Origin of the sequence: Hyphomicrobium sp. DMF-1 (genome assembly GCF_027886585.1) — a bacterium.
In the GTDB taxonomy this organism is placed as follows: Bacteria; Pseudomonadota; Alphaproteobacteria; order Rhizobiales; family Hyphomicrobiaceae; genus Hyphomicrobium_C; species Hyphomicrobium_C zavarzinii.
Map to the genome: position 1 here is coordinate 2,389,977 of NZ_CP115706.1, position 115,343 is coordinate 2,505,319.

Genomic DNA, 115,343 nt, shown 5'->3' on the forward strand with positions numbered 1-115,343 from the left:
CGAGCGCGACGGGGCGCAGGCGGTTCAAGAGCTGGCGATTGAGGCTCTTCAAGCGCTCGGACACGAGCGAGATCTCGTTCACGCAGGAGAGGATGGTGGACGCCTGCGGCTCGGGCAGATTGCGGGCGTGACGCTCGATGGCGCCTGCACCGGCCGTGATGCCGAACAGGCAGGGGCCGAACTCGTCGTGCAGGTCGCGTGAAATCTGACGGCGCTCGTCTTCCTGCACGGCGACGAGCTGGCGGTAGAGGCGGCTGTTCTCGGCGTTGGCGCCGTCGAGTGCCTGGGCGAGCGTGTTGAAGCTGCCAACGATGGCGGCAAGCTCACGCACCTTCGGCGGCTCTATGCGGAGGCCATAATGCCCATCCTCCAGCTCGCGCATGCCGTCGGCGAGCGTGACCAGCGGGTCCAGGATGTAGCCGAGGACGAAATACAAGCCGACCATCATGAGTGCCGTTCCCCCGAGCCAGAGAACGGCCATGAGAAGGAGCAACTCCCAGGCTTCAGCGATTTCGTCGTCCGGCTCGCCCTTGATCAGCACGTTTCCGAGCAGCATGCCGTTTGCAATGACGGGGACGTCGCGCACCTCGACCGTGGGCTGGACGAGGCTTACGAACCAACCAGGCGCGCGATCCTCGCCGCGTGCGTCATGGGTCGCGAGCTCTGTCTCGTGGGCGCCGCTCGAAGCCTTTCCGGCCGGTGTGACGACACGGATGGAGACGTGGCGCACTTTCGCCATCTCCTGTGCGAGGCGCCAAGTGAAGGGCGCGAGATCCGCCGGCCCATCGATCTCGCGCGCCTGAGCCGCAATGTGATTGCGCCAAAGCTCGACGTTGGATTGGGTCTCGATCGCGGCGCGCGTGCGGGAGTCGAGCACGGCCAGCACGCCCCCGACGAGGCCGGTGAAGAGCGTGAGGAGCGTGATGGCGATGAGGATCTGCCAGCGGAACGGGCACGCGTACCAGAGGTTGGCGATCCTCTCCAGGAGCGGGAGAAAGCCTTTCGATGTGCGCGGAGGCTGGGAGGAGTCCGACGGGCTCTGGGAGAGAGGCATTTCCAGACGTGACCTGAGTGTGTGGGCGCGCGCTTGCAGCGCCGATGTCGCGTTGCGGGTAGTCACACCACAGCGCGCATCTTATGCGAGATCACAATTATGTTATAGAGTTACTTTTTCGAGCCGCGTGGTGCCGGGGTGCCGAGCATGGAAGCCGGGATGGTTGCGGCCTTGACCTCGCGGAGCACGAAAGAGGACCTGAGGCGCGTGACGCCCGGAAGGCGCGACAGCTCCTGCTTGTGAATGCGCTCGTAGTCGGCGAGGTCACGCGCGAGAACGGTCAGGAGGTAGTCGTCCTCGCCGGACATGAGCTGGCATCCGACGACGGAGGGCGCCGCCGCCACGGCCGCCTCGAAGGACTCGAGGCGCTGCTCGCTCTGGTTCTGAAGACTGATGAACACGTGCACGATCATCTCCAGCCCGACGGCGCGGCGGTCGATGCGGGCCTGATAGCCCTTGATGATGCCGCTTTCCTCGAGCGCGCGTATGCGCCGCGCGATCGCGGTGGGGGAGAGCGGAATGCGCTCCGCGAGTTGGACCTGGCTCAGGCGTCCGTCTTCAAGAAGCGCGGCCAGAATGGCGCGATCGAGCGCGTCTAAGGTATATTGCATTGCACATCTGCGAAAAATTATTCTATTTTGCAGATTATCTGCGTTCGTTGTTTTCTTTTCAACGAAATTTGCGGAGTTTCCGAGCGGTATCCTTGATATGGTCTCCGGCACCGAATTGAACGCAGCCGCAGGTACGGAGACCCCAATGCGCATCGGTGTTCCCACTGAGATCAAGAGCGACGAGTTTCGTGTCGGGCTGGTGCCCAGCTCCGTGCGGGAGCTGACCGCGCGGGGTCACGAAGTCGTGGTGCAGTCCGGCGCCGGAGGCGGCATTTTCGCGGACGATGCGGTCTATGAGCGGGCGGGTGCCAAGATCCTGCCCACCGCAGAAGCTGTGTTCGACGCGGCGGATATGATCGTCAAGGTGAAGGAGCCGCAGGCGGTCGAATACAAGCGGCTCAAGCCGCATCAGATCCTTTTCACCTACCTCCATCTCGCGCCCGATCCCGAGCAGGCGCGCGGGCTGATGGCCTCAGGCGCCGCTGCGATCGCCTACGAGACAGTGACGGATGCCGCGGGCGGTTTGCCCCTGTTGGCGCCGATGAGCGAGGTCGCGGGACGTCTTTCGATAGAGGCGGCGGCCATCGCACTCCGCCGTCCTGCGGGCGGGCGCGGCGTGCTGATGGGCGGTGTTCCAGGCGTTCGCCCCGCGAAGGTCGTCGTGCTGGGCGGCGGCGTGGTGGGAACGCACGCGGCGCGGATGGCGGCTGGTCTCGGCGCTGACGTCACCATCATCGACAAATCGCTGCCGCGGCTGCGGCAGCTCGACGAGCTGTTCCAGGGGCGCGTCCACACGCTGGCCTCCACCATGCACGCCATCGAGATGGAGGTGATGGAAGCGGATGTGGTGATCGGCGCTGTTCTCGTGGCGGGCGCGAGCGCGCCCAAGCTCGTCACGCGCGACATGCTGAAATCCATGAAGCGGGGCGCGGTGCTTGTGGATGTGTCCATCGACCAGGGCGGCTGCTTCGAAACCTCGCGGCCGACGACGCACGCCCATCCGACGTTCGAGGTCGACGGCATCATTCACTACTGCGTGGCCAACATGCCGGGCGCGGTGCCGGTGACGAGTGCGCAGGCGCTCAACAACGCCACGCTGCCGTTCGTGCTGAAGCTCGCCGACAAGGGCCTCGCGGCGTTCGATCGCGATCCGCATCTCGCGGCCGGGCTCAATGTTCGCGATGGGCGCATCATGCATTCCGCCGTCGCGGCGTCGCTCGGGTTCGACAGGCTGGACGGCGGAAAGGCACGGTCCGCGGCGGCATGATGGCATGATGGCGTGATGTTTCACGCTGCCTTCGCGGTTATGGCGCGCTCGTTCTTCCCTCCCAACGTTCGGCGCCACTTGCCGGTCCGCTTTCCCCCGAGCGGGCCGGCTTCATTTTGGAAGGCTCTTTCCGCGAGAGCGTTTTGCGATCCCGTTGCGTGGGCTTGCAGGCGATGTTCCAGGTTGGAGGAGAGTGCGTTCCTCAGGCGTGTCGGGATCCCGACCTGCGTCGGGATGACGTCTAAAGAAGGCACACGGCGCAGGCAAAAAACAACGTCACCCCGGCGAAGGCCGGGATCCAGACACGTTGGCAGTCACGTTCGCAGGCAATGGCCTGGATTGGGCACATCGTCGTCAACGTGAAACTTCCTGTTGGGCGGGGTGACGGAATAGCCCAGATCTTCTCATTTTCGAGCGAGGAACCGGTCTCCACTTCGTCGCAAGACGCTCTAGCCGCCGCGCAGCTTCGTTGCCATCACCGAGATGGTGCGCTGGTAGACCTCGGCGCGGTTCCAATCCTTGATGACGTTGTAGTTCGCTGTGCCCGGATGCCAGGGCTGGCCCGCCTGCCAGCCGTGGCCTTTGAGGAAATTGGCGGTGGAAGCCAAGATGTCCGGGATGCTGTGGATCAGGTCCTTCTTGCCGTCGCCGTCGTAGTCCACCGCGTATTTTACGTAAGGCGTGGGGAGAAACTGCGTCTGCCCGATCTCGCCCGCCCAGCCGCCGCGCATTTCAGCGGGGCTCATGTGTGCGTCGTCGATGATGCGAAGCGCATCGACGAGCTGGCCGGTGAAGAACGCCGAGCGGCGGCAGTCGTAGGAGAGTGTCGCGAGTGAGCGGATGATCGAGAACTTGCCGCTGGTATCTGCGCCATAGTTCGTTTCTAGCCCCCAGATTGCGATGACGACTTCCGCGGGCACGCCGAACTGCCGCTCCATGCGGTCCAGCGTCCCGCGATGGGCTTTCATGCGGGCGCGACCGCGGTTGATCAGCGCGGAGCCGACGCGGCGGGCATAGAACTGCTCGAACGAGAGCTTGAAGGATTTCTGGTTGCGGTCGAGCCGGATGACGCGCGGGTCGTAGGTGACGCCCGCGAGGCCCGAGGAAATGGCGGATTGGGAGACGCCTTGGGCGGCCGCTCGTTTTTTGAACGCGGCGAGCCAGGGGCCGAAGCCGCCGGCTGCCTCTCCGCAGGTTGCGGCGTGCGTGGCAGGCGAGAAAGCCATCAGAGCGGCCAGGGTGAGCGGGATGGCACTCGCCAGACGGAGGGCATTCGGCTTCATTAATTTTTCCTTGTTCTCAATGGCTTCGCTCGTCATCTCATATCTGTCAGGTTGGCCATAAAAAATCCAGCCGGGACGTGTCGGATCGGGGGCGCGCCGCTCGTCTTCAAGCGGAGGGCGGCTCGATCCGCCCGGACGACCGGAGGCTCAGGGCCAAGGAAGGAGACGCGGAATGTCGACGTCGGGCGAAATCAAGTTGCCGAAACTCGGAAGTGTCACGCCGCATATCGTGTGTGCGGGCGCGGCAGATGCCATCGCGTTCTACAAGAAGGCGTTTGGCGCGGAGGAGATGATGCGTCTTGCGATGCCGGACGGGAGGCTGATGCACGCCTGCATTCGCATCGGCAACTCTTACGTCATGCTCGTGGACGAAATGCCGGAGTGGCAATCACTCGGCCCCAATGCGCTCAAGGGCACGCCGGTCTCGATCCATCTGATGGTGGATGACGTGGATGCAATGTTCGCGCAGGCGGTGGCCGCGGGCGCAGAGGTGATGATGCCTGTCGCCGATATGTTCTGGGGCGACCGCTACGGCCAGGTGAAAGATCCATTCGGACACCGCTGGTCGATCGCAACGCACGTGCGCGACATGACCCTGGACGAAGTCAAAGAGGAGATGATGAAGATCAATCCGGACTGCGGCCCGGAGAGCGATGCGAAGGCGGGCGGCAAAGAAAAAGCCAAGGCCAAGGGCGGCGCCAAAGGCAAGGCGAAGGTGAGCTAGCGCGTTTTTGACTGCGAGCTACGCCCCGAAGGGAAAGGGAGCGAGCCGTGTTGGCTCGCTCCCTTTAGCTTTACGGGTGCGCGATGGCGTCAGTTCCGCCCTGTGAAGTTGAACTCGGCGCCGGAGCGGATGCCGGTGGGCCAGCGGGCGGTGACGGTCTTGATGCGCGTGTAGAAGCGCACGCCTTCGGGACCATAGACCGCGTGATCGCCGAACAGCGAGCGCTTCCAGCCGCCGAAGGAATGATAGGCGACGGGCACGGGGATGCTCGGATCCGCCATGCCGTTCGCCCGACGACGGAGCGCGTCCGAACGATGGCCCAAGTCAGAAAAGTCCGTTGTAAACCTATTCTGCCCCTGTCAGGATGACTGCTCACTTCCGGGGGAGTGAGTTCTGTGTCGACGCCAGATCCAGAGGACATCGTTCCAAAGGTCAAGTTCACCTTCGAACAAAAGCCGCTGTACGATCCGGATCCCTATGCGGGGCGGCGGCCGGACGCCTATGGTTTGTCCAAAACACCCGATACATTCGGCCTCGATAGCTTGCTGAAGGAGCTGGCCGACAACAAGACAAAGAGCGCGTCCCCTTCTGCTGACGCAGCGCCCGAGCCATCTGCCCCAGCCAAGCCAACGGTCAACTTTGTCCTGGTCGGCTCCCCGACGGACGTCGATGTTCCGAAAAAGGAACACAAAGCCGAGGCTCCGTCACCCAAAAACGCACCATCCGATTCTGGCGGCGACCCGCCGAAAGCGGCCACGCCAACCAAATCTGGCGGCCAACAGGCGAAACCCGTCAAATCGGCATCAACCGAAAAGGCCAAGTCGACGGCTGCAAAGTCGGGACATGCCGCCGCGCCAGCAAAGCCTGCCGCTCAAGCGTCGACCATCGACACCGTCTTGCGGGCCGACAAGCGATACCCGGCCCCCGGAGACGTGAAGCCGGAGACTCGTGAAAAGCGCTCGCCCATCGTCAAGGCGATCCTCACATGGTTCGCGATCATCTCAGGCGCCACTACCTTGATGGGGAATCTTCAGCCTTTCCTCACCCTTGCGGCAAGCATTAAACGGGCCCTGGATGTTTGGCATCGCATTATCTCCACAACCTGGCGGCTCATCTTCGGCTTCATCCAGGTAGATATGCCATCGTATCTCATTTCGCCTTTGACCCTCGCGGCTTTCATCCTGCTGGCTGGTCTCAGCACGCGCGCGACATTCGGAGCGGACAAATCCGATTCAGTTGAGCGCTTCGCCTACGTCATCATCGACGTGCTCAAAATCACCAGCATCATGTTGCTTTGGGGGATTGCCTTGGCCGGCGCCGTATCGCTGCTTCAGCTCTTTCCGATCGAAAGCTTGCGGATCATTTCAGGTCTCGTCTTGATGGCTGGAGCCGTGTATTTCTCCACGCTCCTCTATCGCTATGCTTTCGACAGCTCCATCGACCCCCGCGAAATTCCGCTTATCGCCATCACGTTGATCTTCTCGCTTCCGGCGCTTGCGTCGCAATCAAGCACTTTCCTTCAAGTCGACCGCCTGGGCCTGTCAGCATTGGCGGCAGGATCGGGAATCCTTCTCAGCGTGTTGATCTCCGACAGTGAACCGCTCAAAGACAAGCTCTACTTTATCCTGATAGGTCTCGTCTTTCTTATCGGTCTCAACGAGCTTGCAAAGCTCGGCTTGTCCTCTCCGGTTTCGGCGTGAGTACTGCGAATGAGGCTAGGCGATGAGGCTAGTGAGCCAAAGTAGGCGACGAACGCGGCGAAGCCCATGGGAATGGCGAGCAGATGCCGGTTCATGCGGCGGCGCATGGCCCAGGTCTCATCATCGCGCGCGACGCCGATGTTGAAGGTGACCGGATGATGTTGGCGGACTGCGGCAGACGCCCCTTTTGAGTTCTGTCAATCGCGGAGGCGGAGGAGGCGCGTCATGATCCTCGCGTGCCGCCTAGTTCCGCCCTGTGAAGTTGAACTCGGCGCCGGAGCGGATGCCGGTGGGCCAGCGGGCGGTGACGGTCTTGATGCGCGTGTAGAAGCGCACGCCTTCGGGACCATAGACCGCGTGATCGCCGAACAGCGAGCGCTTCCAGCCGCCGAAGGAATGATAGGCGACGGGCACGGGGATCGGCACGTTGATGCCCACCATGCCGACCTCGATCTTGTCGGCGAACGTGCGCGCGGTGTCGCCGTCGCGGGTGAAGATGGCGGTGCCGTTGCCGTACTCGTGGCTGTTCACGAGGTCGGCCGCCTCGTCATAGCTCTCGGTGCGCACGACGGAGAGAACCGGTCCGAAGATCTCGGTCTTGTAGATCGTCATGTCGCGCGTCACGTGGTCGAACAGCGTGCCGCCGATGAAGAAGCCGTTCTCGTAGCCTTGAAGCACGAGGCCGCGCCCGTCGACGACAAGCTCGGCGCCTTCTTTCACGCCGAGGCCGATGAGATCGGTGATGCGGCGCTTGGCTTCTCCGGTGACGACGGGACCCATCTCGGAGTCGGGATCCGTTGCGGGAGCGACCTTGAGCGCGCGCACGCGCGGGGCGAGCGCTTCGACCAGGCGGTCTGCGGTCTTCTTGCCGACGGGAACGGCGACGGAGATCGCCATGCAGCGCTCGCCGGCCGAGCCGTAGCCCGCACCCATCAAGGCATCCACGGCCTTATCCATGTCGGCGTCGGGCATGACGATCATGTGGTTCTTGGCGCCGCCGAGCGCCTGCACGCGCTTACCGGCCGCGGCGCCGCGCGTGTAGACGTATTCCGCGATCGGCGTCGAGCCGACGAAGCTCACGGCCTTGACGTCGGGATGATCGAGCAGCGCGTCGACGGCGGTCTTGTCGCCGTGCACGACGTTGAATACGCCCGCGGGGAAGCCTGCCTCCTGGAACAACTCCCAGATCAGCATCGGGGCGGAGGGATCGCGCTCGGAGGGTTTCAGCACGAAGGTGTTGCCGCACGCGACGGCGACCGGGAACATCCACATCGGCACCATGGCCGGAAAGTTGAACGGCGTGATGCCCGCGACGACTCCGAGCGGCTGGCGGTCCGACCAGCTATCGATGTCGGGGCCGATGTTGCGGCTGTACTCGCCTTTCAGCAGATGAGGGATACCGCAGGCGAAATCCACGACCTCTATTCCGCGCTGCAACTCTCCCAACGCATCGGCGTGCGTCTTGCCGTGCTCGGCGGAGATGGCGCGCGCGATGGCGTCGGCGTTCTTCTGCAACAGCTCCTTGAAGCGGAACATGGGCGCGACGCGCTTCATGGGCGGCGTGGCGCCCCAGCTCTCCGCGGCAGACTTCGCGGCAGCTACGGCGGCGGCGATCTCCTCCGGCGTCGAGAGCGGGAGGCGCGCGATGGCCTCGCCGGTCGCGGGATTGAAGACATCCGACGCGCGGGGCGAGGTGGAGGCGACTTTTCTGCCGCCGTAAGCGTTCTCGAGCGTTCGCATGATCCGGTCAGTCCGCTTCTTTGAGTACGGCGGTGAAGATGTCGAAGAGCTGGTCGATCTCGCTCTCGGTAATAATGAGCGGGGGCGAGAGCGCGATGATGTCGCCGGTCTGGCGCACGAGCAGGCCGCGCTCGAAGCATTTGACGAAGCGGCTGTAGGCGCGCTGGGCGGGGGCATCCGGAATCGGCGCGAACTCGATGGCACCGATGAGGCCGATGTTGCGGATGTCGATGACGTGCGGCAGGCCCTTCAGGGCGTGCACGCGCTCCTGCCAATAGGGCGCGAGCTGCGCGGCGCGGGTGAGGAGACCTTCCTCCTGATAGGTGTCCAGCGTGCCGATGGCTGCGGCTGCGGCCATGGGATGGCCCGAGTAGGTGTAGCCGTGGAAGAGGTCGATCGCGTTCTCGGGGCCGGTGGTGAAGGCCTCGTAGATGTGGCTCTTCAAGAAGACGACGCCCATCGGGATGGTGCCGTTGGTGACACCCTTGGCGCCGGTGATCATGTCGGGGGAGACGTCGAAGTAGTCGGCGCCGAAGGGGGTGCCGAGGCGGCCGAACCCGGTGATGACCTCGTCGAAGATCAAAAGGATGTCGTGCTTGCGGCAGATGGCTTCGAGCCGCTTCAGATAGCCCTTGGGCGGGATCAGGACGCCGGTGGAGCAGGCGACCGGCTCGACGATGACGGCAGCGATGGTGGAGGCGTCATGCAGCGCGACCAGGCGCTCGAGATCGTCGGCCAGATCGGCGCCGTGCTCGGGCTCGCCTTTGGAGAATGCGTTCTTGGCGAGATCGTGGGTGTGGCGGAGGTGATCGACGCCCGCGACCAGCGTTCCGAACATCTTTCTGTTGGGCGAGATGCCCCCGACGGAGGTGCCGCCGAAGTTTACGCCATGATAGCCGCGCTCACGTCCAATGAGGCGTACCTTCGAGGCGTTGCCTTTGGCGCGGTGGTAGGCGAGTGCGATCTTGAGGGCGGTCTCGACCGACTCGGAGCCTGAGTTGGTGAAGAAGACGTGGTCGAAGCCCTTGGGCGCGATGTTGACGAGGCGGGAGGCCGCCTCGAATGCCTTGGGATGGCCCATCTGGAAGGTGCCGGCGAAGTCCAGCTCCGCGGCCTGCTTCTGGATCGCTTCCACGATGCGCGGGCGGCAGTGCCCCGCATTCACGCACCAGAGTCCGGAGGTGCCGTCCAGGATCTTGCGGCCATCCTGCGTAAAGTAGTGCGTGTCCTTGGCGGAGGCGAGCAGGCGGGGCGCCTTCTTGAACTGCCGGTTCGCGGAGAACGGCATGAAGAAGGCTTCGAGGTCGTTTGTCTTGAGCTGGACGTTCATGGGCGCCTCTTCTGACGTTCGTGACGTATTGATGATCCGATCAAGCGAGCCCAATCGGCGGTGCGGCTAGGCGGCTGGACTCCGGCCTTCGCCGGAGTGACGGGTTGTTTGTGGCGACCCGACTGCCCGATATCGACGTCATCCCGGCGCAGGCCGGGACACGTTGAGCATCGTTACTGCGAACTTTCATGTCTTCCACAAGGGCCTTCGGTCTCTCCGGTTGCGACGTGCTTACTGAAGCTTGCTGACGGCCTCGGTGAGGCTCGCCTCGAAGACGTCCATGCCTTCCTTCACCAGGGCGTCGCTCGCGGTCAAGGGCGGCAGGAAGCGGATGACGTTTCCATAAGTGCCGCACGAGAGCAGGATCAAGCCACGCTCGTTGCCGGATTTCAGCACTTGCGCGGTGAGCTCGGGGGCGGGTTCGCCGCTCTTCACGTCCTTCACGAATTCGACGGCGCACATGGCGCCGACGCCGCGCACGTCGCCGATGCAGTTGAGGTTCGAGCGGGCGGCAAGCGCGCGGCAGCGGCCGAGGATGATTTCGCCGATGGCGCTGGCGCGGTCGCACAGCTGCTCGTCGTTGATGATGTCGAGAACCGTGTGAGCGGCGGCGCAGGCGACGGGATTGCCCGCGTAGGTGCCGCCGAGGCCGCCCGGGTTTGCGGCATCCATGATGTCCGCGCGTCCGGTGATGGCGGAGAGCGGAAGGCCGCCCGCGAGGCCCTTGGCGAGCGTCACCACGTCGGCCTTCACGTTCGTGTGGTCGAGAGCGAACATCTTGCCGGTACGCGCAAAGCCCGTCTGGATCTCGTCGGCGATGAGGACGATGCCGTGCTCGTTGCAGATGGCGCGAAGCTCGGAGAGGAATTCCGCGGGCGCGATGTTGAAGCCGCCCTCGCCCTGCACCGGCTCGATGATGATGCCGGCGATGGAGGAGGGATCGGCCTGATACTTGAAGAGCGCCTTCAGCGCCTTGACGCTGTCGGCCACCGAGGTGCCGTGATAGAGGTTCGGGAAGGCGACGTTGTAGATGTCGGCCGGAAAAGGCCCGAAGCCCTTCTTGTAAGGCACGGCCTTGCCGGTGAGCGCCATGCCCATGTGCGTGCGGCCGTGGAAGCCGCCCGAGAACGAGACGATACCGGGGCGGCCGGTGAAGGCGCGCGCGACCTTTACGGCATTCTCCACGGCTTCGGCGCCGGTGGAGGCGAGCATGGTCTTTGCGGGGCCAGAGACGGGCGCGATGGCGTTGAGCCGCTCGGCGAGCGAGACGTAGTTCTCGTGCGGCGTCACCTGGAAACAGACGTGGCTGAACGACTTCATCTGCTCGGCGATGGCGGCGAGGATGCGCGGGTGCTGATGGCCGGTGTTGACCACGGCGATGCCGGCGCCGAAATCGATGTAGCGCTTGCCGTCCTCGCTCCAGATCTCGGCGTTCTCGGCGCGCTTGGCATAGATCTGCGTCGCGTGGCCGATGCCGCGGGGAACGGCTGCATTCCGGCGTGCGTGAAGCTCGGCAGAGGTCGCCATCGGTCTCACCTTCCTTGTGTCGGCGAAGCGGATGCCTCGTCGACAGCCGCTCCGTAGTGATCAATAATTTGATCTATATCCGGAACCGTACTCTACGCAGTCCCCAGCTTCAAGTGCCGCAGTTCTGGCCTTAAGTCGCGCTTGTGTGTTCGTTTGATCAAAAAATTGATCAAAATTTGTCGTTTGGGGCCGTGCGCCGTGCTAGCGTTTCTTCAGTTCTCGCAAGGCAGGGTTACACGCATATGGCTCGACGCAAGAGATCCAGGGACGGAGCCGAGACGCGGACGACGATCGACGTCGGGGCGCGGCTCAAGGCGCAGCGCATCAAGAGCGGGCTCACGCAGCGGGATCTTGCCGCGAAGGCGGGCGTGACTAACGGCATGATCAGCATGATCGAGCAGAACAAGCATAGCCCCTCGGTGGCCACGCTGAACCGGCTGACGGATGCGCTGGGCTTGAGCTTCGCGGAGTTCTTCTCGATCTCGTTGCCGGAGGCGCCTCAGGTTTTCTACATGAAGGACGAGCTGGTGGCGCTGACGGAGGGCAAGGTGCGCTTCTTCGTCGTCGCGGGAGAGAGGCCGGAGAAGGCGCTCCAGATTCTGCACGAGGTCTACGAGCCGGGCGGCGACACCGGCAGCACGATGCTGACGCACCGGGGCGAGGAGGGCGGCCTCGTAATCCAGGGGCAGATCGAGGTGACCGTCGGTGACCAGCGTCGCGTGCTGGGGCCTGGGGATGCCTATTATTTCGAGAGCATGATTCCGCATCGGTTCCGCAATGTCGGCAAGCAGGCGGCGGTGATCGTGAGCTCGTGCACGCCGCCGTTCATGTGAGGCAGCAGGCAGCGGGCAGCAGGCAACAGTGAGAGTAGGGAGTAGGGAGTAGGGAGTAGGGAGTAGGGGCTCTCGTTCGGGTCGCGGGGCTGGCGCTTATGAGGCATGGCTTCACGGGACGGGATGACCTCGACGTTATCGGGAGCGGCTTGCCCCTTGACTTCGTCATCCCGGCGAAGGCCGGGATCCAGACACCTTACAATTCTGCTTTGCCGCGGCGGCCGGCATCACACACTCCACTGCCCATTGCCTACGACAACAGCACCACGGGGCTCGAGCCGGCCCAGCTTACCCACACCTGCTCTTTCCAATCGAAGCTGTCCTGGTCCCACCGCGAGCGGTTGGGGCGCGAGACACGGATCAGGTTTCCTTTGCCGGTATCGATGTGGAAGATCGAGGTGTCGCCGAGATAGGAGATCTCGCGGATGACGCCTTTGGCGATGTTGTGGCCTGCCGGGCATTCGGCGGGGGTGGGCGGTGTGCCGCTGTCCTTGTGTAGCGTGATCTTCTCCGGCCGGATTGCGACCCAGACCGGCGTGTTGACCTTGCCTGGAACGGCGTGCGGCAGATGAACGGCGTGGGGTGCCAGCTCGGGGCAATCGACCACGGCCTCGTCCGGCTCGTCCCTGACGAGAGTGCCCTCGAACATGTTCACGGACCCGATGAAATCCGCGACGAAGCGGGAAGCGGGGAACTCGTAGAGATCGGAGGGCGTGCCGAGCTGGGCGATGGAGCCCTTGTTCATGACAGCGATGCGGGACGCGATGGCGAGCGCCTCGTCCTGGTCGTGGGTGACCATGATGAATGTGATGCCCACCTTCTGCTGAAGTTGAGACAACTCGAAGCGCATGGCCTCGCGCAGTTTGGCGTCGAGGGCGGAGAGCGGCTCGTCGAGGAGTAGCACTTTCGGGCGCTTCACGAGGGCGCGGGCGAGGGCCACGCGCTGGCGCTGGCCGCCGGAAAGCTGATCCGGCATACGGGCCGCCAGATGGCCGAGCTGCACGAGGTCGAGCGCCTCCTGCACGCGCGTCTTGCGCTCGGGCTCAGGGACGCGGTCGATCTTGAGCCCGTAGGCCACGTTGTCGGCCACCGACATGTGCGGGAACACGGCGTAGGACTGGAACACCATATTCACCGGCCGCTTGTTGGCGGGAATGGTGCGCATGTCCTGGCCGTCGATGAGGATCTCGCCCTCTGTCGGGACCTCGAGGCCTGCCAGCATGCGCAAAAGCGTCGTCTTTCCGCATCCGGATGGGCCGAGCAGGGCGAAGAACTCTCCCGGCTCGATGTCGAGGCTCACATTGTCGACCGCGACCATGGAGCCGAATTTCTTGACGATGTTGCGGAAGCTGATGATGGGCTTCACGGCGGATTTGGGTGGAGCTGGAGATGCGTCGTTCACGGGATCAATCCTTGCATCGCGGGCGGCAGCCCGGTTTTCCATCTGTCACGATCTGCGTTGAGACGATTTCTGCATGAGAGCACCCAGCACCATGAGCACCACCGTGAGGAGGATGAGCATGGTGGAGGCGGCGTTGACCTCGGGCGTCACCGAGAAGCGGACCATCGAGTAGACCTTCACCGGGAACGTTACGGTGTTCGGCCCCGATGTGAAGAAGGTGATGACGAAGTCGTCGAGCGAAAGGGTGAAGGAGAGTAGTGCGCCCGCGATGAGGGCAGGGCGGATATGCGGGATCAGGATGTCGCGGAAGGCTTGCCATTCGCTGGCGCCGAGGTCTTTCGCGGCTTCCTCCTGCTCCTTGTTGAAGTTGGCGAGGCGGGCGCGCACCACCATGGCCACGAAGGGGAAGCAGAACGAGACGTGGGCAATGATGATGGCGCCCAGATTGAAGGGCCAGACGAGATTGTTCGGCCAGGGCACGACGCTCGAGAAGAACACCAGCATCGCGACGCCCATGCAGATCTCGGGCACCACGATGGGGAGCGCCATGGCGCCCTCAACGGCGGCCTTTCCAGGGAAACGGAAGCGCCAGAGGAGAACGGCGGCGAGCGTGCCCAGAACGAGGGAGAGCAGGGTTGCGACGAAGGCGATGGTGAGCGAGTTCGCGAACGCGATCATCAGGTCGTCGTTGCGGAAGAGCTGGCCGTAATATTTGAGGGTGAAGCCTTTCCAGACGATGTTGCGCTTGCTGTCGTTGAAGGAGAAGGCCACGAGCGCCATCAGCGGCGCGTAGAGAAAGATGAAGACGCCCGTGAGCCACAGCCGCATGGACCAGCGGCGATTGTATTCGAGGGGGGCGGGCCGGTCCTTTGCGGTTCTCATGGCTCCTCCCTCAAATACCGTGCGCGTCGGCCGTCTTGCCGCGTGAGAGATAAGCGCGCAACGCGATGGCGATGAAGGTTGCGTACATCAGCAGGAACGAGAGCGCCGCGCCGAAGGGCCAATCGTTTGCTTTCTTGAACTGGCGCTCGATGACGTTGGCGATCATCTGGCTATCCGGTCCGCCGAGCAGGTCGGGCGTCAGATAGGCGCCGAGGGCCGGCACGAATGTGATGATGACGCCGGAGATGATGCCCGGGAGCGCGAGCGGAACGACGATGGAAAAGAGCGTGCGGAGGTGTCCGGCTCCGAGATCGAGGCTCGCTTCCATCAGCGAGCGGTCGAGACGATCGAGCGCCGCGTAGAGCGGCAGCACCATGAAGGGGAGGTGCACGTAGACGAGGCCGAAGACCACTGCGAAGTTGTTGTAGAGGAGCTGCAGGGGCTCGTAGGGCGCCAAGGGCTCGAGGCCGACCAGGGTCTTCAGCCAGCTCGCGCTCTCCCAAATCCACGCGAGGCCGTAGTTCACATAGCCCTCCGTTCTCAGAACGGCGATGAGGGCATAGGTGCGGATGAGCAGGTTGGTCCAGAACGGCAGCATCACCAGCAGCAGGAGCCACGGGCGCCATCGCTCGCTGGCGAACACGATGGCGAGCGCGACCGGGAAGCCGATGATGAGGCAGAGAAGGGTGGTAACGCCCGCGACGAAGACGGATTTGGCGAAGATCTGCAGATAGAGCGGCTCGAAGGCGCGCGCGTAGTTGGCGAAGGTGCCGCTGATCGAGACGCCTGTGAGCCCGAGGTTCTCGCCGAAGCTGTAGGCCCAGATCACGCCGAGCGGAATGAGGAAGAACACCGCCACCCAAAGCAAGGGCGGCAGTGCCGTGGCCCAGAAGGCTAGCCTCGATTCCGTAGATTCACGAGCTGCCATGAGACCCCATTCCTCGCGCTGTCGCTGCTACATCACGGTGGTCATTCTCCGGTCTCAGTCGGCGCGGAGGCGCGTCATGCTCTCGTCGAGCAGGCGCGTGATCTCGGTGCCGGCGTATTGGGGATACTCACACTTGGCCACCAGATCGGCAGGCGGGAAGATGACGGGATTGTTCTTGTAGTCGTCCGGCATCAGCGCGGTTGCTGCGGCATTCGGAGACGGGAACTTGATGGTCTCGTAGATCTCCTTGCCGGTGTTGGCATCGAGAAGGAAATTTATGAATGCGTGCGCGTTCTCAGGATGCGGGGCGCCCTTCGGGATCGCCAGCGTATCCGACTGCTTCAGCGCGCCTTCCTTCGGCACGATGAAGCTGATGTCGTCGTCCTCGGTCATGATCTGGGCGATGTCGCCGTTGTACTCCATCACCACGTCGACCTCGCCGGAGAGCAGGAGGTCCTGGCCGTTGTCCTCGTGGAAGGATTTGATGAAGGGCTTCTGCTTCTTCAGGATCTTCTCGGCTTCGAGGATCAGCTCGGGGGTCGGCTTGTTGGCTGAGTGGCCGAGATACTTGAAGACATGCCGGTAAAGCTCGCTCGCATCCGACATGACGGAGATGCGACCCTTGTACTGGTCGGACTCGAACAGCACCTTCCAGCTATCGGGTGTCTCCTTCACCTTGCTCTTGCGGAAGGCGATGCCGATCACGAGCCAGGTGTAGGGCAGGCTGTACTTGCGGCCCGGATCGTAAGGCGCGTCGTTGATGAACTCCGGCGCCACGTTCTTGATGTTGGGGATCTTGGCGTGGTCGAGCGGCTCGAGCAGGTTGGCCTGCACCATGCGCTCCACGAACTCGCTGCCGGGAACGATCACGTCGTAGCCGGGGTTGCCCGCTCTCAGTTTGGCGAACAGCTCGTCGTTGGTGGCGAACAGGCTCATGTTGACGTCGATGCCCGAGGCCGTCTTGAAGTCGTCGAGCGTCGTTTCGCCGATGTAGGTATCCCAGTTGTAGAAGTTGAGCTTCTTTTCCTCTGCGGCGAAGCCTTTGCGGGAAAAGCTGAAGCCGACGGCCGCTGCGCCGAGGCCGGCCAGAAACGAACGGCGGCTGGCCGAGCCATTCAGTCTAGAGAAAATCTCGTTCGCCATGGGTTGCTCCCCGTTTGATAAAAGCTAATCGACAATAGCCCCGCCGCCGAAATTGAGAGTGCGCAAAGTGTAGTCAGTTATGGAGAGGCGTTGCCTCGTTATGAGGCTATCCCTCCGAGACAGATGAACTTCGTCTCCAGGTATTCATCCAGTCCTTCGGCCGCGCCCTCGCGGCCGAGTCCGGATTCCTTCACGCCGCCGAAGGGGACGGTCTCGTTCGAGAACAATCCTTCGTTGACGCCGACCATGCCTGCATCGAGAGCCTCGGCGACACTCCAGGCGCGGCCGAGGTTCTGGCTGAAGAGATAGGCGGCGAGGCCGAACGGCGTGTCGTTCGCGATGCGGATCGCCTCCTCGTCCGTCTCGAAGCGAATGAGAGCTGCGACGGGGCCGAAGATCTCCTCGTGCACGATGGTCATGTCGGGCGTGACGCCGGTCACGACGCTCGGCTGATAGAAGAGTGGACCGGCAGCAGCCGGGGAGCCGCCGACGATCACTTTCGCGCCCTTGCCGACGGCATCGCGCACGAGGCCATCGACCTTCTTTGCTGCATTCGCGTTGATGAGCGGCCCGATGACGACGCCCGCGTCGCGTCCAGGCCCGACCTTCAGCTTCTTCACCTCGGCGGCCAACGCTTCGGCGAAGCGATCGTAGATGCCGGACTGCACGAGAATTCGGTTCGCGCACACGCAGGTCTGTCCGGCGTTGCGATACTTGGAAGCCATGGCACCGGCGACGGCCTGCTCCAGGTTCGCGTCGTCGAACACGAGGAGCGGCGCGTTTCCGCCAAGCTCCAGCGTGAGCTTCTTGACGTTGCTCGCGCACTGCCGGTAGAGCGCCTTGCCGACCTCCGTCGAGCCGGTGAACGAGAGCTTGCGCACGCGGCTGTCTTCGCACAGCACCTTGCCGACGGCGGGGGCGTTCGCGGTGGTGATCACGTTGAACACGCCGGGCGGCACGCCCGCATCGAGCGCGAGCTTGGCGATGGCGATGGCGCAGAGAGGCGTATCCTCGGCGGGCTTGACGACGACCGTGCAGCCCGCGGCGAGCGCGGGCGCGACCTTGCGGGTGATCATCGCGATCGGGAAGTTCCAAGGCGCGATGGCGGCTACCACGCCGATCGGCTGCTTGATGGTGATGTAGCGCTTGCCGGCTGCCGTCGTCGGGATGGTGCGGCCGTAGGCGCGTTTTCCTTCCTCGGCGAACCACTCGATGAAGGACGCGCCGTAGGCCACCTCGCCGCGCGCTTCGGCGAGCGGCTTGCCCTGCTCGGCCGTCATGAGCTGAGCCAGGTGCTCGGTATCGGCGGTTACGAGATCGAACCAGCGCTTCAGGATCTGAGCGCGCTCCTTGGCCGTCTTCTTCGACCATGCCGGAAGCGCGGCCTCGGCAGCGTCGATGGCCGTTTTCGTTTCGGCGGCACCGAGATCGGGCACGCGGCCGACCTCCGCGCCGGTGGCGGGATCGATCACCGGGAACGTGTCCGGCCCGGTGACCCACTGGCCGCCGATGAGCGCTGCGTTGGGATACCGGGGCGGAGAGGCGTTCATGGTGTTCACCGTCAGAGGAGCGTGATGGAGACCGATTTCAGGTCGGCGTACTTATGAAGGGCGTGCAGCGAGCGGTCGCGGCCGAAGCCGGATTGCTTGAAGCCGCCGAAGGGCATCGTGATGTCGCAACTGTCCCAGCCATTGACCCAGACGAGACCGGCGCGAAGCTCGCGGGCGGCGCGATGGGCGAGGCTCACGTCGCGCGTCCAAAGACCGGCGGCCAGCCCGTAAGGCGTGTCGTTGGCGAGCTTCAGCGCTTCGTCGGTGCCGCTGAAGCGCGTGACGGCGAGCACGGGTCCGAACACCTCCTCGCGGGAGAGCGTCGCGGATGGGGCGATGTGATCGAAGACGGTGGGCTCGACGTAGTAGCCGCCGCTTTCGATGCGCGTGCGGTTGCCGCCGAGACGGAGCGCGCCGCCTTCCCGGTTTGCTGTATCGATGTAGCGCAGGGCCGTCTTCATCTGCTCGGCCGAGACCATGGCGCCGAAGGCCGTGGCCGGATCGAGCGGGTCTCCCGCGGCGATGGAGCGGGCGACACCGAGCAGCTTGTCGACGAAGGCGTCGGCGATACTCTCATGGACGAGAAGGCGCGAGGCTGCAGTGCACACCTCGCCCTGATTGTAGAAGATGCCCCAAGCCGCATGGGTGGCCGCCATCTCGAGATCGGGGCAATCGGCGAACACGATATGCGGAGACTTGCCGCCGAGCTCGAGGCTCACGCGCTTCAAGTTGCTTTGCCCGGAGTACTGCATCAGCAGCCGGCCGACCGCGCCCGAGCCCGTGAAGGCAATCATGTCCACGTCGTTGTGGAGCGCGAGTGCCTTGCCCGCCTCTCCACCCATGCCCGGAATGACGTTGAGTACGCCGGGCGGCACGCCTGCTTCGAGCGCAAGCTCGCCGAGCTTCAGGGCGGTGAGGGGGGATTGCTCGGCAGGCTTCAGCACCACCGAGTTTCCCATGGCCAGGGCCGGGGCTACTTTCCACATCGCCATGTGGAGCGGGAAGTTCCACGGCACGATGGCTCCGATGACGCCGAGCGGCTCGTGCACGGCGAAGGAGAAGCGGTCGGGGGTCTCGGGACCCACCTCTCCGTAGATCTTATCGAGCGCTTCGGCGTAGTAGCGAGTGGTGCGGATGGCCTGGGGGATGTCGGCGGCGAGCGTGTTGGAGATCGGCTTGCCGACGTCGAGGCTTTCGAGGACGGCGAGCGTTTCCGTCTCGCGCTCCATGATGTCGGCGAGTTTGAAGAGAATGCGCTTCTTCTCGCGGTAGGGCAGCTTGCGCCAGCGCCCATCCTCGAAGGCCGCGCGCGCGCTTTCGACGGCGATGTCCACGTCGGCTGCGGCGCAGGCGGCGACCTGGTTCAGCACGCGGCCGTCGCGCGGCGATACGTTGTCGAAGGTGATGCCGCTCACGGCCGGCACTTTGTGACCGCCGATGATGGCTTTGCCGGGAAGCGCGAGGGCTTCGGCAATTTTCTGGAAGTGCGCGAGTGAGGTCATGTTACTGCCTCGTGCAACTCTGGTTCATGCAACTCTGGTTCTCATGCCACCTGCGCGTACCAAAGATGGTCGAGCGAGGTGACGATGCGTTCGAAGTTCAGGCGCTCCGTGTTCTTGAGGCGCGCGAAGACGTTCTGGAACTCCACGCCGAAGGCGTCGCGCACGACGGATGAGGTCTCGAAGCGCTCCAGCGCGCTCGCCCAAGTGGTCGGCAGCGGGGTGGCGTCCAGCTCCTCGCTGTTGCCTTGAACCTCGGGGCCGGGGTCGATCTTGTTCGCGATGCCATGGGCCGCTCCGGCAAGGATGGCAGCTATCACGAGATAGGGATTGGCGTCGGCGCCCGCAACGCGGTGCTCGACGCGGGTGCCGGGGCCCTTCTGATCGGGGATGCGCAGCGCCACGGTGCGGTTGTTGAATCCCCAGTGGGCGGCCATCGAGACGTAGCTTTCCGGCACGTAACGGCGGTAGGCGTTGGCGGACTGGGCCCAGATGGTCATGAAATCAGGCATGGTTTCGCGCAGGCCGCCGAGTGCGTGTCGGAACAGCGGAGAGATGGGTTCTCCGGCGAAGACGTTGGCACCGGCCTTGTCGATCAGGCTCATGTGAATGTGCATGCCGGAGCCTGCCCAGTCATGATGTGGCTTGGCCATGAACGTTGCAAACAGGCCGCGGGCGCGGGCGGCGGCCTTCACGGCGCGCTTCAGCAGGAGACCGTCGAGCGCGGCCTGCACCACATCGTCGCTGTGCTTGAGGTTGATCTCGAACTGGGACGGACCGCTTTCCTGGGTGAGCGCGTCGACCGGAAGGCCCTGGGTCTCGGCGATGCGGTAGATGTCGTCATTGAACGCCTGGAGCGCGTCCATGTCCTCGAACTGGAAGGTGAGGGGGATGTCCGGGTCCTTCGATACGCCGGGGGGCGCTTCGAGCGTGAATGAGCCGCCCGGGCCGGGACAGGTTACGTAGAACTCCAGCTCGACGGCGGCGACGGGCGTATGGCCGTGGGCCTTGAAACGCTCCACCTGCTTCTGAAGAACGAAGCGCGGGTCGAGCGGATCGTCCTTCTCGGGCACGATGACGGCCTGGGCGAAGCGCGTACCGTCCACGGGAACGGCTCCGAGCGTGCCCGCGAGGATGCGGAAGTTGTAGTCCGGATCTCCGGTCGTCCATAGCCGGCCCGTTTCGGCGATGCAGTTGCCGCGCGGGTCCATGATGAACACCGAGCCGGGCATCATCATGCCGCTCTTGGCAACGCCGACGAGATCGCCGCGGCGCAGCCGCTTTCCGCGCGGGTGCCCGTTCGTGTCGAGCACGAACGCATCGATCCACTGCACCGTGGGATTGGCCGCAAGGAAGTCCTTGGCCTCGTCGACCGAGAGAAACCTGTTGCTCATGACGATGAAATCTTTCTGGCCGCGTCGCCAAAGCGCCGGAACAGCTCAATGGAGACGGGATTGTTTTTAGCGTGCCATTCGGGATGCCACTGCACGCCGAGGCAGAACGGATGATCCTTCGGACCGAGCACGGCTTCGACCAGCCCGTCCTCGGCATAGGCCTGCGGACGCAGGCGCTCGGCGAGGCGCGCGATGCCCTGGCCATGGAGGGAGTTGACGATGATCTGGTCCTTGCCGATCCAGGAGCGCAGTTCATCGTCGAGCTTGATCGGATGGGCGGGGCCGAAGCGATCGTCCATCACGAGCTTCGGGTTCTCGCGGTGGTCGTTGAGGTGCGGCTGATCGTGAACGGCCTGATGCAGGCTGCCGCCCATGGCGACGTTCAGCTCCTGATAGCCGCGGCAGATGGCGAACAGCGGGATCTTGTTATCCACCGCCGTGCGGATGAGCGGGATGGTGACGTTGTCGCGCGCGGGGTCCATGGTCTCGGGGCGAAGCGGGTCCTCCGTGCCGTAGAGGCTCGGATGCACATTGGAGACGCTGCCCGAAAGCAGGATGGCGTCGGCGATTTCGAGAATGGCGCCAATGTCCGTCAGCGCCGTGTCGAGCGGTACGAGCAGCGGCTGGCATTCGGCCACCTCGGCGACTGCCGTGGAGTATTTGCGCCCCACGGCGTCAAAGGTCAGGCCCTCGATGACTTTGGTGTCGGACGGGATAACGACGAGGGGCCGGCTCATGCAGCGATTTCTCCGGCGACGTCGGCGAGCGTGAGATCGAGCGCCTTGCGGATCACGCGCTCGGCCTCCGCGAACTGCTCCTCACCCCAGATGAGTGGCAGGGCACAGACCATGGTGTCGAAGACGGCGCGCATGATGAAACCTTCGCGGAAGAAGTGGTCGCGGCAGATGAGGCCGACGCGGCCGGGGTTGTCGAAGCGGCGGCGCGTGCGCTTATCGGCGACCAGCTCGATGGCGCCGAGCATGCCGACGGTGCGCACCTCGCCGACGAGCGGGTGGTCCTTGAACTTCTCGAAAACCTTGGCGAGAGCAGGAGCGCCCACCTCGTTCACGCGCTGCACGAGCTTCTCGCGCTCCATGATCTCGAGGTTCTTGAGCGCGACGGCGCACGCCACAGGATGGCCCGAGAAGGTGTAGCCGTGGTTGAAATCGTCGTCGTGGCCCATCAGAGCTTCGACGATGCGGTCGTCGATGAGGAGGCCGGAGAGGGGGATGTATCCCGAGGTCACCGCCTTGGCGAAGGTGATGAGGTTCGGCTTGAGCCCGTAGTAGTCGGACGCAAACCAGGTGCCGAGGCGGCCGAAGCCGGTGATGACCTCGTCGGCCAGGAAGAGGATGCCGTACTTGTCGATGATTTTTTGAACCGCCGGCCAATAGGTGGCGGGCGGGATCTTGACGCCGCCGGCGCCCTGCACAGGCTCGGCCGCGAAGGCCGCGACGTTCTCAGGACCGACGGCCAGGATCTCGTCTTCGAGAGCCTTCGCGGCGCGCAGGCCGAACTCATCGAGGCTTTCGCCGTCCTTGCCTTCGCCGAACCAGTAGGGGTCCATCACGTGGCGGAAGCCTTCATATACCGGATAGCTGTGCTGATGGACGTGGGGCATACCGCCCATCGAGCCCGCCGCAATGGTAGAGCCGTGGTAGGCGTTTTTGCGGGAAATGATAATGCGCCGCTTGGGCTCTCCCTTGAGCGCCCAATAGTGGCGGATGAGGCGGATGGCCGTGTCGTTCGATTCCGATCCCGAGGAGCCGTAGAACACCTGATTGATGTGGGGCGGCGTGATCTCGGCGAGCTTCTGGGAGAGGGCAATGACCGGCGGGTGCGTGGTGCGGAAGAACGTATTGTAAAACGGCAGCTCCAGCATCTGGTCGCGGGCGGCATCCGCCAGCTCGGCGCGGCCGTAGCCGACGTTGGTGGTCCAGAGACCGGCCATGCCGTCGAGGATGCGTTTGCCTTCGCTGTCCCAGATGTAGGGCCCGTCTCCCTTGACGATCACGCGGGCGCCGCCCGCGCGCAGGGACTTGTGGTTGGTGAAGGGATGGAGGTGGTGGAGAGCGTCGAGATCCCTCAGCTCCGTGGTGCTGTTTTTCAGCCTGGTGGTCGACATGGGCGTTTCTCCTGCGGGAGCGGGCCTCAAGGTATCTCCGCTTCTCGTTCGAAAGCTCCGATACCCTGGGAATTGTTTGTGCGGTCGTGCGTCTCTCGGGATGAAATCCGGGCTTCCTCGATCCGGAAGCGCGGGAAGGACGGGCGCAAAGCGCCTCAGGCCCCGAGCGGGGGCGTGAATCCAATACGCGCGCAGAGCTCCAGAAGCTCTGTCTTGCGTGTCTTCGCTGCTCGACCGGACAAGGTCACTTCACTTTCTTCCTCGGCCCTGGACCGTACATCGGTGTGCGCCGTACTCTATCCCGTCAGACGCTGAGCAAAAGATGCTCGCGTTCCCACGGGCTGATCACGCGCATGAACTCCTCGAACTCGGATCGCTTGAGCTCAAGGTATACGTGGCAGAAACGTTTGCCCAGAATCTCGTGCAGCTCCGCGCTGTCCTCGAACTCGGTCAGCGCTTCGAGGAGACCGCGCGGAAGCTGATGGTCGTTGCGGTAGGCGTTTCCGACCACCGGCTGGCGCGGCTCGAGACCATTCTTGAGACCCAGATACCCGCACGCGAGGCTCGCGGCAATGGCGAGGTAAGGGTTTGCGTCGGAGCCGGCGAGACGGTTCTCGATGCGGCGCGCGGCGGTCGGCGAGAACGGCACCCTGAGGCCGGCAGAGCGATTGTCGTGGCCCCATTCGACGTTGATGGGGGCGGCGCCGCCCGGCACGAGACGGCGATAGGAGTTCACGTAGGGGGCGAGCAGGCAGGTGGCCGGCGGCAAGTAGCGCTGCTGGCCCGCCAGGAAGTTATAGAAGTGCTTGCTCGGTCCGCCGGTGTCGTCGGTGAAGATATTGCGGCCCGTCTTCGCGTCGACGATGCTCTGGTGAAGGTGCATGGCGCTGCCGGGCTCGTTGGCGAGCGGCTTGGCCATGAAGGTCGCGTAGCAATTGTGCGTGAACGCCGCTTCGCGGATGGTGCGCTTGAACAGGAAGACCTGGTCGGCGAGATCGATCGGATCGCCGTGCAGAAGGTTGATTTCGAGCTGCGCTGCGCCGCCTTCCTGGATAATGGTGTCGATCTTCAGGTACTGGCGCTCGGCGTAGTCGTAGATGTCGTCCACGATCTTGTCGTACTCGTCGACGGCGCCGAGGCTGTAAGCTTGGCGTCCCGCGCCCGCGCGGCCCGAACGGCCCGTCGGCGGCTCCAGCGGATAGTCGGGGTCGGGATTGGTCTTGGTCAGGTAGAATTCGAGCTCGGGCGCGACGACCGGCACCCAGCCCTCCTTGCTGTAGAGATCGAGCACGCGCTTCAAGACCGATCGCGGGGCGATCTCGACGGGATCGCCGTTCTGCCATTTGGCGTCGTGGATCACTTGCGCGGTGGGGCTCGACGCCCATGGCGCGGGGCGAATGGTCGTGAGGTCGGGCACCATCATCAGGTCGCTCTCGGCATAGAGCACCTGGCCGTCCTCCTCAAACCCCACATAGTCGCCGGTGATGGTCTGGTGGAAGATCGAGATCGGCAGGTGCACGGCATCGAGCTTCACGAATTTGCCGGCGGGCATCGTCTTGCCGCGCGCCACGCCCGCGATATCGGGGACTGCGCAGTCCACTTCCTCAATGCGGTGATGGTTGAGCCAGGCGCGCAAGTGCTCGGGCTCCGTTCCGACGCTGAATGTTTCGCCGGTTAGCCCTGCCATCGATCCGTTGTCGGCCGACATGATGCACCTTGTTTCAGAGGACGCGTGTTCCGTGGCCGGGGCGCACGCCGACCCATGCGACGAGGCGGATGCCTCACCTCAAATGGTGGCGCCGCAGGACGGACCGGGCGTCATTCGGCAATAATGTGATCACAAAAGGCGCGCAAACTCAAGCGCCGCGCGATACCGGATTGGCTAATGGGGGGAGGCCTTGATAGTTCAAATCGTTAAGTCGAGCGCTTCAAGACGGCTTCGCCGATGAAGTTCATGCCCTGGCTGATATCGGCGGCGATCGCTGCTTTCAGACCCTTACGGTCGCGCCGCTCCAGGGCGGCGATGGCAGCCTGATGGTGATCCTCCAGGGTGGACGTTCCGATGCACCCGTAGGCCATGCGCATGAACGGGCCGAACTGAAGCCAGATGCTTTCCACGAGGGCCATAAGCGTATCGGCACAGGCCCGCTCGTAGATGGCAAAATGGAAGCGGTAATTGCTCTGCATGTAGCCGTCCACGTCGCCGACGGCCATGGCGCGGTCAACCGCCTGGTCGAGAGTGGTGATCTGGCGGATCTCGGCACGCCCGATGCGGTCCATGGCGCGCGCGGCCAGCTCCGGCTCCAAAGTTTTGCGGGAAAATACAATCTGCTCGAAGGTCTCGGTCGTCATCGGAGGTACCAGGACGCGCCGGTTGTCCTGCATCTTGAGAGCCCGCTCGGCAATGAGGCGGCGGACTGCCTCACGAATAGGCATAGGACTTACGCCCATGTCCTCCGCGAGGCCGCGCAGTGTGACCGCGCTGCCGGGAAGAAAGCCGCCAAACAGGATGCGGTCCCGCAAGCCGCGATAGACGTTCTCGTGCGTTGTCACGCTTGTGTTACCGAGGGCAGCAGGCAGGCGTCCGTGACCTGCAGCGCTCGCGCGGGCGAGCGTTTTTTTGGGTGCGGCCGTTATGTGGCGCTGCGACATCGAACTCGTCGTCACCTCACGCTCGCAGAGCTTTCGTCCGTACCCATTGCAGGCGCGGACACCCGTGTTCGGCAGTGCGAAAGAGCGGTGCCCAGCCGAACCAAGCGGGTTGCCATCAGGAAACACTTGTAGCGCGCGATTATTGTGATCACAATAGAGCGGTCAAGGTCTGCGGCCAAAGCCGAGCGCGCGGTCCTTCAACCGTTCGGGCAATGGCTCCCCAGGGAGGAAGTCGAATGATCACACTTGCAGGCATCCGCGCACCAATCGCGGGCACCATCGCGCTGGCGGCGCTCTTGGCCGGTGGGGCAGCCTTGGCCGCAGATCGGGAGGTCCGGGTCTACAACTGGTCGGACTATATCGATGAGGAGATTCTCACCGAGTTCACCAAGGAGACCGGCATCAAGGTCATCTACGACGTTTTCGACAGCAATGAGGTGCTGGAGACGAAGCTGCTGGCGGGCGGCACGGGATACGACGTTGTGGTGCCTACGGGGCCGTTCCTCTCGCGCCAGATCGGCGCGGGCGTGTTCCAGAAGCTCGACAAGTCCAAGCTTCCCAACCTCAAGAACATGTGGCCGGAGATCTCGAAGCGCACGGCGATTTACGACCCGGGCAACGATTACTCGATCAACTACATGTGGGGCACCACGGCGATCGGCTACAACGAGGGGAAGATCAAGGAGCGGATGGCCGATGCTCCGATCAACTCGTGGGACATCTTCTTCAAGCCGGAGATCCTCGCCAAGTTCAAGGATTGCGGCATCCACGTGCTCGACGCGCCGGATGATGTGCTGCCGGCGGTGCTGAACTATCTGGGCCTCGATCCCAACAGCTCCAACCCCGACGACATCAAGAAGGCGGGCGAGCTCGTCGAGAAGATCCGCCCGAACATCCAGAAGTTCCATTCCTCCGAATACATCAATGCGCTCGCCAACGGCGACATCTGCCTCGCGATCGGTTATTCGGGCGATATCCTGCAGGCGCGCGACCGCGCAGAGGAAGCCAAGAACGGCCAGACCATAGCTTTCTCGCTGCCCAAGGAAGGCGCGCAGATGTGGTTCGACCAGCTTGCCATCCCGGCCGACGCCAAGCACGTGGAGGAAGCGCACATCTTCCTCAACTACCTGATGAAGCCCGAGGTGATCGCTAAGGCGTCGAACTACTCGAACTACGCCAACGGCAACCTCGCCTCGCAGGAGTTCCTCGACGAGGGCGTGAAGGGCGACACCTCCATTTATCCGGACGCGGAGACCATGGGGCGCCTGTTCGTCAAGACATCCTACGATGCCAAGACGCAACGCCTCGTGACGCGAACCTGGACGAAAATCGTCACTGGACAGTAACGACATCGCGCCGCGCCCGGGACCCGCTCCCGGGCGCGGCCTTCTTTCAGGGCTGGGTGAGGGTGCCCGAGGCGGTCTCACCGGAGGAACATCGAGGATCGCCATCATGAGTGAGACTCAAGCGCTCGGCGCATCGCCAACCGCCACGCCAGGGGCAGGTCCGACGCGGGCCACGGTTCGCACGCCTGCCCCGCAATCCGGTTTCGCGCCATGGAAGGATCCTTCGAAGTCGCCAATCGTGCGCTTCGAGAACATCGTGAAACGGTTCGGAGACTTCGTCGCGGTCAAGGAGTGCACGCTCGACATCTACGAGCGTGAGTTCTTCGCCCTGCTTGGCCCGTCTGGCTGCGGAAAGACAACGCTTCTGCGCATGCTTGCGGGCTTCGAGAAGCCCACCAGCGGACGCATTCTCGTTGCCGGCGAGGACATCACGGAGCTCGCGCCCTACGAGCGGCCGGTCAACATGATGTTCCAGTCGTACGCGCTCTTTCCGCACATGACGGTGGAGCAGAATATCGGCTTCGGCCTCAAGCAGGAGGGAATGCCGAAGGATGCTATCGCGGCCCGCGTCGAGGAAGCGATGGCGATGCTCGAGCTTTCGCGCTTCGGCAAGCGCAAGCCGCATCAGCTTTCGGGCGGGCAGCAGCAGCGCGTGGCGCTGGCTCGGGCCATCGCCAAGAAGCCGCGTATCGTGCTGCTCGACGAGCCGCTGGGCGCGCTCGACAAGCGGTTGCGTCAGCAGGCGCAGTTTGAGCTGATGCGAATTCAGGAGACGACCGGCACGACGTTCATCATCGTCACCCACGATCAGGAAGAGGCGATGACGGTGTCGTCGCGGATCGCGGTGATGGATCACGGCCAATTCATGCAGGTGGCTACGCCCGGCGACATCTACGAGGCGCCGAACTCGCGCTATGTGGCGAACTTCATCGGTGACGTGAACCTGTTCGAGGGCAAGGTCGTGCGCGTGGCGGACGGATTTGTCGAGATAGACTGGGGGCCGGGGCTCGCCCGGTTCAAGTCGGTTGCACCGGAGGGCTGCGTCGCCGATCAGCAGATTTGGCTGGCGCTGCGTCCGGAGAAAGTTCGCATCGCCTTCGAGAAGCCGTCGGAAGCCAGCAACGCCGTGCCGGGGAAGGTTGTGGACGTGGGCTATCTCGGGTCTATTTCGCACTACCACGTTGAGCTGGCGAACGGTCAGCGGGTGAGGGCGTTGCGCGCAAACTCTGCGCGCACGGTGGCGCGCACGATTAACTGGGAGGACAGCGTCTGGCTCGAATGGCCGCCTGAAACGGGCATCGTGCTCACTCGCTAATCCCGTTGCCCGCTGCTTTCGATCCCTCGAGGAGAAACGTCCATGCGCCGCTGGCTTCTGATCTCGGTGCCTTACCTCTGGCTCCTGGTCTTCTTCCTCGTTCCGTTCTTCATCGTCTTCAAGATCTCGCTTTCCGACATCGCGACGGCCATCCCGCCCTATACGCCGACATTCGACTGGTCGCAGGGGCTGTCTGGGATCGGGACGTTCCTCTCGCAGCTCGATTTCGAGAACTACTTCTTCATTTTCGAAGACCCCCTCTATTTGAACGCCTACTGGTCGGCGCTCACCATCGCCGCGATCTCGACGTTCCTGACGCTGCTCATCGCCTATCCCATCGCCTACGGCATGGCGCGGGCGCCGAGGGAATGGCAGCCGACGCTGGTGATGCTCGTCATCCTGCCGTTCTGGACCTCGTTCCTGATCCGCGTCTATGCGTGGATCGGCATCCTGAAGAAGGAGGGGCTGCTCAATCTGTTCCTGATGAACCTCGGCATCATCAGCGAGCCGCTGACCATTCTCAACACGACGACGGCGGTCTACATCGGCATCGTCTATTCCTACCTGCCGTTCATGATCCTGCCGCTCTACGCGAGCCTCGAGAAGATCAATCCGTCGCTGCTCGAAGCGGCCGAGGATCTCGGGTCGCCGCCGTGGAAGGCCTTCTGGCAGGTGACGTTCCCGCTCTCCATTCCCGGCGTGCTGGCTGGGTGCTTCCTCGTGTTCATTCCGGCGACGGGCGAGTTCGTCATTCCCGACCTGCTCGGTGGCTCGGATACGCTGATGATCGGCAAGACGCTCTGGAACGAGTTCTTCAACAACCGCGATTGGCCGGTCTCGTCGGCGGTGGCCGTGGTGCTGCTGCTGGTTCTCGTGGTGCCGATCGTCCTCTTCCAGCGTAACCAGGAAAAGCAGCGGGAGGCCGGGCGATGAGACGCTTCAGCTGGTTCAACGCCACCTCGATCGCGCTGGGGTTCGCGTTCCTCTACATCCCGATCCTCCTGCTGGTGATCTACAGCTTCAACGAGTCGAAGCTCGTCACGGTGTGGGGCGGCTGGTCGACGAAATGGTACTCGAGCCTGCTTCAGAACGAGGGGCTCCTGTCGGCCGCGTGGGTCACGCTGCGGGTCGCGGTGGTGTCGTCAACGCTCGCGACGATCCTCGGGACGCTGGCCGCGATCGTGCTGGTGCGAATCGGACGTTTCCCGGGGCGCACGCTGTTCTCGGGGCTCATCTTCGCGCCGCTGGTCATGCCAGAGGTGATCACCGGTCTCTCGCTGCTGCTCCTGTTCGTGGCGATGAACGTGGATCGCGGCTTCTGGACGGTGGTGATTGCGCACGCGACGTTTTCGATGTGCTTCGCAGCCGTGGTGGTTCAGGCGCGCCTCTACGATTTCGACAAGTCCGTCGAGGAGGCGGCGATGGATCTCGGCGCGCCGCCGGTGAAGACGTTCCTGCAGGTGACGCTGCCGATCATCGCGCCTTCGGTGATCTCCGCGTGGCTCTTGTCGTTCACGCTGTCGCTGGACGACCTCGTGATCGCGAGCTTCGCGACAGGGCCGGGCGCGACCACGCTGCCGATGAAGATCTACAGCCAGGTTCGCCTCGGCGTCACGCCGGAGATCAACGCGGTCTCCACGATCATGATCGGGCTCGTCACAATCGGCGTGATCTTCGCGTCCTATACGACGAAGCGGGCGAGCGCGCGCCAGGAGCGCGAGATGAAGGCCGTAGACGCGGGCGCGAAATAGAAAAGGCGGAACGGGCAGGGCGGGTGAAGGTTAGACTTGTGGACCATTTGAACCATCATCCAAACATTCTAGAACGGCCTTCATGTCAGCGACCCACATCAACTCCTACTATGCCGCCACGGCGAACGAGGACTCGTGCCATCCCGTGTTGCAAGGCACGGTGCGCGCCGACGTCTGTGTGATCGGCGGCGGCTTTTCGGGCATCTCGACGGCGCTCAGCCTCGCCGAGCGCGGCTACAGCGTGGTGGTGCTCGAGGGCGCGCGCGTGGGTTGGGGCGCCTCGGGCCGCAACGGCGGGCAGATGATCGCTGGCATCAGCGGCGAGCATCGCATCGAGAGCCAGCTCGGCGAGGCCGGGCGGCGGCTTCTGGCGGACATCCGCTATCTCGGCCACGACATCATTGAGGATCGGATCCGGCGCTATCAGATTGCGTGCGATCTCAAACATGGCTGGGCGGAAGTGGCCGCGCGCCCGCGCCATATGAGCGGGTTGCGCTCCTACGTCGAAGCGCGGCAGGCGGCGGGCGACGGAGATCAGCTCGAGCTGGTCGAGGCCGAACGCGTGAGCGACGTGATCGGCTCGCGCCTCTATCACGGCGCGATGATCGACCGGCGCAGCGGGCATCTGCATCCTCTCAACCTCTGTCTCGGAGAGGCGCGGGCCGCAGCGGGGCTCGGCGTCAAGATATTCGAGGAATCGGCCGTGATCGGCTTTGGGGGCGGTGCGAAGCCATACGCGGATACGGCGCACGGGCGCGTCGAGGCTACGTCCATCGTGCTCGCCGGCTATTCGGATCCCGCTTTCCAGCGGGGGCTGCTCAACGGTCTGTTGTTTCCGACCGGAAGCTACATCGTGGCCACCGAGCCGCTGCCCGAGCGTGTGGCGAAGGAGATCAGCCCGCAGGACCTCGCCATCGCGGACAGCAATGTCGTGCTCGACTATTTCCGGCTTTCGGCGGACCGGCGCCTCTTGTTCGGCGGGCGCTGCAACTATTCGAACCGCGATCCGCGCGATATCCGCGAGACGCTGCGGCCACGTATGGTGGAGGTGTTTCCGCAGCTCCAGGGCGTGGCACTCGATTATGCGTGGGGCGGCAAGATCGACATCGTGCTGACGCGCGTTCCGGCCATCGGCCGGCTCGAGCCGAACGTCTACTATATGCAGGGCTATTGCGGGCACGGCGTGAACGCGACGCACATCGCAGGGCAGATCGTGGCCGATGCGATCTCGGGGACGATGGAGCGGCTCGATCTGTTCGAGCGTATCCGGCACGTGCGGCTGCCGGTGGGGCAGTTTCTCGGCAACCAGATGCTGGCGCTTGGAATGCTCTATTACCGGCTGCGCGATCTGATTTGAGGCTTTGCACATGAGAAAGGCGCGCCGTGGAGATCATCCACGGCGCGCCTTCTGTATCTCAGCCGTTCGCTCCTAGCCGATGGTCGCGGACTTTTCGAGCAGCTTGGCAACGGCCAAGTTGGCCTTGGAGATGGCTTCATCGCAGGCCACGTAGGCCGGGGTTGCGGCGGCCCAATTGCGGTTGCGAACCTCGTCCACCATCTTGGTGGCCTGGGTCTGGGCCGTCGCGAGGGCCGACGAAAGGTCGGACGCCAGCGCGGAGCCGCTGCCGGTGGCCTTGCAGATCTCGTCCGCCTCGGCGAGGACGCCGGTGTGGGCGAGGAGCGGAGCGGAGGCGGGCGCGGCGACTGCGCCGAGGAGGATCTGGGCGAGCTGGCGTTTCCAAGAGAGTGTCTCGGCGCCGACGCGGATGAGAGCGGGGCAGCGAACCGGAAGCTCTGCGGTCTCGAAGGCCTTGCGGAGCGTGCCTTCGCAATCCTCGAGGCGCTTGCCGATCTTCTGGACCTCGTCCTTGCTCTTGGCGGCCTTCTCGGAGATGCGGACGACGTTCTGCGTGATTTCTGTGGTCGCTGCGCGCTGCTGTTCGAGAACGTTCGAGAGACCGCGGATGCGCTCGGCGACCTCGGCTACCTCGTCGCCCATGCTTTCGATGATCGTGCCGACCTGAGTCACGACGGCGCTGCCGGAGGTGACGGACTTCAGGCTGTCGGCGACGGCGTGGCGGATCTCGCGCATTTCGCGGGTGAGCGCTTCGACGCGCGAGCGGATCTCCTGCGTCGCCTTTCCGGTTTCGACGGAGAGCGTCTTCACCTCGGCGGCGACGACGGCGAACCCGCGTCCGGCTTCACCGGCGCGTGCGGCCTCGATGGTCGCGTTGAGAGCGAGCAGATTGGTCTGGCGTGCGATGGAGTCGATCGAAGTCGCCATCTCGCCGATTTGATCGACGGCGCTCTGCAGCACCGAGACCTGCTCGCCGATCTTGCTCGACTGGCCCTGGATGTTGTTCATCGCCTCGACGGCGGCGCGGCTGTCGTTGATGCAGCTGCGCATCGTATCGCGGGCGTTCTCGGTCTGGGTGGCGCTCGATGCGGACACGGTCGAGAGTTCGGCGATGGAGGCGGCCATCTCTTCGACGGCGCTCGAGATGGAAACTGTGGACTGGGCGACTTCGCTGAAGTCGTGCGAGAGCCAGCCGATATTGATGGAGGCCTCGCAGGCTTCCTTGCCGAGATCGTTGGCCAGCAGCAACTGATTGGTGTTGGCGGATTTGACCAGGCGTACGAGGCGGTTAAGAGTGTTGCCGAGCGCGCCGTCCAAGGGAACGTTAGCCGTAAGCTTGGAGCGGATCAGGGTTTCGAGCGCTTCGACGAGATGCTGCTCGGAGTGGCCTGCGGGAGCATCTGATTGGACGGCGACGCGGTCTTTGGAATCGCCGGGGCGGCGCATTGCAAACACTGAATTTCTCCTTGGCGTAGGTGACGGATGCCATCCATTTGCACCGGAAGCGCAAGCTCCCGGCGATTTTGGCGGACTATTCTGAGAACACCGTTCCTATAAAATTAGATGTCAGCCGTTAAAGGGCGCTTAAGCGGACGGCTGATGCCTTACATTTTGTAAGACAGCTGACAGAGAACGCCGGATATTGGGGGGTGATGCAACTCTCTATCGCTTGTATCCGGGCAGGCGGCGCAGGAGATCCTCGATGGGATTGTCCACCCAGGCTTGCGTGACGAAGCTCCTGTGGGAGGCGTCACCGCCCGCGAGGAACGCCACATCGCCTTGATGAAGGGGGCGGTCCAGCTCGGTCGCGTAGTCGATATCGCGTGCGCTCAGGGCTTCGGCCAGCTCAGAGTTCTTCTCGCGCGTGGAGCCAAGGTAGGCGCTCACGAAGAAGGCCGAGCGATCGTTCTCGATCCAGGACGTGAACTTGCCGAGCTCTCCATAGAGTGCGTCGAGCAGCACCACTCCGCGCAGGCGCTTTTTGAGGCCGCCGTTGATGGCGCAGGATGCGGCAGCGAGATAACCGCCGCTGTAGGCGACGAAGATGACGGGGCTCGATGCGAAGCTGCGCACGCTCTTGGGATCGCCGTGCAGCTTGGCAAGGGCTTCGGCCGCCTCTCCCATGAAACGCCCGAAGGCGCCCGGCTCCCAGAAGCGCCCCGCGCTCGAGTCCGCGGCATCGACCGCGAACTGGGGTGCGATCAGAACGGCGTTGGCGCCGGACTTCGAAATCTGGTCGGCCACGCGCTGGCGGCGCAGGACGTCGCGCTCGAGGGTTGCGCCATGGCCGTGAAAGAACACGATCATGAGCGACGGGCGGCGGACGTCGAACCCTTTGGGGATGTGAAGCAGGACGCGGTTGTCGCTGTAAGTCTCGTCTTCCCAGTAGAGGCGGCCATAGGGGGTGGAGTGGCCCCGCCGGCCGTCCTGCTCGATGTTGAGGAAGGGCTTGCCGGTGCCGGGGACGTTTCCGCGGTAGGGGAAGGGCGAGGTCTGAAAGGCGACGAGGCTCGTCCTAGCCTGCTTCAGAGGGCCGGAGCGGGACTGGACCTGATGGGGCTGGGGAACCGCGGCCTGGGTGCCGGCGCGCGCTCCCCGCGCTTCGGCCCATGATGGAGCGGACGCCAGCAAGGCCACGAGGCCTGCGGCGAGTGCCACTCCAACTCTGATGCCGGAAAAGCCGGCTCGGGGCCTCATAAGTCTCTAGTTCCGCTGCGAATTGGGATGCTACGGCCGAGGTTCGCTGGACCTGCCGCGCCTGCTTGTCGTGAAGAAACAACCCTAGGCTCGGAATGGTTTCACGAAGCTTGATGCCTGTTTCATTGGGCATAGCGGCCAATCGTGTCGACATCTGGGAGGGGGCCGGGGAGCTGCCGGTGTGCCCATCGGACACGCAAACGGTGCAAATCTGCCACTCGTTTACGCTCATTTTGTTCCTCTGCTTGTTGATCCGTGATCCCACTCATAGGGTAGGGGCCGTTCAGGGGCTCGGTTACATCAGGACGCGTCGCTACTCATCTCGCTTCTCGTTTTCTCAGCGCGAACCGCCGGGAAAGCTCACGTGCCAACCCCTTACGCTTCACGGGTTTCTTCATGACATCGTCCGCTCCTGGATCGACTCCGGCTGCCGAGCCAGCCGTGCCGGACAGGCGAACAGTCTCTACTACGACGGCAACGGCCATCGCGATTGCCGACATGATCGGCATCGGCGTTTTCACGAGCCTCGGGTTTCAGCTCGCAGCCATTCCGTCGGGTTTTTCGATCCTCATGCTCTGGATCGTCGGCGGCGCGGCGGCGCTTTGCGGCGCGCTCGCCTATGCGGAGCTCGCGGTGGCGTTTCCGCGTTCGGGCGGCGAGTACAACTTCCTATCGCGCATCTATCATCCCGCGCTCGGCTTCATGGCGGGCTGGATCTCGGCCACCGTGGGCTTCGCCGCGCCGGTGGCACTCGCCGCGATGGCGTTCGGCGAGTACTTCGCGGGCGTCGTTCCGGGTGCTCCGCCCCTCTTCGTCGGTCTGGCGGTCGCCTGGGCGGTGACGCTGATCCTGCTGTCGGGCGCCAAGCTCAGCACGACGTTCCAGAACGTCTCCACGCTCATCAAGGTTGCGCTGATCGCGGTGTTCATCATCGCGGGCTTCTCGGTTGCGGAGCCGCAGCCCATCTCGTTTCTACCGCAGCCTGGCGATATCGGTCACATCCTGAGCGCGCCTTTCGCGGTCAGCCTCGTGTTCGTGATGTATTCCTACTCGGGCTGGAACGCGGCGACCTACATCGCGGGTGACGTGCGCACGCCGGAACGGAGCATTCCGGTCGCCATGCTGGTCGCCACGCTGATCGTGGTGCTGCTCTATGTGCTGCTCAACGCGGTGTTCCTCTACACGACGCCGATGGCTGCGATGACGGGCCAGCTCAACGTGGCGCAAGTTGCGGGCGAGCATATTTTCGGCGCAACCGGCGGGCGGATCGTGGCCGGGCTCATCTGCGTCGGGCTCGTCTCCGCGATCAGCGCGATGATGTGGATCGGGCCGCGCGTGACGGTGGCCATGGGCGAAGATTTTCCGCTGCTCTCGCTCTTCTCTCAGCGCTCGCGCAGCGGCGTGCCGACGATTGCGCTGCTCTTCCAGATCAGCGTCGTGACGGTGCTTCTGCTCACGCAGAGCTTCGAGACGGTGCTGGAGTTCATCCAGTTCAGCCTGACGCTGTGCTCGTTCCTCGCTGTACTCGGCGTCATCGTGCTGCGCGTGACGCAGCCGGGGCTGCCTCGTCCCTACAGGGTTTGGGCCTATCCGCTGACGCCGCTCGTCTTCCTCGGCGTCACCGGTTTCATGATGTACTACCTTTTTTCGGAGCGCCCGCTGCAATCGCTGGCGAGCCTCGGTCTGATGGCCTCGGGGCTCGTTCTCTTCTTCCTGTCAAAACGGGATTTCGTACGCGGCGAAGCTCTTCAACGCGCGGTCAAGGGATGATCAAGAACATGATACGCAAAGCGGCACTTCTGGCGGCCGTGCTCATGGTGCTGCCGTTCGCGGCCCACGCGCAAGCGCCCCACGCGACGGCCGACGATACGGCGCGCATTCTGGCGGGAATGCAGCCCTCCTCGGGATCGCCGCTCGAACCATTCACGCGCGAGACGTCGTGGCAATCGCACGCCAAGTATTTCGACAAGGCGTGGGCGCAGCTCGACGAGCGCCAGCTCAGCAAGATCCGCACCTGGTCGGCGAAGAACGTGCCGAACCGCAAGCCGGTGCTGTTCTACATGTTCAGCGGCCCGGACTTCCTTTATGCGGATGCGTTCTTCAGCGGCGCTTCGACCTATGTTCTCTCGGGGCTCGAGCCTGTCGGGCAAGTGCCGGATCTCACGGCTCTGACGCCCAAGGCGCTGGGGCAGGAGCTGCGCGGCCTGCAGGGCTCGCTGAACTCCGTGCTGAGCTTCAGCTTCTTCATCACCAAGAAGATGAAGACCGAGCTGCGCGACGGGCGGCTCACCGGCACGCTTCCGATCCTCTACACGTTCCTGGCGCGCAGCGGGAAGACCATCAGCTCCACCACGCTCGTCTCGCTCAATCCGGACGGCACGGTAACCCCGCTCGACGGCGCGATCGCCAAGGGCGCGAGCCCGGGCGCGAAAATCGAGTTCTCGACGCCGGGCGGGCCGACGCAGACGCTCTACTATTTCAACACGGACCTCTCTGACGGCGGCATCAAGACGAGCGGCTTTCTGACGTTCTGCAAGGGGCTTGGGCAGGGTGACAGTTTCGTGAAGAGCGCGTCGTACCTGATGCACTCGGACAACTTCTCTCTGGTCCGCGGTTTCCTCGTCGAGAACACCTCGACGCTGGTGCAGGACGATTCCGGAATTCCGCTGCGGTTCCTGGATGAGAAGGACTGGCGGCTCCAAAGCTTCGGCCGGTACCTCAATCCGCTGGGTATTTTTCCCAGAACTTACCAGCCGAAAATGAAGGACCTTTTTGCCAAGGGACGCGCGCAGCCTCTGGATTTCGGCATCGGCTACCGGTGGAGGCCGAACGAATCCAACTTGCTGCTTGCGGTGCGCGAAAGCATGGCGAAGGCCGAGATCAAGCCGTGAGCCGCGCTTCGTTTTGGTGGTGACGCCTGTTCGGAAGGCTGTGCGGGCCTGAGATCCGCGCGGCGGCAGGTCTGGGCGCTTCCGGCAGTTTCCCTTTTTTGCCGGGACGTTGCGGGGCTTTGCCTATCTTCAGTCCACATTATACCTTATCGCCGTCACGCGATTTCACCGGGGGATTTCATTCAGGGCATGTTCAGGCGCCAGGGCGGATTTCCGGCATCGGGCGCGGGCATGCCGCGTACATGTTGAGCGGCCAAGTTTAGGTCTCGATGCGCGCCTCTCCGCGTGCATTCCAAACGATCAGGCTGCTGTCGAGCTAGGGAGGGTCTCGTGGCCACCGTCGTCACTGTTCACGGCACATTCGCGCGCACGGGCGGAATGGCGGATGCGCTGAACATCGGAGAGCAGGGCGAGCCCCAGTGGTGGCAGGAAGGCAGCTCTTTCGACGCCGACCTCCAGGCGTTCGTGAAGGGCGCGGACGGGCCCTTGCACTTCATCCCGTTCACGTGGAGCTCGATCAACAGCGAGATGGACCGGCGTGCGGCGGGAAGCGATCTCCTGCATGTGATGCGCCAGCTCGATGCGCAGGGCGAGCCCTATTGCGTCGTGGGGCACAGCCACGGCGGCTCGGTGATCGCCTCGGCGCTGATCGAGAGCGTTGCCCGCAAGCGGCCGCTCACGCATCTCAGAAAGTGGATCACCGTCGGTACGCCGTTCGTCGGGATGCGCAAGGAGCGCTTCCTGTTCTCGCGCCTCACCCTCTCGCGCAAGGTGATGTTCGTCGCCTCGTTCATGCTGTTCATGATGTTTCTGTTCTACGTCGGCGCGGAGGCGCTCGACGACGCGCAGCATTTCCGCAACGAGCGCTACTACACGGCGATCCTTTTTTCCGGCGTGATGATGACGCTGCCGATGTTGTTCTTCTATCTCGTGTTCCGCTTCTTCGATAACCGGGAGCTGATGGGATACAGCATGGGCGCGGTGCAACGCGCCAAGGAGCACTATCAGGACAAGTGGCTGCCGCTTTGCCACAAGGATGACGAGGCGGTGCAGGGGCTTCGTTTCCTGCCCAAGGTGAAGGTGCACTTCTTCGAGCAGGATTTTGCCACCTCCATGCTGACGAAGGCGGCGATCATCGCGCTGCCGCTGCTCTACCTATTCGCCGTCACGTCGGCGCCGATCATGCTCACCATCTCGGATTTTCTGCAGACGCGGGTCTACGACGTGCAGGAGCTCGCCGTGGAAAACACGCCGGTGACGCAAGCGCGCGATGAGCTTCGTGGTCTTGCGCGCCGCATGCGGGAGGCACATCAGCAGGCGGAGCGCGGAGGTCTCGAACCGGCGGCGGCAGAGGATGCGCGCCGCCGTGCCGACGACCTGAGACGCCAGCTCGGTGAGAAGCGGCGGCAGGTTGAGCAGAACTTCCCGCAGCTCGCCGACGTGGAGCGGGCGCAACGCTTCAAGCGCCGGTTCCTTATGCGCGATCGCAAGCCGTGCGATCAGGGGAGGCTGTGCGGGCTCGGCCACGACTATGCGCTGAACAGCAAGCTGCTGTTCCACGTGGTGACCGACGAGCTGTCGTCGGCGGTGGTGGATGACGAGATGTTCTCGGGCGCGGTGGGCGGCATCATTCGCCTTCTCATCCCGATCGTGCTCGTGCCGCTGGTATTCGCCGCGATCGCGCTCGTCATCCTCGCGATCATCCAGTACATCGCCTCGCATGTGAGCGCGTGGCTGAGCCGTGTTCTCAACTATCTCACGCTCGCGGAAGTGAAGCGCTCGACGTTCGGAAACGACACCGAGGGCGAGATCGTCGTGGGCGCGGACTACGGGCCGTCATGGCTCGATCCGGTGACGTGCCTGCTGCCCACCGACGTGACGGACGAGATCTCCACCCACAGCAACGCCATGGCGGCGCAGTCGATCGCCAAGTTCCGCAACGCGATCAGCACGCTGGCGTTCGCGGAGGGCGAGGATACGAAATCGGGTCTGATCGCCAACTATCTGTCTTGGAAGGAGCTGGTGCACACGAGCTATTTCGACGTGCACGAGTTCCGCAAGATCATCGTGCAGGCGATCAGCCAGTCTGAAGGTTTCGCGCCGACGGACGAGTTCAAGCGGGACGGCGATTTCGACCGCACCACGATGTGGCTGGCGGAGCTCGGAAAGAAACTCGACGCCGCGAGCCCGGAAACAGGGCTCGTGGCGGGCGCGCCGCCGCCGCCAGTGACGACGTTCCCGACCTGATCGCCGCCCGCGGGATGCGGGCCGCGATCAGGACTTGATCTCCAGGAACTCGACCTCGGGATTGCGGCCGGCGTTGTAGTTGAGCGTGAAAATCGAGCCCGGCAGGTAGACGTAATCGCCATCGAGATCGGTGGCGATGTACGAGCGGTTCTGCTCGATGAACTTCTTGAGCGCAGCCGGATCCTTCGAGCGGATCCAGCGCACGGCATCGCAAGGCGCCGGGTCGAAATCGGTCTTGAGTCCGTACTCGTGGGTCAGGCGGTCGGCCAGCACGTCGAGCTGAAGGGCACCGATCACGCCGACCACCGGCTGGGTTCCGTCGAGCGGGCTGAAAACCTGCACGACGCCTTCCTCCGCCATCTCGCGCATCGCGTCCTTGAGCTTCTTGGCCTTGATGGCGTCCTCGAGCCTGATGCGGCGCAGGATCTCGGGCGCAAAGCTCGGAATACCGAGAAAGGTGATGTCCTCGCCTTCGGTCAGCGCGTCTCCGATGCGCAACGTGCCGCGGTTCGGAATGCCCACCACGTCTCCCGCATAGGCTTCCTCGGCGATGGAGCGATCCTGCGCGAAGAAGAACTGCGGCGCGGAGAGCGCCATGGTCTTCCCGGAGCGCACGTGCTTCACCTTCATTCCGCGCGAGAGCTTGCCCGAGCAGACGCGCATGAAGGCGATGCGGTCGCGGTGGTTGGGATCCATGTTAGCCTGGATCTTGAAGATGATGCCGGTCATGGCCGGCTCCGTCGCCTTGATCTCGCGCGTGGCGGCATGTTGCGTGCGGGGTGGGGGCGCAAAGGTCTTGAGCGCGTCGAGCACGTCACGAACGCCGAAGTTCTTCAGCGCCGAGCCGAAGTACACCGGCGTCAGCGCGCCGTGCTGGAACTGCTCGAGATCGAACTTGCCGCAGGCTTCGAGCGCGAGCCCTATCTCCTCGCGCCAGCGCTGGTAGGCGTCGGGCTCCAGTAGCTCGGCGAACAGGGGATCGTCCGGGCCGGTGACGGGCTGGCCGTCGTAGTCCTGGTCGAGACGGCGCACGCGCGGCTGGTAGAGATCGTAGGTGCCGCGGAACTCGCGACCCTGGCCGATCGGCCAGACCATCGGCGCGGTGTCGAGCGCCAGCATCTTCTCGATCTCGTCGAGAAGATCGAGCGGGTCGCGGCTTTCGCGGTCCATCTTGTTGACGAAGGTGACGATCGGGATGTCGCGCATGCGGCAGATTTCGAACAGTTTGCGCGTGCGGGTCTCGATGCCGCGCGCGGCGTCGATCACCATGATCGCGCTGTCGACAGCGGTCAGCGTGCGGTAGGTGTCGTCGGAGAAGTCCTCGTGACCGGGCGTGTCGAGCAGGTTGAAGACGGCGCCGCCGTACTCGAACGTCATCACCGAGGTCGCGACGGAGATGCCGCGTGCCTTTTCGATTGCCATCCAGTCGGAGCGGGTTGCGCGTCCGTCCTTCTTGGCTTTCACCTGGCCCGCGAGCTGGATTGCGCCGCCGAACAGCAGCAGCTTTTCGGTGAGAGTCGTCTTGCCGGCGTCCGGATGCGAGATGATCGCGAACGTGCGGCGGCGGTTGATCTCGGTGGCGAGCTTCTGGCCTTCGGACCCGGAAGTCTTCGCGGATGGTGCCGACGCGGCCTCTCCCTGGGGCGAGGGCGTGTCTGCCACACTGTTTTCATTCATTAATTTGCTGAGTCCTGCTCAGAATAGCGGTTTGCCGGGCTCTATAGCACCGTTTGGCCGGAAAGCGAGAATCCCTCTTTCGGCGCGATTTAAGCGAGCTCGGCCAGGAGGCATTTCAGGACACCGTAGTTGAAACGGCCGTCGAGGGCGGCGTGGGCGGGGCCAAGCTTTCCGCTGTCCACGGTGCCGAGCCGCTCGAACACGCCATGGATCTCGTCGAGATCCTCGGGCTCGAGATCGAGCACGTCGCTCATTGAGACGACGCCGGCTTCGATGGCCTCGGCAAAATGGGTGTAGACGGTGCCGACATCAAGGCCGCGCTCGGCGGCGATCTCGTCCGCGCTGCGGCCTGCGAGATGCAACGCGAGCGTCTGGTTGATGGTCGGCGAGAGCCGGTTGTTCAGCACCGGGTTCGGGCGGAAGGCGGAGACCGTTTCCAGGAACGCCTTGCCGTAGCGCTTGATCTTGCTTGCTCCGAGGCCGGTGATGCCGTGCAGGCCCTCCTCGTCGGCAGGGCGCTGGGTGGCAAGCTCGAGCAGCGTGGTGTCGTGGCAGATGACGTAAGGCGGAAGCTTGGCCTCTGTCGCGAGACGGAGGCGGAGCGCGCGCAGGGCGTCGTAAAGCGGCCGGTCGGCCGCATCCACCTTCTGGGTTGCAGCGGAGCTGCCCTTGCCTTTTGTTTTCCGCTCTTTCGTCGGCGCGAGACGTTGCAGGAACCGCTCCTCGCCGCGGAGCAGTGGGCGCGCCTTCTCGGTGAGCTGAAGCGTGCCGTGACCCTCGTCGTCGGACGCCAGGTAGCCGAGGGCTGTGAGCTGGCGGAACAGGCTGCGCCAGACCGAGGCGTCAGTGTCCTTGCCAATGCCCCAAACGGACAAGCGGTCGTGGCCGTTGCGGTAGGCGCGCTCGTTCTCCTTGCCGATCAGCACGTCGATCAGATAAGCGACGCCGAAATTCTGTCCGGTGCGGTAGACGGTGGAGAGCGCCATCTGCGCGGGCACCGTGCCGTCGACCGTTTGCGGCGGGTTGAGGCAGTTGTCGCAATTTCCGCAGGGGGGCGAACCGGTCTCGCCGAAGTAGGAGAGAATGAGCTGGCGGCGGCAGGACGCGGCTTCGCAGAGGCCGACGAGGGCATCGAGCTTTTGGCGCTGGGCGCGTTTGAAGAGGTCGGATCCTTCGCTGCTCGCGATCCATTGGGTCTGCTGGACGATGTCCTGCATGCCGTAGGCGAGCCAGGTGTTGGCCGGCTCTCCGTCGCGGCCCGCGCGTCCGGTCTCCTGGTAGTAAGCCTCCATGGAGCGGGGCAGATTGAGGTGGGCGACGAAGCGGACGTCGGGCTTGTCGATGCCCATGCCGAAAGCGATGGTCGCCACGATGACGATGCCGTCGTCCTTCAGGAAGCGCTCCTGCGCTGCGCGGCGCACCTCGGGCTCCAGGCCCGCGTGATAGGCGAGTGCGGTGCGTCCTTTGCGGGTGAGCCAGGCGGCCGTCTCCTCTACCATCTTGCGGGAAAGGCAGTAGACGATGCCGGCGTCGTTTGGGTGTTCGGACTCGATGAACGACCAGAGCCGCTCGCGCGCGCTGATGGAGCCCATCTCGGCGATGGTGTAGCGGATATTGGGGCGATCGAAGCTCGCGACGAAGCGGCGGGCGTTCTCGAGCCGGAGCTCGCTCGCTATCTCCTCCCGCGTGCGGTCGTCGGCGGTGGCGGTGAGCGCGATGCGGGGCGTGTTCGGAAAGCGCTCGGCCAGCACCTTGAGCTGGCGGTACTCTGGGCGGAAATCGTGTCCCCACTGGGAGACGCAATGCGCTTCATCGATGGCGAACAGCGCGATGGTCGCGCGATCGAGAAGGCGGAGGGTGCGGTCCTGCACGAGGCGCTCGGGGGCCACGTACAGGAGGTCCAGCTCGCCGGCAACGAGCTGGCGCTCGATGGCGTCCTGCTGGCTGCGGTCCTGCGAGGAGTTGAGGAAGGCCGCCCTGACGCCCGCTTCCTTGAGGGCGTCCACCTGGTCCTGCATCAAGGCGATGAGAGGTGACACCACGAGGCCGGTGCCGCGCCGCACGAGCGCAGGGATCTGATAGCAAAGTGACTTGCCGCCGCCTGTCGGCATCAGTGCGAGGACGTCGCCGCCGCCAACGAGGGTTTCGATGATGTCGGCCTGGTGGGGGCGGAAGCTCGTGTAGCCGAATACCTCCTCGAGCACGTGCTGCGCCTCGGCGAGGCTCGGCGCGGGTGCGAGGGGGGCAAGCGACGGCTTTTTCCGCAGGGCGGCAGGCGGCATGAAGAAATCCTGGGCGGCGAGCGGCCGGCGGAACGTGAACTCTCGGATGCCTGGAGGCTAGCGCGATTCTCGATAGGCGCCGGAGTGAGGCTTCGCGCTGTCCCGTGGTTTTTCCGAGCGTTGAGGGCGCGGGTTGCCGTATCGGGTCGCGCTGCGATGCCGTACACTCGCGGAGCGCCAGGGGTCCAATTTCACCCCGCCCTCCATGGCGCCACTCGCCGGGAGGGGGGCGGCCCGAATATGCCGAATAAGGCCGCAGGGTCCCTGGCGTCCGCAACCTCTGTGCATAACCTTGAACACGATAGACGTCGCCATCGGCTTGGATTGCGGCCGTTTTGCCGGGTTTTCCTATGTCGGTGCGTAATCGGTGGGCATTACCGGTTGCCGTTGCGCAACAGAAGTTTTCGAATCGTTACCGGATCCGTCTGCCGTCTTCTCAATGGGGGCGTTGATTTGCGAGAATCAGGCTACGCGTCTGTTTGAGATTTGCTGATATTGCACGATTGATGATTTTGGGGATTGGCCGATGACGTATATCCGTTTCAAATGGTCCATTACCGGCTTGTTCGCCCTTGTTGCGGCGAGTGCGGCCATGGCGCCCGGAAGTGCTCAGGCTCAGTCGCCCTGCTACTATTACGATACCTTCAGCGGCAGCTACGTGTCGGCCTACTCGGAGTGTAACGAATCCGCCTCCGGTACCTCGGCCGTTGGCGCCAATCTCTCGGCGATCGGCGAAGGCTTCGTTCAGCAGCAGCTCAACATCGGATTTGGCGGCTTCACGAGTCCGACGGGACGTCTGCGCCATACTGAGCATGACGGCCTCACCGAGAAAAGCACCGGGATCCGCACGAACGGCTTCGAGATCGACGAAGGTTCGGTTTTCGCGAACGGCAGCTACGACCTGCCCGGCACCTATTTCGGCGGCAAGGTCAGGGTCAACGGCCTGCTCGGTTACAATCGCCTGTCGCTCGATCTGGATCGGGCGCCTGGTGACGTGACCGCAGGCAAGACCGACATCGACGCCTTCATCTACGGCGGCAGCTATCTGTGGAGCCAGGGTTCGTTCTACAGCATGACGCTCATCATCGGGGTCTCGGGCGATGCCGATGCTATCGATAGCCTCTCCGGCGGCCGCTACTCTTACGATCTCTCGGGTTACTTCTCGAACAGCGTGATGGGTTACACGTTCGATTGGCCTGGTAACGGCTGGAAGTTCGACCTGCGCGGCGCCCTCGGCCACTACGACATCCATACCGACCGCTTCGCGTTCGCCAACGGCCTCGGTACGATCAAGGGCGTGAGCGAAGCTTGGAGCGGCTCGATCACGGGCACCCTGTTCACCGTGTTCGATTACAATGGTGGCACCATGCGGCCCTACATCCTGGCCTCGTACAAGAACGTGTTCGACGAGGACATCAAGGTGAAGGGCGACTTCGTTGCCGAGTTCGAGCAGGCAAACGATTTCGGCAAGGTCGAGGTCGGCTTCGACTATGTGCAGGGGATCCTGACTTACGGCGCGGCCGGCTACACCGAGTTCTCGTCCGACGAGAGCACCTTCGGCGGGCGCCTGGGCGTCTCGATCAAGCTGCAGTAGCCGCCGCCCCGTCGGATTGGTTAAGGTTTTCGAGGCGGGTATGTCCGACATGCCCGCCTTTTTTGTTTCCGATTTTTTTCGAGCGTCCCTTTCCTGTATCGCAGGGAACAGACCGGCTTAACTCGCTGTGGTCATTTGGCTATCAAGCGCGGAGGGTTAACAGCCCCCGCCGTAAGATCCGTCAACCGAGGTGGCTGCCGCCACTGGTCAGCAATGGTCCTGCGGGGTATATTGCTGCTGTATTTCAGGAGGTTCCGATGTCGTCTCTTTCATTTCGATCGAGAGCCTTTTCACTTAGTGCTCTCGCTATTTTCGCGCTTTCCGTCAGCGCATCCGGGCCCATCAACGTCGCATCTGCCGATCAGGCCGGCTCTCCGTCGGTTCAGCAGATCATCGATGCCCTGAAGCCGCGCAAGACGCGCGGGCTTTCCGTCAAGCCGACGCAGGCCGAGGTCGAGCGCGCGAAGGTCATCGACGATCTCAAAACCAAGGCCGCCAGCCGCGGGCTTTCCGTCCCTGAGCGCGAGGAACTCGCCAAGGCGGTCAGCGACAAGCCTTCGCTCGATTTCGTGATCTATTTCGATTTCAACTCGGCCACGATCTCGAGCCGCTCGAAGGCGTCGCTCGATGCCCTCGGCACCGCGCTCCAGGACGACTCACTCAAGGGTGCGTCGATCATGGTGGCGGGGCACACCGATGCCAAGGGACGTTCGGAGTACAACCAGACGCTCTCCGAGCGCCGTGCGGATTCGGTTCGCAAGTATCTCAACGACAAGTTCAACATTCCGACCGGCGACCTCACGGTCGTGGGATACGGAGCCGAGCATCTCAAGGACAAGGCCTCGCCCTACGCCAGCGTCAACCGCCGGGTGCAGATCGTGAACCTGACGGACGCCAAGGCGGCTTCGGCGAGCAAGCCGATCAGCGATCCCGCTCAGTAAGGGCGCTGATCTGATTTTCCAACTGGAAGGATAGTGCCATGCGCGCGAGCACCGTACACCTTTCCGTCCTGTCGGTGGCGCTTGCCGCCGTCATGTCGTTTGCCGTGCCGGCAGATGCTGCCGGCCGGCGTCTGGCTCTGGTGATCGGCAACTCCACGTATCAACACGTGGCGGAGCTTACGAACCCGCAGAACGACGCGACGGACGTGGCCGAGAAGCTTCGGAACCTGTCGTTCGACGTGATGTTGGGGACGAACCTCACGCGCGACCAGATGCACGAGGCATTCAAGAAGTTCTCAGACGAGTTGAAGCCTGGAGACGAAGGCCTGTTCTTCTATGCGGGCCACGGCATCTCGCTCAGCGGCGAGAATTTCCTGATCCCCGTCGACATGCCGGGCGAGATCCAGGTTCAGGACGAGTCGCAGAGCAAGGACGCGCTCGACAAGAACCTCGTCAACATCTCTGCGGTGATCGAGCCGTTGCAGAAGGCCAAGCTCGGCATGATTTTCCTGGACGCGTGCCGCAACACGCCGTCCCGCGAGGAACTGGGTCTGCAGATCGTTGCGCAGGACGGCGAGACGCGAAAGCTGCGCTCGCTGTCGTTCAGCCGCGGCATGACCAAGGTGAACGTGCCGTCGACGAGTGGCGCGTCGGGCATTTTCCGCGCGTATGCCACGCAGCCAAACAACGTTTCGGATGACGGTGGCGGGCGCAACAGCCCGTTCACCAAGGCGCTGCTGAAGCACCTCGGCACCAAGGGCGTCGACGTGCACCAGATGATGATCAAGGTTCGTCTCGACGTGCAAAACGAGACGAACGGCCGGCAGATCCCCTGGGAAGAAAGCGCGCTGACTGACGTCTACTACTTCACGCCGACTGCGCCGGGGATGGCCGCTCCGCTGTTGCCGACCTATAAGGATTCAGGGTCGGGCTCAGGCAAAAACGCCCAGGCTCCTCGCCGCAACAAGAACGCCGGCGGTGGTGGCGGAGCGCCGAGATCAGCACGCCGCAGCGGACCGCCTCCGGGTCTCGGCGTGGGGGTCGGCGCAGGGCTCTGATCGCTCTCCAAGCGTCAAGCGAACATACAAATGCGGGCTCGAAGGGCCCGCATTTTTTGGTGGCGAAAGGTACGCCGGTGGGGCCCGCTCAGTTGGCACCGAGGCGGCGCAGCCCTTCCGCGCTGCTTTCGGCGCTGGCATCGAGCGTCAGCGCTTTTTTGTAGTCGCTTATGGCGGCGGTCTTGGAGCCGCGGGCTTCGTGAATGTGGCCGCGCGTGTCCCAGATGTAGGACTTGGTCCCGTCGAGCGAGACCGCGCGGTTGGCATCCTGGAGCGCTGCGTTCAGGTCTCCGGTCTTGTAGTAGGTCCAGGCGCGGTTGTTGATGGCTTCGGCGAGCGATGGGCTTAGCTTCAGTGCCGCCGTGTAGTCGTCTATAGCCTTCGCGTAGTCGCTCTTGTCGAAGTAGGCGATGCCGCGATGATTGTAGGCGTCGGCCGTCGGCTTCAAGGCGATGGAGCGATCGTAGCTCTCGATGGCCTGGTCCGGTTCACCCTTGTCGCGAAGCGCACGGCCCAGCTTGTAGCGGACGGTAGCCTGATCGTCGTCGTTGAGGCCGCCGGATTCGAGGAGCCCTTTGCAGGCGTCCGCGGCCACATCGGCATTGGTGCTCTCGTGACAGTCGTTCCATTGGCGCGTGAGAACGTAGCGCGAGGCGAGCGGGTTCGGCCGCTTCTGTTCGCTATCGGTAGTCCCGGACGAGGGCGCGTTGAGGGCTGCCTCCACCTGTTTCTCGACCTCGGAGGGTGTCGTCTCCTGTGGCTTCTCCGCCCGCTTGGGCTCGGGAGGTGGTGGCGGCTCGGTCTTTTCGGGCGCCACGGGTGCGGGCGTCGCGGCGGGCTCGGGTTGCGGTGTGGCTGCCACAGTCGGGCCGGCAGACGGTGCGGGTGTTTCCGCCACTGGTGCGGGTTGAGGCTGCCTGGTCTCGAGGCCGATGGTTTCACGCACCGAGTCCGGCAGGTATTCGTAGGCATAGGCGCCTGCAAGCGCGATGGCGAGAACCGCGAGCCCGGCGGAGATCAGATGGGACTGGCGGTCCGCGGCAGGGACAGCGGACTTTTGCGCGGCGGCAGGCGGTGCCTCGCCGCCGCCTGCGTTCTGCATGACGACGGTGCCGGGGTGGCTTTCCTCCAGCGCGAGCGTGTAGGCGTGAACACGCTCCGGAATGTTTTTCAGGGACTGGGGGCCGGCATCGGAAAAGCGCAGCGCCATCTTGCTGGCGACGGCCTCGTGGACCGAGCGTGAGACGCAGATGCCGCCAGGAGGGGCAACCGATTCGAGGCGCGCTGCGATGTTCACGCCGTCGCCCAGGAGATCGCCGCCCTCGCGCTCCACCACGTCGCCGATGGTGATGCCGATGCGGAAGTTCATGTGGCGGCTGGGCGGATAGGCAAGATTGCGGGCTTTGAGGCTCTCCTGCACGTCCACGGCGCAGCGAACGGCTTCTACCGCGCTTTGAAACTCGGCCAGGATGGCATCGCCCGCAGTGTTGAAGATGCGGCCGCCGCCACGATCGACGAACTCGGAGAATACGGTGCGATATCCCTCGAAGCGGCGGAGGGTCTCCTCCTCGTCCTCGGCGATCAGGCGGCTGTAGCCGGCGATGTCCGCTGCGAGAATGACGGCGATCTTCCGTTTCACGCGAGGCCCCTCAAATGCTTCGTCAGGATGCGGGAGTGTTCCATAGACCGCTTGCCCGGCGCAAGCGCGGACGGCCTGAAAGGCTTATGAAATGCGGGCTCCGAGGCGCGCGTGGCGAATCGCGTCTACGTCTGAGGCTTAGGGCTTTCCCTCCAGGATAAGTTTGCAGCTCCTTCTGCAAGGGCGTGCCCCGCGTAATCGAAACAAGGCCGCCAGCGCTCTCGTATTGGCGGCCTTTCTCAATTGAGGCGTCAATCGCCCAGTTTACGCGCGGGCGAGCTTGGCCGCGATCTCGGCCACATGGCGGCCCTGGAAGCGCGCGCCGGCAAGCTCGTTCTCGCTCGGCTGGCGCGAGCCGTCGCCGCCTGCGATCGTTGTGGCGCCGTATGGCGAGCCGCCGCTGATCTCCGCGAGTGTCGTCTGTCCCTGGAACGAGTACGGCAGGCCGACGATGACGAGGCCGTGGTGGAGGAGGACGGTGTGTGTGGCCAGGATCGTGCTCTCCTGGCCGCCATGCTGGGTGGCTGTCGAGGTGAAGACGGAGCCGACCTTGCCGATCAGCTTGCCCTTGAACCAGAGGCCGCCCGTCTGATCGAGAAAGTTCTTCATCTGGGCTGCCATGTTGCCGAACCGGGTCGGCGTGCCGACGATGATCGCATCGTAGTCGGCGAGTTCGTCGACGGTGGCGATGGGTGCGGCCTGGTCGAGCTTGAAGCCACTCTTCTCGGCCACCTCGCGCGGCACGATCTCGGGCACGCGTTTGATGACGGCTTCTGCGCCGGCTTCGCGGATGCCTTCGGCAACGGCCTGCGACAGCCGCTCGATGTGGCCGTAGCTCGAATAGTAGAGGACGAGGACCTTGGTCATGGTGTTTCGCTTTCGGTTCGGGTTCTGAGTTGCGTTGAAGAGCGGCGTGGCGGGCCGGGCGGAACGCGTGTGAGCGCCCGCCCGGCGGGTTTCGTCATGCGCCGATGTCGAACAGCAGGATCTCGGCGTTGTCGTTGGCGGCGATCTTCACTTCCGTCTCGTCCGTCAACGCGGCGCCGTCTCCCTGTCCGACGAGCGTGCCGTTTACGGTGACCTCGCCGCGCGTGACCTGAACCCAGACCTTGCGGCGCGGGGCCAGCGCGTGGGTCACGGCGTCACCCTTGGCGAGGTTCGCGACATGCAGGTCGAGATCCTGGTGGATCGTCACCGCTCCGTCGCGTCCGTCGCGGGCGCCGACCAGTTGCAGACGTCCCCGCCGTTCGCCGGGCGGGAACGATTTCTGCTCGTAGCCGGGTGCGAGGTTCCGCTTCTCAGGCAGCACCCAGATCTGCAGAAAGTGCACCGGCTCGGTTGGCGAGGCATTGAACTCGCTATGGGCGATGCCCGTTCCGGCCGTCATGCGCTGAACGTCTCCGGGGCGGATGATGGATCCCGTGCCGAGGCTGTCCTTGTGCGCCAGCGCGCCGTCCAGCACGTAGGAGATGATCTCCATGTTGTCGTGGGGATGGGTGCCGAAGCCGGCCCCGCCCGTCACAACGTCCTCGTTGATGACGCGCAGGGTGCCGAAGCCCATGTGGCCCGGATCATAGTAGTGGCCGAAGGAGAAGGTGTGCTTGCTGTCGAGCCAGCCAAAGTTGCTCGCGCCGCGCTCCGTGCTTTTGCGAATGGTGATCATGGCGAGGTCTCCTTGAAGGTCCGGCGGACGTTTGGGTCCAGCCGCTGTTGGAGACAAGATGCCACCTCGCCATCTCAGAACCAATATATCAAAATCGAAATAGATTGGTTCCTAATTAGATACAATTGAGGGCGCCCGCATAATGCGCAGACGCCCTCTTTCCGTCTATCCTGGCCGGATGCTGCGCTCAGGCGGCCTTGGTGCCGAGAGCCGGATAATCCGTGTAACCCTCTGCGCCGCCGCCGTAGAACGTGGCCGGCTTCGGCTCGTTCAGGGGGGCGTCGCGCTCGAGCCGCTCGACGAGATCGGGGTTTGCGATGAAGGGGCGTCCGAAGGCAACCAGGTCGGCCGCACCGCTCTCGATGGCTTCGATGGCGCTTCCGCGGTCGTAGCCGTTGTTGGCGAGGTAGACGCCCTTGAAGCGGCTGCGCAGGCGAGCGACGTCGGCGGCAGGCGCGCGTGGGCCTCCCGTCTGCCCCTCGACGAGATGCAGGTAGCCGAGTCCGAACTCGCTCGCTTTTGCGATCGCCGCTCCGAACGTGGTGATGGGATCGCTGTCGGAGATGTCGCCGAAGCCAGAGAAGGGGCTGAAGCGAACGCCGACGCGGAGCGCGGGGAACACGGACGTGAGGGCGGCGAGAATTTCGCCGAGGAAGCGGATGCGGTTCTCGACGCTGCCGCCGTACTCGTCTGTGCGCTTGTTGGTACCGTCACGCAGGAACTGGTCGATGAGATAGCCGTTGGCGCTGTGCAACTCGACGCCGTCGAAGCCTGCGTTCTTGGCGTTTTCGGCGGCCTTGCGATAGTCCTCCACGATGCCCTTGATCTCGGCAATCTCGAGCGCGCGAGGGGCGGAGACGTCGACAAAGCCCGATGCGATGAAGGTCTTCGCATTGGCCTTGATGGCGGAGGGCGCGACGGGGGCCTTGCCATCCGGCTGGAGCGAGGTGTGGGAGATGCGGCCCACGTGCCAGAGCTGGGCGAAGATGCGGCCACCCTTGGCGTGGACTGCGTCGGTCACTTTGCGCCAGCCCGCGACTTGCTCCTGGTTATAGATGCCGGGTGTCGCGATGTAGCCCTTGCCCTCCGGCGAGATCTGCGTGCCTTCCGAGATAATGAGTCCGGCGGATGCGCGTTGAGCGTAGTACTCGACGTTGAGGGCATGGGGGACATCGCCATCGGCGGCGCGGTTGCGCGTCAAAGGCGCCATGACGATACGATTGGGCAGCGTGAGCGTGCCAATCGTCAGGGGAGAGAAGAGTTTGGCGGACATGAAGTCAGGTCTCCAGCAGTCTATTGGATGCAAGATGTTCGCTGCCGCCGTTCAGGGAGGGCGAAGCTTGCCTGGCAACATATGGACCGTTGGATACAGAAAGAAAGCCCCCCGCGCGCTCCTGATGCAGGATTGCGCAGGGGCGCATGATTAACTTAGCGCGCTGGCGAATAAGCGATCGGATGATGGAACATTCTCGTAATGCTTCTTCTGGTCCGCCAAGAGGCCAAGATAGTGCTGCATCACGGCCGCGCCTGCGATCGAGGTGATGTCGGCATGATCGTAGGCGGGTGCGACCTCCACGACGTCTCCTCCTACGATGTCGAGGGCACCCAGGCGGCTAAGGATCATCAGCGCTTCGCGTGAGGAGAGGCCGCCAGCAACAGGTGTTCCCGTTCCGGGCGCAAAGGCCGGGTCGAGACAGTCGATGTCGAACGTCAGATAGGTCTTCGCGCTGCCGACGCGCCTCAGGATGCGATCGACCACGCCCTTCGCACCAAGATCCGCGATCTCCTCGCCATACACGATCTCTATCCCGCAGGTCTCCGGCGCGTGCGTGCGGATGCCGATCTGGATCGACCGCTCGGGCAGAATGATCCCCTCCCGCACGGCGCGCGCCACGAACGAGCCGTGATCGATCCGTTCGTCCTCATCGAACCAGGTGTCCTGGTGTGCATCGAATTGCACGAGCGCCATCGGACCATGCTTCTGCGCGTGTGCTTTCAGGAGTGGCCAGGTGACGTAATGGTCTCCGCCAATCGAAAGAAGTTTCACGCCGGCATCGATCACCTCGCGTGCCTGCTCCTCGATCTGGCGGGGCGTGTTCGCGTGACGGCCGTAGTCGAGGGCGCAATCGCCATAGTCGACTACGGCCAGCCGTTCAAACGGGTCCGCGTGGAAGGGGTATTGGGGATCGCCGCCGAGGATTGCGGACGCGCGGCGCACGCCTTGAGGCCCGAAGCGCGCACCCGGACGGTTCGAGACCGCCGCGTCGAAGGGAATACCCCAGACGGCTACATCCACGCCTGCGAGGTTCCGCGTGAGCTTGCGGCGCATGAAGGACAGCACTCCGCTGTAGGTGGGCTCGGGAGAGCCGCCCCTCCTGGTTCCGGCGAAAACGGCGGTGTCGGTGGTCGAGGTGTGCAGGGGATGTTTCAGCGTCTGGGTCATGATCGGCTCCTCCGGTGTGAAGCGCCTCCAGGATCCGACTTGCCGAAAGGCTCGACAAACGGCTAATTTTCCGTCGTGAGTTGATAAAAACTCATCTCATTCCTGTCTCTGTCGCCGGTGCCCCATGCCGCTCCCTTCGCTCAATGCCATTCGCGCGTTCGAGGCCGCGGCGCGGTTGCTCAGCTTCAAGGAGGCAGCGGAGGAGTTGCGGCTCACGCCATCGGCCGTCAGCCGTCACATTCGCTCGCTCGAGCAGGCGCTGGGCGTGGAGCTGTTCGAGCGCGGCTTCCGGCAGGTTCAGCTCACCGAAAAGGCGACGCACTATGCGCGGCGCCTGACCGATGCCTTCAACGTCATCCGCGACGCGACGGAGGAGGTGAGCGTGTACGGACCCGCCCGGAAGCGCGCGCAAAAGCGGGTGTCGCTCTCCATCAATTCCACGTTCATGAACCTGTGGCTTGCTGACCGGCTTCCGCGGTTCCGGGCGGCGTGCCCCGCGTGCGAACTCGAGGTCTCGATCCATGACGACACGGGGAAGGGGGGCAATCCGCGCGCGGATCTCAGGATCCTGTTCGTGCGCGAGGACGAGGCGGATGCTTCGCTCTCTCCGCTCATCTCGCTCATCATTTTGCCGGTGTGTGCGCCTGCGCTGGCGAAAGGGCCGAATGGGCTGCGCAAGCCCGCCGATCTCGTGCGGCACAGGCTGCTGCACGAGAATACCACGGCCTGGTGGGAGGAGTGGATCGCAGGTGTGGGCGTCAAAGGCGTGGACGCCAAGTCGGGCGCGATCTTCCACGATCCGTCGCTCGCCATCCGGGAGGCGGTGAACGGCGGAGGCGTCGCGCTCGCGGACAACATCATGGCTGAGGATCTTCTGGCGCGTGGCCAACTCGTGACGCCGTTTCCGATCCGCCGCGCAATTCCGAGTTGCTATGCGCTCGCCGTGCGTCCTGGCGCAGCCTCCCTCGCTGGCGTCAAGCAGTTCCACCAGTGGCTGCTAGCGGAGATTGTCAAGCACAAGCGCGCCATGCACCTCACGTAGTTCCTGCGAGAAAAATCGCGCAGACGGCGGATGGAGCCCAAAAATTGGGCGGCTTTCAGTGTCCATTGCCGCTGGAGTGGCAACAATCTTGCTGGACCCTGGAAATTCGGTAACGCTGCACGCATATGAGCAGGTGCGCGCGGGAGGGGAGTTCCGTGCGCCTTCTCAAAATCTATTTTCGGAGGTGCCTTGATGGCTAAGTTTCAGCTCAACGGCCGCGAGGTCACCGTTGCGTCCGAGGACGACACGCCGCTTCTCTGGGTCGTGCGCGACGAGCTGGGCCTGATCGGCTCGAAGTTCGGCTGCGGGGCCGCGCAGTGCGGCGCCTGTACGATGTATCTGGAAGGCCAGCCGATCCGCTCGTGTGTGACGGCCGTTTCTGATGTCGATGGCAAGTCGGTGACAACCATCGAGGGCTTGTCGGGGCCGGTGGCGGAAGCGGTGCGCGCGGCCTGGCAGAAACTGGACGTCGTGCAGTGCGGCTATTGCCAATCGGGGCAGATCATGGCCGCGACGGCGCTGCTTTCGGAGACGGCTGCTCCTACGGACGATGACATCGATAGCGCGATGAGTGGAAACATCTGCCGCTGCAACACCTATCAGCGCATCCGGACTGCCATCCACACTGCATCCGAAACGCTCAAGGGCTGAGGGAGATCACGCACATGTATGGCCGAATGGATCTGTCTCAGTTTCGCGCCGACACGGCGCTTGCGCTCGACCGTCGTAATTTCGTGCGGCTCGCGCTCGGTTCCGGTGCCGGGCTCGTCATCGGGGCGTGGCTTCCTGCAGGGTCCGCCCGCGCCGAGGCAGCAGCGCAGGGCAGCGAAAGCGGCGGCGTCTTCATGCCGTTCGTCAAGATCACGCCCGACAACGTGGTGACGGTGCTCGTGAAGCACCAGGACAAGGGGCAGGGCGTTGCGACGGGACTCTCCACGCTCGTCGCCGAAGAGCTCGATGCGGATTGGGCGCAGGTGAAGCCCGAGTTCGCCCCGGCCAACGTGGAACTCTACAAGAACCTGTTCTTCGGCGTGCAGGGTACCGGCGGCTCGACCGCCATCGCCAACTCGTTCGAGCAGTATCGAAAGGCGGGCGCGGCTGCGCGCGCCATGCTGGTCGAAGCCGCAGCCAAGCGCTGGGGCGTGGACGCGGCGTCGGTGAAAGTCGCCAAGGGCGTCGTTTCATCCGGTGCGAATTCGGCGACGTTCGGCGAGCTGGCGAAGGATGCCGCGAGCATGGCGGTGCCTGCCGACCCGAAGCTCAAGACGGCGGACGAGTTCGTCTACATAGGCAAGTCTTTTCCGCGCCTCGACTCGGTGCAGAAGACCACGGGCGCGCGGATCTATACGCAGGACGTGCAGCTTCCCGGCATGCTGGTCGCCACGCTCGCGCGCTCGCCGCGCTTCGGCGGGACTGTGCAATCGGTCGACGACAAGGCTGCGCGCGCAGTCAAGGGTGTGGTGGATGTCGTGCAGACGCCGCATGGTGTCGCGGTTCTCGCCACGTCCACCTATGCGGCGATCAAGGGCCGCGACCAGCTTGCCGTCTCTTGGGACGAGAGCAAGGCGGACATGCGCGGCACCGACGCACTCGTTGCCGAGTACAAGGCGCTGGCCGATAAGCCGGGGCTCGTCGCACGCAACGAAGGTGACGCTACTGCCGCGCTCGCCAAGGCCGATAAGGTGATCGAGGCCGACTACATCTTCCCGTTCCTCGCGCACGCGCCCATGGAGCCGATGAACTGCGTGATGCAGTTCAAGGACGGAAGGGCGACGCTGTGGACCGGATCGCAGCTTCAGACCGTCGACCAGAACGTGACGGCGGCGATCCTCGGCATCAAGCCGGAGGACGTCGTCATCAATACGCTGTGGGCCGGAGGATCGTTCGGCCGCCGCGGTGTTTACAACTCGGACTACATCGCAGAGACCGCCGGCATCGTGAAGGCGACGGGCCGCAGCGAACCCATCAAGCTCGTGTGGACCCGGGAGGACGACATCAAGGGCGGCTACTATCGTCCGCTCTATGTGCACAGGGTCAAGGTCGGGCTCGGCAAGGACGGCGAGATCCTGGGCTGGCATCACCGCATCGTCGGTCAATCGATCGCGATCGGAACGCCTTTCGAGGCGGCGATCGTGAAGGACGGTGTGGACGGCACGTCCGTCGAAGGCGTTGCGGACACGCCCTACGCCATTCCCAACATGCATGTGGAGGTTCACAATACGAAGGCGGGTCCGCCGCCGCTTTGGTGGCGCTCGGTTGGGCATACGCACACGGCCTATGTCATGGAGACCATGATCGACGAGATCGCGGCGCTGCAGAAAAAGGATCCTGTGGCCTTCCGTCTTTCGTTGCTGGAGAAGCATCCGCGCCATGCCGCCGTGCTCAAGCTCGCCGCGGAGAAGGCGGGCTGGGACAAGCCTGCGGCCGACGGTGTGTTCCGGGGCGTGGCCGTGCACGAGAGCTTCAAGAGCTTCGTGGCGGAAGTAGCGGAGATCCGGATTGTCGACAGCAAGCCGAAGGTCGAGCGCGTGGTGGCGGCCGTGGATTGCGGCCTGGCCATCAACCCGGACAACATCAAGGCGCAGGTGGAGGGCGGCATCGGCTTCGGGCTCGGTGCGGTGCTGCACAGCAAGGTGACGCTGAAGGACGGCGTCGTCGATCAGGCCAACTTCGACGGCTACGAGGTGCTGCGCTTCAACGAGATGCCGAAGGTCGAGGTGCACATTCTGCCGTCCGCGGCTCCGCCCACTGGGATCGGCGAGCCAGGTGTGCCGCCGATCGGCCCGGCCGTTGCCAACGCTGTCGCAGCCGGCACAGGGCAGCGGGTTCGAGTGCTTCCGTTTGCGGATGGGTTGAAGCTTGGATGACGTTGTAACAGAGGCTGGCTTTCTGAACGGGACCGAAAGCGGCGCGGCAACCTGCGCAGCCCGCGTCGAGGGTGCGCGCGATGTCGTCTCCATTGCGCGACACTGGCTCGATACCTTCGGGACGATCGCGCTTGCGACGGTGATCAAGACGTGGGGCTCCTCGCCGGTTCCTGTGGGCGGGCAGCTCGTCGTCGGCCCGGACGATCGCTTCGAGGGCTCGGTTTCGGGCGGCTGCGTCGAGGCTGCGGTGATCACGGCGGCGGCCGAGGTGATAGCGTCGGGTGTGCCGCGATGCCTCGAATTCGGTGTCGCGGATCGCACGGCGTGGAGCGTGGGCCTGGCGTGCGGCGGGCGCATCGAGATTTTCGTCGAGCGCCTGCAAGGCCCGGCGGACGCGGCGTATCTCGACAGCGTAATCGCGCATCGCGAGCGGCGCTCACTCCTCGTCGTGGAGACCGATCTGCGGACGGGTGAGAGGCAGATTGGGCGCGAGGCGCGCTTCCATGAGGCGGAGATCGCGCAGCGGCTGGATGGCGGAGAGAGCTTCGTGATCGAGGAGCCGGAGGGACGCCGTTTCCTTCATGCGCTCGTGCCAGGCGTGCATGTCGTTCTCGTCGGAGCGGGGCACATCGCACAAGTTCTCTCCGATCTTTCGCGCCGCGTTGGCTTCCAGGTGACGGTGATCGATCCCCGCACAGCCTTCTCGTCCGAGCATCGGTTTGGCGATGTTCCGCTTCGTCACGAGTGGCCGGACCAAGCGCTGCCCGCGCTGGGGCTCGATCAGCGCACCGCGGTGGTGACGCTCTCGCATGAAGGGCGCATAGACGACGAGACGCTGTCTCTCGCGATCCGGTCTCCCTGCTTCTACATCGGCGCGCTGGGCTCGCGGCGGACGCATGAGCAGCGTGTCGCGCGGCTCAAAGCGGCGGGCTTCTCGGATGCGGAGATCGGGAGGATCGACGGGCCGGTCGGCTTGCGCATTGGCGCCAAAGGGCCGGCGGAGATTGCCGTCTCCATTCTCGGCGCGATCATCCGGGCTCGTCACGGAGCTTGAGATGGAGACGTCTCGGGAGATCCGTGTCGGCGCGGTGCTGCTTGCGGGCGGGGCGTCGCTCCGGTTCGGAGCCGATAACAAGCTGCTCGCTCCGGTAGACACAGCTCCCCTCATCGCGAAAGTTGCGCGATCGGTGATCGATGGCGGCGTCGACACGGTGGTCGTGGTGACCGGTGCGGAGGAGGACGCCTACACGAGCGCCCTCTCCGGTTTTCCGGTGCGTTTCGTCCATAACGGGCGCTGGGCGGACGGTATGGGCGGCTCCATCGCGGCGGGTATTCGTGAGCTGGAAGATGCCTGCGACGGCGTGTTCATCGTTCCGGGAGACATGCCAAATCTCACGAGCGATGTGTTTCTCCGGCTCGCGAGCGTGTTTCGCGAAAAAGGGGGCACGCGCGTCGTCGTGCCGGTGACATCCAAGGGCGCGCAGCGTAACCCGGTGCTGTGGCCGGAGCGGCAATTTTCCAAGCTCGCCGCACTTTCGGGGCCGGGCGGCGGCAAGTCTGTGCTGGACACGCTCGGCGATGAGCGCCTTGATGTGGTTTTCGACGACGAGTCCCTTTTCGTGGACATCGATACGGCCGACGACTATGCGCGTTTCATCGGAGCTCGAAGGTGACACTGATCGACCGGACGCATCGCGCGGGAGGATCGCCACAGGCGTCCGCTCCCTTGCTGCGTGTTTCCGATGTGCGGAAGTCCTACGCGACGCCGCAAGGGCCGATTCCCGTGCTCAAAGGCGTGGATCTCACGCTCGCGGCCGGTGAAAGCCTGGCGCTGCTCGGGGAATCCGGCAGCGGGAAGAGCACGCTTCTGCATCTGATCGGCGGGCTGGATGACGCCGACAGCGGCGAGATCATGCTCGACGGCGTGCGCGTGACAGGCCAGCCCGATGCCGAGCGCGCGGCGTTGCGGCGTGAACGCATCGGCATCGTGTTCCAGCAGTTCAACCTCGTTCCGAGCCTGACCGTCGCCGGCAATATCGCCTTTCAGGCGCGGATCGCCGGGCGTTTCGATGCCGCCTGGCAGGAGGAGCTGATGGAGCGGCTTGGCCTCGCGGCTCTCGGGCATCGCTACCCCGAACAGCTTTCCGGCGGCCAGCAGCAGCGTGTCGCGATCGGGCGCGCTCTGGCGATCCGGCCGCGTCTCCTCATCGCGGACGAGCCGACGGGCAATCTCGACGAGGCGACGGGCGACGAGGTGATGGGGCTCGCGCTCGATCTCATCGCGCGCACGGGCTGCGGCTTCCTGATGGTGACGCACAGCACGCGGCTCGCGCGGCGCCTCGACCGGCAGGTGACGCTTGCGTCAGGTGTGCTGGCAGGCGCGTGACATGGTCCCCGATCGAGCGTTCTGGATTTTCGCTACTCTCCTCAGCCATTGGCGGCGGCATCCGCTGAACTTCGCCACGCTGGTGATCGGCCTAGCGGTGGCCACCGCGCTCTGGAGTGGCGTGCAGGCCCTCAATCAGCAGGCGCGCACGAGCTATGACCGGGCGGCGCAGGTGTTCGGCGATGCCGGGGCGGCGAGTATCGTCAGCGCCAAGGGTACATCGGTCGCGCAAGAGCACTATGTGGCGCTGCGGCGGGCCGGGTGGAAGGTTTCGCCTGTGATCGAGGGCAGCGTCCGGATCGGCGGCGTGTCCTACCGGCTGGTGGGCGTGGAGCCGTTGACGTTGCCCAAGGGATCGGCCGTGGCGGGGCTCGCAACGGGCGGAGATCTCGAAGCCTTTCTCAAGGCGCCCGGGCAGACGCTGGTCGCGACGGAAACCGTGCGCGAGCTGGGCGCGGCGGGCGGGTCCCGTCCCGTCACGGAGGGAAAGCAGGCGTTGCCACCGCTCGTCGTCACCGAGGCGGTGGCGCCTGGGATCCTCGTCATGGACATCGGTGCGGCGCAGGTCATTCTCGGCAAGCCGCAGCAACTCACGCGCCTAATAGGCGGCCAGGGTGAGATGCCGGATGAGGCGTCCCTCGTCGCGATTGGCGGAGACGCGCTCAAGCTCGAACAGCCGGAGGAGCGCGGCGATCTCGCGCGCCTCACGGACAGCTTCCATCTCAACCTCACGGCCTTTGGCCTGCTCGCCTTCATCGTGGGGCTGTTCATCGTTCATGCCTCCATCGGGCTCGCATTCGAGCAGAGGCTCGGGACGCTGCGGACCATGCGGGCGGTGGGTGTGCCGTTGCGGCTTCTGATGCTCGTGCTGGTCGGCGAGGTGGTACTGCTCGCGCTGCTGGCGGGCGCCATCGGCATGGTTTGCGGCTATGTGATCGCGGCGGCGCTTCTGCCGGATGTGGCGGCGAGCCTCTCCGGTCTTTACGGCGCGCACGTGGGAGGCCATCTCGCGCTTCAAGGCCGGTGGTGGGCCTCGGGTCTCGGCATGGCTTCTGCCGGTGCGCTCGCAGCCTCTGCCGTGAGCCTGCTCAAGGTTTACCGGCTTCCCATCCTCGCCGTGGCAAAGCCGCTGGCGTGGCGGGAGGCGCAGCATGCGCAACTCCGGCGGCAAGGCGTTCTTGCTGCCATGTGCCTCGTCATTGGGGCCATCGCGTTTCTCTGGGGCCGCGGGCTCGTCGCCGGGTTCGTCGTCATCGCGGGCGTGCTGCTGGGAGCGGCGCTGCTTCTGCCGTTGCTGCTGGCGGTCGTTCTGCGTCTCGGGGAGCGGCGGGCAAGCGGCGCACTCGCGCAGTGGTTCTGGGCGGATACGCGGCTTCAGCTTTCGGGGCTCTCGCTCGCGCTCATGGCGCTTCTGCTCGCGCTCGCGGCGAACGTGGGTGTCGGCACGATGGTGGAGGGCTTCCGCAAGACGTTCACGGGCTGGCTCGACGAACGGCTCAATTCCGAACTCTATTTCGACGCCGCCGGCGCTCAGGAAGGCGGCGAGATCGCCGAGTGGCTCGGCCGCGATCCGCGCGTCACTGCGGTCCTGCCGGTGTGGAAGGCCGAGACGCGCATCGGAGGATGGCCGGTGGACGTCTATGGGTCGCGCGATCATGCGACTTACCGCGATCACTTCACGCTTCTCTCGCACACGGCCGATGCCTGGGATCGGGTGCGGGACGGGGAGGGCGCGCTTATCAGCGAGCAGCTCGCCCGGCGCATGGACATCGGTCTCGGCTCGCCGCTCGCGCTTCCGACCGCGGATGGCGTGTGGGAGCTTCCGGTGGTCGGCCTCTATCCGGACTACGGCAATCCAAAAGGCCAGGTCCGCGTCAACGTAGATCATCTGGTGCGGCATTGGGCGGAGGCACGCCGCACGAGCTATAGCGTTCGCGTGGCGCCCTCGGATGCGGGGGCGCTGATGACCGCGATGCAATCGCACTTCGACGGCAAAATCGCGCGCATCGTGGATCAGGCGTCCCTCAAGCAGATATCGACGCAGATCTTCGAGCGGACGTTCGCGGTGACGGGCGCGCTCAACACGCTCACGCTAATCGTTTCGGGGATCGCCTTGTTCGCGAGCCTTCTGACGTTGAGTGATCTCAGGCTCGCGCAGCTTGCACCGGTGTGGGCGCTGGGCGTCACGCGGCGTAAGCTCATGGATCTCGAGATCGGCAAGCTTTTGGTTCTGGCCGCGATCACGGCGGTGCTCGCGGTTCCACTGGGCCTCGTGCTCGCCTGGTGTCTTGTCGCGATCGTCAACGTGCAGGCTTTCGGATGGCGGCTGCCGTTCCATGTGTTTCCAACGCAGTGGGGGCTGATCGTGGCGCTTGCGCTGGCCACGGCCTTTCTCGCTTCCATCGTTCCCGTGGTCCGGCTCGGCCGCACCGCACCGCAGGATTTGCTCAAGGTGTTCGCCAATGAACGTTAGGCGTCTTGCCGCCGTTGCGGTGATTGCGCTCGCGGCGCTGGGCTTCGGCCGCGCGGCGGCAGGCGGGTTTGCCGGGCTCGGCGACGAGGCGGCCGGGTTCGCGGAGGTGGTTCCGGGCAAGCCGCTTTCTTTTCCCGCAGATCATGGTGCGCATCCCGGCTACCGCATCGAGTGGTGGTACGTGACCGCGAACCTCAAGGACGCTTCGGGGGCGCGCTACGGCGTGCAGTGGACCCTGTTCCGGCAGGCGCTCTCGCCCGGTGCCGAGCAGGAGGGCTGGGCCAACCAGCAAGTCTGGATGGGCCATGCGGCTCTCACGAGCGCTGGGTCTCATCGTTTTGCAGAGACGCTCGCGCGGGGCGGTATCGGGCAGGCGGGTGTCGTCGCGGAGCCGTTCAAGGCGTGGATAGACGACTGGTCGTTCGCAAGCGTGGATGCGGCAGGCCGCGGCGCGCTGGAGTCCGCTTCGCTTTCCGCCAAGGGCGTCGGCTTTTCGTACGCGCTCACGCTTACGAGCCCGCAGGCGCCCGTGCTTCAGGGCGACCACGGTTACAGCCGCAAGTCCGAGCGCGGGCAGGCGTCCTACTATTACAGCCAACCTTTCTTCAAGGTCGCCGGAACGCTGACGCTCGACGGGCGCGCGATCGCCGTGACGGGACAGGCATGGATGGATCGCGAGTGGAGCAGCCAGCCGCTCGCCAAGGATCAGAAGGGCTGGGACTGGTTCTCGCTGCATCTGCCGGGCGGCGAGAAGCTGATGCTGTTCCAGCTTCGCGGCGAGGCAGGCGGCTCCTACCGCGCCGGGAGCTGGATCGGCGCGGACGGCGCCGTCAACTCGCTTGCAAGTGCGGACATCGTGCTGACCCCAGGGCCTTCGCGCACTGTCGCAGGGCGCAGCCTTCCGGTGACGTGGAAGGTGGAGGTGAAGAGCCGGGGGCTTTCGATCGAGACCGTGCCGCTCAATGCCGAAAGCTGGATGGGGACGGTGTTTCCCTATTGGGAAGGACCGGTGCGCTTTACGGGCTCGCACGCAGGCGATGGCTATCTCGAGATGACCGGCTACTAACAAAAAAAGGGGCCACTTGCGGGAGTGGCCCCTGTCGCACTTCGGAGTTGCTGTCCTCTGGTGCGGAGTTTGGCTGGGGGAGAAAACGCCTTGCGAAGTTGGAAACTCAGACAGCGGGTAGGATCTTCACAGCGATCCGATGCCCATGACTCTCACGATACTGAATGCGAACGTCCTCGCCCCTGCGCAGGCTCATGGCCGTGAGGCGGGGATTGTAGCGGTAAGTCTGGCTCTTCACCGTCAGGTGGTGCGCGCGCGGGTTGAGGTGCTGGATGCGGCCAGTCACCTCGTGCGGCGCGGGGCTTGCCGCCGCTGCTGCACCTGCACCTGTCGTAATCGCGAGGGCAACGACACCAAGCTTCTTCAAACGTGTCATGGATGTATTTCCTAGTTCATCACGAGTTTGGATCGTGGGGGGATGGGCTTGCGGAGGGATGGTCGATTACTTGGCGTGATGGACCTTCGAGGCGACCATCTTGCCGTCTTTCGTCTCGTAGGTGATCGCGACCTTGTCGCCGGCCTTGAACTTCTCGAGCTTCACGTGGCTGTTGATCTCGAACGTGCTTCCGTTGGCGAGGGTCAGCTCGTGCTTGGCCGTATCGGTGGATTTGACATCGCCCGTCATCGTCTGCGACGCGGCGAGGGCGGCCGTGGACAGGGCGGCCATGCCGGCGAGCACGAGCGGAGCAACGCTTTTCTTGAACATCGGACTTCTCCTCATTTGCTGAGCCATCTCTTCTTGTCGGGGCGGCCCATGCAGAGACTTATGCGCCCCTAAGCTTGCCGCTCCTTGGCCGGGGACATACGGATTCGTAAGAGAGGCGTAAGCTATTGATCGGGCTTAAAACTCTTCCTGTTCGGAATGCCGATTCCAGGTGCGGCTCAGGCCTTGGGGAACGAAATGGCGACGTGCAGGCCAGGTCCGCGATCCTGGAGCGTGATCCGCGCGTCATGCAGCTCCACGATGGCGGCTGCCAGCGTCAGACCGAGGCCGCTGCCGGGCGTCGAGCGGGCCCGCTCGAGCCTATAGAGGCGGCGGAAAACTTTCTCGCGCTCCTCGACGGGAATGCCGGGGCCGGTGTCGGATACCTCGGCCCTGTAGCCGTCCGGCTCCGCTGAGAGGCCGAGGGAGATGTTTGTTCCTGCCGGGCAATGGCGGATGGCGTTCTCGACGAGGTTGGCGAAGAGCTGCAGCAGCAGTTCGCGGTCGCCTTTCACGATAGCGGGAGCGTGGCGTCCGTTGCTCCAGGTGAGGTGATGGCCGGCATCCTCGGCCACAGCGGCATAGACGTCGGCCACGTCGTCGAGCACGGAGCCGAGGTCTACGTTCGCGAAGCGCGCCTTGCGGGCGCCAGCCTCGATCTGGGTGATGCGCAGAAGCGCGTCGAAGGTCTCGATCATGGCGTCGAGGTCGGCGAGGGTGTCCTCGATCGTCAGGCGGAACTCCTCGGCCGACCTCGCGCTGCGGCGGGCGATGTCGAGACGCTGGCGCAGGCGTCCGACGGGCTTCTTGAGGTCGTGGGCGATGTCGGACGAGGATTGGTTGACGTTTTCGATGAGCTTCTGGAGGTGATCGAGCGTGCGGTTCACCTGCGCGCCGACGTGATCGATGTCGTCGCCTGTCTGGGTCAACGGTACGCGGGCGGCGATCTGTCCTTCCGAGACGGCGGAGAGCGTTTTCGCGAACGCATCGATGCGATGCTGCGTGTTGGCAGCGAGGTAGGCGCCGCACAAGGCGCCGAGCAGCGTCGTTGCGATGAGGCCGATGCCCAGCACCTCGAGCAGGAACGTCTGCGTCCGGCGCAGCTCACGGTTGCTGCTGCCGACCAGGAGGCGGCCTTTCGAGACGGGCTGCCAGAGGGCGAGAAACTTATCGTCCGGCTCTCCATTGTCCCAATCTGGCTGAATGTCCTCACGCTCGAGCGTCAGCCAGTCGTTGGACTGGCGGATGTCGTGCACGTTGCCGGCGACGTGGCGGCCGTTCTCGTCCACGAGCTCGAAGATGAAATCCGCATCACGCACGGACTCGCTTTCGCTGGTAACGACGGAGGCGAGATCCTCGAATGCTTTCTGCCGGTCGACCACGAGGAGCGCATCCATGGTCTCCTGCGTGCGCACACGGATCTGCTCGCTCAAGCGTGCGGTGAGGCCGAAGAACAAGATGGCAAACAGCACGATGACAGTGGTGGCGAACAAGGCAGTAAACGTCGCCGCCAACCGCAAGGGCGTTCGCTTCAGCACGATGTCATCCCTGTCATGGGCCTTCGTGCAGACTGTAGCCGCTGCCGCGGATGGTGTGAATGAGCTCGCTGTCGAAGGGTTTATCGATCTTGGAGCGGAGGCGGGAAATGTGCGTCTCGACGACGCTCGTCTTGGGATCGAAGTGGAAGCACCAGACACGCTCGAGCAGCATGGTGCGGGTGACCACCCGACCCTTGTTGCGCATCAACACCTCGAGCAGGCGGAATTCGCGCGGCTGGAGATCGATCTCGGTGGTACCGCGATAGACCTTGCGGCTGATGAGATCGAGCGCGAGGTCGCCGACCTTGAGGCGGGTTTCCTCTCCCTTGAGGTGCGGGCGCCGTGCGAGCGCGTTGAGGCGGGCCAGAAGCTCCGAAAAGGCGAAGGGCTTCACGAGATAGTCGTCGCCGCCGGCATCCAGTCCGTCGACGCGGTCGTCCACGCCGCCGAGCGCCGTGAGGAAGATGATGGGAACCCGCCGGCCGGCGGCCCGGACGGTTTTGACGAGGGCGAGGCCTTCGAGGCCCGGCAGCATGCGATCGACGATCAGGACATCGTAGTCTTCGCCCATGGCGAGGGAGATGCCGTCGCGGCCGTCCGGCGCGTGATCGATGATGTGGCCTTCTTCCTCCAGACCTTTGACCACGTAGGCGGCGGTGTCGGGGTCGTCCTCAATGAGGAGCACGCGCATGGCAGGCATCCTGTGCGATGACCTCGCCGGTGGTCGGAGGGAGCCCGGTCGATCCGGTGAGGGCTGACGAGTCGTACCCTTCAGTATAGGTGCCGGACCTGTTCTGCCTCTTACGGGCTCCTTACAGTTTCGTAAGATGGCTCCTGGTCAGGCTCTCTTTTTTGCAGCCCTGATCAGGCCGGCAGCTCCCGGCCCGTGAGCGGCGGCGTCTCTATTTCGTTCTCCTCTGGCTTGTGCTCGGCGGCGACCACCAGATAGATGACCGGTAGGATGAAGAGGGTAAACAGGGTGCCGATGGCCATGCCGGACACCAGCATGATGCCGATGCTGTTGCGCGCTTCCGCGCCCGCGCCCGTGACGAAGACGAGCGGCAGATGGCCGAACACGGTGGCGGCCGTGGTCATGAGAATGGGACGCAGGCGTGTCTTCGCGCCTTCCCGTATGGCGGCCAGCTTGTTGAGGCCCTGCTTCTGCAACTCGTTGGCAAACGCGACGATCAGAATGCCGTTCTTGGCGATGAGGCCGACGAGGGTGATCAGGCCGATCTGGCTGTAGATGTTAATGGTGGTGTAGCCGAGGAAGGTGAAGACGAGTGCGGCGGACAGCGCCAGCGGGACAGAGCCCAGCAGCACCACGAGTGGATCGCGGAAGCTTCCGAACTGAGCGACGAGCACCAGGTAGATGAGCAGGATCGCGAAGCCCAGCGTGCCGGCGAGGGTGGCGCCTTCCTGGCGGATCTGGCGGGATTCACCGGCGTAGTCGATCGTGTACTCGGGAGGCAGGATGGAGCGCGCGGCCTTCTCCAAAGTTTCGAGGGCGGCCGCCTTGGTGACGCCCGGCACCACGCCGCCGTAAACCCGGAAGCTGTCGGCTTGCTGGAAGCGGGCGAGAGTGCGCGGCGCCGTCTTCGTCTCGAGGCTCGCGACGGCGGAGACCGGGATCTGCTTTCCGTCGCGGGTGCGGATCTTGTAGTCGAGCAGGCGCTCGGCCACGGCGCGGGCACTCAGGTTGACTTGCGGGATGACCTTGTAGGCACGGCCTTCGCGCGTGAAGCGGTTGACGTAGTTGCCCGAGATCAGGATGCCGAGCTGGCGGCCGACATCCGCGAGATCGAGCCCGAGGTCGGCCACGCGCTCGCGATGCACAGTCACGAGCACTTGCGGAAGATCGATCTTGAGATCGGTATCGGCGAACATGAACTGTCCGCTGGCAAACGCGGCGCCGACGAGCTTGGCGGCATAGTCGGCCATCTGCTCCGGCGTGCCGGGTCCCTTGAGCACCAGCTCGACGTCGTAGTTTCCGGCGCCGGGCAATGCGGGCGGCAGCACGGGGAAGATCTGCAGCTCCTTGATCTTCGAAACGGCGCCGTAAACCTGGGGCTGGATCTCCTTGGCGGTGCGCGCGCGCTCGTGCCAGTTCTTCAGCATGAAGCCGCCGAAGCCGTTCGAGGGGAAGACGATCTCGAACATGCCGTCGTATTCGGGCAGGTCCTTGCCGATCTTCAGGACCTGGTCCATGTGGCCCGCGGTGTAGGCGAGCGAAGCGTCGGGCGCTGAGTTGACGATCAGCAGAATGAAGCCTTCGTCCTCGACGGGCGCCAGCTCCTGCGAGGAGAAGTGATAGAGGGGCACGGCGAGCAGGCAGATGAATGCGCCGAACGCGAGCACCTGGCCGCGCAGGTTCAAGACGACATCGAGGCAGCGGCCATAGCCGTTCGCGAGGCGGTCGAGCATCCGGCCGACGAAGCGCGCGTAGCGGCCTTCGTGCCCGCCCTCGGCCGCCGTGTAGGCGCTCATGATGGGCGAGAGCGTGATGGCGACGAAGCCGGAAACGATGACGGCGATGGCCAGCGTGAAGGCGAATTCCTTGAAGAGCACGCCGGTCAGGCCAGAGAGGAAGCCGATCGGCGCGTAGACCGCCGCCAGCGTGATGGTCATGGCGATGATGGGCGTGAACAGTTGCCGCGTGCTGACCAGGGCTGCCTGAATACGGCCCATGCCGTTCTGCATGTGGCGTGAGACGTTCTCGACCACGACGATGGCGTCGTCGACCACGATGCCGACCGAGAGCACGATGGCGAGGAGCGTGAGAAGATTGAGCGAGAAGCCCATGGCCATCATCGCGGCCATGGCGCCGATGAGCGAGATCGGGATCGTGACGAGGGGCACAAGGGCACTGCGCGCGGAGCCCAGGAACAGGAACACGATCAGGCCGACGATGAGCACGGTCTCGGTGAAGGTCTTGCCGATCTCCTTCAGCGAGTTCTCCATGTAGACCGTGCCGTCATAGGCAAGCGCGATGTCGGTTCCGGGCGGCAAGTCGGGCCGGATGGTGTCGAGCGCGGCGCGAAGGGCGTAGGCCACGCTGATCTCGTTCGCGCCCGGCAGCGGCCAGACGGAGAGGTAGACCGCGTCCTTGCCGTTGTCGCGAACGTTCGCCGTCTCCTCCTCGGAGCCGAGCTCTACGCGGCCAATGTCCGCGATCCGGATGATGTGCTTCTTGTCCTCGCGGACGATGAGCTGCTCGAACTCGGCAACGCTCTTGAGATCGGTGTTGGCGAGGAGGTCGACCTGGACCTGGCTTCCTTTCGTTCGGCCCACGGCGGCGAGGAAGTTGTTGCGCAGAAGTGCTGCTTCCACCTCGCTCGCGCCGATGCCGAAGGCGGCCAGCCGATCCGCGTCGAGCCAGATGCGCATGGCCTGTGGGCGGGCGCCTTCCAGGCCCACGCGCTGCACGTCCGGAATGGTGCTGAGGCGCGGCTGGATGTTGCGCGAGAGATAGTCGGTGATTTCCGGCGGCGTCATGCTCTCGGAGGTGACGCTGACATAGAAGGTGGCGTAAGGCCGGTCGGCGCGCTGCACCTCGACGACCGGGCTTTCGACCTCGGCGGGCAACTCGCTGCGGATCTGGTCGAGCCGGTTGCCGACCTCCGTCAGGGCCACCGTGCTCGGGTGGTTGAGCTTCAGGCGCGCGGTGACGGTGCTGATGCCCGCGACACTCGAGGATTCCACGTAGTCGATGCCCGTGATCGAGGAGACCGCGCGCTCGATCGGCGTGGTGACGAAGCCGCGAATGCTCTCGGCAGATGCGCCGATATAGACGGTGGTGATGAGGATCGACGAGCTTTCAATGCGCGGATACTGCTGGATCGGAAGCTGCGTCGCGGCTCTGATGCCGATCAGCACCAGCGCCAGATTGACGACGATGGCGATGACAGGGCGCCGGACAAAGATTTCGATGGCGCGCATGGGCTCGCTTCCTCAGTTGACGCCGACGTCCGTCGAGGGAGCGGGGGCCGGCATTCCGGCATCGACCAGGAGGCCTTCACGCAGCTTGAACGATCCCGAGGCGGCGATCAGCTCGCCTGCGGCTAAGCCTTTTTCGATCGCGATGTCGTCGCCCTGGACGGCGCCCGTCTGCACGGTGCGCTGGCGGGCGCGCAGCTTGCCGTTCTCCTCGACGAGGACGAAGACGTGCTGGCCGTTCGGCGAGCGGCGGACCGAAGCGAGCGGCACCATGACGGCGGTGCGCGGCTCGGACGTTCTCACGATCACATCGACGAAGGTGCCGGGGCGGAGCTTCTCGCCGAAGCCCGCTGCGGCCGCGCGGAAGCGGATCGAGCGGTTGGAGCCGTCGGCGCTGTTGTCCTCTGCGATGATCTTTGCCGTGGTCTCTCCGCCCGGAACGGCGGGGCCGGAGAGCGTCACGACGGTTCCCGGACGTATGGCCACGGCGCTGTCCTGGGGTAGCGAGAAGTCCACGTAAGCGTCCGCCGCCGTGCCCTGGAGGGTGACGATCAGCGTGCCTGCATCGAGATAAGCGCCGGGCTGCCAGTTGGTGATGCCGACGCGTGCGCGGAATGGCGCGGTGATACGCTTCTTGTCGACGATCACCTCGAGATTGCGGGCGCGCGCCGTCGCGGCGTTGAATTCCTCGCGCGAGCGATCCAATTCCTGCGCGGAGAAAGCGGCGCTGCCGCGCAGGCTCTCCCGGCGATCGAGCGTGAGCTTGGCGAGGCGGGCATCCGCTTCCGCCGCGGCGAGGGCGGCCTGCTCCTGGCGGGTGTCGAACTGGACAAGAAGGTCGCCCTTCTCGACGATGGCGCCGGACGTGAAGCCGATCTCCGAGATCGCGCCTGCGATCTCGTTCTTCACTTCGAGCTGACGCAGAGCAACGACAGTGCCGATGGCGCGCGTCACGGCAGACCACTGGCCTTCGCGCGAGCGGGTCGAGAGTACCGATTCCACGGGCTCCGGCGTCGCCTCGCCGGCGGCGATAGCGGTCTTGATCTCGCTGTATTTGTAGAACCCCAACCCGCCGGCAATTCCGGCGACGGCGAGGATCACGACCGTCCAGGCCATGATATGCCTAAGCATGCTGTCCTCGGGCAATTCTGTACGTCATCAAGCAGAATGCGGGGTGTGTACGTCTTGCAGTGTCGAAGGAATGCCAGGACGCTCCCCGTATCCGAGCTTCCTAAATTTCATCTGTGAAACAGTTTCCCGCCGATTGTCCCTGCGCAGAATGGCATTGCGAAGGCTTCGCGGCGGGGTTTCAGGAACGCTCAGCTCAAGGACGTGCGAGAAGATGCGCGCCCGACATCGCGTCCGGACTATTTTGCCGTTGTTACGGTGCTTCTTTCCGCCGGGCCTGCGTCCGCGGTCAAGCGATATGTTGCCTGAAGTACAGGCAGCGTCCGCGGCCTGCGGCGAGTCCGCTCCAAGCGTGACAAGTTTATCGCAATTTAACCGTGATTTCCAAGCTAATGGCGAGCTGTTGCGTATTCCCGGTTGCAGCGGGAGCAGGGCCGCAACAGCTTCAGAACCATCCGCTGTCGGTCAATCGGCGGCGGGCGTGAGGGTGAACCTGACGGTGTCCTTGTGGAGCCCGTGCACCTGGACGGAAAACGGACCCGAGCCGATCTCGAAACGAACGCTCTTGCGGATCCATTCGCATTCGATTGCGCCGGTGTGCGCCGTTGCTTCGAGGGGCTTTCCGTTCTGCACGACGTCGATCCATCCATGGCCCGACAACGTGATCTGATAATGGCCAGCTTCGGGGAGCTTGTCGAAGCTTACGATGCCGCCGAAGGCTTCTGCATCCTCGGGCTTCGGCGTGCTTGTGGGATTCACGGCGAAAGGCACCTTGGATGCCGGCTGCAAGGCGACCTCGATCGCCTTGTCGGCGGGCGGGGCAGGCAATGTCGCGCCGGAGGCGACTTTCTCGCTGCCCCCCTTCATCCAGGCCAGCTCCTTGGTGAGAGGCCAGAGGAAGCCGTCGCAGCCGGTTCCTGGTGCGGCGAGGGCGGGAAGGGGAGCGGCCAGCAGAGCGCTGCAACCGGAAAGCAGGATCAGAAGTTTACGCATCTCATTCCACCGCGACCATCACATCGGAGGCTTTGACGACGGCGGACGCCGTCATGCCCGGGGCCAGTTTCAACTCGTCCACGGCTTCATTGGTGATCGAGGCCGTGATGACGCTGCCCCCGAGATCGATCCTCACATGCGCCGTGGTCGCGCCTTTCTTGATGTCGACAATTTTGCCTTTGAGCACGTTGCGTGCGCTGATCTTCATGGCCGTGTTCCTTATCCTCCTGGCGCGATATTTTCACGTATATAGCACTCGCGGACTGGATTGGGGATGGCCTTGGATCAAACTTCGGGCCACTCGTTCGCGGGAGCAGCCCGAAGCCGTCGTTATCTAGAACTTCACCCTCGCGTTGGCGAAGAACTGGCGGCCCGCTTCGGGGAAACCTTCCACGAGCTCGTAGTTCTCGTCCGTGAGATTCGTGCCGCCAATCGCGGCGGAGAAGTTCTCGCTGAACTTGTATTCGGCCTGCACGTTGAGCAGGGCGTAGGCGCCTGTCTCGATGTAGGTGCGCGTGGTGCCGCTCGTCACGATGCTGTTGCGATCGCTTGCGAGGGCAAGGCTCGGCGTGATGGTCAGGTTCGGCAACGCGGTCCAGGCGAGGTACAGGAAGCCTTCGTGGCGAGGTGTTCCCTCCGGCTTGGTGCCGGGCGTGATGTAGTCGTAGTCCCGCTCGAGGTAGGCGTAGTTGCCGCCGACACGGAGGCCGGGCGCGAGATCCCAGTCGACTGAGATTTCGGCGCCGTAGTGCGTGCCGTCAACGTTCTGGTTCTGGCTCGTTACGTTGCCGCCATTGATGATGTAGGCGGATTGAATCGCGTCTTTCAAATCGGAATAGAAGATTGCAGCCGAGACGCGTGCCTGATTGAAGAGCGTGTCCGATACGCCGAGCTCGTAGTTGGTCGAGCGCTCGGGGGCGAGATCCGGATTGGGCGTGGCATACCCGAAACGCGTGCTGTAGCGCTCGAAGACGGTGGCAAAGCGGGTGCGGCTCGAGACCGTGGCGTGCACCTTGCCGTCCTCGGAGTAACTGTAGATCGCGCCACCCTGCCAGTTCCAGGCGTCCGCAGTGGTGACGTCGTTCTGGCGGATGGTCCCGGTCAACGGCGGGTTCGCGCCGGCTACGTAATCCTCGGCTTCCTTCACGTCCTGATAGTCGTAGCTGATGCCCGCGATGATATCGAGGCGCTTGCTGGCATGGAGCGTGTTCTCGAGAGCGAACGACCACGTATCCTCGACGTTGTGCTGCCAGGGCTCGACGTAGGCCGTTGCGCTGTCCGGGCGCGCGAAGTTTCGCTCGGAATGATTGTCACGGCGATAGTGAATAGCCGCCTTCGTGGTGTTGTAGGGAAGGAGCTCCGTGCCGAACTCGAGGAAGCCGCCGTAGGCATAATCCTCGTAGTCGCTGTTGAAGGTGTAGTTGGCGAGCTGCGTCGAGTAGGGCGGAATGACCGCCGTCGGCGCGTTGAAGGAGCTCAGGCGATTTTCGAAGGTGTTGTAGTAGGCGTTGCTCTTGAAATAGGAGCTTTCGCCGATCTGCGTCTTCGAGAGCCATGAGAGGCTCGTGATGTCCCAGTAGGGCCAGGTCCAATAACGCTGCGTCTGCAATTTCTCTTTGGCGACATGGAGCGGGGCGTTCTTCTCTCCGCTCTGGGTCGTATAGTTCACGCTGTATTCGTCCGTGGCATTCGGCGTGATGCCGGCCTTGGCATTGATCTTCCAGTCGCGGAAGTCGGATCCGTCACGCGCGCCGCCGTCCTCGTAGGGGAACAACGGATCGTAACCTGGCGAGCCCGGTTGTGTCGGCCTGAAGTCGTCGGACAGATTGAACGAATCCTGATCGACAATGGTGCCGCTGATCTGAGCGTAATAGCCCTTCTGACGTGTTCCGGCGTAGGCGTAGCTGCTCCACTGGTTCATGTCGCTGACGTCGCCGTTCATCACGAGGCCAGAGCGGGCTTCCACCTCCAGCTCCTTGGTGGGCTTGCGCGAGACGAGGTTGATTGCGCCGCCCATGCCCCCGGGTCCGTTCAGCACGGAGACGTAGCCTTTTTGGATCTGGATCTCGGAGAGATCCGGCGTCAGGAAGCGCGCCATGTCGAGGCGATTGTCGGCCGGCAGATAGATGCGCACGCCGTCGATAGAAAGCGGGACGCGATAGCGATCGAAGCCGCGAACGTAGATGTCACGCTCGTTTCTTCTGCCTCCGGCCGTATGCGCGACGACGCCGGGCGCCATCTCGACCGCCTGATCGAGGGATTGCTTGTTGAAGCTCCACATCGCCTCATTGGTGATGGTGGAGCCGCCGATGAGGTCCAGCTGACCGAGCGTGAACACGCCAATGGCCGGGCCTTGCGCGCCTCCGAAGCTTCCTCCGCCTTCGCCTTCCGATTGTGCGGTGGCTGCGCCTGCTCCCGATGAGGTCTGCTTTTTGCCGGTGCGGCGGCTCGCAATCGGCTCCTTCGGCGATTGCACGACGATCGGCGGCAGCGGCGTGGCCTCGTCGGCGGTGACGTCACCACCAGCGGTTACGGCGCTTTCCTGGGCGATTGCCGACGATGCTGCAATGCATAGGCCAGCCGCAGTGACTGCGGCGAATACTTTTTTGGGCATTTCACTCCCCCCAACTGCACGGGTCTCCCAGACCCAGTCCCCTTTTAGTTATATTCAGAGAAATATAACGAAGGGCAAGTTCAAATTTTCGATGGGTTGATTGACCGCATCAATGAAAGTCGCGGCTCTTGATGGAGAGCAAGTTCGAGGCTGGGGCGCACGCCGTGAGCGGAGCATCCGGACCAAGCAGATCGGGCTCGTGAAGAAGAGCGAGATCGCCGCTGAGATCGACGAAGCTTTCGGCGAGGACATGCACCACGGATCCCGCGCGCTGGAGACGGCCTCGCACGAGGATAAAGCGCGCAGACATCACCGTGCGGCGGCTTTTTGCGAACACTTTCGGCCAGATGATGATGTTGGCCACGCCCGTCTCGTCCTCGAGCGTGAGGAAGACGACCTTCTTTCCTCCGGGCATCTGGCGCGTGAGAACGAGGCCGGAAACACAGATGTTCTGATCGTTTCTCGTGCGTGTTTCATCCTTCAGATCCGCATTGGGAACGACCTTGCGATCCGTCAGACGCTTGCGGAAAAATGTCACGGGGTGTGTCTTCAGGGACAGCCCAGTGGTCACGTAATCCTCCGCCACATGCTCGGGAAGCGCCATTGGAGGCAGGGTGATGGGCGGCTCGGGGAAAAGCTCGTCTCCCTGGCGCGGGTCGAAGAGAGGGAGCGTTTCATCCTGAGACTGCGACAGCCTCTTCTTTCCATTGGGCATGCCGATGCTGGCAAGCCTGCGTGCAGACCACAGAGCTTCGCGCCGGTCCAGCCCCATCGAGCGAAGCGCATCGGCGGCGGCGAGGCGCTCTATTGTTCCATGCGAGACGCCTGAGATGGCGGCGAGGCGCTCGATGCTCGCGTAGCCGTTGCCACGCGTCGCGACGAGACCCTCCATCTCCTTTTCGGAAAGCCCCTCGATCTGGCGCAGGCCCAGGCGCACGGCAAAGCGATGGGGACCTTTGGTTGCGGGCTCGAGCGTGCAATCCCAGTTGCTGAAGTTCACGTCGGCCTCGCGCACCTCCACGTCATGGTTGCGTGCGTCGATGACGAGCTGGGCCGGCTGGTAGAAGCCCATGGGCTGGCTGTTCAGGATGGCGGCGCAGAAGACATCCGGATAGTGGCATTTCACCCAAGCGGAGGCATAGACGAGCAAGGCGAAGCTCGCCGCATGGCTTTCGGGGAAGCCGTACTCGCCGAAGCCCTCGATCTGGCCGAAGCAGCGTGTGACGAACTCGGGGTCGTAGCCGCGGGCTGTCATGTTTCGGATGAACGTCTCACGGTATTTGTGAACGTTGCCGTTGTGGCGGAAGGTGGCCATGGAGCGGCGCAGCCCGTCCGCCTCGTCGGGCGTGAACTTGGCGGCGGTGATGGCGATCTGCATCGCCTGCTCCTGGAACAAAGGCACGCCGCGCGTCCGCTTCAGCACCTCCTTCAATTCGTCCTTGTCGCCATGCCCGGGGGCCGGGGAGGGATAGACGATGGTTTCGGGGTTCTCGTCGCGCCGCTTGAGATAGGGATGCACCATGTTGCCCTGGATCGGGCCGGGGCGAACGATGGCGACCTCGATGACGAGATCGTAGAATTCCTTCGGTCTCAATCGCGGCAGCATCGACATCTGCGCGCGGCTCTCCACCTGGAACACGCCGATGGAGTCGGCTTGCGACAGCATCGCGTAGACTTTATCCGCGTCGGGGGTGCCGTCTCCCGGAATAGCCGCGAGCGTGAGCGGTCTTTCATAATGGGTGCGAAGAAGGTCGAAGCCGCGGCGCAAGGCGCTCAACATGCCGAGGGCCAGCACGTCGACTTTCATCAGGCCCAGCGTATCGATGTCGTCCTTGTCCCATTCGATGTACGTGCGTTTGTCCATGGCGGCCCGGGCGATGGGGACCGTCTCGTCGAGGCGTCGTTTGGTGAGGATGAAGCCTCCGACGTGCTGGGAGAGATGACGGGGGAAGCCGATCAGCTCACGCGCGAGCTGGATAGACTGGCGAATTTTCGGATTGGCGGGATCGAAGCCGGCTTCGCGGATGTGCGTGTCGGGCAGGCCGTCGGCGTGGCTGCCCCAGACTGTCCTGGCGATAGCGGCGGTGACGTCGGGCGTGAGGCCCATGACTTTTCCCACCTCGCGGATGGCGCGGCGCGAGCGATAATGGATGACGGTGGCGCAGATGGCGGCGTATTCGCGGCCATATCTCTCGTAGATGTGCTGGATGACCTCCTCGCGGCGGTCGTGCTCGAAATCTACGTCGATATCGGGTGGCTCCTGACGTTCGGCCGAGATGAAACGCGCGAAGAGAAGGTTGGAGGTGGCTGGGTCGATCTCGGTGATGCCGAGGCAATAGCAGACGGCGCTGTTGGCGGCCGATCCGCGGCCCTGGCACAGGATCTCTTTGCCGCGCGCGAAGCGGACGACGTCGTGGACGGTGAGGAAATAGCGCGCGTAGTCGAGCTTGGCGATGAGCGTCAGCTCCTCGCGGATCTGCTTTTCGACTTTCTCCGGAATGCCGCGCGGATAACGCTTGCGGGCGCCGATCCAGGTCAAATCCTCGAGATGCTGCTGGGGTGTCTTGTCTGGCGGCACCGGCTCGTCTGGATATTCGTTCTTGAGATCGGCCAGGGAGAAGCGGCAAGCGCTCGCAATATCGAGGGTGCGCGCCAGGGCTTCGGGATAAGCCTCGAACAGGAGCGCCATTTCTGCGGGCGACTTCATGTGCCGCTCGGCGTTGGCGGCGAGGCGGAAGCCCGCTTCGGCAATCGTGCATGTCTCGCGGATGCAGGTGACGACATCGGCAAGAGGGCGGCGCTCCGGAGTGTGATAGTGCACGTCATTGACGGCGACGAGGGGCGTGCCGGTGCGTCTTCCAAGCTCGTCGAGCATGCCGATGCGGCGAGGCTCGTCGCCTCGATGGTGATGAATGCCGGCGAGGTAGCTGCGCCCCGGCGCAGCGCGGGCGAGCTTCTCGAGATGCTGGGTGAAGGCGGGCGTAAGCTTGCGGGGCGGGAGCGCGATGAAGATCTGGCCGTCCGTAGTCGCGAGAATGTCCTCGAACGCCAGATGGCATTCGGTGTGTGTCTCGTGGGAGGCCTTGAGCCTGCTTTCGCTCAGGAGGCGGCAAAGGCGCGCGTAGGCTTCCCGGTCGCTGGGATATGCGAGGACCTCGAAGCCATTGAGGGTGACGAGACGCACGCCGACGATGAGCTTGAGACCGGCGGACTTGCGGTTCTTCCACGCCCCAAAGGCGCGCACGACGCCAGCGAAGCTGTTGCGATCGGTGATGGCCAGCGCATCGAGGCCGAGATCTTCCGCAGCGCTCACCATCTCTTCCGGATGGGAGGCACCCCGGAGGAACGAGAAGTTCGTGGTGACGGCAAGCTCGGCATAGCGGGTCATGCGCGGCCCTTCCGACAGAGGTGCGCGCATTTCTTTCTCCGAGCGGCTCTCGCCTCTCTCCGGAGAGCGTTGCCTGCGCTGAATGAGACAAGAGCGGCGCTGCTCATGCGAAGAGCCCGTGTACGAACCAGCGGGGAGTGACGCGCCCGCGCCCGGGGATGCCTTCGCGAAAGAGCCAGAAGCGATGGCCGGTGCCGTTCTCAACGAGGTAATAGTCGCGTGTCGGCGGGCAGGTCTCGCTGCGCCACCATTCGGCGGCGATGCGCTCAGGGCCTTCGGCGTGCATGATGGTGTGGACCTTGCCGCGCCAGCGCAGGCGCATCGGCGGGCCGTTGGGGATAGGCGCGACGACATCAGCCGGCTCGGGCCGTGGCAGGAGAAGCGGAGGGCGTGGGCTCTCGGCGTCAGGCCACGGCGTGGCTTTCTCCGGAGCGAGAGAGGAGGCCTGGCTGCGCTCGGGCCAATGACTGGCGACGGGTGCCAGGTTACGGACGCTCTCTGCTCCCAGCCGCTGGCGCAGAGCATCGAGCAAGTTGGTGAAGCGGCGTTCTCTTTCCGCGTCCTCTGATGCGGTGGCGAGCGTGCGCTGGCGTGGCTGGATGCGCTCGGCGACAGTGACGGCGAGGCTCAGGGTTTCGAAGCCGAAGCCTGCCTCCAGTTCGCGCGCCAGGCGTTCGAGCTTGAGGCGGAGCAGGCGCGTCACGTGCTCCGGGCTTTGTGTCGGGAGGGTTAGGCGCACGCCGAGGCTCTGGACGGCACCGTCCACGCGGTAAAGGTCCAGACGCAGGGCGCGCGCGCCGGCGTCATCCGCTTCGAGCTTGGGGACGAGGTTCTCCATCAGGCGGCCGGCGGCGGTGAGGATCGCGTCCTCCGTGCTGATGGGCTCGAGCAGCGACCGGGTGCAGATATAGGCAGGAGGCGGGGCGAGTAAGCGCAGGGGTTCGGCGGCCAGACCGAGAGCGCGATCGAGGCGTATCAGCAGCTCCTTCTCGAAGCGCGCGGCAAAGGGCGCGCGTGCTTTTCCGATGAGATCGCCGATGCGTTTGAAGCCGAGCCTGCGGAGGGTGAGGGCGGTTTCGGGCGAGAGGCGCAGCGCTGCGACCGGCAGGGGGGAAAGCGTTTCTCTTTCGGCGCCTCTCTCTATGATCCTCTCCGGGGTGCGGGCGAAGTGCGAGACGGCCCAGGCCGTGCCGGGTGTCTCCGCGATGGCGAGGCAGGACGGGAGGCCGAAGCTTCTCAGGCGCTGAGCAAGATCGGACAGCAACTCCCGCTCGCCGCCGAGCAGATGGGCAGCGCCAGTGACGTCGAGAAAAAAGCCGTCCGCTCCGCTCGCCTCCCCGAAGAGCGCGACGGAGGGCGTGTAGCGTGTGGCCCACCGCGCCAGGCGTGCGAGGGCGTCCGCGTCTGCGGCGCAGTCGCTGATGCGGACTTGAAGGGCACCGATGCGCGCTCGTGCGTCCGCCAGGCGCTCGCCCACGGCTAGGCCGCTTTTCAGGGCGGCCGGATTGAGGGCGGTGATGCGCGGAGCGTCCGTCGCGTCGGCGAGAACGAAGGGGGCTTCTGGATCAACCGGTACGCCTGAGGGACGGCGCCTCTCCGCCGCGAGCCAGCGATGGATCGGCCACTGCGGCAGCCAGACTGAAACGATGCGTGGCATGATCGAACTCCAACATCCAGGCGCGCGGCTCTCCGTTTCGGCAGCGTTCGAGGTTCGCGTGCCAGCGCCAGCCGGCGAGAAGGCCGAAGCGATCCTGTGCGCCGGGCGCCGCGCCGATGCGCCAGCGTGTGGCGGCCGTGGCCACGCTTTCCGTTTCTCCTGGCCGCAGCAGCAGAAGCGGAACGCCCGCTTCTCGGGCGGCGTAATGCAATCTCTGGCTTGCTTTGAGATCGAGCTTGCCGCCGATCGCGCTCGCCACGGCGGCGGGGGCGCGCGCCCGCACCGCTTCCTCCGTGGCCCAGAGGGCTTCTGCCGCATTTTCGGTTTCGACCAGCGTCAGGCGCGAGGGAGCGAGGCCGAGCGCGGCGAGGCCAGCTCCATGGGGCAGCCCGCAGCGGGCGAGCTTCTTCGAGGCGAGGACGAGCAGGAGCGGCGCGCTTCCGGGCGTCCGCGCCAGCAGGGCCAGCAGAAAGCCGAAGGCCGCGGGGAGATCTGCCTCGCTCGCGGTGCTGATCTCATGCACGGTGCCGAAGGCCAGGCCGCCTTGGGGGAGATGCTGGTCGAGCGCGGAGAGGCCAAACGAAAGAGCGCCTTCCCGGCCTTTCGGCACGCCTTCGACCCGGGCCATGAGGCGGCGCAACTCGTCCACCACCGCGTCGCGGCGCGCGTCGCGATGTGGGAGGCGGGCGTCAGGCGGAGAGACGGCGGGCGACATGCAAGTGGCTCTTCCCGAAGCGAAAACGGCTCAAGGAAGAGAATAGAACAAAATGGGAACATTGCAAGAGGGCTTAGCGGGCCTTCATTCCACGAAAGCTGCAAGGTTTGCCAGGCTCGAGGCGATCCCCGCCTTATGCTCGCTCTCGCCGATTCCCTCGGGAACGTCCTCGCAGACGACGGTCACCTCGGTGCCGCCGGAGACGGGCCGGAACGTCGTGGTGATGGTCATCGTGCCTCTGAACGCGGGATCGTCAGAGACGAAATCGATCTCCTCGACGATGCGCTCGCCGGGGATCAGTCCCACGAAACGCCCTTCGAACGTGTCGGTGTGGTCCGAGGTCTTGCCCTGCACCTCAGGGTCCGGCTCGGTGTAGAGGAACGACATGCGATAGCCTCCGCCCTCTCGCGGGTCGAAGGTGTGGATCTCGGCTTTCATGCCTTGGGGCGGCCGCCAGGAGGCAATGGCGGCGGGGTCCACGAATGCCCGATAGAGAGCCTGCGGGGATGCCGCGATCACGCGTGAGGCTGTGTCCGTCCTCTTCTTGCCGGAGCCTGTCGGCATGACATCACTTTCCGTACTGACAGGGCTTTCCGCGCTCTGTGCGCTCACCCTTTTGCGACAGCCGCTACGTGGCTCGCAAACTCCGGTGACGACATGAGGGCCTTGCAGCGCTCGAAGCGGCCTGTCGCGTAGGCCCAGAAGTCGTCCGCCGGGTTTTTATTGGCGTGCTGGATCAGGCCCCAGAGCGTCCAGAGAAGATCGCACATCGCCTTATAGATGACGACGCGGCCGTGCTCGGCGGCTGTGGGCGCTCCGCCGAAGTACGCCTGGATGAGCTCCGTCTCCTTGTCGGGCGTGAGCTTCGCTTCCACGATGACGTCGCCCACGTCCCAGAGCGGATCGTTCATGCCCGAGTATTCCCAGTCAACCAGCCACATGCGTCCGCCGGCATCTATGAAATTCTCGGAGAGCGGATCGCAGTGGCAGGGCGCGAGCGGCAAGGGATGGGCCTCGAGCGCCTGGCGCACGCTCTCGGCGGAGGCGAGCACATCGTGATAGCCCGGCGGGAGATCGATGGTCTTGGTCGAAAGAAGCTTCAAGTAGTCGTCGATCATGGCGAACAGCTCGAAGCGGAAGTCGAAACGCTCGCCGCTCGTATGCAGCTTGCGGAGCACGTGCGCGGCGCGCGTGGGAGCGCCCGGAATGCTCGCGAAGCCTTCGGGCGAGAGCGTCACGGCGTCCTTGATCGCGGCGGTCAGCATCAGCCCGTCGTCTGTGACCGCAATCACCTCCGGGCTGACGTTTGCGCGTGCGGCGGCACGTGCAGCGACGGCTTCGACCTTGCGGTTGATGTATTCCTCGGTGCCTGCTCCCGGAATTCGGAGAACGTGCTCGCCGCGCGCCGTTGTGACGAGGAAGACGCGATTGGTGAGGCCGCCGAGCCGGCGGATCGTGGACTGGGCGATCTCCACCGCGTTGTGAGCGCCGAGCCTGTCGAGCGCCTGCCACACGTCGCGGGTGTCCTGGTCCATGACGTTCCCCCTTGTTTTACCGACGGGCTATGCGAGAAGCCTCGCGTTGTCAGGATCGTAGATGGTGCGTGCCACGCGCGTTGCGGCGTAGCTCTTGTCGTAGGCGTGGATCTCGAATGCGGTCTCGGCGGAGATGTTACCCGGCAGCCAGCCGAAGGCGATCGTCTTGCCGACGGTGTGGCCGAAGCCGCAGCTCGCCGTCTGCCCCACGACGCGGCCATCGCGAACGATGGTTTCGCCGCCGAGGAACGGGGCGAAGCCTTCGACCGTGAAGCTGCACAGGATGCGCTTCGATCCTTCGCTCTGGATTTTTGCCAACGCGTCGCGGCCAATGAAATCCTTTGTGAGGTCGATGGTGTTTTCGAGTCCGGCGGACAGCGGATCGTAGTCGGGGCCGATCTCGGAGGACCAGTACACATATCCCTTTTCGAGACGGCAGGTCTCGATGGCGCGATAGCCGGTGTCGGCGATGCTCCAGGCTGCGCCCGCAGCGCGCACCGTTTCGTACAGGGCAGGCGCGTACTCCGTCGGCACGTGCAGCTCATAGCCAAGCTCGCCGACGTAGCCGACACGGACGGCGCGAACGGGCACGTTGCCGATCTCGATGTCGCGGACGGCGAGGAAGGGAATGGCGGCGTTCGAGAGATCGTCGTCGGAGACGCTCTGCAACACGGCGCGGGCGTGAGGCCCCATGATGTTGAGCACGGCGGTGCCCGAGGTCGCATCGCGCAGGGTGATGCGGGAGCCTGCCGGGATGTGACGGCGAACCCAGCTCGAATCCCGGACGCCGAAAGCGGAACCGCTGATCATCAGGAAGCGCTCGGGCGAGAGATGGAGCAGCGTGACCTCTGCTTCGATGCCGCCTTTGGGATTGAGCAGCGTCGTATAGATGCAGCGCCCGGGCTCGCCCGCAATGCGATTGGCGCAGACGCTGTCCAGGAACGCCGTCGTCCCCGCACCTTCGATCTCGAATTTCGAGAATGAGGTTTGATCGGTGAGCGCGACTGCGTTGCGGATCTGGCGGTGCTCGGCGCCCACGTGATCGAACCAGCCCGGTTTATCCTCGAAGCTTGAGCGTGCCTCGTCCGCGCGGTCTGCCTCCGTGCGCGCGAACCACAGTGGGCGCTCCCACCCGAAGCGCGAGCCGAATACCGCGCCGTTCTTTTCGAGCGCACCATGAAGCGGCGAGCGGCGCAGGCCGCGTCCTGCACTGCTCTCCTCGGCCGGCCAGTGGATCTTGTAGTAACTGCCGTAGGCCTCGATCGCGCGTTCGTCCAGATAGCGTCCGGTGCTGTGGGGGCGGCCGAAGCGGCGAACGTCGAAGGCCCAAAGGTCCATGCCGGGATCGCCGTCGACGATCCAGTTGGCCATGGCTTCGCCCGCGCCGCCCGATGCGGCGATGCCCGCGGTGAAGCCGCAGGCGACGAAGAAGTTGTCGAGCTCGGGGGCGAGGCCCATGATCGGCTCTCCGTCGGCGGAGACGGGAATGGGGCCGTTGATGACGGTCTGGATGCCGATCTCGTTCAAGACCGGGAGACGCTCGGCGCAGGGAAGCGCGAACAGCTCAAGCCGCTCAAAGTTTTCCGGGAACAGCTCGCGGCCGAATTCGAACGGCGGCTTTGCGTGCCAGCAGCTCTTGGTGCCGTCCTCCCAGCCGCCGATGGCGAAGGCCGCGACGTCGGGCTTCAGATAGAAATTCTTGTCGGGGTCTCTCAGCGTCGGCAGCGTCTTCGGCAGGTCGAGCTTCTTCTCCGTCAGGAAGTACTGATGCTCCACCACGCCGGCCGCGAGCGAGACGCCGGCCATGTCTCCGATGCGCTTGGCCCAGAGGCCCGCGCAGTTGACGAGGATCTCGCAGCCGATAGTGCCGTGATCGGTCACGACGCCGGTGACGCGGCGGCCGTCCTTCACGATCTCGCGCACGCACACGCCTTCGCGAATGGTGACGCCGGAAGCGCGTGCTGCGGCCGCGAAGGCATGCGTCAGCGCGTAGGGGTCTACGTAGCCGTCGGAGGGAATGAACGCTGCGCCTACCACGCCTTCTGGATTGATGTAGGGAAAGAGATCCTTGGCTTCCTTCGCCGAGAGCGCATGGCATTCGAAGCCGAAGCTCTTAGCGAGCGTCATGGAGCGGCGGATCTCGCTCCAGCGCTCGGGCGAGGAGGCGAGGCGCAACGAACCCACCTTCTTCCAGTCGATGACGCGGCCGGTCTCGGCTTCGAGCCGATCGAGCACCGCGACCGAATTCTGCATCAGGCGCGTAAGGTTGCGCTTGCCGCGGAGCTGTCCCACGAGGCCAGCGGCATGCCAGGTGCAGCCGTTGGTGATCTCGGATTTTTCGAGGACGAGCACGTCGCGCTCGCCGCGGCGGCCGAGGTGGTAGGCGAGGGAGCAGCCGACGGCGCCGCCGCCGATGATCACGATCCGGGCGTGCGTATCGAACGATGTCGCCATGAGGGAAGCGATCCTGGTTTCGAGGCCGATTTTAGGAGAATGGTCTCTGATATCCACTCAAGTCAACGAATATGTTGGTTTTAAATGTGAATGACTTTGGGTTATCTGAAAACTTGTGGTAATTCGTGGGTGTTCGCGGCAATGCGAAATAGTCATGTGCAAATGCAGCAATGAGTAGGTTTTGCGATGAGCGAAGCGGTTGAGATTTCCAATTTTGCCGAAGCGCTCGCGGACGTCGCGCGGGATCTGGCGCGTGAGCATTTCCGGTCGACCACGCAATTCGAGCGAAAGGCGGACGACAGTCCGGTCACGGCTGCCGACCGCGCGATCGAGCTCGCCATGCGGGTTGCGATCGAGGAGCGTTACCCCGGTCACGGAATCCTGGGTGAGGAGATGGGACGCCTCGCGGGCGATGCGCAGCTCTGGGTGCTGGATCCCATCGACGGCACCAAGAGCTTCATCACGGGCATGCCGCTGTTCGGCACGCTGATCGCCTTCGTGGAGGAGGGCGTGCCACAGCTCGGCATTATCGAAATGCCGGCGCTCTGCGAGCGGTGGTCGGCGTCACGTGGTGTTACGGCCTTCGGCGGAAACCCGTGCCGCGTGAGCGGCTGCCTCGCCATCGAGGACGCCCGCATCTATACGGCGTCGCCGGACATCTTCTCTCCCGCGGACTGGGAGGCGTACGATCGTCTGAGCCGCCGGGCTGCGATCCGGCGGTTTGGCGGAGATTGCTATCAGTACGGGCTGCTCGCGTCCGGGCACTGCGATCTCGTGGTGGAAGCCTCGCTGATGCCTTACGATTTCATGGCGCTGGTGCCCGTTGTGGAAGGCGCGGGCGGGCGCATCACCGATTGGGAGGGCCGCCCGCTCGGGCTTCATTCGGATGGGCGCGTGGTCGCCTCCGCCAGCGCCGCGCTGCATGATCGGGCGCTCAGGGAGTTGGCCGGAACGGCCTGATTCAAAGGCTTTATTCTCCTATTTTAATTAGGGATTCCTCGCTGCGTCAGGCGGGTTCGGCCGTGGTTTCGGCCGGTGCGACGACGATCTCCGTACCGGCTGCTTCGAACTGCTGGCGGAGCGGGGCGGGTGGCATGGCGTCCGACACCAGGAGAGAGATTGGCTCGAAATTGCAGACACGCACGCGGGCCTTGGCGGTGAATTTCCAGGCATCGGCCGCGATGACCACGCGGTCCGCGCGGTCGATCATGGTGCGGGCGACGCGGGCTTCGTCGATGTCGAAGTCCATGTAGCCGTCCTTGGGATCGATGGCGCCGATGGAGAGGATGGCGAGGTCGCCACGGAACTCACGGATCAGCTCCAGAGCCTCGTAGCCCACAGTTGCGCCGATATCGGCGCGCAGCGCGCCGCCTGCCAAGTGCACCGCGCAATCTCCGCGGCCGACCAGAGTGCGCGCGATCTCGAGCGAATTGGTGACGACGGTCAGGCCGTTCTTTTGCAGGAGGGCCTGGGCGACGTAAGTGGTCGTCGAGCCGGAATCGATGAGGAGCGTCATTCCATCCGCCACCTGCTCGGCGACGGTGCGCGCGATGGCGCGCTTGGCGGCGACGCGCTCCTTGATGCGGCGCGAAAAGGGCGGCTCGGCAAGAGCGCCTACGAGAATGACGCCGCCGTGCACGCGGTGCACCGCACCCTGCTCGACGAGGTCCTTCACATGGCGGCGCACCGTCTCGTCGGACACGTGGAGCCGTTCGGCGAGCGAGGCGATCGACTCCCGGCCGGTCACGCGAAGCGCATCGAGAATTGCGCTCTGCCAACGCGTGGGGAAATTCATGGATATATCTCCGACACTTTGCTCCAGTTTTGGGCAAAATCACACAAAAGGCAATAAAGATATGGATTGTTTATTGACATTTTGTGGCTTTTCGCGCGACGCTCAAAAAACGCGCTTTGTGGCTCGAGTGAGGTACACCGCGGCAGCCATTTCGCGCTCGAACAGTCGGTTCCTCATGTTGGATCACAAGACAAACGGGAGAAAAATGGTGATGCATCGCTCCTCGACCGCGCTCGCGGCACTTGCGCTCGCCTTGGGCTTATCGTCGCCCGCGCTGGCGGCGGATTCCAAAGACCCCATCAAGCTCACCCTGCATGACTGGACCGGGCAGCTCGTCAGCGCCCACATCATGGGAGAGGTGCTGAAAAAGGCGGGGCTCAACATCGAATACGTGCAGGCCGACTATCTCGCGCAGTTTGCCGGTCTCAAGACGGGCGACGTGCATGTGGCCATGGAAATCTGGGCGACGACCGGAAAGGAAGCGCTCGAGGAGGCGGTTGCCACCAAGCAGGTCGAGAACCTCGGCGAAACGGGAATGCTCGCGATCGAGGAGTGGTGGTATCCGCTCTACATGAAAGAGAAGTGTCCGGGGCTGCCGGACTGGAAGGCGCTCAAGGAGTGCGCCAAGGCGTTCAGCACGCCCGAGACCGCTCCGAAGGGCCGCTATGTGGGCGCGCCTGCGACGTGGGGCGGCTTCGACGATGAGCGTGTCGAGGCGCTCGACCTGCCGTTCGAGGTGGTGCACGCGGGAACCGATGCGGCGCTCTTCGCAGAGCTCGAGTCCGCTTATCAGCGGCAGGCGCCGGTGGTGCTGTGGGTTTACGCGCCGCACTGGGCGCCGATCAAATACAAGGGCGAGTGGGTCGAGTTCCCGAAGTATGAGCCCGCCTGCTACAGCGATCCTTCCTGGGGCATCAACAAGGAGAAGGCTTACGATTGCGGCAAGCCGCGCGGAGCCATCTGGAAAGCGGCATGGGCCGGTCTCAAGGACAAGTGGCCGTCTGCCTACACTGCGATCAAAGGTTTCGAGCTGAACAATGAGGAGATGGGCAAGCTTGTCGGCGACATCGATCTCGACGGCAAGAAGCTCGACGACGTCGTCGCAGAGTGGATGAAGACCAACGAGGCACGCTGGAAAAAGTGGATCGGCGGCTGACCCGCGATTCCGTTCGGCACTTTCGAGTCCGATGCCTTGGCATGATGTCGGCAGGTCCATGACATGACGAACGCCACTCTCGTTTGCCGCAACCTCTGGAAGCTCTACGGCCCGGAGCCGGAACGCTTCATGGAGAAGCATGGGCCGTCACCTTCAGAAGCCGCGCTCAAGTCGGCGGGGCAGGTGACGGCGGTGGCGGACGCCTCGCTCACCATCGAGCGCGGTGAGATTTTCGTCATCATGGGGCTGTCGGGATCTGGCAAGTCGACGCTGGTCAGGTGCCTCTCGCGCCTGATCGAGCCGACGAGCGGGGAGGTGATCTTCGAGGGCGTGGACCTGCTCAAGGCTTCGCCCGAGGATCTCATCGAGCTCAGGCGGCACAAGATGGGCATGGTGTTCCAGCACTTTGCCCTGCTGCCGCACCTCAGTGTTCTCGACAACGTAGCATTTCCGCTCGAAATCCGCGGTGTGGGCCGCCGCGAGCGCGAGAAGCCCGCCCGTGAGATGATCGAGCTGGTCGGCCTCCAGGGGCGCGAGAACTACCTGCCGTATCAGCTTTCGGGCGGGCAACAGCAGCGGGTGGGCATCGCCCGCTCGCTGATCACCAATCCCGACGTGTGGTTTCTCGACGAGCCGTTCTCCGCGCTCGATCCGCTGATCCGCCGCGAGATGCAGAACGAGTTCATGCGTCTGCAGGACGCGCTGCACAAAACCATCGTCTTCATCACGCACGATTTCGAGGAGGCGGTTCGCGTCGGCGATCGCATCGCTATCATGCGGGAAGGCCGCGTCGTGCAGGTGGGCACGCCGGAGGATCTGGTGCGCTCCCCGGCCGACGACTATGTGGCGGAGTTCACCCGCGATGCGCCACGCAGCAAGATCTTCTCCGCGCGTGCGATCATGCGGGCGCCCAAGGCGGGCGAGGCTATCGCGGGGCTCATTCCGGCTGCCAGCAAGGTGCGCGAGTTTGCGGCGCGCGTGGATTCCTCCGAGCTTCCGTTCGGGGTGGCTGATGAATCCGGTCAGCAGATCGGCGTGGTTGACCGGCGGGCGGTGATGTCCGTGCTGGTCAGCGCCTGGGAGCGGGCATGACAGTGGCCGCCGTCGAGACGAAGATAAGCCCCTCGACGACGCGGCTCGGACCCGACACCGTCGCGATCCTGGCGTTTGCGGTGCTGGCGCTGATTGCCTTCTTTCTTCCCGACGGCGTGCTGCCCGCGTGGATGACGGAGCTGCCGCCGCGGTTCCGGATCGGTCTCGACACGGGGGTCTCGGCTGTTCTCAAGTGGCTCGTGGAGGATGCGAGCTTCGGTCTCTTCACGTTCAAGGAGATGACGCGCGGGTTCGCGCAAGTGCTGAACGTTCCGCTCGACATCGCGACCTCCATCCTTTCGACGGGATTGCGAGAAGGACGCGGATCGGCTGCGGTTCAGCTTGCGCCGCCGCTGCCGTGGATCGCGGTGGTCGGTGTCGTCTCGGCGCTGGGCTATCGCTTCGGCGGATGGCGTCTCGCGGCGCTCGCGGGTGGCGCGTTCCTCTATCTCGCCGTGTTCGGTCAGTGGGAGAGCGCAATGCTGACGCTCTCCTCCATCGTCGTGGCGGCGCCGCTCGGTGTTGCGGCGGGCTTGGTCACAGGCGTCATCGGCTATCGCGTTCCGGCGTTCCGGCGCTTCATCACGCCGGTTCTCGATCTCATGCAGACGGTACCGACGTTCGCCTACCTCATTCCGATCCTGTTCCTGTTCGGCTTCGGCCCTGTGGCCGCAATGATCGCCACCATCATCTACGCGCTGCCGCCGATGGTGCGCGTGACGATGGCCGCCCTCGAAGGCGTGCCGCGCGAGATCGTGGAATACGGCACCATGGCCGGAACCACGCCGAGGCAGATGATCATGAAAGTCATGCTGCCGGCCGCGCGCCCACAGCTTCTGGTGGGCGTGAACCAGGTGATCATGCTGTCGCTCAACATGGTGATCATTGCGTCGATGATCGGCGCGGGCGGTCTCGGGTTCGACGTTCTGACGAGCCTTCGGCGCCTCGATATCGGGCGCGGGCTGGAATCGGGCCTTGCCATCGTGGTGCTGGCCATCGCGCTCGACCGTCTGAGTCAGGCCTACGCCGATGGGGCGCGCAAGCGCGGTGCGGAAGGGGACCTGAAGCCGTTCCTGCTCGCGCTCGTGGCATTCGTCGCGGTGACCTATGTGCTGGGCCTGTTCGTGCCGTTCGTCGCTACTTATCCGGAGGCGCTCCAGATCTCGACGGCGCCGTGGTGGTCGGAAGCGGTGCGCTGGATCAACGTCAACTTTTTCGACGCGTTCGATGCGGTGAAGACGTTCTTCCTTCTCAACCTGCTGCTGCCCGTGAAGCGCTTCATGATGGCCCAGCCTTGGCCGCTGGTTGCGGCGGCGCTCGGCTATGCGGGATGGCGGCTCGGCGGCGTGCGCCTCGCTGTTCTCGTCGTGTCTCTCGTCCTGTTCCCGGTTCTCAACGGGCAGTGGGAGATCACGATGATGACCGTGTATCTCTGCGGGCTTTCCGTGCTGTTCGCGGCGCTGATCGGCATTCCCATCGGCATCTACGCCGGTCTCTCTCCTAGGGCGTGGCGCGTGATCGAGCCGGTGATCGACACGCTGCAGACGCTGCCGAGCTTCGTCTACCTCATCCCGGCCGTCATGCTGTTCCGCGTCGGCGACTTCACGGCGATGCTCGCGATCATCCTCTATGCGCTGGCGCCCTCGGTTCGCTACGCGGCGCACGGAATCCGGCAGGTTCCCCCGATGTTGATCGAGGCCGGCACCTCGATGGGCTGCACGCCGCGCCAGAGCCTGACGCGCATCCAGCTTCCCGTGGCGCTTCCGACCATTCTTCTCGGCATCAACCAGACCGTGATGCTTGCTCTCTCCATGCTGGTCATCACGGCGCTGGTGGGCACGCGCGATCTGGGCCAGCAGGTGTACATGGCGCTCACCAAGGCGGATACGGGCAAGGGGCTCGTTGCGGGGCTTTGCGTGGCGGCCATCGCTATCGTCGCCGACCGGTTGATCAACGCGGGCGCGGCGCGGCTCGCCGCGCAACGAAGCGGAGGTGGCGATGCCGCATGAGGTCATCGACGATCCGCTCATCGTCAGAGTGTCGAAGCTCGATATCTGGTTCGGAACCGTCGATCCGGAGCCGCTGCTCGGGGGCATTACCAACAAGAACTTCGTGGTGCGGGATCGCGGGCGGCGCTACGTGGTGCGAACGGGCGGGGACATTCTCGCCCATGGCGTCGTGCGCGCGAGCGAGCTGGCGGCGACTCGGGCGGCTCATGCGGCGGGCATCAGCCCGGCCGTCGTTCACGCCGAGCCCGGCATCATGGTGATCGAGTTCATTGAAGGCCGGACGTTTCAGCCCGAGGATGTGCGTAATCCGGCAAACCTCGAGAGGCTCGTCGATCTCATCCGCCGCTGCCATCGCGACGTGGCGCTGCACCTGCGAGGGCCGGCGCCGATGTTCTGGCCGTTTCATGTGATCCGCGACTATGGCCACACGCTACGCGAGGGTGGAAGCCCGCACGCTGGTCTGTTGCCGGATCTGCTGACGCGGGCGGAGCGGCTCGAAAAGGCCGTGGGGCAGATCGACGTCGTGTTCGGACACAACGATCTCCTGGCCGCGAACATTCTTGACGATGGGGCACGCCTTTGGCTGCTCGACTGGGAATATGCGGGCTTCAACTCTCCGCTGTTCGACCTCGGCGGCCTCGCCTCCAACAGCGAGATGCCGGCCGATCTTTCGGAAGCACTTCTCGCCTCCTATTTCGGCCGGCCGATCGACGCGCTTCTGCGCCGGCAGGCCGCTGCCATGACCGCGGCATCTCTTCTGCGCGAAACGCTGTGGGCCATGGTGTCGGAGATCCATTCCTCCGTCGATTTCGACTACGCCGCCTACACCGCGGAAAATCTCGCCCGTTTCGAAACCTCCTATAACCACTACGAGACACTGGAGTCCCCATGAGCGCGTTGCCGACCTCAGCGAAGATCGTCATCATCGGCGGTGGCATCGTCGGATGCTCCACAGCCTATCACCTCGGGCAGATGGGCATGAAGGACGTGCTGCTCATCGAGCGTGCCAAGCTCACCTCGGGCTCGACGTGGCATGCTGCGGGGCTCGTCGGTCAGCTTCGGACCAGCGCGAACATCACGCAGCTTCTCGGCTACTCGGTGGCGCTCTACGACAGGCTCGAAGCGGAAACGGGTCTCGCCACAGGCTGGAAGCGCAATGGCGGTCTGAGACTCGCCTGCAATTCCGAGCGCTGGATCGAGGTGAAGCGGCAGGCGACGACGGCCAAGTCGTTCGGCCTCGACATGCATCTCCTCACTCCCAAGGAGGCGCAGGAGCTTTGGCCGCTGATGCAAGTCGACGACGTGGTCGGCGCTGCCTTCCTGCCGACAGACGGGCAGGCCTCTCCCTCGGACATCACGATGTCGCTCGCGAAGGGTGCGCGGCAGGGCGGCGTGACGATCCGGGAAGGCGTGCGCGTCACGGCTATCGAGACGGAGCGTGGCAAGGTTCGTGCGGTCGTGACGGACCAGGGCCGGGTGGAGTGCGAGAAGCTCGTCATTTGCGCCGGGCAGTGGTCGCGGGCGGTGGGTAAGCTGGCGGGCGTCAACATTCCGCTCGTCTCGATGCAGCATCAATACCTGATCACGGAGAAGATCGACGGCGTGACGGCCTCGCTGCCGACGTTGCGCGATCCGGACCGGCTCACGTACTGGAAAGAGGAAGTGGGCGGTCTCGTGATGGGCGGCTACGAGCCCAATCCAAAGCCGTGGGCGGAGAACGGTATTCCGGATCCCTTCGACTTCCAGTTGCTCGAGAACGACCTCGAACACTTCGAGCCGCTGCTGGAGCTTGCGGCCGGACGCGTGCCTGCGATGGAGACCGCCGGCATTCGCCAGTTCCTCAATGGCCCGGAGAGCTTCACGCCGGATGGCAACTTCATCCTTGGCGAAGCGCCGGAAGTGAAGAACATCTATGTGGGCGCAGGTTTCAACGCATTCGGCATCGCGGCGGGCGGTGGCGCGGGCATGGCGCTTGCGGAATGGGTCGCGAAGGGCGAGCCGCCCTACGACCTGTGGCCGGTCGATATCCGCCGTTTCGGCCGCAACCACCTCGACACGGGCTGGGTGCGCACGCGCACGATGGAAGCCTATGCCAAGCATTACACGATGGCCTGGCCGCACGAGGAGCATCATTCGGGCCGGCCTCTACGCCGCTCTCCCCTCTATGACCGGCTGATCGCGCAAGGCGCCGTGTTCGGCGAGAAGACGGGATGGGAGCGTCCGAACTGGTTTGCCGACACGAAGGCGGGCGAGGAGACGCGCGACATCTACAGCTACGGGCGGCAGAACTGGTTCGAGGCTGTAGGCCGCGAGCACAAGGCTGCGCGTGAGCGCGTCGCGGTGTTCGACCAGACGTCGTTTGCGAAGTTCATGATGGTGGGCGAAGACGCCGAGCAGGCGCTGTCGTGGATCGCGGCGAGCGACGTGTCGAAGGCGCCGGGTCGTCTCGTCTATACGCAGATGCTGAACGGAAAGGGTGGCATCGAGTGCGATCTGACGGTGGGGCGTCTTGCCTATGACGAATATTACATCGTCACCGGCACGGGGTTCGCGACGCACGATTTCGACTGGATCAAGCGCTCGATCCCGGCGGGGCTCGATGCGCGGCTGATCGATGTGACGTCCGCCTACGGTGTGCTGGCGGTTATGGGGCCGCGTTCGCGGGACGTGATCGCGGCGCTTTCGAGTGACGACTTCTCGAACAAAGGCTTTCCATTCGGCCAGATCCGCCGTGTGCAGATCGCGGGAGCGCCGGTGATTGCGCTGCGCGTGACCTATGTGGGTGAGCTTGGCTGGGAGCTGCACATTCCGGTGGAATTTCTGACCACGGTCTATGAGGCGCTGATGGCGGAAGGTGCCAAACACGGCATCGCCAACGCGGGGTATCGCGCGATCGAGTCTCTCCGCCTCGAAAAGGGCTACCGTGCGTGGGGCTCCGAGATCGGACCGGATCACTCGCCGCTGGTGGCGGGGCTCGGCTGGGCGGTCAAGCTGAAGGCCAATACGCCGTTCCAGGGACGCGATGCGCTGAGCCAGCAGGCGGCCAAGCCTCTGCCTCGTCTGCTCGCCGGCTTCACCACCGATCCCTCGGTCGTGCTGCTCGGGCGCGAGACGATCTACCGGAACGGCGAGCGCGTCGGCTGGCTCGCGAGCGGCGGCTTCGGCTATACGGTCAACCGCTCTATCGGCTATGGCTATGTGCGCCGTCCTGATCCCGGCGTGGACGCGGAATTCGTGCTGTCCGGCACCTACGAGCTCGAGGTTGCGACGGAGCGCGTGCCGGCTGAGGTGACGCTCGGGCCGCTCTACGATCCCGAGAACGCGCGGATCAAGGCGTAAAAAAATCGGAGCGGGAATGCCGCTCCGATCTCTACGCACGCACGGGATCTTTTGCGGGGCGGTCGGTCAGGCGCATTCGTAAGGGATGGCGGCGCCCGTCTCCGCGACGAAGCGGATGCAGGTCTGCTCGCGCGATGCAATCGTGAGCTCGTTCTCCGGACCGTCCTTGCCGAGGCTCGCTTTTTTCAACGGTTTCTCTGACTTAGGGCCGAGCTCGATGTCGGCGATGGCGTCAGGCTGATAGCCGCGATAGGGGCAGCCCGCGTTCGCTGCCGACATCTGAAGCGTGGCGACGAGCAAGGTGGCGAGAACGATCGCGACAAAGCGGAACATCATGTGGGGCTCCCCTGATTAGGCCTCTTGGCGGGCGGCTTTCTCAAGCCGCCCCGTGACGCCTTCGTGCCATGGGGGGAGGGGCCAAACTGTTACGCGCGGAACATGGCCTGGAATTTCCGGCCCGGGATCGTCAGGCTACGGAGCTGGGTTGGCCGATGCGCCGGTAGATGAAGGGCGGCGCGGGCGCTTTGCTCTCGCGCTCGGCGATCTCGGCGAAGGCCTCGTGCCACGGGGAAAGCGCGCAGGCCGGGTCGGCGTTGGCCGCGTCTCCTGTCACGGCGAGCGCCTGGCAGCGGCATCCGCCCCAATCGACCTCGCAGCGGTCGCAACCCTTGCAGGGCTCCTTCATCCAGGCCGTTCCCCGGTATTTGTTGAAGGCCGATCCGTTGAGCCAGATGTCGGCCAGGGAGCGGTTGCGGACGTTGTCGATCTCGAGCCCCGGGATCGTCTCCGCGGCGTGGCAGGGGAGTACCTTGCCCGAGGGCGTGACGTCGATGAGGTTGCGGCCCCAGCCGCCCATGCAGGGCTTCGGCCGCACGGCATAGTGATCGTGCGAGACCACGTCGAACACGAGGATGCCCTTGAGGCGTTCCTTGGCCTCGCGGGCGACGTCGAGGGAGCGGTAGAACTGCTCGCGCGTGGGAATGAGCGCGGCGCGGTTCTTGAGCGCCCAGGCATAATATTGCGTGTTCGCGATCTCGATGCGACCCGCACCCACCTCTACAGCGTAGTCGATGAGGGCGGGGAGGTTGTCGATGTTGTGGCGGTGAACGACGACGTTGACGGTAAGCGGGAGACCCAGGTCTTTCACCCAGCGGGTCACCTCGCGCTTCTTGGGCGCGCCGCCCTTGTAGCCCGAGATCCAATCTGCTTTCTCGGGATCGGTGTCCTGTATGGAGATCTGCACGTGGTCGAGCCCCCGCGCAGCCAGTCCGGCGAGCCGCTCCCGGGTGAGCGTGACGCCCGAGGTGATGAGATTGGTGTAGAGCCCCGCCTCGACCGCGCTCGTCAGGATCTCCTCCAGGTCCTTTCGCGCGCACGGCTCGCCGCCTGAAAGGTGAACCTGCAGCACGCCGAGGGCCGCCGCATCGCGCAGCACGCGATCCCATTCGGCTGCGCTCAGCTCGCCGCCCCGTTCCATTTCGAGGGGGTTGGAGCAATAGGGACATTGCAGCGGGCACCGATAGGTGAGTTCGGCAAGCAACCCGAGAGGGGCCAGCGGACGGCTGCACGCAGGCGCTTCAGCGGTGTTGATATGCGTTCCGGTACTCGTGCCGGCAATCTCAGTCACGGGGCAAGTCCTTGCTGTTGAGACGTCCTCTCCTCATCGCGCTTCGTCCTGGTCGATCGGACTCGTATCCGGCCCCCGGCTTCGCGGGACAGCGAAGCCGGAAGGGTCTTCGATCACGGAGGAATGACGCTGCGGATTACGCAAGCGCTTCGTCAGGCCGATAGCAGCCGGGGGGAATGAGGCCAACCACGTAGGCGTGGTGCAGGGCATCGAGCTGCGCCCAGAGCACGTCGCACTTGAAGCGGACGGCGTTGACGCAGGCTTCCTGCAGGTCACGCGTATTGGCGTATTGCTTCACGAACTCGAGGGCGAAGGTCGCGTCACGCGGGGCCTGAGAGAGACGGCGCTTGAAGTACGCCATCACCTCGTCGTTGACGAAGTCGTAGTTGGCGAGCATGCCCGCGATGCGCTCGCGGTGGATCGAGGGCGCAAACAGCTCCGTCAACGAGGAGGCGGCCGCGACGACGAGCGGCTGCTCGACGACGAACCGCACGTAAGCCTCAACGGCGAACCGGGTCGCGGGAAGCGCGCCGCGCATGCTCGTCACGTAGTCGCGATCGAGGCCGAGGCAGTCGGTGAGCTTGAGCCAGCGCTCGATGCCGCCTTGCTCGTCGGGCAGCATGCCGTCGTGATCGTGAATGCGGTGGATCCACTCGCGGCGCAGCTCCCGGTCGTGGACGCGGCTCATGAAGGCTGCGTCCTTGCGCGGGATCGCTTCCTGATAGCAGTAGCGGTTCAGCGCCCATGCTGAGACCTGACCCTTGTTGAGCTTGCCGCCGTGGAGCAATTTATGAAACGGATGCAGATCGTGGTAGCGGGTGGGCCCCACAGCGCGGATTTGCGCCTCGAACTCCGCAGGCGACCAGGGGGCGTTGGCAGCTTCGATTTTTCTTACGAACTCGTTCATCCTTGGGGAACCTTTCCGGGGTTGGCGTGCTGACATGGGCATCGCTTTTCCGGAAATCTGCCGGGCGCCGGAGTTGCTTGCTTGATCCATGTCAAGATTGAGATCACAGGTGGTTCAAAGGCTCGTGTGACGAACAGGATGGCCGAGGACTGAGCCCATGCGCGTAAAGCCCGTCATTGTCGTCGGCCACGCGGCCCTCGACCGTGTCTACCGGATCGATGCTTTTCCCCCGAAACCAACCAAGGTGCGGGCGCTCGAGCATCGGGAGGAGGGTGGCGGCTCGGCTGCGAACGCGGCTGCCGCCGTCGCTCGGCTCGGCGGGGCTGTGACGTTCTGGGGTCGCGTGGGCGATGACGAGACGGGAGACAAGGTCAAGCGCGCGCTCGAACGCGTGGGAGTGGACGTTGCCTCCGTTCGTTCCTGCTCGGCTGCCATCACTCCGACGGCTGCCGTCATCGTGGACGGAAGGGGCGAGCGGCTGGTGGTGAGCGAGGATGATCACGTGATGCCGATGGAGGCGGACTGGCTGCCGACTGGTCAAGTGAGATCGTCGAGTGCCGTTCTGAGCGATCTGTCGTGGCTGGAAGGTACGGAAGCTGCCTTCATGGAAGCGCGGGCGCTCGGTGTGCCGACGGTGCTCGACGTAGATCTCGGCGGCGGCAGCCTGCTCGCGCGCCTGCTTCCTCTCGCCGATTTCGCGATCTTCTCGGCTCCCGCATTCGAGAAGCACGTCGAAGGCTCGACGGACGACGCGCGGCTTTCGGCTTTGATCGAGGCTGGTGTGCGTCATGCCGGCGTAACGCGGGGTGCGGCCGGATATGTCTGGAAGTCGCGCGCGGGCAGCGGCGTCCAAGCGGGGTTCAGGGTGCCCGTCGTAGACACCACGGGCGCGGGAGATACGTTCCACGGGGCTTTCGCCTATGCGCTGGGAGCAGGATTTGAGGAGGCCGAATGCGCGCGTGTCGCTGCCGCCGCCGCTGCCTTGAAATGCCGGCGGCTCGGAGCGCGTCTCGGACTGCCGACGGCGGCGGAGCTCGACGCCTTCCTGATCGAGCAGACAGGGCAGGGACTCGCCGCCCCGCTTCTCGAGGATGGCCTGATGGCGGATGCGTCCGAGCCTAGGGTTTCGCCGGATAATTCAGGCCCGTGACGACGCGGTGATAGAGCACGGCACAGGCGACGATCGCCGCGCTTCCGACGAGCACGGGCATGACGAGGAAGCTCGGTGTCGCGAGCCAGGTGAGCACCACGAGCGGATTGGCGCCTGCCGGCGGGTGCACGGTGCGCGTCAGCACCATTGCGGATATGCCGAGGCCGACGCCTAGGCTTGCCGCCGCGATGCCCGGGCCGAACGCGGCGCAGGCGAGGAGGCCGGCGGTGGCCGTCACGAGATGTCCGCCGATGACGTTGCGCGGCTGGGCGAGGGGACTAGCAGGCAGCGCGAACACGAGCACGCACGATGCGCCGAACGGGGGGATCAGGAGTGCGTATCCCCCCGACATGGTGAGCGTGGCGAGGAGCGCGATGGTGAGCGCGCCGCCGAGCCCGGCGAGCGCGGCCGTCTGCCAGGGATGCTCGCGTAAACGACGCATGCCAGGAATGATGGTGCCCTCCAGGAAGGCACGCTGACGCCGGTCGCTCATGATGTGTCTGCTCGTTTGGGGTTTCTGCCAGGAGGAGGCGAGACGGAGATGCGGCGGGCCTGCAGGGCGGCTCTCAGCATTCTCCGTCCGCTTTCACGCCCGGGAGAGGTGCAGCGGCGCGCCCCTCCCGGACGATGCAGATCGTGGATCAGCGTTTGAACTTTGCTGCTTCCTCCGAGCCGCCGGTGGCGTTTCCGGCGCTGTAGGAGTGGGCGCCGACGCCTGCGAGCTTGCCGCCCTGGACGACCAGGTACTCGTTGCGGATCGGCCTTCCCTCGAAATAGCACTCCAGAATCTCGCGGGTGCCTGCCGCATAACGCGTTTGCGCCGAGAGCGAGGTGCCCGAGATATGGGGCGTCATGCCGTGATGGGGCATCGAGCGCCACGGATGATCCTGCGGCGGCGGCTGCGGGAACCACACGTCGCCCGCGTAGCCTGCAAGCTGGCCGCTTTCCAGTGCGCGTGCGATGGCATCGCGATCGCACAGCTTACCGCGTGCCGTGTTCACGAGATACGCGCCGCGCTTGAAGTTCTTCAGAGACTTCTCGTTGATCATGTGCTCCGTCTCGGGGTGGAGCGGGCAATTCAGCGTGACGACGTCGCAGACCTTGGTGAGGCTTTCGAGGCTCGTGTGGTGCGTGAGGTTCAGCTCCTTCTCGACAGCGTCCGGCAGCTTGTAGCGGTCCATGTAGTGGAGGTGGACATCGAAAGGCTTCAGGAGACGCAGAACGCGAAGTCCGATGCGGCCCGCGGCCACCGTTCCGACGTGCATACCCTCGATGTCATAGGAGCGAGCGACGCAGTCGGCGATGTTCCAGCCGCCCTTGATCACCCAGTTGTAGGACGGGATGTAGTTGCGCACGAGCGACAGCATCTGCATGACGACATGCTCGGCCACGCTGTTCGAATTACAGTACGTGACCTCGGCGACGGTGATGCCGCGATCCATAGCCGCCTGAAGGTCTGTGTGATCGGAGCCGATGCCAGCCGTCACGATCATCTTGAGCTTGGGAGCCTTGGCGATGCGCTCGGCCGTCATGTAGGCGGGCCAGAACGGCTGGGAGATCACGATTTCCGCGTCATGCAGTTCCTGGTCGAGCTTCGAGTTCGCCCCGTCCTTGTCGGACGTCACAACAAGCGTGTGTCCATTCTGCTCGAGGTATTTGCGCAGGCCGAGCTCGCCCGAGACGCTGCCGAGCAGCGTGCCGGGCTGGAAGTCGATTGCCTTCGGCGTGGGTGCCGTCTGGCCATCGGGGTACTTGGTGATTTTCGGAATGTCGTCACGGGCGTAGGTCTTCGGGTAACCGGTCACGGGATCGTCGTACAGGACACATACGATCTTTGCCATTTTCATCTCCATCATGGGTTCAAGTCGATCGAGAGCCGGCGGTCGATGGCAGCAGGCTTTCGGCCATGAGGCAGCGTTTCGGCCGGCGTGGTGCCGGTCGATCCTTTCGATCACGATCGAAGAGGGGCAATGTTGGAACGGTTCCAGATGTGGCCGTTCGGGCGTCGCTCCTCGCGCTTCCTCGCCACTTCGAGCACCGGCCGTTCTCTGCGGCGCATGTGTTTCCGTCGTGGTCGCAGGACAGTCTGACGCAACGCGAGCGCGATCAAACAAATGATGTGAGACGGGTGATCGACGGCGTCGATCAAACTGCGACAGGCGTCAGGCCGCCGAGCATCTGTTCAAGGTCGAGACCATCCGCGCATTTCACGAGCGCATGAGCGAGCGGCGATTGCGGATCGCGGTCGAGCGTCACGAGGCCGATGGTCTGGCTGTGCACGGGATCGACGAGATCGATCAGCGCGAGATCCTCGCAGCCCGCGAAGATGTAGGCGAACGTATGCGGGATGATGCTCGACCATTCGCCGCTTCTCACGTGCGAGCAGACGGCGAGGAACGAGTTGGCGGTGACGGTGGGGTTAAGCTCGACGCCGAGCGATTGTGCGAGCTTGTTCAGAACGCGGCGGTTCTGCATGGCTTCGTGCAGCAGGCATAGATTGTCGTCGACTGCTTCACGCCAGCCGATGGCCGGTTTCTTCGCACGCGGGTTCGCGACGTTGGTCACGAAGATGTAACGCTCGCGGTAAAGCACTTTCTTGCGCACGTTGGCGAGGGGCTCGTTGTCGAGATATGTGATGCCCGCATCGAGCTCGAATTTTTCGAGACCGCTCTGGATCGCGAGGGAGCTCACCGACTGGATGTCGACGGTGACGCCCGGATGCTTCGCGCAGAAGGGCGCTGTGAGGAGTGCGACCGTCGGCATGGCAGCCGGAATGACGCCGAGCCGGAGCGTGCCTTTGAGCCCCTCGCGGTAGGTGCCGACGTCCTGCTTCAGGCTCTCGTAGTCCGCGAGGATCTGGTAGGCCCATTCCGCCACGCGCTCGCCTTCGGGCGTGAGACCCATGAAGCGGGGCTCGCGGATGACGAGCGTCATGCCAAGCTCGCGCTCGAGGGATTTCAGGCCGGCGGAGAGGGTGGATTGCGTGACGTGACAGGTCTCGGCGGCGCGTGCAAAGTGCTTCTCGCGCGCGAGGGCAAGGAGATAAGTCATCTGGCGGATGAACATCGTGCATACCCGTGTCGTTGGTCCGCGGCCCGCGTTCGATATAACGCATTGGATATAACGAGGCGAGATTAACTATCGGCCGCGGGTCGATTGCCGTTCATGCTTCAGCAAGATGGGCGTTATACTTGTTTGAGCAACCGCAACCCGCTCGAATATTCGCCGATCAAGCCTTATATGAAGGGCATCGTGGCTTACGGGGCGGCCTTTGCTCCCGGCAAGCCCGCACGGAGGACTTGATGGATCCCAGGCGTGAAGAGACTGTCATCGTCATCGACAGGCATGGCACGACGACGGAGTTGAAGGGCTGGCGCCGCTGGCTGGCAGCTGGCACGGGCTATCTTGTGCTCGCGCTGGTGGCGCTGGTCGGCATTGCCTTCCTGGTCGGCATCGCGATGACGGCGGCCATGGTGCTGGTGGTGGCCGTTCCGCTTGCCATTGTGCTGGCGCTCATCGCCTACGCGACGGGCTATCTCAAAGTCGATGTGCAGCGCGACAAGTTTTGAGCCTCGATCGCCTGCCTAGCGCCCCCCGGGGTAATCAGGGAGCCGGGGGCTCCGGCACGTCGATCTCCGGCTCGGCTTCCTTGGGCGCGGCTGCTTCGCGCGGCAGCTTGGTCACCCAGGGCACAACGTTCGTCACGATCTTTCCGAATGCCGTGTCGAGTGCCGCGACGGCGCCGGGCGCATCGACCGATCCCAGCGGCACCTGCTCGTGGAACACCTTCGAGCCCGTGATCTTTCCGCCCGCGCTCAGCATCTTCACGGAGATCTCGACGTCGGCTGCCGGTTTCGGCGCCATCGTGATGGCGAACTGGCGGATCTCGGTCTGCAGCTGATCCGACGGCTCCAGGCTGTCGAGCGGGCGCGTGACGGCGGAGAAGCATCCCGATTTCTCGAAGCTCTCGACCATCTTCGACTGGACGACCGAGGGGATGTTATCGGTGAATTGAGCCTTCTCGAAGGGCGCGTTTTCCGGCGGATCGCCGACGACGATCACCTTGTCCGAGTTGAACGCCATGGGCGCTGCGGGTTCCGGGATCACGAGCTGGGGCAGGGAGGCCTCCTTGCAGACCGAGGTCCCTTTGACCGCAGTAAGCGTGTAGATGCCCGGCTTCGCTTTCGCGCCACCCGCGAAGCGCTCCAAACCGGCGAGGATGCCATCGATGCGCTCCGAGTTGCGCGACAGAACGCCCGCAAACGTGCTGATGCCGGCGATGGCGTCATGCAAGGCGGCGCTGTTGTCGTCGATCACCTTGTCGAGACGGTTGAGCGTTGCGCGCGCGGATTGCGACAAGCTCTGGGTGCTTTCCTCGCTTGCGGTCAGCAGCGGAATCTCGCCCGGCGCTGCTGCGACCGGCTGCGCGCCGGTGGCGCCGCCCGTCAGCTCGATGACCGGTGCACCGGTGAGCCCCTGGAAATCGACATTCACCACGGTATCGGCCCGGATGGGCGTGTCCGGGGCGACCGCGATGGTGACGAGCACCTCCTTCGGGGCATCAGGGCTCAGGGTAATGTTGGTGACCTCCCCGACGCGGATGCCGTTGAACAGCACGTTCGAGCCGGTCAGCAGGCCGGAGACGGAGCTCTGGAAGCGCACCTGATAGCTCTGCCGGTTGATGAGCCCGCCGGAGTTGTTCAGCCAGTAGACGAAGGCGAACACGGCCAGCGTGACAGCGAGCACAAAGGAGCCGATCAGGGTGTAGCGTGCCGACGTTTCCATGTTTCGGGCCTCAAGGCTCAGTGTTTTTGCTCATAGGTCATGGCTCATGCCTCTGACCGCGGAGATCCGGCAGTGCCGTGATCGGGACGTGAGAAGAGGGCCGTCGCGCGCCGGCCCCGGAAATACTCTCTCACCCACGGATGCTCGGACTGAAGCATGGTGTCGATCGAGCCCGTCGCCACGACGCGTCCATCGGCAAGCGCGCCGACACGGTCGCAGATCGTTTTCAGGCTTTCGAGGTCGTGGGTGATCATGAAGACGGTGAGACCGAGGGTGCGTTGCAGGGTGCGGATCAACGCATCGAAATCGCCTGCCGCGATCGGATCGAGGCCGGAGGTCGGCTCGTCCAGGAACACCAGCTCGGGATCGAGGGCGAGGGCACGGGCCAGCGCCACGCGCTTTGTCATGCCGCCGGAAAGCTCCGAGGGAAGCTTGTGGTGATCGGCTTTGCGAAGCCCCACCATCTCAAGTTTGGTGGCGGCCATCTCGTCCATGAGGCGTTGCGGCAGATCCAGGTATTCGACCATCGGGAACTGGACGTTCTGCAGCGCGGTGAGCGAGGAAAACAAGGCGCCCTGCTGGAACAGGATGCCCCAGCGGCGCTCGATCTGGCGGCGCTCCGCGTCCGTCGCGGTGTCGAGGCGGGTTCCCAGAACCTCGATGGAGCCGGAGCGGCGTGGCAGGAGCCCGATGATGGTGCGCAGCAGAACGGATTTTCCGCTGCCCGATCCGCCGACGAAGCCAAACACTTCGCCGCGGCGCACCTGGAAGGTGACGCCGTCGAGGATGGTCCGGTTGCCGAGGGCAACGACCAGATCCCGCACCTCGATGACGTTGTCTCCGGTCATGGGCCCTACATGTCGACAGAAGCGAAGAAGACAGCGAAGAGGCCGTCGAGAACGATGACAAGGAAGATCGACTTGACGACGGAGGCCGTGGTCTCGCGGCCGAGCGACTCCGCGCTTCCCTTGACCGCAAGGCCCTGCGCGCAGGCCACGACGCCGATCACGAGCGCCATGAACGGGGCCTTGATCATGCCGACCTCGAAATGGGTCAGCGACACCGCTTCCCTCAGCCGTTCGATGTAGATGTCGGGGCTCATTCCGCCGTAGAGCCATGCGACCACGCCGCCGCCATAGAGCGCGGCCATGGAGCCGATGAACGTCAGGATGGGCAGCGCGATGACGAGCGCCACCACGCGCGGCAGGATCAGCACGTCCATGGGATCGCGGCCCATGGTGCGCAGCGCGTCGATCTCCTCGCGCATCTTCATGGAGCCGAGCTCGGCCGTGTAGGCGCTTCCCGAACGGCCGGCCATCATGATGGCGACGATCAGCACGCCGATCTCGCGCAGGATCAGGATGCCGACCATGTCGACGACATAGGCATCGGCGCCGAACTTGCGGAAATGGAAAAAGCCCTGCTGGGCGATGATGCAGCCGATGAGGAAGGTGATCAGCACCATGATCGGCACGGCCTGCCAGCCGACGCGGTCGAGGTGGTGAAGGGTGGACGTGAGGCGGAAGCTCCTGGGGTTCGCGATCACGCGACCCAGCGATACCACCAAGGCACCCAGCATGGCGGCAAATGCCGTCAGCTCCCGGCCGATGCCCGCAGTCGCGCGGCCGAGCCATTCGATTTTCGCGGGGATGCTGAACGCGTGCTTAGGAGGAGATGCCGGCTTGCGCTCGGAGCGCTGAACCTGCTCGTAGAGTGAATGATAGCGCTCGGGCAGCCCGTAGAGCGTCGCGCGGCCGGGAAGGGCCTCACGGGCTCGTATCAGGCGCTCGATCAGCCAGGCGCCGTAGGTGTCCAGGCTGGTGATGCCGTGCATATTGACGGCGATCGGCTGGTCGGGGGGCGTCGTGCGCACCGTCTCGTCGATCAGCCCATCGAGATTGCGGGCGTTGGCGACGGTCCAGGATCCTTCGGCCGTCAGCTCGATCCTTCCCGATCCGGGCCGTGCGACTAGCGAGGGCGGCGAACCCATCTGACCTTCACCTCCTTGGGGAGCCTTCACGCAGCCGCGTCACTTTCGCGAGAGGCTCACCGTGACGCTCTTGAGCGGGATGCCCTGGGTCGCGATGGCCACGTTCTGCTTCGCGCGATCATAGGTGATTGTCATGGTTCCCGCCACGCTGCCGGCGATGGCGAGCGAAAGCTTCGTGTCCGTGAGCTTGCCCGTCACCGCGCCTTCGGCATTGTAGGTCCGCTCTTCCCAGTTGCCGCTCAGCGATGTGCCGTTGGCGCTCAGCTTGGACCGCATCTCGATCTTGTTGGTCTGCCCCGAGCACCGGACGGCGATCCCGAGCTGGGAACCGCTTCCAGTATAGTAGGCATCGCATTTGAGCTTTTCCGAGGTGCCGTCCTGGAGCTTGTAGGTTCCGCTCCCGCCCCAGGATCCGATCAGCGGCTCGAACGTGGGATCGGCAGCGCTCGGCGTGGCGGTGGCGCAAACCAGGAAAAGCGGGGCGGCGAGCACCGGAATTAGGCGAGACAGCAGGCCCGGACGTTGAGGCTTCATCGGTATCCCTCGGGTTTTCGGCGCATCGCGGACCCGCCCCTGCTCGGGTGCCTGATGCTCATCAGTGCTTTGATTCAGCGATCCAACTCGAAAATCGTAGGTGTTCTTTCGCAGTGCGGGATCGTCAGCCGTCCACGAACGAAGCAGCGGCACCAAAAGACACTGAATATGGACAACGTGCAACACCGCATCGTGACAGAACCGCACGTACTGGGGCGGATTGTGGGGAGGGTCTTCTGCTGGACGGGCAGGCTCCCGTGCGCCCTGTCGCGGGCAAACGGAAACGCCCTCCGTACGCGATACGGAGGGCGTGGAACGGCGGTGGTGCCGGGCAGGGCGCAGAGCGCGCTGATAGGTGAGCGATCTCGTCGTTTCAGCGTCCTGGCTCAGCAGGTGTAGCTGACCCAGACGTTCGGCTCCTCGTAGCGGCCGAAGCGGCGCTCGACGTCGATCTCGACGGGAACGAGGGCGCCATCCAGGGCGTAGGAGCCAGTGCGGTCGTAGGTCTGCCTCGACCAGGTTTCCCAGAAATCGAGCGGCTCGTGGACGACCATGGAGCGCTCGCAGGGTCCTACGAGCTTGCCGCCGGACGAGAGGTGGCTGCGAAGCCAGGGATCGTAGATGCGTCCTTCACCATCGGTCCAGGTGATGTAGTCGTCGATCGAGACCCAGGGATGATGGGCTTTTGCCGAGGGGCGAACCGGAGCGACGAGGCCGTGGAGTCCCTTGGATTCGGCCAAATCGAGCAGGGCACGGATCATTATGCGCGCGTAGCCCTTGGACCGGTGAATGGCGGGGACCGAGATGGCGAGAGCGCCGAGCATTTTGTGCGGCGCCTTGGGACGGGCAGCTGTCTCTACAAGCCAGTCCCATCCTTCCGGCGGCAGATCATCGGGGCCGGAGCAGGTGAGGGGGACGCAGTTCGCCACGGCGACGGGATAGTTCGTTTCCTCGTTCACCAGGCAAAGCTGGTAGTCCGCGTATTGCGTGAGAAGATCGGTGTAGAGTTCGAAGTGTGCGCGTGTGTAGTTGAGATAACCCAACTCGCTCCACGCGGCTTGTTCTATCGATAAGGCGGCTTTTCTTAATTCGTCGCTGTCTGCGCGTGTGCGAATTACGAGAGGGGCTTCCATAATGGGCTCGAAACTCTTGTTTTACGCAACTACAACTCGCGGGCCGAAACGCCCTTGTTTCAAGCCTTAATAAAGCGTTAATTCCCGGAAAGCAATGGTAAAATAGTTAACACGCCGATTATGGTCAATATGGCACGAAAATAAACCGTCCATTCACGATGATTTGAGAGAAGGCGCGCGAGTCCCCCTCATTAAACAATGACTTAGGCGTTGACGGGGATGATGACGGCGTAGAGTGCCAAAGGACCCGCAAACTAATGTTGTTGGGAGATACAACCGGCCTGTATGAAGGCGATCTCCGCCGGCTGACGAAAGTTATTCGGGCGGTAATTACGTTCTTTGGTCTGCTTTTGCTCGCAGTTATTGCATTTGCAGGTTGGTCGGCAAATCAAACTGCAACTGACAGAGAGCGTACTCTGCTCGAGAATGCGCTCAATCAGAGCATTGCCAACGTGCTCGACGGGCAGAAGAGCGTCGCCTGGTGGGACGATGCGGTACTGAAGATCACCGACGAATCCATCGATCTCGAGTTCACCGATGCGAATTTCGGAATCTTCCTGACCGAGACTTATGGTCATGACGAGGTCTACATCCTCGATGGCCAGGACAAGCCCATCTATGCCTATACGGATGCGCAGCGTACGGAGCCTGGCATCTTCGAGAAGCGGCGCGGGGACGTCTCGCCGGTCATCAACGAGGCGCGCCTCGGCAAGATTTCCAATCTAAAAGAGCGTCCGGACGAATTCGGACAGGCTCAGACCAACTACCGGATCCTCGCGGGTGCCGTGCAGCGGGCGCGTTGGGCGGGTCACATCATTTCCGTCGCCGGCCGTCCGGCCGTGGTGACGGCCATCACGATCGTGCCCAACGTCGATATGTCGGTGCTGACGGGCACGCCCAAGCTTCTCGTCAGTGTGATCTACATCGATGAGAACTTCGTGTCGAAGATCGCCCGATCGCTTCTATTGTCGCGCCTGGCGCTCACGCCCGAGCCGGTGCATGCGAGCGGCGTGCTGTCTCAGCCCTTTATCGGCGATGACAATGTGCAGCTCGGCTACCTGTCATGGGTCGGCCGGCGGCCGGGTCATGTGCTGATCACCATCATTCTGCCCTTGGTGGCCTGTGGTGTGTTCGCTACCGGGTTCCTGTCCAACAACATGTTCCGCCGGCTGCGGCGCGCGTCCGACGAGTTGACGCAGCGCGAGGCGAAGGCGCGCCATGCCTCGCGCCACGACGCTCTTTCGGGGCTTCCCAACCGGCAACATATGGTCGACGAGGTGGAGGCGCGGCTCAGCGCGGCCGACCTCGGTGTTCGGGGCCTGCGGGCGATCGCGGCTTACGTGGACATCGACCGGTTCAAGGACATCAACGACACGCTCGGCCACGAGGCTGGCGACAAGCTGATCAAATCGGTCGCCAAGCGGCTTACGGCGCGCTTGCGCTCTGACGATTTCCTTGCCCGCTTCGGCGGCGATGAATTCGCGGTGCTGTGTCTTTCGACCGATCCCGAGGCAGACCAGCTTCTGGCGCAGCGGATCGCCTCGGCGTTCGAGGAGCCGTTTGCGCTCGACGGACAGATCCTTCAGGTGACCGCCTCGGTCGGCATCTCGATGGCCCCCGAGCATGGCCGATCTGCGGACGAGTTGCTCCGCCACGCCGATATTGCCCTTTACGAGGCCAAGAATCTCGGGCGCAACCGCGCCGTCTCCTTCTCGGCCGAAATGGCCCAGCAAGTGGAAGCGCGCCGCTCGATCGAGGTCGACCTGCGGACGGCCATCGAGCGGGAGGAACTGGCGGTTCATTACCAGCCCATCATCTCCTGCCGGACGGGCGCCATCGTCGGCGCGGAGGCTCTGCTGCGCTGGAACCATCCGACGCGGGGGCCGATCTCGCCTGGAACCTTCATTCCCATTGCGGAGACCTCGGGTCTCATGGCTTCGCTCGGAACGTGGATGATCGAGCGCGCGATGCGAGATGCGAAGCAGTGGCCGCAGCTCGAGATCGCGGTCAACCTTTCGCCGGTCCAGTTCTCGCAAACTGATCTCGAAGCCGTCTTGAGGCGTCTCACCGCCGAGCATGGCGTGGCGCCGAAGCGCTTCGTGCTGGAAATAACGGAAGGCGTTCTTCTGGAGGCGACCGAGCACACGAAGTCCGTGCTGAACGCGATCCAGGCCATGGGCTTCCGGACCGCGCTCGACGACTTCGGAACGGGCTACTCGAGCTTGGCCTACCTCTGCAATTTCAAGTTCGACAAGATCAAGATCGATCGCTCGTTCGTCACCAACGTCTCCAATGCGCTGACCTCGCGCACGATCGTGCAGTCGGTGGTGTCGCTCGGCCGCGGGCTCGGCATGCAGATCGTGGCGGAAGGCGTGGAGACGGAATACGAAGCGCTGATGATGAGCCATTTCGGCTGCACGGAGCTTCAGGGCTACTATTTCTCGAAGCCCGTCGAAGCGAGCCAGCTCGGCCCGTTGATCGAGCAGTTCGAGCCTCGCCATATGGCGCCGATCGGTGAGCCTGCCAAGCTGCCCTCTCCCGAGAGCGCGACAGCTTGATTTTTCAAGCGCGGTAAGCTCTGTCTTTGTCCGCTGGCGATCACGCGGCAGCAGAGTGAGGCTGATCCGATGGATCGGATATGCTCATTTTGCTGCCTGGCGCACACGCTGCGGCGAGGGGTGCTGGCGTGCCGGTAGAGGCTAGGGGCGGAGCGATGGTCGACAATGACGAGACGGGCGGGGCGAGCGGAGCCGGCAACGCCGACTATCAGTGGGCGAAATTCGATTCCGAGGCCTACTTCCAGCACTACTACGGCGAGCCACACCCGGATGACGATCTCGTCATTCGCGTCGCGGTGGAGGCGCTGAAGGGCGCGCTGCCTACCGATGAAAAGCTCGATATCGTCGATGTGGGGACCGGTCCGAACCTCATTCCGTTCTTCTGCGCGCTGCCGCGTGCGCGCCGCCTGACCGCTTGGGAGTATGCGGAAACCAACGTCGCCTGGCTCAAGGAGGAGCTGTCTCGCGATGCCATGCGTCCGCAGTGGCAGCACTTCTGGGGCGTGACGCGGGATGCCTACGGCCCGGAATGGCAGTTGCCTGACAATCCCATTCCGGCGTTGCGCGAGATGTGCGTCGTCACGCAGGGCTCGATCTTCGATCTGCCGCGGCAGTCGTGGGATGCCGCGACGATGTTCTTCTGCGCGGAATCGATCACCGGGCGCCAGGACGAGTTCGAAGCCGCCTGCGCCGCTTATGCACGCTCGGTGCGAAAGGGCGGCACGCTTGCCGCGGCTTTCCTCGTGCGCTCGGAGGGCTATGTGGTCGCGGACAGGCCGTTTCCTGTTCTCAAGCTTTCTCCGGAGACGATCGAGGGCGTGTTCCGCCATCATGCGAGCAATGTGCGTGCGGAGCTGATCGGGATCGTCGACCGGGAGATCCGGAGTGGATACTCCGGCTTCATTTTCCTGACCGGTACCGCCGATTGAGGCTCCCTCGTCGCGCTTTCCTCGATACCTAGGGGGACGACAGGGGCTTCAGGCTCTCGATCTCGGCTCTGGTGGCTTCGAGCATCCTGCGGGCGTTGGTCAACTGCTCGAGCAACTCCGGCCCGCTGTTTGATTGTCTCGTTGAGGTCGCTGCTTCAGGGGTGTTTGCGGAGAGAGCGACGATGCTTTTTTCCAGATCCGTGATAACGCGTTCGATGTTGGCGCTGAGGTCGAGATAGGAGGCGAGCGCGGCTTCGATCGATCGCTCCAACGGCTCTGTGCCGTCCCTGGCCATTCGTTGGGGGAATGCGATTACATCGGCCATTGCTTCGCCCGCTGAGGAATGTGACGCCTTTCGCCGTCTTGGCGAAGGTCTATCCTGTCAACGCATGTTTGGGGTGCGGGTTCCGATGGGGCAAGGCCCGCCGCTCTCGTGATCCACGGCGAGCTGGCCCGATCCCGATGCCGATCGGAGCATGTCATTTCGAATCCAATCCATTCATCCTCAGGTTGCGGAGGATCTGGATGCCGCTTCCCCGAAGAGCCGTGAGCGGATCGTGGATGAGGCCTGCTAGCTCGTGCACGCCTTCCCGTGGAACGGGACGGGCGAAGAGATAGCCCTGGCCTTGCTCACAGCCGCTCTCGAACAGCATCTCGCGCTGCCGCTCGTTTTGGATGCCTTCGGCCAGAACCTCGAGGCGGAGGCAGCGGGCGAGGCCGATGATGGCCCTCACGATCGCGGCAGACGCCGGGTCTGTGGCGATGTCGGTCACGAAGCTGCGGTCGATCTTGAGCTTGTCGACGGGAAGCTTCTTCAGATAGGCGAGCGAGGAGTAGCCGGTTCCGAAGTCATCCACCGCGAGCCTCACGCCTGTCGCCTTCAAGGCGTGGAGTGTGGCCAGCGTCGCGCGGTCGTTGCCCATCAGCGTGCCCTCGGTGATTTCGAGCTCGATGTGCTCACCGGCAAGCCCCGTCTGCTGGAGCGCGTTTGCGACCGAGGCCGCGAAGTCGGGATGGTGGAATTGACGCGCGGAGATGTTCACGGCCATGGAGGTGAGTGCGAGACCTTGGTCGCGCCAGGCTTTCATCTGCGCGCACGCCTGCTGCAGCACCCACTGGCCGATGGGTACGATGAGGCCGGTCTCCTCGGCAACGGGGAGGAATTCCGCAGGCGGAATCATGCCTCGTACCGGTTCCTGCCAGCGAATGAGAGCCTCGAAGCCGAAAATGCGCTTGTCGGCGAGCGAGACGAGCGGCTGGAAATGGAGAACGAATTCGTTCCTGCTGAGCGCGTGGCGGAGTTGCGCATTGAGCGCGAGGCGGGAGTTTGCGACGGCCGTGAGGTCTGACGAGTACAGGCGGTATGTCGATTTACCAGCCGATTTTGCCTGATAGAGCGCGGTGTCGGCATGTTGGAGGAGTTGCTCGGGCGTGCCGCTGTCGTGGGGGAAGAAGCTGATGCCGGCGCTTGCGCCAATATAGATCTCCTCTCCGGAGGAAAGGACGAACGGCTCGCCCAGGCTGGCTATGAGCCTTGCGGCGAGAATGCGCGTTGCCTCCTCGGTGGTGTGCTCCAGGAGCACGATGAACTCGTCGCCGCCGAAGCGGGCCAGGAAATCGTTCATCCTGAGGGCCGAGCGGAGCCTCTGCGTCACCAGCGTGAGCAGCTCGTCACCCGCTCCGTGGCCGAGGCTGTCGTTGACGAGCTTGAAGCGATCGAGATCGACGAACACGACTGCGCCCATGCCCCCGTTGACCCGCACCCGTTCGAGCGCTTGATCCAGCTTCGCGCTCAGGAGACGGCGATTGGGAAGGCCCGTCAGCTCATCGTGGTGGGCGAAGTGGTCCAGCTTCAGTTCGGATTTCTTGATGCGGCTGAGGTCGGCGCTGCTGCCGATGAAGTGCGTGATCCGCCCCTCTCTGTTGCGCACGCTGCTGATGGTGAGGAGCGCCGGATAGACCTCGCCATTCTTGCGGCGGTTCCAGATTTCGCCTTGCCAGTATCCCGATTGGCTCACGCGGTGCCACATGTCGCGGTAGAACGCACGGTTCTGCCGGCCCGACTGAAGCGTTCGCATGCTCTTGCCGACGATCTCGAGAGCGGCATAGCCGGTGATGGAGGTGAACGCAGGATTGACGGCGACGACGATGCCGCTCGTGTCCGTGACGACGATGGCTTCCTGGGTCGAGTTGAAAACGGCGGTCGCCAGATTGACGACCGTCTCTGCATTGGGGCGCTCAGGGCCGCAGGTTGCCTGGGGGCGAACCGAGCCAGCGGTTGAGATAAGGTTTTCCATCGCGCCGGTTCCCCTGCTGTAGACTGCGACATGTTCGCCCAGCGGAAGTGAGGGGCCGGTTAACCGAAGGGGGCTTTTTACGCCGTTGAGGATGGCAAAAACCCTATGTTTGTCTGCGATGGCACCATCTGGTTGCGAACTAAAACTATCCGCACTCGTCAACTTGACTAAATGAGTTTGCATACTGATATTCCAGCTTCTTTTTGGCGGGGGCTGTATGCTGGCGCTTGAGATCGGGGAACTGCTTCTGCAGCTCAGCAGGGGTATGCTTGCAGAGCGCGAGGGTGACCGGTTAACGTCGGCGCAGTGGCTCGCGCTGCGCTTCTTTTCGAGAGCCAATGTGTTCAGCCGCACACTCTCGGGCCTCGCCGCCTATCAGGCGACAACGCGCGGTACGGCTTCGCAGACCATCAAAGCGCTCGAGCATCGCGGCTACCTCAGGAGAGAGAAGTCTCCCTACGACGGCCGCAGCTCTATTCTCACCGCGACGGAGAAGGCGCAAAAGCGGCTGGCCGAAGACCCGCTGGCGTCGATTTTCAACGATATCGACCATCTGAGCGACCAGAAGCAGGAGCTGCTGCGCGATATTCTGAGGCGGCTCGTTGGGCAGCTCGGCGGCGAGACGCGGCGTCAGGCGGTTGGGAGCTGCCGCGATTGCATCTTCCTGCTGATCCGGCGATTGAAAGCCGAGGGCAACAACGTTCACGTCAACTTCTTCTGCAAGTGCATCGGATTGCCGGTGAAGGAGTGCGATCTGGGATTGCTCTGCACATCCTTCCAGGCCAAGGCCGAGGTGCTTGCGGTTGCTGAAGACGAATTGGAGCGAGGCCGCTAGGCGCTCGCTCCCTTTTCTGGTGACGGGGCGCTTTCCATTCCGCCCGTCTGTACTTATGCGGCCCGCACGGTCGCGAGGAACGATCTCACGGCATCGCGCAAGCTGCCGCTTTCGCTCGAAAGCTGCTTGGCGGACGAGAGAACCTGCGAGGAGGCGCTGCCCGTCTCGAAGGCGCCCTTGCTCACGTCCGTGATGCTAGTCGCGACTTCCGAGGTTCCCTTGGCCGCTTCGAGCACGTTGCGGCTGATTTCCTTGGTCGTCGCGCCCTGCTGCTCCACGGCCGCGGCGATGGCGCCCGCAATTTCGGACATGCGGTTGATGGTGCCGGTGATGTCCTTGATCGCGCCGACCGCTTCGCCGGTCGCGGTCTGCATGTCGGAGATCTGAGACGAGATCTCGTTGGTGGCCTTGGCGGTTTGCGCGGCGAGCGCCTTGACCTCCTGTGCGACGACCGCAAATCCCTTGCCGGCGTCACCCGCTCGCGCCGCCTCGATGGTGGCGTTGAGGGCGAGCAGGTTGGTCTGTCCTGCGATCGTGTTGATAAGGCCGATTACGTCGCCGATGCGATCTGCCGAGTGGGAAAGCTCGCTGACGCAGTCGTTGGTTTTCGATGCCTGGTGGACGGCCTGAGACGCGATGATGCTGCTCTCCTGAACTTGCCGGCTGATTTCCTGGACTGTCGAGGAGAGCTGCTCGGAGGCGGCCGCCACACCCTGCACGTTGGTCGAGGTCTGCTCGGAGGCGCTGGCCACGGAGCCCGAAAGCGACTGCGTGGTTTCGGCCGTGCGGGCGAGGGAGCCTGCGGCCACCTCGAGCTGAGCGGATGCCGAGGAGACGGTGTCGACGATGCCGCCAACTGCGCGCTGGAATTCGTCGGCCAGCTTGTGCATATCGGCCTTGCGCTGTTCGGCCACGCGGCGCTCGTTATCGCGCCTCTCGATTTCCATCTGCTCGATCTTGAGCAGGTTGTCCTTGAAGATGCGAGCGGCACGCGCGTTCTCGCCGACCTCGTCCTTGCGCTCGGTGAAGGGGACCGCGACGGACTTGTTGCCGTTAGCGAGCTCGAGCAGCACCGCCGAGACGGCGCGAATGGGATTGGCGATGCCGCGGCCGATGAGCCAGGAGAGCACGATGCCGCCGATCAGCCCCGCGAGCGACAGGACAAGGGCGGAGCGCTGGGAGGACGAAATGAGATCGAGCGTCTCGCGCTCCAGCTTGTGCTCCTCCTCGACGCCGCTCACCTTGATATCGCTGGAAAGCGTCGCAATCTCTTCGGCGATCTTGCGCATCTCTCCGTTCACGAGCGTATCGACCTCGTGATAGTCCTCGGCCGCGCCGGCAAAGGCTTCCTGGTACGTGCGGGTGGTGGCGGCGACGTTGTCGTAAGCCTTTCGTGCGTCTTCCGCGAGGTGGAGCTTGCCGATCTGCGCAATGACGGTCGCGAGGTTTCGGAAAGCGCCCTCCGCGGCTTCCTTGGCGCTCTCCTCATGGCGGGCGAGCAGCTTGTTCGCATTCAGCCGGGCGATCATCAGGTGCTGCATCGCCTCATTGCCCAGGATCACGACGTTGGCGTTGCCGCTTCCGGCCCCGCTTTCGATCATGGCGTTGATGTTGCGGTAGAGCGTTTCGCCGGCCGGATCGAGCACATCCTTGATCTGGGTTTTCTGGTCGCGACGGAGCGGGGCCAGTTTGTCGAGGCTCGCGGTGTAGATCTCGAAGTCCTTGCCGATGGCACGCATCTTAGCAAGGCGTTCGGGGTTCTTGATTTCGTCGAGCCCCTTGGCGATGTCGGCCGAAAGCTTGTGCCGGATCGCATTTGCCTTCTCGAGATCCTCTTCGTGCCCGTTGATCGAGAATTCCCTCACGAGGCGGCGGAACGCGAGAAACTCACGATCCACATCGCGGGCGATGCCGACCACCTTCACGCGCTGTGCGTAGGTTTCGAACTCATGCCCGAGTGCGACGAGCGTTTTCAGGCTTAGCCCTGCCACGACGATCAAGATGGCCAGGACTGCGGCAAATCCCGCAGCGATCTTGGTGTTGACCTTGAGATTGTTGAAGGCCGTAGCGAGGGCGTTCATTGCCTTATCCTCTTGAATGGGGGTACGGGCTGCGGGGTTCACGGGCTGGCTTCGATGAGGAAGCGATTGTTCTTTCTCTGCACGGGGCGCGCGTTATTCGGGAACAGAGCCGCGAATTTCTGAATCTGGGCCGGAGAGGCTTCGATAGGATCGCGGAAAACGGTCCACACCAGTCCCTCCGAACAAGGCGGCGTGGTGAGAGATCCGGCATAGCGGAAGTGATTGCGCGCGGCGGGAAGCAGGCTCGACGGGTCGATCTCGACATCCGCGACGGTGGCCGCACCTTCGCTGGCCGGCATTCTCGAGAAGATGCTGTCGAGCGCGGGGTTGTGGCTTCCGGATGCAACGAAGACGCCTATGACAGCGAGAGCGCCGTCGGCCGACTTGTGGACCAAATGCAATTCCATGTCGAACGCTTTGCCATCCAGCAAATGCTCGCTTGGGTGATGGAAATGAAACTGTGCGAGATCATAGCGCGTGTCAGCGATGCTGAAGGCGCATCCGGTGCTGCAATCGGCCTGAATGGTATGGCCGTTGTTCAGCACCTTGAACGGGACGTTGTGATAATCGATCGCGAGCGATCCGAGATCGGCTTTCAAAGACCCTGAGAGATCGATAGGCGTCTGCTCCAATCCGAGGCGGCACACCTTGAAATCAGGAGAAAGCTCGCCCCAATGGGCGGGTCCCGTTTGACCTTCGTAGGACCAATGGGATTTGTGATCCGCTCCGGGAGCATGTGATTGGGCGCTTTCGTTTCCCGCGTGAGCGGAGAAGCCGGAAAGTCCACAGGCGCAACTCGCAGTTGCCATTTTCAGGAAAGTGCGTCTTCCGATGTGCACGAGATTCACCTTCGATTAACATGACTTATTATTTTTCTTTTCGAGCGCCACATTGCCGCAGATATGGCTTATTGAGTGTTAATCGTGTGCTTGAAATCAGATGGTTTATATCAATCCGATGATATTTTTATTCCCTCGTTTGCAATTTGAAATCATTTCCAATGTGGTTCCCTACGTAAAATCTTTACTTTTTAAATAAAGATGCGTATGCGCCACGTTTGGCGCGCGGTGTGGTCGCCTCAAACCAAACTAAAAAGAGCGCGCCTCCGTTCTTCGAAAGCACGCTCTTCGTCTCATCCGGGACGTTTTTGCGGGGAGGCCGCTACGGTGTTACGGCAACCTTCAAGACCCCGTCGCGCTGGTTCGCGAACAGATCATAGGCGTCCTCAATCTGGTCCAGAGTAAAGCGATGGGTGACCAGACCGCCCAGGTCCACGCGGCCGGAGGCGACCACCTCCATCATGCGCCGCATCCGTTCCTTTCCCCCTGGGCACAGCGTGGTGCGGATCGATTTGTCACCGAGGCCGGCGTTGAGAGCGTCCACGGGGATCTTGAGATCGGACGAGTACACACCGACACTCGAGAGCACCCCGCCCGGGCGGAGGACACGGAGGGCGGATTCGAAGGTTCCCTGGGTGCCCAGAGCTTCGATCGAAACGTCGACGCCGCGCCCGTCGGTGTGGCGCAGGATGGCGTCCACCGGGTTCTCCTTCTTGAAGTCTATGACGATGTCGGCTCCCATGCGCTTTGCCATGTCCAAGCGGGCAGGAACGGTATCGACGGCGATGATGGTGGTGGCGCCCATCAGCTTCGCGCCAGCCGTGGCGCAGAGACCGATCGGACCCTGAGCGAAAATGGCGACGGTGTCGCCGATCCTGATCTGGCCGGTCTCGGCGCCTGCAAAACCCGTGGACATGATGTCGGGGCACATGAGGACCTGCTCGTCCTTCACGTCGTCACGGATCGCGGCGAGGTTGGCCATGGCGTCCGGAACACGCAGATATTCTGCCTGGCACCCGTCGATCGTGTTTCCGAACTTCCAGCCGCCGATGGCCTTCCAGCCGTGTTTCGTCCCCGCTCCGTCCTGGGCGCCGCAGCCGCATAGGCACGCGTTGCTCCAGCCTGAAGGGGTGATGGCGCCAGCGATGACGCGCTGGCCTTCGCGGAAGCCTTGCACGCCCGAGCCGAGCTTCTCGATGATGCCGACCGGCTCATGGCCGATGGTCAGCCCTTTTTCGACGGGATAT

At 64.0% G+C, this 115,343-nt stretch carries 92 protein-coding genes and 1 pseudogene (2 of these 93 cut by a window edge); 34 read left to right on the forward strand and 59 right to left on the reverse strand.

Features of this window, described 5'->3' with window-relative positions:
- Window positions 1-1,054, reverse strand: the 5' portion of a protein-coding gene (locus tag PE058_RS10925; RefSeq protein ID WP_271028384.1) for an ATP-binding protein. 434 nt of this gene lie to the left of the window's left edge; the window shows 1,054 of its 1,488 coding nt (coding positions 1-1,054); its start codon is at window positions 1,052-1,054; its stop codon lies off the left edge, out of view.
- Window positions 1,055-1,164: 110 nt separating this feature from the next.
- A complete protein-coding gene (locus PE058_RS10930; RefSeq protein ID WP_020087929.1) occupies window positions 1,165-1,665 on the reverse strand; it encodes an Lrp/AsnC family transcriptional regulator in 501 nt (166 codons plus the stop codon).
- A gap of 145 nt (window positions 1,666-1,810) precedes the next feature.
- Between PE058_RS10930 and ald the strand changes: the two genes are divergently transcribed.
- Complete coding sequence (gene ald, locus PE058_RS10935; RefSeq protein WP_271028385.1) at window positions 1,811-2,932, forward strand: alanine dehydrogenase; 1,122 nt, start codon at window positions 1,811-1,813, stop codon at window positions 2,930-2,932.
- Between the two features lie 449 nt (window positions 2,933-3,381).
- On the opposite strand, the gene PE058_RS10940 is transcribed toward ald, so the two are convergent.
- Window positions 3,382-4,215, reverse strand: coding sequence for a lytic murein transglycosylase (locus tag PE058_RS10940; protein WP_271028386.1), 834 nt, complete (start codon window positions 4,213-4,215; stop codon window positions 3,382-3,384).
- Window positions 4,216-4,387: 172 nt separating this feature from the next.
- Here PE058_RS10940 and PE058_RS10945 point away from each other — a divergent pair, with 172 nt between their 5' ends.
- Entirely contained in the window at window positions 4,388-4,939 is a 552-nt protein-coding gene (locus PE058_RS10945) for a VOC family protein (RefSeq protein WP_020087926.1), read from the forward strand.
- An 89-nt stretch (window positions 4,940-5,028) separates the two neighbouring features.
- On the opposite strand, the pseudogene PE058_RS10950 reads toward PE058_RS10945, so the two are convergent.
- Window positions 5,029-5,205: pseudogene (locus PE058_RS10950) on the reverse strand (methylmalonate-semialdehyde dehydrogenase (CoA acylating)); the annotation flags it as partial.
- A gap of 129 nt (window positions 5,206-5,334) precedes the next feature.
- Between PE058_RS10950 and PE058_RS10955 the strand changes: the two are divergent.
- Complete coding sequence (locus PE058_RS10955) at window positions 5,335-6,639, forward strand: hypothetical protein (RefSeq protein ID WP_271028387.1); 1,305 nt, start codon at window positions 5,335-5,337, stop codon at window positions 6,637-6,639.
- A 243-nt stretch (window positions 6,640-6,882) separates the two neighbouring features.
- On the opposite strand, the gene PE058_RS10960 is transcribed toward PE058_RS10955, so the two are convergent.
- The 3 genes from PE058_RS10960 to gabT form a co-directional block, all read right to left on the reverse strand.
- Entirely contained in the window at window positions 6,883-8,379 is a 1,497-nt protein-coding gene (locus tag PE058_RS10960) for a CoA-acylating methylmalonate-semialdehyde dehydrogenase (RefSeq protein ID WP_271028388.1), read from the reverse strand.
- Between the two features lie 7 nt (window positions 8,380-8,386).
- The gene (locus tag PE058_RS10965) at window positions 8,387-9,709 is read right to left on the reverse strand and encodes an aspartate aminotransferase family protein (RefSeq protein WP_271028389.1); all 1,323 of its coding nucleotides are present in this window, start codon (window positions 9,707-9,709) and stop codon (window positions 8,387-8,389) included.
- Between the two features lie 231 nt (window positions 9,710-9,940).
- A complete protein-coding gene (gabT, locus tag PE058_RS10970) occupies window positions 9,941-11,236 on the reverse strand; it encodes a 4-aminobutyrate--2-oxoglutarate transaminase (RefSeq protein ID WP_020087923.1) in 1,296 nt (431 codons plus the stop codon).
- 242 nt (window positions 11,237-11,478) lie between these two features.
- On the opposite strand from gabT, the gene PE058_RS10975 reads away from it, so the two are divergent.
- Window positions 11,479-12,069 carry a cupin domain-containing protein gene (locus PE058_RS10975; RefSeq protein ID WP_020087922.1) on the forward strand — a complete coding sequence of 197 codons (591 nt, stop codon included), beginning with the start codon at window positions 11,479-11,481 and terminating at the stop codon, window positions 12,067-12,069.
- 250 nt (window positions 12,070-12,319) lie between these two features.
- On the opposite strand, the gene PE058_RS10980 is transcribed toward PE058_RS10975, so the two are convergent.
- The 11 genes from PE058_RS10980 to PE058_RS11030 all read right to left on the reverse strand — a co-directional run bounded on the left by PE058_RS10980 (window position 12,320) and on the right by PE058_RS11030 (window position 25,659).
- On the reverse strand, window positions 12,320-13,513 hold the full coding sequence (locus tag PE058_RS10980; protein WP_020087921.1) for an ABC transporter ATP-binding protein: 1,194 nt from the start codon (window positions 13,511-13,513) through the stop codon (window positions 12,320-12,322).
- Between the two features lie 3 nt (window positions 13,514-13,516).
- Window positions 13,517-14,353, reverse strand: a complete 837-nt coding sequence (locus PE058_RS10985) for an ABC transporter permease (protein WP_020087920.1) — start codon at window positions 14,351-14,353, stop codon at window positions 13,517-13,519.
- Window positions 14,354-14,363: 10 nt separating this feature from the next.
- Entirely contained in the window at window positions 14,364-15,281 is a 918-nt protein-coding gene (locus PE058_RS10990; RefSeq protein ID WP_271028390.1) for an ABC transporter permease, read from the reverse strand.
- A 54-nt stretch (window positions 15,282-15,335) separates the two neighbouring features.
- Window positions 15,336-16,424: an ABC transporter substrate-binding protein gene (locus PE058_RS10995; protein WP_020087918.1), complete on the reverse strand. Its 1,089-nt coding sequence runs from the start codon at window positions 16,422-16,424 to the stop codon at window positions 15,336-15,338.
- A 98-nt stretch (window positions 16,425-16,522) separates the two neighbouring features.
- On the reverse strand, window positions 16,523-17,974 hold the full coding sequence (locus tag PE058_RS11000) for an NAD-dependent succinate-semialdehyde dehydrogenase (protein WP_271028391.1): 1,452 nt from the start codon (window positions 17,972-17,974) through the stop codon (window positions 16,523-16,525).
- 11 nt (window positions 17,975-17,985) lie between these two features.
- Window positions 17,986-19,476, reverse strand: coding sequence for an aldehyde dehydrogenase (locus PE058_RS11005; RefSeq protein WP_271028392.1), 1,491 nt, complete (start codon window positions 19,474-19,476; stop codon window positions 17,986-17,988).
- Window positions 19,477-19,517: 41 nt separating this feature from the next.
- Window positions 19,518-20,867, reverse strand: coding sequence for a glutamine synthetase family protein (locus PE058_RS11010; protein ID WP_271028393.1), 1,350 nt, complete (start codon window positions 20,865-20,867; stop codon window positions 19,518-19,520).
- Window positions 20,864-21,604, reverse strand: coding sequence for a gamma-glutamyl-gamma-aminobutyrate hydrolase family protein (locus tag PE058_RS11015; protein ID WP_020087914.1), 741 nt, complete (start codon window positions 21,602-21,604; stop codon window positions 20,864-20,866). The genes PE058_RS11010 and PE058_RS11015 overlap by 4 nt, the downstream gene beginning before the upstream one ends.
- Entirely contained in the window at window positions 21,601-22,992 is a 1,392-nt protein-coding gene (locus PE058_RS11020; protein WP_271028394.1) for an aspartate aminotransferase family protein, read from the reverse strand. The genes PE058_RS11015 and PE058_RS11020 overlap by 4 nt, the downstream gene beginning before the upstream one ends.
- A gap of 304 nt (window positions 22,993-23,296) precedes the next feature.
- Window positions 23,297-24,700, reverse strand: coding sequence for a glutamine synthetase family protein (locus PE058_RS11025; protein ID WP_020087912.1), 1,404 nt, complete (start codon window positions 24,698-24,700; stop codon window positions 23,297-23,299).
- 206 nt (window positions 24,701-24,906) lie between these two features.
- Window positions 24,907-25,659 (reverse strand): GntR family transcriptional regulator, encoded by a 753-nt coding sequence (locus PE058_RS11030; protein ID WP_198011251.1) that lies wholly within the window; start codon window positions 25,657-25,659, stop codon window positions 24,907-24,909.
- A 221-nt stretch (window positions 25,660-25,880) separates the two neighbouring features.
- On the opposite strand from PE058_RS11030, the gene PE058_RS11035 reads away from it, so the two are divergent.
- The 5 genes from PE058_RS11035 to PE058_RS11055 all read left to right on the forward strand — a co-directional run bounded on the left by PE058_RS11035 (window position 25,881) and on the right by PE058_RS11055 (window position 31,413).
- A complete protein-coding gene (locus PE058_RS11035) occupies window positions 25,881-26,990 on the forward strand; it encodes a polyamine ABC transporter substrate-binding protein (protein ID WP_020087910.1) in 1,110 nt (369 codons plus the stop codon).
- A gap of 106 nt (window positions 26,991-27,096) precedes the next feature.
- Window positions 27,097-28,305: an ABC transporter ATP-binding protein gene (locus tag PE058_RS11040; RefSeq protein ID WP_020087909.1), complete on the forward strand. Its 1,209-nt coding sequence runs from the start codon at window positions 27,097-27,099 to the stop codon at window positions 28,303-28,305.
- A gap of 42 nt (window positions 28,306-28,347) precedes the next feature.
- Entirely contained in the window at window positions 28,348-29,238 is an 891-nt protein-coding gene (locus PE058_RS11045) for an ABC transporter permease subunit (protein ID WP_271028395.1), read from the forward strand.
- A complete protein-coding gene (locus tag PE058_RS11050) occupies window positions 29,235-30,056 on the forward strand; it encodes an ABC transporter permease (protein WP_020087907.1) in 822 nt (273 codons plus the stop codon). The genes PE058_RS11045 and PE058_RS11050 overlap by 4 nt, the downstream gene beginning before the upstream one ends.
- An 82-nt stretch (window positions 30,057-30,138) precedes the next feature.
- On the forward strand, window positions 30,139-31,413 hold the full coding sequence (locus PE058_RS11055; protein WP_020087906.1) for an NAD(P)/FAD-dependent oxidoreductase: 1,275 nt from the start codon (window positions 30,139-30,141) through the stop codon (window positions 31,411-31,413).
- Between the two features lie 72 nt (window positions 31,414-31,485).
- Here PE058_RS11055 and PE058_RS11060 read toward each other — a convergent pair whose 3' ends face one another.
- Window positions 31,486-32,859 (reverse strand): methyl-accepting chemotaxis protein, encoded by a 1,374-nt coding sequence (locus PE058_RS11060; protein ID WP_271030612.1) that lies wholly within the window; start codon window positions 32,857-32,859, stop codon window positions 31,486-31,488.
- Between the two features lie 216 nt (window positions 32,860-33,075).
- Window positions 33,076-34,071 carry a hypothetical protein gene (locus PE058_RS11065; RefSeq protein ID WP_020087904.1) on the reverse strand — a complete coding sequence of 332 codons (996 nt, stop codon included), beginning with the start codon at window positions 34,069-34,071 and terminating at the stop codon, window positions 33,076-33,078.
- A gap of 435 nt (window positions 34,072-34,506) precedes the next feature.
- On the opposite strand from PE058_RS11065, the gene PE058_RS11070 reads away from it, so the two are divergent.
- From PE058_RS11070 to PE058_RS11080, 3 genes are all read left to right on the forward strand, one after another.
- Window positions 34,507-35,880, forward strand: a complete 1,374-nt coding sequence (locus tag PE058_RS11070; RefSeq protein WP_271028396.1) for an APC family permease — start codon at window positions 34,507-34,509, stop codon at window positions 35,878-35,880.
- An 8-nt stretch (window positions 35,881-35,888) separates the two neighbouring features.
- Window positions 35,889-37,001, forward strand: a complete 1,113-nt coding sequence (locus tag PE058_RS11075; protein WP_271028397.1) for a hypothetical protein — start codon at window positions 35,889-35,891, stop codon at window positions 36,999-37,001.
- 330 nt (window positions 37,002-37,331) lie between these two features.
- Window positions 37,332-39,248 carry a hypothetical protein gene (locus tag PE058_RS11080; RefSeq protein WP_271028398.1) on the forward strand — a complete coding sequence of 639 codons (1,917 nt, stop codon included), beginning with the start codon at window positions 37,332-37,334 and terminating at the stop codon, window positions 39,246-39,248.
- A 27-nt stretch (window positions 39,249-39,275) separates the two neighbouring features.
- Here the strand turns inward: PE058_RS11080 and PE058_RS11085 are convergent, their stop codons facing one another.
- Window positions 39,276-40,910, reverse strand: coding sequence for a peptide chain release factor 3 (locus PE058_RS11085; RefSeq protein ID WP_271028399.1), 1,635 nt, complete (start codon window positions 40,908-40,910; stop codon window positions 39,276-39,278).
- A 104-nt stretch (window positions 40,911-41,014) separates the two neighbouring features.
- A complete protein-coding gene (recQ, locus tag PE058_RS11090; protein WP_271028400.1) occupies window positions 41,015-43,207 on the reverse strand; it encodes a DNA helicase RecQ in 2,193 nt (730 codons plus the stop codon).
- Between the two features lie 526 nt (window positions 43,208-43,733).
- Here recQ and PE058_RS11095 point away from each other — a divergent pair.
- From PE058_RS11095 to PE058_RS11105, 3 genes are all read left to right on the forward strand, one after another.
- Window positions 43,734-44,801 carry a hypothetical protein gene (locus tag PE058_RS11095; RefSeq protein ID WP_020087897.1) on the forward strand — a complete coding sequence of 356 codons (1,068 nt, stop codon included), beginning with the start codon at window positions 43,734-43,736 and terminating at the stop codon, window positions 44,799-44,801.
- A gap of 257 nt (window positions 44,802-45,058) precedes the next feature.
- Window positions 45,059-45,742: an OmpA family protein gene (locus tag PE058_RS11100; protein WP_020087896.1), complete on the forward strand. Its 684-nt coding sequence runs from the start codon at window positions 45,059-45,061 to the stop codon at window positions 45,740-45,742.
- Between the two features lie 38 nt (window positions 45,743-45,780).
- The gene (locus PE058_RS11105; RefSeq protein WP_026868326.1) at window positions 45,781-46,800 is read left to right on the forward strand and encodes a caspase family protein; all 1,020 of its coding nucleotides are present in this window, start codon (window positions 45,781-45,783) and stop codon (window positions 46,798-46,800) included.
- A gap of 88 nt (window positions 46,801-46,888) precedes the next feature.
- Here PE058_RS11105 and PE058_RS11110 read toward each other — a convergent pair whose 3' ends face one another.
- The 5 genes from PE058_RS11110 to speB form a co-directional block, all read right to left on the reverse strand.
- A complete protein-coding gene (locus PE058_RS11110) occupies window positions 46,889-48,439 on the reverse strand; it encodes a tetratricopeptide repeat protein (protein ID WP_020087895.1) in 1,551 nt (516 codons plus the stop codon).
- A 264-nt stretch (window positions 48,440-48,703) separates the two neighbouring features.
- Window positions 48,704-49,306 carry an NAD(P)H:quinone oxidoreductase gene (gene wrbA, locus PE058_RS11115; protein WP_020087894.1) on the reverse strand — a complete coding sequence of 201 codons (603 nt, stop codon included), beginning with the start codon at window positions 49,304-49,306 and terminating at the stop codon, window positions 48,704-48,706.
- Window positions 49,307-49,400: 94 nt separating this feature from the next.
- Window positions 49,401-50,102, reverse strand: a complete 702-nt coding sequence (locus tag PE058_RS11120) for a pirin family protein (RefSeq protein WP_271028401.1) — start codon at window positions 50,100-50,102, stop codon at window positions 49,401-49,403.
- A gap of 187 nt (window positions 50,103-50,289) precedes the next feature.
- Window positions 50,290-51,375: an alkene reductase gene (locus PE058_RS11125; RefSeq protein ID WP_271028402.1), complete on the reverse strand. Its 1,086-nt coding sequence runs from the start codon at window positions 51,373-51,375 to the stop codon at window positions 50,290-50,292.
- 150 nt (window positions 51,376-51,525) lie between these two features.
- Complete coding sequence (speB, locus tag PE058_RS11130; protein ID WP_020087891.1) at window positions 51,526-52,545, reverse strand: agmatinase; 1,020 nt, start codon at window positions 52,543-52,545, stop codon at window positions 51,526-51,528.
- A 124-nt stretch (window positions 52,546-52,669) separates the two neighbouring features.
- Here speB and PE058_RS11135 point away from each other — a divergent pair, with 124 nt between their 5' ends.
- The 8 genes from PE058_RS11135 (at window position 52,670) to PE058_RS11170 (ending at window position 62,379) form a co-directional block, all read left to right on the forward strand.
- A complete protein-coding gene (locus PE058_RS11135) occupies window positions 52,670-53,587 on the forward strand; it encodes a LysR substrate-binding domain-containing protein (protein ID WP_271028403.1) in 918 nt (305 codons plus the stop codon).
- A gap of 192 nt (window positions 53,588-53,779) precedes the next feature.
- A complete protein-coding gene (locus PE058_RS11140) occupies window positions 53,780-54,238 on the forward strand; it encodes a (2Fe-2S)-binding protein (RefSeq protein ID WP_020087889.1) in 459 nt (152 codons plus the stop codon).
- Window positions 54,239-54,252: 14 nt separating this feature from the next.
- Entirely contained in the window at window positions 54,253-56,454 is a 2,202-nt protein-coding gene (locus PE058_RS11145) for a xanthine dehydrogenase family protein molybdopterin-binding subunit (protein WP_271028404.1), read from the forward strand.
- The gene (locus PE058_RS11150; RefSeq protein ID WP_271028405.1) at window positions 56,447-57,508 is read left to right on the forward strand and encodes an XdhC family protein; all 1,062 of its coding nucleotides are present in this window, start codon (window positions 56,447-56,449) and stop codon (window positions 57,506-57,508) included. The genes PE058_RS11145 and PE058_RS11150 overlap by 8 nt, the downstream gene beginning before the upstream one ends.
- Window position 57,509: 1 nt before the next feature.
- Window positions 57,510-58,127, forward strand: a complete 618-nt coding sequence (locus tag PE058_RS11155; RefSeq protein WP_020087886.1) for a nucleotidyltransferase family protein — start codon at window positions 57,510-57,512, stop codon at window positions 58,125-58,127.
- A complete protein-coding gene (locus PE058_RS11160) occupies window positions 58,124-58,840 on the forward strand; it encodes an ABC transporter ATP-binding protein (protein WP_271028406.1) in 717 nt (238 codons plus the stop codon). The genes PE058_RS11155 and PE058_RS11160 overlap by 4 nt, the downstream gene beginning before the upstream one ends.
- Window position 58,841: 1 nt before the next feature.
- Window positions 58,842-61,313, forward strand: a complete 2,472-nt coding sequence (locus PE058_RS11165; RefSeq protein ID WP_271028407.1) for an ABC transporter permease — start codon at window positions 58,842-58,844, stop codon at window positions 61,311-61,313.
- Window positions 61,303-62,379, forward strand: coding sequence for a lipocalin-like domain-containing protein (locus PE058_RS11170; protein ID WP_271028408.1), 1,077 nt, complete (start codon window positions 61,303-61,305; stop codon window positions 62,377-62,379). Before PE058_RS11165 ends, PE058_RS11170 begins: the two co-directional genes overlap by 11 nt.
- A gap of 106 nt (window positions 62,380-62,485) precedes the next feature.
- Here the strand turns inward: PE058_RS11170 and PE058_RS11175 are convergent, their stop codons facing one another.
- From PE058_RS11175 to PE058_RS11245, 15 genes are all read right to left on the reverse strand, one after another.
- A complete protein-coding gene (locus PE058_RS11175; protein WP_020087882.1) occupies window positions 62,486-62,755 on the reverse strand; it encodes a hypothetical protein in 270 nt (89 codons plus the stop codon).
- Window positions 62,756-62,821: 66 nt separating this feature from the next.
- On the reverse strand, window positions 62,822-63,085 hold the full coding sequence (locus PE058_RS11180; protein WP_020087881.1) for a DUF1344 domain-containing protein: 264 nt from the start codon (window positions 63,083-63,085) through the stop codon (window positions 62,822-62,824).
- A 176-nt stretch (window positions 63,086-63,261) separates the two neighbouring features.
- On the reverse strand, window positions 63,262-64,620 hold the full coding sequence (locus tag PE058_RS11185; RefSeq protein WP_271028409.1) for a HAMP domain-containing sensor histidine kinase: 1,359 nt from the start codon (window positions 64,618-64,620) through the stop codon (window positions 63,262-63,264).
- A 13-nt stretch (window positions 64,621-64,633) separates the two neighbouring features.
- Window positions 64,634-65,311 carry a winged helix-turn-helix domain-containing protein gene (locus PE058_RS11190; RefSeq protein WP_020665397.1) on the reverse strand — a complete coding sequence of 226 codons (678 nt, stop codon included), beginning with the start codon at window positions 65,309-65,311 and terminating at the stop codon, window positions 64,634-64,636.
- A gap of 173 nt (window positions 65,312-65,484) precedes the next feature.
- Window positions 65,485-68,559, reverse strand: coding sequence for an efflux RND transporter permease subunit (locus PE058_RS11195; RefSeq protein WP_271028410.1), 3,075 nt, complete (start codon window positions 68,557-68,559; stop codon window positions 65,485-65,487).
- 12 nt (window positions 68,560-68,571) lie between these two features.
- The gene (locus PE058_RS11200) at window positions 68,572-69,687 is read right to left on the reverse strand and encodes an efflux RND transporter periplasmic adaptor subunit (RefSeq protein WP_083929299.1); all 1,116 of its coding nucleotides are present in this window, start codon (window positions 69,685-69,687) and stop codon (window positions 68,572-68,574) included.
- A gap of 462 nt (window positions 69,688-70,149) precedes the next feature.
- Window positions 70,150-70,677: a hypothetical protein gene (locus PE058_RS11205; protein ID WP_020087876.1), complete on the reverse strand. Its 528-nt coding sequence runs from the start codon at window positions 70,675-70,677 to the stop codon at window positions 70,150-70,152.
- 1 nt (window position 70,678) lies between these two features.
- Window positions 70,679-70,885: a TOBE domain-containing protein gene (locus PE058_RS11210; RefSeq protein WP_020087875.1), complete on the reverse strand. Its 207-nt coding sequence runs from the start codon at window positions 70,883-70,885 to the stop codon at window positions 70,679-70,681.
- 126 nt (window positions 70,886-71,011) lie between these two features.
- Window positions 71,012-73,291, reverse strand: coding sequence for a TonB-dependent receptor plug domain-containing protein (locus PE058_RS11215; RefSeq protein WP_020087874.1), 2,280 nt, complete (start codon window positions 73,289-73,291; stop codon window positions 71,012-71,014).
- Window positions 73,292-73,400: 109 nt separating this feature from the next.
- A complete protein-coding gene (locus PE058_RS11220; RefSeq protein ID WP_271028411.1) occupies window positions 73,401-76,709 on the reverse strand; it encodes an error-prone DNA polymerase in 3,309 nt (1,102 codons plus the stop codon).
- A gap of 73 nt (window positions 76,710-76,782) precedes the next feature.
- Window positions 76,783-78,336 carry a Y-family DNA polymerase gene (locus PE058_RS11225; RefSeq protein WP_271028412.1) on the reverse strand — a complete coding sequence of 518 codons (1,554 nt, stop codon included), beginning with the start codon at window positions 78,334-78,336 and terminating at the stop codon, window positions 76,783-76,785.
- On the reverse strand, window positions 78,245-79,051 hold the full coding sequence (locus PE058_RS11230) for an ImuA family protein (protein WP_020087871.1): 807 nt from the start codon (window positions 79,049-79,051) through the stop codon (window positions 78,245-78,247). The genes PE058_RS11225 and PE058_RS11230 overlap by 92 nt, the downstream gene beginning before the upstream one ends.
- A gap of 84 nt (window positions 79,052-79,135) precedes the next feature.
- Window positions 79,136-79,615, reverse strand: coding sequence for an SRPBCC family protein (locus tag PE058_RS11235; protein ID WP_271028413.1), 480 nt, complete (start codon window positions 79,613-79,615; stop codon window positions 79,136-79,138).
- Window positions 79,616-79,659: 44 nt separating this feature from the next.
- The gene (locus PE058_RS11240) at window positions 79,660-80,586 is read right to left on the reverse strand and encodes a choline/ethanolamine kinase family protein (protein WP_271028414.1); all 927 of its coding nucleotides are present in this window, start codon (window positions 80,584-80,586) and stop codon (window positions 79,660-79,662) included.
- A gap of 27 nt (window positions 80,587-80,613) precedes the next feature.
- A complete protein-coding gene (locus PE058_RS11245) occupies window positions 80,614-83,040 on the reverse strand; it encodes a GcvT family protein (RefSeq protein ID WP_271028415.1) in 2,427 nt (808 codons plus the stop codon).
- A gap of 186 nt (window positions 83,041-83,226) precedes the next feature.
- Between PE058_RS11245 and PE058_RS11250 the strand changes: the two genes are divergently transcribed.
- On the forward strand, window positions 83,227-84,000 hold the full coding sequence (locus PE058_RS11250) for an inositol monophosphatase family protein (protein ID WP_271028416.1): 774 nt from the start codon (window positions 83,227-83,229) through the stop codon (window positions 83,998-84,000).
- Window positions 84,001-84,046: 46 nt separating this feature from the next.
- Here the strand turns inward: PE058_RS11250 and PE058_RS11255 are convergent, their stop codons facing one another.
- The gene (locus tag PE058_RS11255; RefSeq protein ID WP_020087866.1) at window positions 84,047-84,835 is read right to left on the reverse strand and encodes a DeoR/GlpR family DNA-binding transcription regulator; all 789 of its coding nucleotides are present in this window, start codon (window positions 84,833-84,835) and stop codon (window positions 84,047-84,049) included.
- A gap of 205 nt (window positions 84,836-85,040) precedes the next feature.
- On the opposite strand from PE058_RS11255, the gene PE058_RS11260 reads away from it, so the two are divergent.
- From PE058_RS11260 to PE058_RS11280, 5 genes are all read left to right on the forward strand, one after another.
- Window positions 85,041-85,991 (forward strand): ABC transporter substrate-binding protein, encoded by a 951-nt coding sequence (locus PE058_RS11260; protein WP_271028417.1) that lies wholly within the window; start codon window positions 85,041-85,043, stop codon window positions 85,989-85,991.
- Between the two features lie 63 nt (window positions 85,992-86,054).
- Window positions 86,055-87,083 (forward strand): quaternary amine ABC transporter ATP-binding protein, encoded by a 1,029-nt coding sequence (locus PE058_RS11265; protein ID WP_020087864.1) that lies wholly within the window; start codon window positions 86,055-86,057, stop codon window positions 87,081-87,083.
- Entirely contained in the window at window positions 87,080-89,092 is a 2,013-nt protein-coding gene (locus PE058_RS11270) for an ABC transporter permease (RefSeq protein ID WP_271028418.1), read from the forward strand. Before PE058_RS11265 ends, PE058_RS11270 begins: the two co-directional genes overlap by 4 nt.
- Window positions 89,082-89,984, forward strand: a complete 903-nt coding sequence (locus PE058_RS11275) for a choline kinase family protein (RefSeq protein ID WP_271028419.1) — start codon at window positions 89,082-89,084, stop codon at window positions 89,982-89,984. Before PE058_RS11270 ends, PE058_RS11275 begins: the two co-directional genes overlap by 11 nt.
- Window positions 89,981-92,431, forward strand: a complete 2,451-nt coding sequence (locus tag PE058_RS11280) for a GcvT family protein (protein WP_271028420.1) — start codon at window positions 89,981-89,983, stop codon at window positions 92,429-92,431. The genes PE058_RS11275 and PE058_RS11280 overlap by 4 nt, the downstream gene beginning before the upstream one ends.
- A 66-nt stretch (window positions 92,432-92,497) precedes the next feature.
- Here PE058_RS11280 and PE058_RS11285 read toward each other — a convergent pair whose 3' ends face one another.
- The 3 genes from PE058_RS11285 to pqqC all read right to left on the reverse strand — a co-directional run bounded on the left by PE058_RS11285 (window position 92,498) and on the right by pqqC (window position 94,965).
- The gene (locus PE058_RS11285) at window positions 92,498-92,767 is read right to left on the reverse strand and encodes a hypothetical protein (protein WP_020087860.1); all 270 of its coding nucleotides are present in this window, start codon (window positions 92,765-92,767) and stop codon (window positions 92,498-92,500) included.
- Between the two features lie 130 nt (window positions 92,768-92,897).
- Window positions 92,898-94,058 carry a pyrroloquinoline quinone biosynthesis protein PqqE gene (pqqE, locus tag PE058_RS11290; RefSeq protein ID WP_083929297.1) on the reverse strand — a complete coding sequence of 387 codons (1,161 nt, stop codon included), beginning with the start codon at window positions 94,056-94,058 and terminating at the stop codon, window positions 92,898-92,900.
- A 136-nt stretch (window positions 94,059-94,194) separates the two neighbouring features.
- On the reverse strand, window positions 94,195-94,965 hold the full coding sequence (gene pqqC, locus PE058_RS11295) for a pyrroloquinoline-quinone synthase PqqC (RefSeq protein ID WP_020087858.1): 771 nt from the start codon (window positions 94,963-94,965) through the stop codon (window positions 94,195-94,197).
- A gap of 157 nt (window positions 94,966-95,122) precedes the next feature.
- Between pqqC and PE058_RS11300 the strand changes: the two genes are divergently transcribed.
- The gene (locus tag PE058_RS11300) at window positions 95,123-96,115 is read left to right on the forward strand and encodes a PfkB family carbohydrate kinase (protein WP_271028421.1); all 993 of its coding nucleotides are present in this window, start codon (window positions 95,123-95,125) and stop codon (window positions 96,113-96,115) included.
- Here PE058_RS11300 and PE058_RS11305 read toward each other — a convergent pair.
- The 3 genes from PE058_RS11305 to PE058_RS11315 all read right to left on the reverse strand — a co-directional run bounded on the left by PE058_RS11305 (window position 96,084) and on the right by PE058_RS11315 (window position 99,181).
- On the reverse strand, window positions 96,084-96,608 hold the full coding sequence (locus PE058_RS11305; RefSeq protein WP_271028422.1) for an HPP family protein: 525 nt from the start codon (window positions 96,606-96,608) through the stop codon (window positions 96,084-96,086). The genes PE058_RS11300 and PE058_RS11305 overlap by 32 nt on opposite strands.
- Before the next feature lie 148 nt (window positions 96,609-96,756).
- Window positions 96,757-97,956, reverse strand: coding sequence for an NAD-dependent formate dehydrogenase (locus PE058_RS11310; RefSeq protein ID WP_026868320.1), 1,200 nt, complete (start codon window positions 97,954-97,956; stop codon window positions 96,757-96,759).
- 304 nt (window positions 97,957-98,260) lie between these two features.
- Window positions 98,261-99,181 carry a LysR family transcriptional regulator gene (locus PE058_RS11315; RefSeq protein ID WP_020087854.1) on the reverse strand — a complete coding sequence of 307 codons (921 nt, stop codon included), beginning with the start codon at window positions 99,179-99,181 and terminating at the stop codon, window positions 98,261-98,263.
- 236 nt (window positions 99,182-99,417) lie between these two features.
- Between PE058_RS11315 and PE058_RS11320 the strand changes: the two genes are divergently transcribed.
- Window positions 99,418-99,684 carry a hypothetical protein gene (locus tag PE058_RS11320; RefSeq protein WP_020087853.1) on the forward strand — a complete coding sequence of 89 codons (267 nt, stop codon included), beginning with the start codon at window positions 99,418-99,420 and terminating at the stop codon, window positions 99,682-99,684.
- 34 nt (window positions 99,685-99,718) lie between these two features.
- Here the strand turns inward: PE058_RS11320 and PE058_RS11325 are convergent, their stop codons facing one another.
- The 5 genes from PE058_RS11325 to PE058_RS11345 form a co-directional block, all read right to left on the reverse strand.
- Entirely contained in the window at window positions 99,719-100,900 is a 1,182-nt protein-coding gene (locus tag PE058_RS11325) for an ABC-type transport auxiliary lipoprotein family protein (RefSeq protein WP_271028423.1), read from the reverse strand.
- A gap of 44 nt (window positions 100,901-100,944) precedes the next feature.
- Window positions 100,945-101,748, reverse strand: a complete 804-nt coding sequence (locus tag PE058_RS11330; RefSeq protein WP_020087851.1) for an ABC transporter ATP-binding protein — start codon at window positions 101,746-101,748, stop codon at window positions 100,945-100,947.
- A gap of 5 nt (window positions 101,749-101,753) precedes the next feature.
- The gene (locus tag PE058_RS11335) at window positions 101,754-102,890 is read right to left on the reverse strand and encodes an MlaE family ABC transporter permease (RefSeq protein ID WP_271028424.1); all 1,137 of its coding nucleotides are present in this window, start codon (window positions 102,888-102,890) and stop codon (window positions 101,754-101,756) included.
- Window positions 102,891-102,929: 39 nt separating this feature from the next.
- Complete coding sequence (locus PE058_RS11340; RefSeq protein ID WP_020087849.1) at window positions 102,930-103,424, reverse strand: hypothetical protein; 495 nt, start codon at window positions 103,422-103,424, stop codon at window positions 102,930-102,932.
- 386 nt (window positions 103,425-103,810) lie between these two features.
- Window positions 103,811-104,467 carry a transferase gene (locus tag PE058_RS11345; protein WP_271028425.1) on the reverse strand — a complete coding sequence of 219 codons (657 nt, stop codon included), beginning with the start codon at window positions 104,465-104,467 and terminating at the stop codon, window positions 103,811-103,813.
- 347 nt (window positions 104,468-104,814) lie between these two features.
- Here PE058_RS11345 and PE058_RS11350 point away from each other — a divergent pair, with 347 nt between their 5' ends.
- Both PE058_RS11350 and PE058_RS11355 read left to right on the forward strand, forming a co-directional pair.
- Complete coding sequence (locus PE058_RS11350; protein ID WP_271028426.1) at window positions 104,815-107,115, forward strand: bifunctional diguanylate cyclase/phosphodiesterase; 2,301 nt, start codon at window positions 104,815-104,817, stop codon at window positions 107,113-107,115.
- A 155-nt stretch (window positions 107,116-107,270) separates the two neighbouring features.
- The gene (locus tag PE058_RS11355; RefSeq protein ID WP_271028427.1) at window positions 107,271-108,044 is read left to right on the forward strand and encodes a hypothetical protein; all 774 of its coding nucleotides are present in this window, start codon (window positions 107,271-107,273) and stop codon (window positions 108,042-108,044) included.
- Window positions 108,045-108,072: 28 nt separating this feature from the next.
- Here PE058_RS11355 and PE058_RS11360 read toward each other — a convergent pair whose 3' ends face one another.
- Both PE058_RS11360 and PE058_RS11365 read right to left on the reverse strand, forming a co-directional pair.
- Entirely contained in the window at window positions 108,073-108,369 is a 297-nt protein-coding gene (locus PE058_RS11360; RefSeq protein ID WP_271028428.1) for a hypothetical protein, read from the reverse strand.
- 154 nt (window positions 108,370-108,523) lie between these two features.
- Window positions 108,524-110,341 (reverse strand): putative bifunctional diguanylate cyclase/phosphodiesterase, encoded by a 1,818-nt coding sequence (locus PE058_RS11365; protein ID WP_020087844.1) that lies wholly within the window; start codon window positions 110,339-110,341, stop codon window positions 108,524-108,526.
- Window positions 110,342-110,558: 217 nt separating this feature from the next.
- Between PE058_RS11365 and PE058_RS11370 the strand changes: the two genes are divergently transcribed.
- On the forward strand, window positions 110,559-111,176 hold the full coding sequence (locus PE058_RS11370; RefSeq protein ID WP_271028429.1) for a MarR family winged helix-turn-helix transcriptional regulator: 618 nt from the start codon (window positions 110,559-110,561) through the stop codon (window positions 111,174-111,176).
- A gap of 53 nt (window positions 111,177-111,229) precedes the next feature.
- On the opposite strand, the gene PE058_RS11375 is transcribed toward PE058_RS11370, so the two are convergent.
- The 3 genes from PE058_RS11375 to PE058_RS11385 form a co-directional block, all read right to left on the reverse strand.
- Window positions 111,230-113,257: a HAMP domain-containing methyl-accepting chemotaxis protein gene (locus PE058_RS11375; protein ID WP_271028430.1), complete on the reverse strand. Its 2,028-nt coding sequence runs from the start codon at window positions 113,255-113,257 to the stop codon at window positions 111,230-111,232.
- A gap of 38 nt (window positions 113,258-113,295) precedes the next feature.
- A complete protein-coding gene (locus PE058_RS11380) occupies window positions 113,296-114,066 on the reverse strand; it encodes a carbonic anhydrase (protein WP_198011249.1) in 771 nt (256 codons plus the stop codon).
- 352 nt (window positions 114,067-114,418) lie between these two features.
- Window positions 114,419-115,343 carry the 3' portion of an NAD(P)-dependent alcohol dehydrogenase gene (locus PE058_RS11385; RefSeq protein ID WP_271028431.1) on the reverse strand. The gene runs 152 nt beyond the window's last position, so the window shows 925 of its 1,077 coding nt (coding positions 153-1,077); its start codon lies beyond the right edge, outside the window; it ends in the stop codon at window positions 114,419-114,421.

Excerpts from the sequence above, each read along its gene's own strand:
- PE058_RS10930 (WP_020087929.1), bottom strand. The coding sequence starts at position 1,665 with ATGCAATATACCTTAGACGCGCTCGATCGCGCCATTCTGGCCGCGCTT.
- ald (WP_271028385.1), top strand. The coding sequence starts at position 1,811 with ATGCGCATCGGTGTTCCCACTGAGATCAAGAGCGACGAGTTTCGTGTC.
- PE058_RS10940 (WP_271028386.1), bottom strand. The coding sequence starts at position 4,215 with ATGAAGCCGAATGCCCTCCGTCTGGCGAGTGCCATCCCGCTCACCCTG.
- PE058_RS10945 (WP_020087926.1), top strand. The coding sequence starts at position 4,388 with ATGTCGACGTCGGGCGAAATCAAGTTGCCGAAACTCGGAAGTGTCACG.
- PE058_RS10960 (WP_271028388.1), bottom strand. The coding sequence starts at position 8,379 with ATGCGAACGCTCGAGAACGCTTACGGCGGCAGAAAAGTCGCCTCCACC.
- PE058_RS10965 (WP_271028389.1), bottom strand. The coding sequence starts at position 9,709 with ATGAACGTCCAGCTCAAGACAAACGACCTCGAAGCCTTCTTCATGCCG.
- gabT (WP_020087923.1), bottom strand. The coding sequence starts at position 11,236 with ATGGCGACCTCTGCCGAGCTTCACGCACGCCGGAATGCAGCCGTTCCC.
- PE058_RS10975 (WP_020087922.1), top strand. The coding sequence starts at position 11,479 with ATGGCTCGACGCAAGAGATCCAGGGACGGAGCCGAGACGCGGACGACG.
- PE058_RS10980 (WP_020087921.1), bottom strand. The coding sequence starts at position 13,513 with ATGGAAAACCGGGCTGCCGCCCGCGATGCAAGGATTGATCCCGTGAAC.
- PE058_RS10985 (WP_020087920.1), bottom strand. The coding sequence starts at position 14,353 with ATGAGAACCGCAAAGGACCGGCCCGCCCCCCTCGAATACAATCGCCGC.
- PE058_RS10990 (WP_271028390.1), bottom strand. The coding sequence starts at position 15,281 with ATGGCAGCTCGTGAATCTACGGAATCGAGGCTAGCCTTCTGGGCCACG.
- PE058_RS10995 (WP_020087918.1), bottom strand. The coding sequence starts at position 16,424 with ATGGCGAACGAGATTTTCTCTAGACTGAATGGCTCGGCCAGCCGCCGT.
- PE058_RS11000 (WP_271028391.1), bottom strand. The coding sequence starts at position 17,974 with ATGAACGCCTCTCCGCCCCGGTATCCCAACGCAGCGCTCATCGGCGGC.
- PE058_RS11005 (WP_271028392.1), bottom strand. The coding sequence starts at position 19,476 with ATGACCTCACTCGCGCACTTCCAGAAAATTGCCGAAGCCCTCGCGCTT.
- PE058_RS11010 (WP_271028393.1), bottom strand. The coding sequence starts at position 20,867 with ATGAGCAACAGGTTTCTCTCGGTCGACGAGGCCAAGGACTTCCTTGCG.
- PE058_RS11015 (WP_020087914.1), bottom strand. The coding sequence starts at position 21,604 with ATGAGCCGGCCCCTCGTCGTTATCCCGTCCGACACCAAAGTCATCGAG.
- PE058_RS11020 (WP_271028394.1), bottom strand. The coding sequence starts at position 22,992 with ATGTCGACCACCAGGCTGAAAAACAGCACCACGGAGCTGAGGGATCTC.
- PE058_RS11025 (WP_020087912.1), bottom strand. The coding sequence starts at position 24,700 with ATGTCGGCCGACAACGGATCGATGGCAGGGCTAACCGGCGAAACATTC.
- PE058_RS11035 (WP_020087910.1), top strand. The coding sequence starts at position 25,881 with ATGATCACACTTGCAGGCATCCGCGCACCAATCGCGGGCACCATCGCG.
- PE058_RS11040 (WP_020087909.1), top strand. The coding sequence starts at position 27,097 with ATGAGTGAGACTCAAGCGCTCGGCGCATCGCCAACCGCCACGCCAGGG.
- PE058_RS11045 (WP_271028395.1), top strand. The coding sequence starts at position 28,348 with ATGCGCCGCTGGCTTCTGATCTCGGTGCCTTACCTCTGGCTCCTGGTC.
- PE058_RS11050 (WP_020087907.1), top strand. The coding sequence starts at position 29,235 with ATGAGACGCTTCAGCTGGTTCAACGCCACCTCGATCGCGCTGGGGTTC.
- PE058_RS11055 (WP_020087906.1), top strand. The coding sequence starts at position 30,139 with ATGTCAGCGACCCACATCAACTCCTACTATGCCGCCACGGCGAACGAG.
- PE058_RS11060 (WP_271030612.1), bottom strand. The coding sequence starts at position 32,859 with ATGCGCCGCCCCGGCGATTCCAAAGACCGCGTCGCCGTCCAATCAGAT.
- PE058_RS11070 (WP_271028396.1), top strand. The coding sequence starts at position 34,507 with ATGACATCGTCCGCTCCTGGATCGACTCCGGCTGCCGAGCCAGCCGTG.
- PE058_RS11075 (WP_271028397.1), top strand. The coding sequence starts at position 35,889 with ATGATACGCAAAGCGGCACTTCTGGCGGCCGTGCTCATGGTGCTGCCG.
- recQ (WP_271028400.1), bottom strand. The coding sequence starts at position 43,207 with ATGCCGCCTGCCGCCCTGCGGAAAAAGCCGTCGCTTGCCCCCCTCGCA.
- PE058_RS11095 (WP_020087897.1), top strand. The coding sequence starts at position 43,734 with ATGACGTATATCCGTTTCAAATGGTCCATTACCGGCTTGTTCGCCCTT.
- PE058_RS11100 (WP_020087896.1), top strand. The coding sequence starts at position 45,059 with ATGTCGTCTCTTTCATTTCGATCGAGAGCCTTTTCACTTAGTGCTCTC.
- PE058_RS11105 (WP_026868326.1), top strand. The coding sequence starts at position 45,781 with ATGCGCGCGAGCACCGTACACCTTTCCGTCCTGTCGGTGGCGCTTGCC.
- wrbA (WP_020087894.1), bottom strand. The coding sequence starts at position 49,306 with ATGACCAAGGTCCTCGTCCTCTACTATTCGAGCTACGGCCACATCGAG.
- PE058_RS11120 (WP_271028401.1), bottom strand. The coding sequence starts at position 50,102 with ATGATCACCATTCGCAAAAGCACGGAGCGCGGCGCGAGCAACTTTGGC.
- PE058_RS11125 (WP_271028402.1), bottom strand. The coding sequence starts at position 51,375 with ATGTCCGCCAAACTCTTCTCTCCCCTGACGATTGGCACGCTCACGCTG.
- speB (WP_020087891.1), bottom strand. The coding sequence starts at position 52,545 with ATGACCCAGACGCTGAAACATCCCCTGCACACCTCGACCACCGACACC.
- PE058_RS11135 (WP_271028403.1), top strand. The coding sequence starts at position 52,670 with ATGCCGCTCCCTTCGCTCAATGCCATTCGCGCGTTCGAGGCCGCGGCG.
- PE058_RS11140 (WP_020087889.1), top strand. The coding sequence starts at position 53,780 with ATGGCTAAGTTTCAGCTCAACGGCCGCGAGGTCACCGTTGCGTCCGAG.
- PE058_RS11145 (WP_271028404.1), top strand. The coding sequence starts at position 54,253 with ATGTATGGCCGAATGGATCTGTCTCAGTTTCGCGCCGACACGGCGCTT.
- PE058_RS11155 (WP_020087886.1), top strand. The coding sequence starts at position 57,510 with ATGGAGACGTCTCGGGAGATCCGTGTCGGCGCGGTGCTGCTTGCGGGC.
- PE058_RS11165 (WP_271028407.1), top strand. The coding sequence starts at position 58,842 with ATGGTCCCCGATCGAGCGTTCTGGATTTTCGCTACTCTCCTCAGCCAT.
- PE058_RS11170 (WP_271028408.1), top strand. The coding sequence starts at position 61,303 with ATGAACGTTAGGCGTCTTGCCGCCGTTGCGGTGATTGCGCTCGCGGCG.
- PE058_RS11175 (WP_020087882.1), bottom strand. The coding sequence starts at position 62,755 with ATGACACGTTTGAAGAAGCTTGGTGTCGTTGCCCTCGCGATTACGACA.
- PE058_RS11180 (WP_020087881.1), bottom strand. The coding sequence starts at position 63,085 with ATGTTCAAGAAAAGCGTTGCTCCGCTCGTGCTCGCCGGCATGGCCGCC.
- PE058_RS11190 (WP_020665397.1), bottom strand. The coding sequence starts at position 65,311 with ATGCGCGTGCTCCTCATTGAGGACGACCCCGACACCGCCGCCTACGTG.
- PE058_RS11195 (WP_271028410.1), bottom strand. The coding sequence starts at position 68,559 with ATGCGCGCCATCGAAATCTTTGTCCGGCGCCCTGTCATCGCCATCGTC.
- PE058_RS11200 (WP_083929299.1), bottom strand. The coding sequence starts at position 69,687 with ATGCTTAGGCATATCATGGCCTGGACGGTCGTGATCCTCGCCGTCGCC.
- PE058_RS11205 (WP_020087876.1), bottom strand. The coding sequence starts at position 70,677 with ATGCGTAAACTTCTGATCCTGCTTTCCGGTTGCAGCGCTCTGCTGGCC.
- PE058_RS11210 (WP_020087875.1), bottom strand. The coding sequence starts at position 70,885 with ATGAAGATCAGCGCACGCAACGTGCTCAAAGGCAAAATTGTCGACATC.
- PE058_RS11215 (WP_020087874.1), bottom strand. The coding sequence starts at position 73,291 with ATGCCCAAAAAAGTATTCGCCGCAGTCACTGCGGCTGGCCTATGCATT.
- PE058_RS11220 (WP_271028411.1), bottom strand. The coding sequence starts at position 76,709 with ATGCGCGCACCTCTGTCGGAAGGGCCGCGCATGACCCGCTATGCCGAG.
- PE058_RS11225 (WP_271028412.1), bottom strand. The coding sequence starts at position 78,336 with ATGCCACGCATCGTTTCAGTCTGGCTGCCGCAGTGGCCGATCCATCGC.
- PE058_RS11230 (WP_020087871.1), bottom strand. The coding sequence starts at position 79,051 with ATGTCGCCCGCCGTCTCTCCGCCTGACGCCCGCCTCCCACATCGCGAC.
- PE058_RS11235 (WP_271028413.1), bottom strand. The coding sequence starts at position 79,615 with ATGCCGACAGGCTCCGGCAAGAAGAGGACGGACACAGCCTCACGCGTG.
- PE058_RS11240 (WP_271028414.1), bottom strand. The coding sequence starts at position 80,586 with ATGGACCAGGACACCCGCGACGTGTGGCAGGCGCTCGACAGGCTCGGC.
- PE058_RS11245 (WP_271028415.1), bottom strand. The coding sequence starts at position 83,040 with ATGGCGACATCGTTCGATACGCACGCCCGGATCGTGATCATCGGCGGC.
- PE058_RS11250 (WP_271028416.1), top strand. The coding sequence starts at position 83,227 with ATGAGCGAAGCGGTTGAGATTTCCAATTTTGCCGAAGCGCTCGCGGAC.
- PE058_RS11255 (WP_020087866.1), bottom strand. The coding sequence starts at position 84,835 with ATGAATTTCCCCACGCGTTGGCAGAGCGCAATTCTCGATGCGCTTCGC.
- PE058_RS11260 (WP_271028417.1), top strand. The coding sequence starts at position 85,041 with ATGGTGATGCATCGCTCCTCGACCGCGCTCGCGGCACTTGCGCTCGCC.
- PE058_RS11265 (WP_020087864.1), top strand. The coding sequence starts at position 86,055 with ATGACGAACGCCACTCTCGTTTGCCGCAACCTCTGGAAGCTCTACGGC.
- PE058_RS11270 (WP_271028418.1), top strand. The coding sequence starts at position 87,080 with ATGACAGTGGCCGCCGTCGAGACGAAGATAAGCCCCTCGACGACGCGG.
- PE058_RS11275 (WP_271028419.1), top strand. The coding sequence starts at position 89,082 with ATGCCGCATGAGGTCATCGACGATCCGCTCATCGTCAGAGTGTCGAAG.
- PE058_RS11280 (WP_271028420.1), top strand. The coding sequence starts at position 89,981 with ATGAGCGCGTTGCCGACCTCAGCGAAGATCGTCATCATCGGCGGTGGC.
- PE058_RS11285 (WP_020087860.1), bottom strand. The coding sequence starts at position 92,767 with ATGATGTTCCGCTTTGTCGCGATCGTTCTCGCCACCTTGCTCGTCGCC.
- pqqC (WP_020087858.1), bottom strand. The coding sequence starts at position 94,965 with ATGAACGAGTTCGTAAGAAAAATCGAAGCTGCCAACGCCCCCTGGTCG.
- PE058_RS11300 (WP_271028421.1), top strand. The coding sequence starts at position 95,123 with ATGCGCGTAAAGCCCGTCATTGTCGTCGGCCACGCGGCCCTCGACCGT.
- PE058_RS11305 (WP_271028422.1), bottom strand. The coding sequence starts at position 96,608 with ATGAGCGACCGGCGTCAGCGTGCCTTCCTGGAGGGCACCATCATTCCT.
- PE058_RS11310 (WP_026868320.1), bottom strand. The coding sequence starts at position 97,956 with ATGGCAAAGATCGTATGTGTCCTGTACGACGATCCCGTGACCGGTTAC.
- PE058_RS11315 (WP_020087854.1), bottom strand. The coding sequence starts at position 99,181 with ATGTTCATCCGCCAGATGACTTATCTCCTTGCCCTCGCGCGCGAGAAG.
- PE058_RS11320 (WP_020087853.1), top strand. The coding sequence starts at position 99,418 with ATGGATCCCAGGCGTGAAGAGACTGTCATCGTCATCGACAGGCATGGC.
- PE058_RS11325 (WP_271028423.1), bottom strand. The coding sequence starts at position 100,900 with ATGGAAACGTCGGCACGCTACACCCTGATCGGCTCCTTTGTGCTCGCT.
- PE058_RS11330 (WP_020087851.1), bottom strand. The coding sequence starts at position 101,748 with ATGACCGGAGACAACGTCATCGAGGTGCGGGATCTGGTCGTTGCCCTC.
- PE058_RS11335 (WP_271028424.1), bottom strand. The coding sequence starts at position 102,890 with ATGGGTTCGCCGCCCTCGCTAGTCGCACGGCCCGGATCGGGAAGGATC.
- PE058_RS11340 (WP_020087849.1), bottom strand. The coding sequence starts at position 103,424 with ATGAAGCCTCAACGTCCGGGCCTGCTGTCTCGCCTAATTCCGGTGCTC.
- PE058_RS11350 (WP_271028426.1), top strand. The coding sequence starts at position 104,815 with ATGTTGTTGGGAGATACAACCGGCCTGTATGAAGGCGATCTCCGCCGG.
- PE058_RS11355 (WP_271028427.1), top strand. The coding sequence starts at position 107,271 with ATGGTCGACAATGACGAGACGGGCGGGGCGAGCGGAGCCGGCAACGCC.
- PE058_RS11360 (WP_271028428.1), bottom strand. The coding sequence starts at position 108,369 with ATGGCCGATGTAATCGCATTCCCCCAACGAATGGCCAGGGACGGCACA.
- PE058_RS11365 (WP_020087844.1), bottom strand. The coding sequence starts at position 110,341 with ATGGAAAACCTTATCTCAACCGCTGGCTCGGTTCGCCCCCAGGCAACC.
- PE058_RS11370 (WP_271028429.1), top strand. The coding sequence starts at position 110,559 with ATGCTGGCGCTTGAGATCGGGGAACTGCTTCTGCAGCTCAGCAGGGGT.
- PE058_RS11375 (WP_271028430.1), bottom strand. The coding sequence starts at position 113,257 with ATGAACGCCCTCGCTACGGCCTTCAACAATCTCAAGGTCAACACCAAG.
- PE058_RS11380 (WP_198011249.1), bottom strand. The coding sequence starts at position 114,066 with ATGGCAACTGCGAGTTGCGCCTGTGGACTTTCCGGCTTCTCCGCTCAC.